An 86121-nucleotide genomic window follows, 5' to 3' on the forward strand; every position below is an offset into this window, starting at 1 on the left:
ATGGTGCTCATCGCGCGCACGCCCAGTTCCGCGCCCAGTTCCTGCTGCTTGCTCTCGATGCGCATAATGTACTGTTCGAATTCCATGGTCTGGAAGTCCGCCTGCGTCGGCACGCCCTGGTAGCGGCGGCCGCTCTTGAGCACCAGGAAGCGTTCGCCCGTGGCGTCGGTATTGATCACGCCTTCCCTGGCGACAACGACGACGGCGCTGCCTTTTTCATCGACGGTATTGACGAAGACGTTCTGCACCACATTCTTTTCGCCGCTGACGCCCTCGACGAAGAAGATGCGGTTGCTGCCGGCCGATTCGCGGAACTGGCCTGGCGTGACTTTCTGCAGGTCTTCGCGCTTTTCAAAGCGCGCCACATATTCATCGCTTTTCTTTTGCGCCCACGGCGTGGCGTACAGGCTCAGGACGCCGGTGGCCAGCACCAGCGGCAGACCGAAGCTGAGCACGGGCCAGATCCAGCGCGACAGGCTCAGGCCCGAGGCGAACCACACCACCATCTCCGATTCCTTGTAGCTGCGGGTGACGACCATCAGCACCGAAATGAATCCGGTGAGGATGATGATGGTGGGCAGCTGCATCAGGGCGGAAAAAACCATCAGGGACATGACGTCGGCCGACGCGATCTTGCCGCCCGCCGCCTTGCCGAGAATACCGATCAGCATCCAGGTGAGCAGGATGCTGAACAAAACTGTGAAGGTGGCCCCGGCAGCACTAGCCAATTCACGTCGAAGGGCGCGTTGAAAGATCATTCGGAGTTTATAATTCGGGTCAGTTAGTTGAGTAACACGTTACTAGTAAATGAAAACGGAGAACCAAATGGACTTTAGCATAAAAGCATTCGATACCAAGAGCACCCTCGGCACGGCCAAAAGCGGATGCATCGCGGTTGCGGTATTCGAAAACAAAAAACTGTCGCCAGCGGCAAAATCGCTGGACAGCAAGGGTGCGATTTCGGCTGCGCTGAAGTCCGGCGACATCAGCGGCAAGCCTGGCAGCACCTTGCTGCTGCGCGCGGTCGATGGCGTCGCCGCCGAACGTGTTCTGCTGGTAGGCATGGGCAGCGATGACACTGTCAGCGAAAAAAGCTTCGCAACCGGCGTACAAGCCGCACTGAAGGCCTTCGGCTCGCTGGGCGCTGCGGACGCCATTATCGCATTACCGCTGGCTGAAGTGAAAGAGCGCGACGTAAATTGGGCAATCCGTTGCGTGGTGCAAGCCGCCCACGACAGCGAATACCGCAGCGACTCGCAAAAAAGCAAAAAAGATCCGGCGCCAGCAGGCGTGCGCAAGATCGTCCTGGCAGCGCCAGCGACAAGCGCCACGCGCGGCGCGCTGGCCCAAGCCATCGCCATCGCCAACGGCTCCGACCTGACGCGCAACCTGGGCGATCTGCCCGCGAACGTCGCCAACCCGACCTATCTGGCCAACACGGCCAAGCAGCTGGCCAAGGATTACAAGTTCGAAGTCGAAGTACTGGACCGCAAACAACTCGAAGCGCTGAAGATGGGCAGCTTCCTGTCCGTCACCAACGGCAGCGAGCAGCCGCCGAAATTCATCGTCCTGAAGCACATGGGCGGCAAGGCCAAGGATGCGCCAGTCGTCCTGGTCGGCAAGGGCATCACCTTCGACACGGGCGGCATTTCGATCAAGGCCGGTCCTGGCATGGATGAAATGAAGTACGACATGTGCGGCGCCGCCTCGGTGCTGGGCACCTTCCGCGCCATCGGCGAAATGAACCTGAAGCTGAACGTCATCGGCGTCATCGCCGCATGCGAAAACATGCCGTCGGGCCGCGCCACCAAGCCGGGCGACATCGTCACCTCCATGAACGGCCTGACCATCGAAGTGCTGAACACGGACGCCGAAGGCCGTCTGGTGCTGTGCGACGCGCTGACCTACGCCGAACGCTTCAAGCCGGCAGCCGTGGTCGATATCGCCACCCTGACGGGCGCTTGCGTCGTCGCCCTGGGCCACCACAACAGCGGCCTGTTTACGCGCAGCGATGCGGCGCATGACCAGCTGGCCAATGAATTGCTGGCAGCGGGCAAGCAGTCGAGCGACACGGCATGGCGCATGCCGATCGAAGAGGCGTACAACGAGCAGTTGAAATCGAACTTCGCCGACCTGGCCAACATCGGCACGCCAGGCGGCGGCGCGGTGACGGCAGCGGCCTTCCTGGAAAACTTCACCAAGAAGTACACCTGGGCGCATCTGGACATCGCCGGCACGGCATGGAAATCGGGCGGCGCAAAAGGCGCAACCGGCCGTCCAGTGCCACTCTTGACCACGTTCCTGATCAACCGCGTGTAAGTTGACGCCTGCCGGTGGCGCTGCGCCACCGGCAGCGCGAGGCACAAAAAAGCCGCCACGGTCACTGACCTGGCGGCTTTTTCATGTGTGGCGTATTAATCAGTAGACGACGGGATTGGGCAAGGGCGATGGCGCCACCTTGGGCTGCACCACCGTTTCCGGCAAGGCCGGGGCTGGCGGTTTCACGGCGACGGGCGCGGGCGGCGGCGCCAGGCGCGCGGGGTCCTGCATGACGATGGTCAGGATCGACGGGTAGTCAAAGCCGGCGCCCGTGTTGCGATCGACGAAATAACCGACGCCCAGGGTCAGGATGACATTGCCCCAGACGCTGCCATTGAGCTTGGGGTCGATGTGGTCGTCCGTCGCGATGGCCGGTGAACCATGCTTGCGGCAGTCGACCCTCAACGGTTCCTGGCTCTTGCGGATGGTGATGCGTCCGGGCGTGGTGACGAACCACTTGCCCACGTCGTTGCTGAGGATGCAGCCGGCGCCCGTCAGCTCGCGGTTGTCCTGGATGGTTTGCACCAGCACCATCTGCTCGGTGTTGCCCGTCAGGGTGGCGCAGCCGCCCAGGCCAAACAGCAGCAGCGTCCTGGCGGCAAGGGCTGCAGACGATGGCATGCGCATGGGATGCTCGCTTAACGGACGGGAATCGGCTGGTCGCCGGGCACGGCGACGGCGGTGACGCTGTTTTTCGGACTGCCGTCGATCAGGCGGTCGGAATACACGAGGTAGACGAGCGCATTGCGCTTGCTGTCGACCATGCGCACGACGCGCACGTGCTTGAAGAAGATCGAGGCACGCTCGGTGAACACTTCTTCCTGGCGCGGCAGCTTGCCCTTGAATTGCAGCGGCCCCACCTGGCGGCAGGCCACGGCCGCATCGGCCTTGTCTTCGGCCAGGCCGACGGCGCCCTTGATGCCGCCCGTCTTGGCGCGCGACAGATAGCAGCTCACGCCAGCGACGCGGGGATCGTCATACGCTTCGACGACGATCTTGTGGTCAGGGCCGATCAATTTGAACACCGTGTCGACGGAGCCGATGGTTTCGGCATGCGCCGCGGCGCAGGCAAAACCCAGCACCAAAGCGGCAGGCAGCAATTTATGCATGAAGAAAATCCCGGGCACGCACGCAGGCGGCCATCAGTTGATGGGAGCGAAACGCTGGACCATGACGCCTTCGACTTCGATCAGTTGAAAAAACACGTCTTTCGGCCGGGTCCAGATGGAACCGTCCTCGGCGCGATAGACGATCATCGGCGTCAGATCCGCTTCCAGCGTGGCTTCGCACACCAGTTCGTAAATGCCGCCCTTGTAGTGCCGATAACGCATCGCCGTCCCCTCAAGCCGTTGAATCTTCGCTCTTGTCGTCGGCCAGCGCCTTCTGCTTTTGCTTCAGGCCCTGGATCACTTTCAGTATGCCTTCCATGCCGGCCGCGCCATCGGCGCCGCTGAAGGCGTCGAGCACTTCATTGAGCACCTTGTTGCGCACGGTCGCTTCATCGGAGGACATTTCCAGCGCGCGCTGGGCTTTCGCCGCCTTTTCGGCCGCGCTCACGCGCGGCTTGGCAGCCGTCTTGCCATGCGTCAGAGCAGCCTGCCAGATAACCCAGCGGCGCTGGGTCTCGAAAATCAGGTACTCATCCGGTTTGTCTTCTCTTCGCCGCACAATGTGGCCGTCACGCTGCGCCCACGCTTCAAATGCAGTTCGCATTTTCTTCCTTTGCAAATGCTACGCGCAAGTCTCACTATTAAAACTGCAACATTTCAAAATAGTACCATCTATTGATCTCGCAAAACAGTCTCATAGATACAGTACTGCAATTTATATAACAAGTCTGGCGGCGCCAGAGACGGAATTGACGCTCCGCCCCCGGCACAGTGGTCATGTAATCGGAATAGCAATTACAACTAATTACAACTGCTTCCTGTTCGGTTCCTAACTTGGCTGTAACAAAGCTGTATGACACAGTTGTTACATTGTGCCATTTTAGTAGTTTTTATCGCGTTTTAGCGAGAAACTTTACACCTTTGTCGCGTCAAACGGCAAGACGCAGCCCGCCACGCCAGCCACTTATGCCAAATCAAACATAGGGGTTGATCAATGATACACAAAAACATAATATTCATGCGCCACGATTGGTTAAATACAAATACTTTATTGGCACCCCTTTTTCGCTGCCAGTCAATAAAGCCATGCCCGGCAAGCGGGGCCGGACGCCATCGGCACGCATGCGGTAAGATTCGCGCCTATCGCCACCTATTCAAGCAAGGATTTTTCCCATGAAACTCGCCACCTGGAATGTCAACTCGCTCAAAGTGCGCCTGCCGCAAGTGCTGCAGTGGCTGACCGACAACCCGGTCGACATACTGTGCTTGCAAGAAACCAAGCTCACGGATGACAAGTTCCCCGTCGCCGAGATCGAGGCGGCCGGCTACCAGGTAGTCTTCAGCGGCCAGAAGACGTACAACGGCGTGGCCATCCTGTCGAAGCTGCCGATCACCGACGTGGTCAAGAACAATCCCCGCTATGAAGATGCGCAGCAACGCATCCTGGCCGCAACCATCGGCGGCGTGCGCGTCGTCTGCGCCTATGTGCCGAACGGCCAGAGCGTCGACTCGGACAAATACGAATACAAGCTGGGCTGGCTGTCCACCCTGCACGACTGGCTGGCCGAAGAAGCGCTGCAGCATCCGCAGCTGGCCGTCGTCGGCGACTACAATATCGCCCCCGACGACCGCGACGTGCACGATCCTGTCGCCTGGGCCGGCCAGGTGCTGGTTTCGGACAAGGAACGCGCCGCCTTGCAGCGCCTGTTCGACATCGGCCTGACGGACGCCTTCCGCCTGTTCGAACAGGCGGACAAATCGTTCAGCTGGTGGGATTATCGTCAGTTGGGCTTCCGCCTGAACAAGGGCCTGCGCATCGATCACATCCTGCTCTCGCCCGCCCTGGCCGGCCGCTGCAAGGCCTGCGTGATCGACCGCGTGCCCCGCAAGTGGGAACAGCCGTCCGACCATGCACCGGTGGTCGCAACGATCGACTAAGCAGGCAAGCGTTCCAGCAGCGATTGCGCATTGGCGGCGGGTACGGGCGCGGAAAACAGGTAGCCCTGCGCATAGCGGCAGCCGTTCGCCTGCAACAGGGCGAACTGTTCTTCCGTTTCCACCCCCTCTGCCACGGCCGACAATTGCAGGCTGTCGGCCAGCGCGATGATGGCCGCCACGATGGCGCGGTCTTCCGCGCTGTGCTCGAGGTCCTTGATGAAGGCGCGGTCGATCTTGACCTTCTTCACGGGGAAGCGCTTCAGGTAGGCCAGGCTGGAATAGCCGGTGCCGAAATCGTCGATCGACAGGCGCAGGCCCATGCCATTGATCTGCCGCAGAATCTCCAGCGTATGCTCGCCGTGCTGCATCAGCGCCGTCTCGGTGATCTCGAATTCCAGCAGCGCCGGATCGATGCCCGTTTCCCGCACCACGGTGCCGATGGCCGCCACCAGGCCCTTGTGCATGAACTGGCGCGGCGACAGGTTCACCGCCAGCGGCACGGGCTGCAAGCCCTGGCGCCGCCAGGCCATGCTTTGCTCGCAGGCCTGGCGCATCACCCACTCGCCCACCGGCACGATCAAGCCGTTTTCCTCCATGATGGGAATGAAGCGGTCCGGCAGCACCAGGCCTTGGCCGGGACGGCGCCAGCGCAGCAGCACTTCCATGCCGTGCAGGCGGCGCGTGGCGATATCGATAATCGGCTGGTAAACCAGTTCGAACTGCTGCAGCGCCAGCGCCGTGCGCAAGCTGCTTTCCAGATCAAAATGCAGGGCCGCCGCCTGGTTCATCGTCTGCGTGAAGAACTGGTAGTTGTTGCGGCCATTGCCCTTGGCGTGGTACATGGCCGCATCCGCATGGCGCATCAGGGCGTCGACGTCGCCGCCATCGTCCGGGTACACGCAGATGCCGATCGATGGCGTCACGTGCAGCACATGGCCGTCGAGCGGAAAGGCGGGCGTGAGCGCCTCGATGATCTTCTCTGCCACGCGCGCCGCTTCCTCGCCGCCGCGGATGCCCGGCACCAGCACGACGAATTCGTCGCCGCCCAGGCGCGCCACCGTATCGCTGGCGCGCACGGCGCCGCACAGCCGGGCGGCCACTTCCTTGAGCAGCAAATCGCCCGTCATGTGGCCCAGCGAATCGTTGATCGTCTTGAAGCGATCGAGATCGATGAACATCACGGCCAGCTTGCGCCCGGAACGCTGCGACGCCAGCATGGCCCGTTCCAGCCGGTCCGACAGTAGCGCGCGGTTCGGCAAGCCCGTCAGGTTGTCGTGATAGGCCATGTGGTGCACGCGCGCCTCGGCCTGGCGCCGCTCGGCGATCTCGCCCTGCAGCAGCAGGTTGGCGCCGGCCAGTTCGGCCGTGCGCTCCTGCACGCGCAATTCCAGTTCGTCGCGCGCGCGGCGCACCGCCTCGGCCGCCTCGCGGCGCGCCGTCACGTCGTCGACCAGCCACACGGAGCGGCCATGCGCATGCGCCAGGTCGAACGGCCGGCCGGACAGCCGCGCCCAGAAGCGGCTGCCATCCTTGCGCACCAGCTGGTATTCCGACATGTGCACGCGCCCCGCCTCGAAATCGCGCGCCGTCTCGCCGCGCGCCACCTTCCACGCGGCCACGTCCGGATACAGGGCCTGCACGGACAGGCCGTTGATCTCGCCCGGGCCATAGCCGAACAGTTCTTCCATCTTGCTGTTGGCGCGCAAATTATGGCCGCCCTCTATCACCGAGATGCCCAGCACGGCGCTGTCGAGGATGGCCTGGTTTTCCAGCAGCGCGTTGCGCAAGGATTCTTCGGCGCGCTTGGCTTCCGTGCGGTCCTCGATGATCCAGATTGTGCCGGCGGCCGGGTCGTCCGGATTGACGACATAGGCGATCAGCTGCGCCCACAAGGTCGTGCCGTCGCGGCGCATCATCTCCACTTCCGTCTGGAACGGCTTGGCCACCGACAGGAAGGGAAAGGCCGCCGCGCCCAGTAAATCGTAGGACTGCTGCGACACGTACAGCGCGCGCCCGGGCAAGCCCAGCGCCTCGTCGCCGCTATAGCCAAACATGGCGGCAAAGCCCAGGTTGTAGCGCGTGATCTGGCGGTTCTTGGTGTACAGGATGCTGACAGAGGCATTCGTCATGATGGCCGCCACCTCCATCTGCGCCTGGCGGCTAGCCGTAATGTCTTCAAGGATCCAGATGGCGCCTTGCTCGCTGTGCGTCTGGTCGACAGCCTTGGCGCGGATGCGGCACCAGAACAGGCTGCCGTCGCGGCGGCGGAACAGCGACTCGTCCTGCTCGTACGGCAAGCCCTGCCCCAGCAGCGGCGTGGCTTGCACGCCAAAGTGCTCGTAGGCGGCGGGCGAGGGAAACAGCTCGGCGGCGGGCAAGCCCTTCATCTCTTCCTGCGCATAGCCGAACATTTCGGCGAAGCGGGGATTGCAGCGCAGGATCAGGCGCGAACGGGAAAACAGGATGCCGACGGAGGCATTGTCGAGGATGGCCTGCTGCTCGAGCATCAGCTGGCGCGTCGCCTCCTCGGCCGCCTTCTGCGCGCTGCGGTCGTCGAACAGCCAGATCGTGTCGCGCAGCGCGCGGTCGGACTGGCTCTCGGGATTGAGCACATAGCCATACGCCAGGGCCCAGAACGTGGAGCCGTCGCGGCGGCGCATCTCCATCTCTCCCTGGAACGGCAGGCCACGCCGCAGCAGGGGCGCGGCTTGCCGCACGACGCTCTCGTACGCCGCGCGCGACGGATACAGGTCGGCGACGGCCAGGCCCACGCCGTTGTCGCCATCGAAGCCGAAGCATTCGGCGAAGCGCCGGTTGTAGCGCAGCACGCCCTTGTCGCGCTGGAAGCCGATGGCCAGCGGCGCATTGTCCATCACGGCCTGCATTTCCAGCATGGCGCGGCGCAGCTGGTCTTCATCGCGCCGGTGGTCGCTGATATCTTCGATGATCCAGACCGTACCGTCATGCGTATTGAGGGGATCGACGGCGCGCCCGTGCAAACGGCTCCAGAACAAAGTGCCGTCCTGGCGCCGCAATTCCAGCTCCGTGCGGTATGGCTTGCCCTTCGAGAGCAGCGGCGCCGCTTCCAGTCCCAGGGCGCGGCAATGCTCGGCGGAGCGGTACAACACTGCGCCCGGCATGCCCGTCAGCTGGTGGCGCGCATAGCCGAACATCTCGGCGGCGCGGATATTGCACTCCTCGATAAAGCCACCCTTGGAAAAGATGATGCCGACGGCCGCGCTTTCCAGGATGGCCTGCTGCTCCAGCATGGTCTTGCGCAAGGCTTGCTGGTCGCGCTGCTGCACGCGGATGTCGGCAAACACGAGGGTCGCACCCGGCAAGCCGTCGTCCACCAGCAGCGGCCTCGACCATACCTGCACGGCGATCGCGCCCGATACCCCTTGCAGGCTGCTGTCCCACTGCCGCTCGCGCCCGGCCGCACCGAGCGCGCCGCGCAGCATGCTCGTGCTCGACGCGCGGTAGGCGTCCGTAAAACAGTCGGCCAGCAGCCGGCCCGCGATATCCGTGCCCAGCAAGGCGTGCAAGGCGCCATTCGCCGCCACCACCATGCCGCAGGCATCGCAGGCGCAGGCCGGCAAGGCGATCAGCTGCAAGGCATCGGCGATGAAATCGGGACTGGTCGGTACGCGGTTCATGGACACCATGGGACGGTTAAGGACGAGATAAACATGTGCCTGGGCAAATATTCCTCCAAGCATCATGGTGCTGTCAGATCATAAACCAGTTTCCACGGGTTTTTTCATATTCCTTATTGGCAATATTTGAAACGCCACAGACCACTTGCAACGCGCCTGTTGCAGCGCCGTTGCATGGCAAGAAATTGAAACAAATCGTTTAGAATAAAGCATGCGCCGCCCTCCCCAACCTCCGCTCGACCACCGCGACAAACCCGTCATCTGGACCGTCTCCGTCTCGCGGTTGTTCGACCTGTTCCGCGACATCACGCTCGAATACGACGATCTGGCGACGATCGAACCGATCAACCTGGGCTTCGACGACGCCGTGCGCCACATCCGCGAACGCATGGCCACCGAGCGCTGCGACGCCGTCATCGCGGCCGGCTCCAACGGCGCCTACCTGAAAGGCCGGCTGTCGGTACCCGTCATCATCGCCAAGGCCAGCGGCTACGACGTGATGCAGGCGCTGGCGCGCGCGCGGCGCATCTCGCCGCACATCGGCGTCGTCACCTACCAGGACCCGATGCCGGAACTGGCGGAATTTGCCGCCACCTTCGGCTTCCAGATCGCGCAGCGCACCTACGCCACCGAGGAAGACGCGCGCGCGCAGATCAATGAACTGAAGGCGGCCGGCGTGAAAGCCGTCGTCGGCGCGGGCCTCGTCACCGACCTGGCCGAGGAAGCGGGACTGGCCGCTGTCTTCGTGTATTCGGCCACGGCCATCCGGCGCGCCTTCGACGACGCGCTGGAACTGGCGCGCCTGACGCAGATCGAATCGACGCGGGGACGCCGCGCGGTGGTGGCCGACACTCTGCGCGCGCGCCACGGCTTGCACGATTTGCGCGGCGAATCGGAAGCGATGGAAGCGCTGCGCCAGTCGGTGGTGCTGTATGCGCGCTCGCCGGCGACGGTGCTGATCCAGGGCGAAACGGGGAGCGGCAAGGAACTGGTGGCGCAGGCCATCCACCGCGAAAGCCCGCGCAGCCTGGGCGCGAACCGGCCCTTCATCGCCATCAATTGCGGCGCCATCGCCGAGTCTCTGCTGGAGTCGGAACTGTTCGGCCACGAGGACGGGGCCTTCACGGGCGCGCGCCGGGGCGGCCATGCAGGCCTGTTCGAAGCGGCCAACCACGGTACCCTGTTCCTCGACGAAATCGGCGAAATGCCGCTGGCCCTGCAAACGCGCCTGCTGCGCGTGCTGGAAGAGCGCGAAGTGGTGCGCGTGGGCGGCACGCGCCCCATCGCCATCAATGTGCGCATCATCAGCGCCACGCACTGCGACCTGGAGCAACGCATCCGCGAAGGCCGCTTCCGTGCCGACCTGTTCTACCGCCTGGCCGTGCTGCGCCTGCATTTGCCCGCCTTGCGCGAACGCGCCAGCGACATACCCGGCCTGGCCGAATGGTCGCTGAAAAACGCGCTGGCCGCGCTGGGCGCCCGTCCGCACCCCAACCTGCACGCGGAAATCCAGGCTTGCGCGCCGCTGCTGCGCCGCTACGACTGGCCCGGCAACGTGCGCGAACTGCGCAACCTGGCCGAGCGCCTGGCCCTGTTCCTGGCTGCCGAACCGCTGCAGGCGCTGACACCCGCCTTCGTGCTGGGCGTGGCGCCGGAACTGGCCAGCGCTGCAAGCGCGGCAGCACTGCCGCCGGCACTACAGCCGGCGCCGGCAGCCGCAGCTGTCACTTCCGCGACGCGCCTGGAAGAAGAAAGCGCCAGCGCCGTGCTGGCGCGCTTCGGCGGGCGCCGCGACGCCGCCGCCCATTACCTCGGCATCAGCCGCACCACCCTGTGGCGCCGCCTGCGCACCGGCTGATTTTTCAACCATTCCCAGCACACCATGAACGACTGGCCCCACTTGCACGACTTATGGCAACGCTGCACGGGACACGCTGACGCAAACGGCAACCAGGGACTGGCGCGCGACCACCGGGACATCAAGGCACTGTATGCGCGCGGCATTTCCATGGAAGACGCCATGCAGTTCCTGTTCCAGCAACGCCCTTCCCTGGAAGCCTTCCAGGCGTGGCTGGCTGGCCGCACGCGCGTGCGTCCGGCGCACGCCGCCAGCGCGCACCAGGACGTGCTGTCCGCCGCCGAGTTGCGCCATTTCGAGGAGCACGGCTACCTGGTGCTGCGCGGCGCCGTGCCGCGTACGCAGTGCCTCGCCGCACAAACGGCGATCTGGGACTACCTGGGCGCCAGCCCCCATGATGCGGCATCGTGGTACCAGCCGCACCCGGGCAAGCGGGGCCTGATGCTGCAGTTTTCCGACCATCCGGCCCTCGAGGAAAACCGCCACAGCACGCACATACGCCACGCCTTCCAACAACTGTACGGTACCGGTACCGGCATCTACGCCAGCATCGACAAGGTGAGCTTCAATCCGCCCGAAACACCGCAGCACCGCTTCCTTGGCAGCGCCCTGCACTGGGACGTCAGCCTGCAACAGCCGGTTCCGTTCAAGCTGCAAGGCATGCTGTACCTGAGCGACTGTCCCGCGCAGCATGGCGCCTTTCACTGCGTGCCCGGCTTCCAGCATCGCATGGCCGGCTGGCTGGAGCAAGTGCCGCCGGGCCGCCAGCCGCGCGAATGGGCCATCGACAATTTGCGGCCCGTGCCCGTCGACGGCATGGCCGGCGATTTCATCATCTGGCACCAGGCCCTGCCCCATTGCGCCACGCCCAACCGCGGCCCGGCGCCGCGCATGGTGCAGTACCTGACCTACCTTCCCGACCATTGCCAGGACCAGGATGTGTGGATCTGAACCGCTCATCCCGCCCTGCCGCCGTTCATCCCGCGGCGCTGGCGGCCGCATGCCCGCGCCGCTAGCATCGTCGTCAAGGAGGAACACATCATGATGAAACGAACGATGCAAAAACTGCTTTTACTCGGCCCCTTGCTGGCGGGCGCCAGCCAGGCCGCCGCGCCTGCGGCCTTCACGGTCGACGTCACGGGCCAGGGCCGCCCGTTGATCCTGATTCCCGGCCTGGCGTCGTCGGGCGAAGTCTGGCAAGGCACGGTGGCGCGCCTGTGCGGTCCGCAAACCGCGCGCCAATGCCACGTGCTGACCCTGGCCGGCTTTGCCGGCGTGGCGCCCATCGCAGGCGACCTGCTGGCGCAAGCCGAGCAGCAGCTGGCCGACTACATCGTGGCGAAAAAACTGGGCCAGCCGGCCATCATCGGGCATAGCCTGGGCGGTTTCCTGGCCCTGAAATTGGCCATCGACCATCCGCAGCAGACGGGCAAGCTGCTGATCGTCGATTCGCTGCCGGCGCTGGGTGCGGCACAGCTGCCATCGAGCACGCCGGAACAACTGCAAGCCATGTCAAGCCAGATGCAAGCGGCCATGCGGACCCAGGATGCGGCCAGCGCCATCACGAGCCAGCGCCGCACGGTAAGCGGCATGGCCAGCGCGCCGGCCGATGTGGAACGCATCATCGGCTGGGGCCAGCGCTCGGACCGCGAAACGGTGATCAAGACCATGGGCACCTTGATTGCCAGCGACCTGCGCCAGGACGTGGCGAAAATAAAATCGCCAACCCTGGTGCTGGGCACCTGGATCGCCTACAAGGATTACGCGCCGCGCGCCGCCATCGAAGCGACCTTCCAGCAGCAGTATGCACAGCTGCCCGGCGTGCAGATCGCGCTGGCCGACACGGCGCGCCACTTCATCATGTACGACCAGCCGGACTGGATGGTTGCACGCATCGAACAGTTCCTGGACTAGGCGGTGAACCTGCCCGTGCACCGGCCGCCGCTGCTGGCCAGGATCAACTGGTACTGGACCTTCCAGCTGGCTGGCTGGGGCGCGCTCGCCCTGTTCAACAGCGTATATGGCGGCTCCTCGCAGCTGCGCATCGTCGTGGCGATTGCCTGCTGGGGCTCGCTGGGCGGGCTGCTGCTGTCGCACCTGTGGCATGGCGTCCTGCAGCGGCGCGGCTGGGTGGCGAACGGCATGCGCTGGACGCGCGTGCTGCCATCATTATTGCTGTTGGCCGCCATCCAGACGGCCAGCGTGACGGCCGCCTTCCACCTCATGTATCCACCCGATGTGCTGCGCGGCCTGGCCTGGCTGCCTGGTGCGCTGCTATTCTGGTTCGGGGTATTTTTGACCTGGACGGTATTTTACTTTACCGCGCTGTCGCTGCGCCGCGCCGCCCACCTGGAAGCGGAAACCCTGCGCCTGCAGCTGCATGGGCGGGAGGCGGAACTGCGTGCCTTGCAGGCGCAAGTCAATCCGCATTTCTTCTTCAACAGCCTCAATAGCGTGCGCGCGCTGATCTTCGAAGACCGCGACGCGGCCGCGCACATGATCGACCAGCTGGCCAAGCTGATGCGCCACGCGCTGCAGTCGGGCCAGCACGCCACCGTATCACTGTCGGCCGAACTGGACGCCGTGCGCGCCTACCTGGTCATCGAACAAATACGCTTCGAGGAACGCCTGCGCGTCAGCTTCGTGATCGAGATCAGCACACCCGCCCTGGAACACGTGCGCGTGCCGCCCATGGCCGTGCAAACGCTGGTGGAAAACGCCGTCAAATATGGAGTGGAAGCGAGCGCCGATGGCGGCGACATCCGCATCGCGGCGCAGCGCGGCACTGGCGTGGACATGCTGCGGATCGAGGTGGCCAATACGGGCCAGCTGCGCGGCGCGTCCGGCTCCACCGGCATCGGCTTGCGCAATGCGCGCCAGCGCTTGCAGCTGGCCTGCGGCGAGCGCGCCAGCCTGGCCTTGCGCCAGGAAGCGGGCTGGGTGTACGCCACCATCGACTTGCCGGAGCAGGCATGAACGGAGCGCCGCTCAAGGTCATGCTGGTCGATGACGAGCGCCTGGCGCGCGCCGAGCTGCGCCGGCTGCTGGCGCCGCATGTGCAGTGCGGCGCGGTGGAGATCGTGGGCGAGGCGGCCAGCTCAGCCGACGCCGTCGCGCAGATCGGCAAGCTGCACCCCGACCTGCTGCTGCTCGACGTGCAGATGCCGGGCGGCTCCGGCTTCGACCTGCTGGCCGCGCTCGATGAGGCGCCCGACGTCATCTTTTGCACGGCCTTCGACCAGTACGCGCTGCAGGCGTTCGAGGTGAGCGCCCTCGACTACCTGCAAAAACCCGTGCAGGCGGCGCGCCTGGCCACGGCGCTGGCGCGCGCCGGCGCGCGGGCGCAAGCCGTGCCGCCGCCCGCGCCGCGCAAGGTCTTCATCAAGGACGGGGAACGCTGCTGGTTCGTGGCGTTTGACGATATCCGCCTGCTGGAATCGGAAGGCAACTACACGCGCGTGGATTTCGAAGAACAGCGTCCGCTGATGCTGCGCACCCTGAACCAGCTGGAAGAAAAGCTCGACCCCGCCCAGTTCCTGCGCGCCAACCGGCGCCAGATCGTCAACCTGGCGCAGGTGGCGCGGCTGGCGCCGAACGCGGCCGATGGCCTGGCCCTGCACCTGCTGGATGGCAGCGTGGTCGAGGTATCGCGCCGCCGCACGCAACACTTCAAGGCCGCCTACGGCCTGTAGCGGGACTACTTCAGCGCGGGGATCGGCTGCGCCTGGAAGGCGGGGCGCGGCTGCTCCTTGAGCTTTTTCGCCAGCATGTCGAGCGCCACTTCCAACTGGCGGTCGGCGCCGTTGAAGGTGGCGTGCGGCGGATTTTCCACCTCCACGTCCGGTACTACGCCCACGCCTTCGATCAGCCACTGGCCATCGATGCCGAACTGGCCGTTTTCCGCCACGCGCGCCATGCCGTTGTCGGCCAGGCGCGTATTGTCGCTGAGCCAGACGCCGGCGCCGGCCGTGCGCTTGCCCACCAGCGGCGCCAGTTTCAATGCCTTGATGCCGGCGGCGAAGGTCTCGCCATCGGAATACGTGAGTTCATCGACCAGCACCACCAGGTGGCCGCGGAAAGTGTTCTGCATGTTCGACGACGGCTGCACACCCGGAGGCGCCCAGTAGGCCCAGGCCTTGCGCAGCAGTTTTTCAATGATCCAGCTGTCGATATTGCCGCCGTTATTGCGCCGCACGTCGATGATCAAGCCTTCGCGGTTGATGTTGGCGTAAAAATCGCGCGCGAACGAGGCGATGTCATTGGCGCCCATGGCGCGCAGGTGGAGGTAGCCGATGCGCCCCTGCGAGGCGGCGGCCACTTGCTCGGCGCGGCTCAGCTCCCAGTCGCCATAGCGCAGCGCCGTCTGTTTCGCCATGTTGACGGGCGTGACGATGACCGCGCGCGGCGCGCCTTTGCCACGTTTGACTTGCAGCAGCACCTGCTTGTCGGCCTGGTTCAACAGCAGGTCGCTGATGTCGCGTGCAGCCAGCACGTCCTTGCCGTTGACGGCCGTGATCACGTCGCCCGCCTTCACATCCACTTCGGGGCGCGACAGCGGTGCGCGCGCCGAGGGCAATTCCGCTTCGCTGCGGTAGACATGCTCGACCCGGTAGCCCTCGCTGGTGCGCGCCAGCACGGCGCCCAGGCCGGCCGGCGTGCCCTCCTGCTCCGTGCGGCGCAGTTCGCCGGGGCGTATCTGCGAATGCAGGGCGCCCACTTCGGCCACCATCATGCCCAGCACGTCATTGAGTTCGGCCCGGTCCGTGACCCGCTCGACCAGCGGCGCATATTTGTCGCGCGCCGCCTTCCAGTTCACGCCCCGCATCTTCGCGTCGTACAGGAAGTCGCGGTGCAGGCGCCAGGCGTCGTTGAACATCTGCTTCCATTCCAGGCGTGGATTCGACACGAACGTCCAGTCATCGACCTTGACCTTGGCTTTCGACAGGTCGGCCGGCAGCTTGGCGCCGGCCTCGATCACCAGCATCTCGCCAGGGCCGGTGGCCGTGGCCGTGCGGTAGTACAAATGTTTTTTATCCTGCGCCAGGTCGAATTCGCGCACATTGGCCACCAGCAATTCCGGCTTCGAGCCGGTATTGCCAATCGCTAAGGTCTTCAGGCTGGACTTGTTCTCGCCGCTATCGCGCTCGAGGAAATACAGGCGCTTGTCGTCGGCGGCCAGCGCGCTGTAGTTGCCCGCCGCCAGCGGCACTTCATACAGGCGCTCGGCCAGGCCCTGGCTGACGATGGCCGGCAAGGCGGCCGGCACCTTTTTCACGGCCGACTTGCCGCCGGCCTTTTCCAATGCCTTTTCCGCCGCCTGTTCGGCCGCCTTTTCATCGTCCGTCTCGGCCGGCTTGACGCCAGGACGGCTCAGCTCATCGTCGGGCTGGAACGGGAAGCGGTTGCCCGGCTGCAGCGCCAGCGCATACACGCCGATGCGCTTGTCGAACACGGGCCCCATGTTGCGGTCGCCCCACGGCGAGCCGTTGGCCAGCTGGAAATTGCGCGCCGACAGGAAGTACAACCACTTGCCGTCGGGCGAAAACACGGGCGAACCGGACGTGTAGCGGTCGCTGGTGACGAATTGCAGCTGTTTCGATGCGAGGTTGTACAGGCCGATCTGCTCGCGCTGCTCGTTGCTGGCCACGCGCACGATGGCCAGGTTGCGGCTGTCAGACGACCATTGCACTTCGTCGTGCTTGTCCACGCCCGCCTTGCCCGCATCATCGATCAGCTGGTTGCCCCTGGTTGCCAGGTCCAGCAGCCAGAAGCGGCCCTTCTTGTCCGTGTGGGCCAGCCAGCGCCCGTCCGGCGACGGATACAGTTTCCAGCGGTGGTTATCGCCCTGCGTCGTCAGCTGCTCGCCCTTGCCCGAGCCATCGGCGGCGTATTTCCAGATTTCATTCTCGCCGCTCGTGTCGACGATGGCGAAGACGGATTTCTCGTCGCTGGAAAAAACGGCGTCGCGCGCCCGCGCCCCGTCGGGAATGGCAATGTCGACCCTGCGCAGACTACCCGTGCCGGCGATGCTGACCTTGCCGCGCGCCGTGAGGATGATGCGCTCATCCTTGCCGGAGAGCTGCACATTGGAGAGGGTGTCGAGCGGTGAACGGATCTGGCGCGCGCGCTGCTGGTCGAAGTCGGATACGAGATTGATCGGCAATGACGACGAGTCCGTGCCTGCCGCCAGGTCCAGCACCTGCAGGTCCGCGCCCAATTGATACACGATCTTGCCATCGCCCAGCTGCGCATTGCGCACGTCCCACTGCGTGTGGGTTGTCAAGGCACGGCGGTCGGAGCCGTCGGGCAGCATGCTCCACACATTGTCGCTGCCGCCCGCGTCGCTGATGTAATACACGCGGCCCTGCCACCACATGGGGCGCTTGTTGTTGCCCGCCAACACGGCAGGCTCCGCATGCATGCGCACGGCCTCGCCCTTGCCATCGAGCTCATAGCGCCACAGGGTGGCATGCGCGCCGCCCCGGTAATTGCGCACATTGTCGTTGGTCATGGCCAGGCCGAAACGCGTGAAGAACAGCGTCTTGCCCGCGTCGTCGAGCACGGCGTCGTTGGCGTCGGCCACGGGAAATACGCGCCGCGTCTGCTTCACGGGATCGATGGCGGCGACGATGCGGCGCGAAGCGGGACCATCCGTATTTTGCGTGCTGACCAGCACTTCGCCCTGCGCCGTCCAGCCCAGCACCAGCACGCCGCCATTGTCATACGAAATGCGGCGCGGCAAGCCGCCCGCCAGCGGCATCACGTAGGCTTCCTGCGCGCCTTCATAGGCGGCGGAAAAGGCCAGCCACTGGCCATCGCGCGAAATCGCCGCATTCGTCTCATAGCCGGGATGCGTGGTCAGGCGCTGCGCCGCTCCACCGCGCAGATTGCTTTTCCACAAATCGCCTTCGGCCGTGAAGACGACGGTATCGCCGCGTACGGCGGGAAAGCGGAAATAGCTGCCGGCAGGCGCGGCAGCAGCGTCAGCCAGCAGGCCGGCGGACAACAGAAGCAAGGCAAGAGTGCGGGAAATTTTCATGTAGGCATCCAGATAGCGGTCAGGGCGATGAGGCGGCATGGACATCATGTCGATACCGGACAGCAATTCTGGCATAACTACGACCAAAGAAAACCTTCTTTATTGCCCACAAAGACGTAAAAAAACCCGCGCCACTTGCGTGGGCGGGTTTTTCGTTGACGGCAGGAAGTTTATTCGACTTCCACCGTTTCCGGCGCAGCCGTCGGCGCCGCGTCCGGCGGTTCCGGGAATTCCAGCAAGACCTGGTCCTTGTCGTCGAGGTCGACCGTGACACGTCCACCGGTGACCAGGCGGCCGAACAGCAGCTCGTCGGCCAGGGCCTTGCGGATCATGTCCTGGATCAAGCGCGCCATCGGCCGGGCGCCCATCAGCGGATCGAAACCTTTCTTGCCCAGGAAAGCACGCAGCTTCTCGGTAAACACGGCTTCGACCTTTTTCTCGTGCAACTGCTCTTCCAGCTGCATGAGGAACTTGTCGACCACGCGCAGGATAATTTCCTGGTCCAGCGCGCGGAAGCTGATGGTCGCGTCGATACGGTTGCGGAACTCCGGCGTAAACATGCGCTTGATGTCGGCCATCTCGTCGCCAGCCTGCTTCGAGTTGGTGAAGCCGATCGACGTCTTTTGCAAGCTTTCCGCGCCCGCATTGGTCGTCATGATGATGATCACGTTGCGGAAATCGGCTTTGCGGCCATTGTTGTCCGTCAAGGTGCCATGATCCATCACTTGCAGCAGGATATTGAAAATGTCCGGATGGGCTTTTTCAATTTCATCGAGCAGCAAGACCGCATGCGGCTTCTTGGTGATCGCTTCCGTCAACAAGCCGCCCTGGTCGAAACCAACGTAGCCCGGCGGCGCGCCGATCAGACGGCTGACGGCGTGGCGCTCCATGTATTCCGACATGTCGAAACGGATCAGCTCGATACCGAGGATAAAGGCCAATTGCTTGGCCACTTCGGTCTTGCCAACGCCGGTCGGACCGGAGAACAGGAAGGAGCCGATCGGCTTGTCCGTCTTGCCCAGGCCGGCACGGGCCATCTTGATGGCCGAAGCCAGCGCGTCGATGGCGGGATCTTGCCCGAACACGACATTGCGCAAGTCGCGGTCGATCGTCTGCAGCTTGCTGCGGTCGTCCTGGTTGACCGTTTGCGGCGGAATGCGCGCGATCTTGGCGATAATGTCCTCGATCTCGGCCTTGCCGATGGTTTTCTTTTGCTTCGACTTCGGCAAGATGCGCTGCGCCGCGCCCGCTTCATCGATGACGTCGATCGCCTTGTCGGGCAAATGGCGGTCGTTGATGAAGCGCGCCGCCAGTTCGGCCGCCGTTGACAGGGCCGAGGCCGAGTATTTCACGCCATGGTGCTCTTCGAAGCGCGATTTCAATCCGCGCAAGATTTGCACGGTTTGCTCGACGGTCGGCTCGTTGACGTCCACTTTCTGGAAGCGGCGGCTCAAGGCATGGTCTTTCTCGAACACGCCGCGGAATTCCGTGTACGTGGTCGCGCCGATGCACTTCAACTGGCCGTTGGCCAGTGCCGGTTTCAGCAGGTTGGACGCGTCCAGGGTGCCGCCCGACGCCGAGCCCGCACCGATGATGGTGTGGATCTCGTCGATGAACAGGATGCCGTTCGGATTGTCCTTCAACTGTTTCAGCACGGCTTTCAGGCGCTGTTCGAAGTCGCCGCGGTATTTGGTGCCGGCCAGCAAGGCGCCCATGTCCAGCGAATACACGACGGCATTCTGCAGGATTTCCGGCACATCGCTTTGCGTGATGCGATAAGCCAGGCCTTCGGCGATGGCCGTCTTGCCCACGCCCGCCTCGCCGACGAGCAGCGGATTGTTCTTGCGGCGGCGGCACAGGATCTGGATCACGCGGTCGACTTCTTCCTCGCGGCCGATCAGCGGATCGATCTTGCCTTCGGCAGCGGCCTTGTTCAGGTTTTGCGTGAACTGGTCGAGCGGGCTTTCCTTCGGCTGGCCATCGACAGGCGCTTCTTCCACGCCTTCGGAGGCTTTCGCGCTTTCCGTCGACTGGTCCTTGCGCACGCCGTGCGAAATGAAATTGACCACGTCCAGGCGCGTTACGCCCTGCTGGTGCAGGTAGTAAACAGCATGCGAATCCTTTTCGCCGAAGATGGCCACGAGCACATTGGCCCCCGTGACTTCCTTCTTGCCGTTCGAGGCGGACTGGACGTGCATGATGGCGCGCTGGATCACGCGCTGGAAACCAAGCGTCGGCTGGGTGTCGACTTCGCCCGTGCCAGGCACGGTCGGCGTGTTATCGCCGATGAAATTGGTGAGGGTCTTGCGCAGGTCTTCTATATTGACCGCGCAGGCACGCAACACCTCGGCAGCGGAGGGATTGTCCAGCAGTGCCAGCAGTAAATGCTCAACCGTGATGAATTCGTGCCGTGCCTGCCGAGCTTCGACAAACGCCATGTGCAAACTTACTTCTAATTCCTGCGCAATCATACTTCCTCCATCACGCACTGCAGGGGATGCCCCGCCTTGCGCGCATGCGTTAAAACGAACTCCACTTTGGTACACGCTATATCTTTAGAGAACACGCCGCACACTCCTTTGCCGTAGCGATGAACACTGAGCATGATTTGCGTCGCCGTTTCACGGTCCTTGTTGAAATACTCCTGAATGATGGCCACCACGAATTCCATCGGGGTGTAGTCGTCATTGAGCAAGGCCACCTGGTAGAGCGGTGGCGGCTTCAACACTTGCCGCTCCAGCAGGGTTTCTGTGTCGTGCTTGGTTGCCATACGCTTATTCTAATGCTTTCACAGTGGTTGTCATGCGCAATATCTACGCCTTTCCAATTGTTTTCAATCTTACGCGTTTTCTTAATAGTGCGCAGATGGCGACCTTGCCGTCAAAATCAAGAGTTGCTTTTTTGGTTGTCGTGAAGAATTTGGCAATATCGATGGAAAAGCGCTTGACTTCATTATTTATTCCGCCAACAATGCTGTATCGACTGTTGCAGTAATGTACAGCTTGATAAGAAGTGAGACGTCGAGGAGGGGGCAAGAAGCTTCTTGCTTTTATGGCTCGTGTGATTTGTTTTAATTTTGAAAGTTCTTTTTATGGCAACAGGTACAGTTAAGTGGTTCAATGATTCCAAAGGTTTTGGCTTCATCACTCCAGATGATGGCGGCGAAGATTTGTTTGCTCATTTCTCCGCAATCAACATGAACGGTTTCAAGACCCTCAAAGAAGGTCAAAAAGTTCAATTCGAAGTCACGCAAGGCCCTAAAGGCAAGCAAGCTTCCAACATCCAAGCAGCCTAAGCATCGCCGGCCCTCAGATGTGAAAAACCCCGTTTTCGAACGGGGTTTTTTTTCGTCCGCAGGGCTTGCAGCGCCCTGCCCCTCCATTACATGTGCTCGATCATCACCTCGCCGAAACCGGAGCACGACACTTGCGTGGCGCCCTCCATCAGCCGTGCGAAATCGTAAGTAACGCGCTTCGAGGCGATCGACTTTTGCATCGAAGAAATGACCAGGTCGGCCGCTTCCAGCCAGCCCATGTGGCGCAGCATCATTTCCGCCGACAAAATCAAGGAACCGGGGTTCACGTAATCCTTGCCCGCGTATTTCGGCGCCGTGCCGTGCGTCGCTTCGAACATCGCGACGGAGTCCGACAGGTTGGCGCCCGGCGCGATGCCGATGCCGCCCACTTGCGCCGCCAGCGCGTCGGAAATGTAATCGCCATTCAAATTCAGGGTGGCGATGACGCTGTATTCGGCCGGACGCAGCAAAATCTGTTGCAGGAACGCGTCAGCGATGGAATCCTTGACGATGATGTCACGGCCCGTCTTCGGATTCTTGAACTTGCACCATGGACCGCCATCGATCAGCTCGGCGCCGAATTCCTTTTGCGCCAGCGCATACGCCCAGTCGCGGAAGCCGCCTTCCGTGTACTTCATGATGTTACCTTTGTGCACGATCGTCACGGATGGCTTGTCATTGTCGATCGCGTACTGGATGGCCTTGCGCACGAGGCGCTCCGTGCCTTCGATGGAGACAGGCTTGATGCCCAGGCCCGACGTGGCCGGGAAGCGGATCTTGGTCACGCCCATTTCGTTGACGAGGAAATCCATCAATTTCTTGGCCTCGGGCGAGCCTTGCTGGTATTCGATGCCGGCGTAGATATCTTCCGAGTTTTCGCGGAAAATCACCATGTCCGTCTTTTCCGGCTCTTTCACGGGCGACGGCACGCCCGTGAAGTAGCGCACAGGGCGCAGGCAGACGTACAGATCGAGCTGCTGGCGCAAGGCCACGTTCAGCGAGCGGATGCCGCCGCCGACGGGCGTCGTCAACGGACCCTTGATGGACACCACGTAATCTTTGAGTACTTCCAGTGTTTCTTCCGGCAGCCACACATCGGGGCCGTACACATTCGTCGATTTTTCGCCCGCGTAGATTTCCATCCAGCTGATCTTGCGCGCGCCGCCGTAGGCCTTGGCCACGGCAGCGTCGATCACCTTGATCATGACCGGGCTAATATCGATGCCCGTGCCATCGCCTTCAATAAAGGGAACGATGGGATTATCTGGTACATTCAGCGAAAAATCGGCGTTGACGGTGATTTTTTGGCCGTCAGCAGGTACAGTGATATGTTGATACATCGTGATCTCCGAAGTGGGACACACCGCTGGCGGGCAACACAGGCCGGCGACGCGCTCTGCGGTTGCAGAGTTTACAAAAACAAGTCCGAACAGGGCGGCAACAACGCACTTTAGCAGGGAAAGAACACCCGGGCCATCCGCATCACCAAAGAAACGCACCGCCATAGTCTTCTATAAGACATAAGACTAACGTTTCACATTATGCACCAGTATCTTACAGGGCGCCACGCTTTTGCGGCGCCGACCAGCAGCCACCATCGTTTGCACCCATTTATCCAGCATGCCACTCATTCTCTTCAATAAACCATTCCAAGTCCTGTGCCAGTTTTCGCCGCAGGACGGCCGCACCACCCTGGCCGACCATCTCACCATCCCCGGCATCTATCCGGCCGGCCGGCTCGACGCCGACAGCGAAGGCTTGCTGCTGCTGACGGATGACGGCCGCCTGCAGCACGAGATCAGCCACCCGGACCGCAAGGAAGCGAAAACTTACCTGGTGCAGGTCGACGGCGTGCCCGATGCGGCCAGCCTCGCGCGCCTGCAGGCGCCGCTGGACCTGGGCGACTTCATTACCAAGCCGTGCAAGGCCGTGCGCATCGCCGAGCCGGACTGGCTGTGGCCCCGCAATCCACCGATCCGCGCGCGCGCCGACAAGCCGACCTCGTGGCTGGCGATCACATTGAAAGAAGGAAAAAACCGGCAAGTGCGGCGCATGACGGCGGCCGTCGGCCTGCCCACCCTGCGCCTGGTGCGCAGCGCCATCGGACCGTTCTCGCTGGCCAGCCATCCACTGATGCCGGGAGAATGGTGCGAAGTGCCGGCCGAGAACATTGGCAAAGCGTAAAAAGGCCAGGAAAAGACTGATGCGGCGCTAAATTTTACCAATAAGCATTATTTATTTTTAGATAATGCATTAAAATCATCCAACCTTAACATGACGGAAAAGGAAAGATGATGAAAAAAGTAATGTTAACCCTGGCCACATCCCTGCTTGCCGGCGCCGCACTGGCCCAGTCGGGCGCCCAGGTGCACGCTTCCGCCGCGACCGATGCCGCCAAGCCGCCGCCGGCATCGGCAGCCAGCCACGCCTCGGCCGCCACCGACGCCAGCAAACCCGTGCCACCGGCATCGGCCTCCGTCAACGCATCGGCTGCAACCGATGCGCCGCGCCTGATTCCCCAGGCGCGCAAGACGAAGCAGCCAGCCGCTGAAGCCGGCAAGCCCGTGAAGTAAGCGCGGTTCCCGGGGTTACGACGGCGAGCATGTTGCTGTAACCCCACGCTTTCGGCGCGGCCAGGCAGCATGCTTGACCAGGCAGCCGCCAGCATGGCTTAATCGCCGCTTCGCAGCCACCGTCCCGCCCCATGAAAAATTCCCTTTGCCGTCTCAGCCTGTCCATCGCCCTGTTGTCTTGCGCCAGCATGGCCCAGGCGCAAACCAGGAGCTTGCAACTGTCGGCCGGCATGCATTTGATCCAGGCGGAAGTAGCCGCCACGGAAGAGCAGCGCGAACAGGGCTTGATGTACCGCGAAAAGATGGCGGCCAATGCAGGCATGCTGTTTGTCTTTGGCAATCCGTCCACGCAATGCATGTGGATGAAAAACACGCCGCTGCCCCTGTCCGTGGCCTTTATCGACGCCAGCGGCAAGATCGTCAACATCGAAGACATGCAGCCGCACACGCTCGACAGCCATTGTTCCACGAAGACTGTGCCTGTGCGCTATGCGCTGGAAATGCATCTGGGCTGGTTCAAGCAAAAGAACATCAAGCCGGGCATGAGCATCGGCAACTTGCCGGCGGCGCGCTAGGGCGTGACGGCGGGCCGCTAGCGGACGCGGCCTTAAAAATCAGAATGAAGACGCGAAAAAACCCGCCAGAATGAATCTGCGGGTTTTTGCTTTTCAACCAGTGCCAGCGTACCGGCACAGGCAAGGCCACCGTGGTGGCTTGCCTGCTGGCGAATATTAAGCGGACAGTGCTTTCAAAGCAGCTGCCAGACGGCTCTTATGGCGAGCTGCCTTGTTTTTGTGGATGATCTTCTTGTCAGCGATACGGTCGATGGTCGACACGGATGCTTGGAAGATTGCAGCAGCAGCTGCCTTGTCGCCGCCCTGGATCGCTTTGCGAGCAGCTTTGATAGCCGTGCGCAAGGTCGAACGTTGGGACGAATTGTGTGCGTTTTGCTTAACTGCTTGACGAGCGCGTTTGCGCGCTTGTGCGGTATTTGCCATGGAATTTCCTAAAACAGGGTCAAAGTGCGTTTGCAAACATTAGTGTTTGCCAACCGGTGCGTTCTGTGCGTCTGCCGAACCATGTGTGCCAAACCAGTGCCTGTCAAACATTAGTGTCTGCGTAACAGAATTCTGTACAGCCTTCGATTATAGCGATATTTTCAAGCGGGGGCAAATCAAAAAACCGTGTGTCACGCCAAAAACACGTGAAAATGAGGCGGGCAAGGGCGAATCGGTGGCAATTGTTACCATATTTTAACCGTTTGCCAGTACCGCTCCCGGCTATAATCTGCCCCCATGAACTTGCTTAAAACCCTCGCCGCCATCTCCAGCATGACCATGCTGTCCCGTGTAACCGGATTATTGCGCGAAAGCCTGTTCGCGCGCGCCTTTGGCGCCGGCGCCTACACGGACGCCTTCATTGTTGCCTTCCGCATCCCCAACCTGTTGCGCCGATTGTTTGCCGAGGGAGCGTTCTCGCAAGCCTTCGTGCCGATCTTGTCTGAATACAAGAATCAGCACGGCCAGGAAGCGAGCAAGCAGCTGGCCGATCATGTGGCCACCACCCTCGTCTGGGCCACCTTGCTCGTGTCCGCCATCGGCATCCTCGGCGCGCCCTGGTTCGTGTATGTGATCGCCACGGGTCTCTCCAAGGACCCGGGCGCTTTTGACGCGGCCGTGTGGATGACGCGCTTGATGTTCCCTTATATTACTTGCATGTCGTTCGTGGCCCTGGCCGGCGGCATTTTGAATACCTGGCGCGAATTCAAGATTCCCGCGTTCACGCCGGTGCTGCTGAACCTGTCGTTCATCGCCGCCTCGCTGTTCCTCGCGCCCTATTTGAAACAGCCGATCTACGCCATGGCCATTGCCGTGTTCGCAGGCGGCCTGCTGCAAGTGGCGATCCAGATTCCCGCGCTGATCAAGATCGGCATGCTGCCGCGCCTGTCGATCAATCCCGCCATCGGCCTGTCCGACGGCGGCGTGCGCCGCGTGCTGAAGAAGATGGGGCCGGCCGTGTTCGCCGTCTCGGCAGCGCAGATCAGCCTGATGATCAACACCAGCATCGCGTCGCGCCTGGCAGAAGGCAGCATTTCCTGGCTGTCGTATGCGGACCGCCTGATGGAGTTTCCCACCGCCATGCTGGGCGTGGCCCTGGGCACCATCTTGCTGCCCAGCCTGTCGAAGGCGAACGTGGATGGCGACAAGACGGAATACTCGGCCCTGCTGGACTGGGGCTTGCGTTTGACCTTCCTGCTGGCCCTACCCGCCGCCGTGGGCATGGCGACCCTGGCCACGCCGCTGATCGCCACGCTCTTCCATTACGGGAAGTTCACGGCCGAATCCGTGACCATGTCGACGCAACCGCTCGTGGCCTACAGCCTGGGCTTGATCGGCATCATCCTCGTCAAGACTCTCGCGCCCGCGTTCTATGCGCGCCAGGACATCCGTACGCCCGTGAAAATCGCCATCGGCGTCTTGATCGCCACGCAGCTGATGAATCTGCTGTTCGTGCCCTACATCGCCGTGGCCGGCCTGGCCCTGTCGATCGGCCTGGGCGCCTGCCTGAACGCCACTTTTCTCTACTGGGGCTTGCGCAAGCGCGGCATCTACCAGCCGAAACCGGGCTGGGCCAAGTTCTTCCTGCGCCTGCTGCCGGCACTCATCGTGATGGGCGGCGTGGCGTATGCGGGCGCCGTGCGCATCGACTGGATCGCCATGCAAGCCCATCCGTTGCTGCGGGCCGGCGCGCTGGCCCTGGTGGTGGCCCTGTGCGGCGTGGCGTACTTTGCCACGCTATTACTGGTCGGCTTCCGCTTCCGCGACTTCAAGCGCCATGCTTGACCAGCTGCGCAGGACGTTGTTGCCGGCGTCTTGCCGTACTGGCGTACTGTCTTCGACTTGGCGCCTAGTCCTGCGCAGCTTGTCCGGATTGCGCAGGACGTTGTTGCCGACGTCTTGCCTTAGCAGATTATCCAGACGAAAAAAAACCCGCCGAAGCGGGTTTTTTTTCATTGCAGCGAAAGCTTAGTCAGCTTTCTTGGCGCGGCGGCGTGCGACGGCGCCAACCAGCGCCAGGCCGCCCAGCAGCATGCCATAGGTTTCTGGTTCTGGTACTGGCAAGGCCGAAACCGTGCCTACGTACTGAACATTTTTCACCAGGGTCAGGCCCGAGACTTGCACCGTGTAGGTGCCTGCGGCCAATTGACCTGCCCAGCTCAGATTCTGGATGCCGCTAGCCGTGCTCTTGGTCAGATCGCCATAGCCGACCAGGGTCGCTGCGAAATCCTTGATCGCGCCATTAGCAACGGAGAACGTTTGCAGAGCACCGAACGAGGTCGACGATGGAGCCAGCAACTGGAAGGTCCACGAATCATTGATCTCCGAATTGATGGCGAACTTGGTCGTGAAAGCCGACAAGGTATCGGAACCGGTTGGATCCAGGATACCCAGGTCGTAGGTTGCTGCCGATGCGCTGAACGATGCTGCTGCCATGATGCCTGCAGCGATAAATTTCAATTTCATAGTTTATCCCTTAAAAAGTAATTTATGGCTGCAATGCGCAGGCCACCAATAGTTTTAGTACCGGAAGTACTGAACAGAATGGTAGCATAATTGCATCGAATTACTTATAAATATTTTATCGAAGTTTCACCTGAGATAACTATTTTCTAAATGAACTATTTGCCAGTATCTATGAATTTCTATGAAAAAATAGTTACCGGTGCACACATTTATTTTTCCCATGTTTTAAGGTAAAAACGCCTACTCGGCAGCGTTTTCAGCGGGATTTTGCGGTTCTGGCTGCTCAATTGGCTCTGGCGGCGTTTGTTCTTGCGTTGGAGTAACAGGGCGAGAAAACAACGGTGGCTCCGGCAAGACGGGCGCGGTGCCGGTCTCATCACTAGCCGGCACAGTTGCCGCTCCCGTAAGCGGGACGGATGACACCCGGGCATCGGCCATGAAGCGCCATTCCGAGAAATGCGCCTTGCCTTCAAAGCCGGTGAACCGGGCCTCGAAATTGCCGATCTTTAATGGCGCCGCCTGCGACAGGCTGTGCACGCCAATGATGCCGTTGCTGCCCGGCTGGTACAGCAAGCCCCACTCGGCGCGGCCCGTGATGGGATCGACAAACAGCTTGCGCAGATGCCGGCGCAACTGGGGCGTACGGGGATCGCGCAGCAAGGCGGCAAGGCTGGGCGGCTGTTGCGGCTGGCCCGGCGGCGTGGCGGCCGCATAGCTGTAGAGGGCATCTGAAAACTGCGCGCCGATATCGAGCAATTCCTGCTCTGCCGCCTGGCGCTGCAGCAAGGAACCCATCTTCAGGCCAGCCGCCCCCACGAGACCCAGGATGGCCACCAGGATGATCAGGCCCAGGTACGTAAAACCGCGCTGGCGGCGCGCAGGACGGTGCATGGCCGCTACCAGTCGGCAAACGGCGTGCCGCTGCGGTCCTTGCCGGGCGCGCCGCTTTTCACGTCATACACCTGGCCCGGCGTGTCGTCGGGCGGCGGCACGATGAGCCAGCTGCTGTCGCTGTCCGTGATGGGATCGATGGGCATGGCGCGCAGGTATTTCTTTTCCACCAATTGCTCCAAGGTATCCGGATAGCGTCCCGTATCGCCGTGGAACTGGTCGATGGTCGTGCGCAGGTTGCGCAAGTTATCCGCCAGCACGGTTTCCTTCGCCTTGTCGAGACTGGGAAAATAGCGGGGCACGGCCAGGGTCAGCAGCAGCGCCACGATGCCGAGCACCACCAGCAACTCGATCAGGGTAAAGCCGCGCGTGCGGTGTGGGGAGTTTTCAGCAGCCATGGTTCACCATAGACGGTAAGGCACGTTGTTCAAGCCGGTCTTGCCGGACGTGCTATACACATCGTACACGTCGTCGCCTTCGCGCGGCTCGGCCGCCTCGCTGGCGTAGCTGCGCTTGCCCCACGTTTGCGCATCGCTCAGGCCCGAATCCCCGTTGAACGGGTCGCGCGGCACGCGGCGCAAAAAGAACATCTTGCTGCGCTTCGGGCTGCGCTGATCCGGCACGCCCTCGACCAGCAATTCCAGGCTTTTCGGATAACCGTTGGCGTCTGTCGCGCGCACGATGCGGCCCTCGTCGCCAGCCCGTTTATAAGCATCGATCCCCTGGCGGATCTCGCGCAGCGCGCGCCGCAATTCCTGCTCCTGGCGCCGCTGCACCGTCACCTGCGTGACGGGGATCACCAAGGTGGCCAGCACGCCCAGGATGGCCAGGGTCACCAGCAGCTCGATCAGGGTGAAGCCGCCCTGCCCACCCTGCGCATGCGCCAGTCTCATTTGGCAGGCGGTGGCGGCGCCACGGGCACCGGCTGGCTCGACGACAGCGGCAAGGGCGCCGCCTGCAGCGGTACGGGCTGGCCCGACGATATCGGCAAGGGCGACGCGGCCGGCTCGGGCGACGGCGCCACCTCCGGCGCGGGCACCGTCTGCGGCAGCGGCGCCGGCAAAGCGCCCGGCGTCATCAGCGGCTGCGCCGGCGCCGGCTGCATGCCGACGGCCGACGGGCCGGAACGCACGATCACCGTGCCCGGCATCTGCGTGGGTGCCTTGGCCGCCATGTCGGGACGGCGGCGGAAGCTGCCTTCCGTGCCGGCGGAAAATTCCGATTCCTTCGCTTCCGGACGCTGCACCGTGCGCACCAGGTGCGGCGTGATCGACAGCACGATTTCCGTCTTCTGGCTGTCATCCTTGCTGCTGCCGAACAGCCGCCCCAGCACGGGGATGTCGCCCAGGCCTGGCACCTTGTTGCCCGAGCTGCGCTCCTCATTGTTGATCAGGCCCGCCAGCACCTGGTTTTCGCCATCCTTCAGCTGCAGCATGGTCGACGCCTGGCGCGTGCCGATCTGGTACAGGGTCGAGCCGCTGCGGGTGGTGGTCGCCGCGCCCAGGTTGCTCACTTCAAGCGAGATGCGGATGCCCACCTCGTTGTTCAAATAAATGGTCGGCTCGGCATTCACCGTCAGGCCCACGTCCAGGTAGCTGATCGATTCGGAAGCGAAGCCGCCCGTGCCCGGCGAAATGGTGGTGGTCACCACAGGCACCCTGTCGCCGATGACGAACTTCGCCTTTTCCCGGTTGCGCACGCGGATGCGCGGGTTGGCCAGGATGTTCGCGTCGCCGTCCGTCTTGTTGGCGTTTGCCGTCACGGCCAGGTTGTTCACGCCGATGGTGCGCTGGTTCAGATTATTCAGGTCATTGATGGTCAGCCCCACGCCGCCCGACGTGCTCAATGGCGTCAGGGTCAGGCTCGAAGGCCAGGCCACGCCCAGTTCCATCAGGCGGCTGCGCTTGACTTCAAGGATTTCCAGTTCCAGCACCACTTCCGCCTCGGGCACGTCCTGCAGCGCGATCAGGCGTTCGGCCAGGCGGATCGCCTCTGGCGTGTCGCGCACGATGACGAGGTTGAGCTTTTCATCGGCCACCACGTCGCGCGTCTTCAGAATCGTCTTGAGCGTGTTGGCCACCTGCTTGGCGTCCGCGTTCGCCAGGAAGAAGGTTTTCACCAGCACTTCCTGGTACTCCTTCAATTTCGCCGCCACGTTCGGATAGATCAGGATCGTATTCGCATCCATCACCTGCTGCTCCAGCTGGTTCGTCACCAGCAGGAAGTAGACGGCCGATTCCACCGTGCTGTTTTTCAGGAAGATCGAGGTTTTCGCGTCCGCCTTGACGTCCTTGTCGAAGACGAAATTGAGGCCGGAACGGCGCGCGATCAACTCGAACACCTGCTTTAACGGCGCGTCGCGAAACTCGATCGTGATCGGCTGCTTGTACGATTTGGCCAAGCCCGATTCGACCACGGGCGGCGCCGTTTTTTCATCGACGTCGCGCAGCAGCGTGCGCGCGCCCGCATGGTTCGGCTGCTCCGTGAGGATGGCGTTCAGGCGCTGGCGCGCGGGATCGTAGCGCTTGGCTTCGATATCCTTTTGCGCTTCGGCCAGCAGCTTGCCCTGGCGCTGTTCGCGCTCGAGCGCGCGCAAGCCGCTGTTGGCCCGCTCGTTTTGCGCATCGATTTCCAGCACGCTCATGAAGGAGGCGCGCGCCAGGTTGGCCTGCCCCGCCTGCGCCTGGCGCTCGGCCTGCTGCAAGCGGCTGCCGGTCGCCCGTTCGCGCGCCTGCAGATAGGCGCTGCGGTATTGCGCGTTGCCGGGGTCCTGCTGCAGCGCTTCCTGCAGCTTTTGCAGGCCGGCCGGCACCTGGTCTTGCGCGATCAGCTCGCGCCCATCGCGGTAAGCCTGCTGCCCTGCGCAGCCCGACAGCAGCAAGAGCAGCAGCGCCGATGAAAAGGAACGAGACATCACTCGGAAACTCCAATGTTGAGCTGCTGAACCTGGTTCAACGGCAAGTAGGTAAGCGTCATGACGGGCGGCGCAATCGTCACGACCTTGTAGGCGCCATCGATGACGGTATTGGCGCGCACGATATACGTCTTGTCGGCGCGCGACAAAAACACTTCCCAGGCGCCGTCGGCGGCCGCCTTGCCCAGGTAGACGAAAGGCAGCGGCGGCGCCATCGGCGGCGGTGGCGGCGGTGCGGCCGTCACCGCTATTTTCGGCGGCGGCGGATTCCAGTTCTGGCTCTGGAAGACACCGCCGGCGCCGCCAAAGGTGTCGCCATCCTCGCCCGCCACTTCGCTGCGCGGCAGCAAGGCCAGGATGGCCGGCTGCGCGGCAGGTGCTTTGGCAGCCGCATGGCGCGCGGGCGCCACGGCCCGCTCCACGGCTTCGGCCACGTCGGCCACGGGCTGACGCTCGCCGAACAGCAGCAAGGCGCCCGCGCCCAGCACGCCGGCCAGCATCAGATAATGGCGCGGGGTCATGGCGTTTCTCCCGCAGCGCCAGGCGTATCGGTCAGATAAAAGGTCAGGCGCAAGCGCGCTTCGAGTTGCGTATCGGCGATCTGCTCGCGGCGAAAACTCAGTTCGTCGAGCGAGGCGAAGGGGACGGCGCGCAGCGCTTGCAGCGCGAACTGCCACACGGCCGCATAACTGCCCTTCAGCGGCAAGGTCACCTGGTAGGTGGCGACACGGCTAGCCTTGTCGTAGCCGCTCTTGTATTCGCCCTGCGCCAGCAGCAAGCCGTTTTTCGCAGCCAGGTCGAACAGCTGCTTGACTTGCTGCTCCGCGTGGCGCTGCTGTCCCAAGGCGGAATAAAAGCGCGCCAGGTTTTCGCTGGCCGTCGCCGGCGCCGCCGCAGCCACCACGGCCAGCGCTGGCTGCGGCAAGGGCCGCGCTTCCAGCTGCGCCGCCACGGCCCGTTGCTGCCAGGCCCAGACCCATGCAGCCGTACCCAGCGCGAGCAGGGCGACGGCCAGGCAGGCGGGCGCGCCCAGGCGGCGCAACAGCAGTTGCGAACGCAGGCGCAAGCTATTGAGGTCGATGGCCATCATGGCGTGCCCCAGCGCGCTTCAAGCTGGAAGCGCAAGGGTTTGTTCGGATCGAGCGCGTTGATTTCATGGCGCAGCAGCTGCACGCGCATGCCGAACAGCTCCTGCTGCTTCAGTTGCGCCACATACGCCACCATGGCGTCGCTACTGGTCGTTTCCGCCGTGATCTTCAGCACGCGCTTGCGCGCATCCGGTTCCAGCGCCAGCAGCGCGACCCCGGGCGGCGTGGCGCTGGCCAGCGCATCCTGCAGATCGCGCCACGGCAGGTTCAATTGCAGGATGGCCGCATTCACGGCCGCCGCCTGCGCCGGCGCGATCGGCGTGGACACCACCGGCGCCGGCCCCTGTGTGGCGGCCAGCACGCGCTGCTGGGCGCGCTGCAACTGTCCCTCGCGCAGCTGCTGGCGCTGCAGCGCGGCGCTGCCGCTGTACGCCGCCGTGACGGCCAGCGCCACGCCCAGCGCGCCGATGCACCACGCCCAGGCGGGCACGCGGTGCAGGCTGCGGCGCCAGTTTGGCGGCGCGAAATCGATATCGAGGCGCGTCATGCCACGCCTCCGCTATGCGCCAGCCGGGCGGCCGGCGACAAGGCGCCTTCGCCATCCGGCGCGGGAAAAACCTGGCAGTGGAATTCTTTCGCCGGCGTCAGCCATGCGGGCGGCGGCGCGCCGCACAGCTGCAGCAGCGCCGGTGCCGGCACGCCTTGCAGCAGCGCCTCGCGCGCCAAGGTCTGCGCCAGCCACTCCCTGCCAGCGCCAGGCGGCACGGGCAGCGCGCGCACCGCGCGCAGGCGGCCATCGTGGCGCACGCCCAGGGTCAGGGCGTTTTCCTGCAACTGGCCAAACCAGGCGCCCGGCTTCAATGCGCCATGCCAGCGGTTCCAGTGGCGCGCGAATTGCGGCGTAATGAAAATCAGGGCCAGCTTGCGTGCGTCGGCCACGCGCGTCAGCTGCGCCAGCAGCGCACGGGGCACGGCGCAGAAAAACGGCGCGCGCGCATCCCAGGCGCTGCTGCTATGCCACAAGCCGGGCGCATCGCCATACAGCGACTGGAAGCGCAGCGCGGCGGCCGCCTCGATGTCGGCCAGGCGCGCGGCGCCGTGCGGCATGTCCACTTGCCACAGGCGCGCCAGAGCATCGTCGAGCACGACGGACAAGGGCCAGCCCGCGTATTCGCCAGCCGGCAGTATCTGTTCCAGCGCCTGGCCCAGGGCGGCAAAGTCGCCGTACGCCGTGTCGTCCGGCGCATACGCGGCTTCGCCCAGCGGCGTCCAGGCGGGCGCGCGCCAGCGGCTGCCGCGCCACAGGCTTACCTTGCCCGCCGCCACGCCCAGGCGTAATCCTTGTCCAAGACCTCTACGCATGCAGGGTGACCCTCTTGATTTCCGTGATGGTGGTGGCGCCCCGCCTGACCAGTTCCAGCGCCGCCAGGCGCAGGCTGCGCGTGCCGTTCGCATACGCGGCCGCCTTGATCTGGCGGATCGGCTTTTTATCAACGATCAATTCGCGGATTTCATCGGTCAGCACGAGGATTTCGGCAATCGAGCGGCGCCCTTTGTAGCCCGTGCCGCGGCAGTCGCCGCAGCCCTTGCCCTGCTTGAATTGATACTCCGCCGCGTCGGCGCGCGCCAGGCCCACGCTGGCCAGCTCGGCATCGTCGGGCGTGTATTCCGTGGCGCAATGGGGGCAGTTGGTGCGGATCAGGCGCTGCGCCCAGATGCCGTTCAGGGCCGAGACAAACGCATACGGGTCGATGCCCATGTGGGTAAAACGGCCGAACACGTCGAACACATTATTCGCATGCACGGTGGTGAGCACCAAGTGGCCCGTGAGGGCCGACTGCACGGCGATTTCCGCCGTTTCGCGGTCGCGGATCTCGCCCACCATGATCTTGTCGGGGTCGTGCCGCAAAATCGAGCGCAAGCCCTTGGCAAAGGTCAGCCCCTTCTTTTCATTGACGGGAATTTGCAGAATGCCGGGCAACTGGTATTCGACGGGGTCTTCGATGGTGATGATCTTTTCTCGCCCGTTGTGGATTTCCGTCAGCGCCGCGTACAGGGTCGTCGTCTTGCCCGAGCCGGTCGGTCCCGTGACGAGCAGCATGCCGTAGGCTTCCTGCGCCAGCGCGCGCAAGGCGACCAGCGATGGCGAGTCAAAGCCCAGCGCTTCAAGGGTCAGCGCGCCGTACGCCTCGATCATGGCGCGCTTGTCGAGGATGCGGATGACGGCGTCCTCGCCATGGATGCTGGGCATGATGGAGACGCGCAAGTCGATTTCGCGCCCGCCCGACTCGACGCGGAAGCTGCCGTCCTGCGGCACGCGGCGCTCGGCGATATCGAGTTCCGCCAGCACTTTCAGGCGAGAGATGATGTGCTCGGCCACTTCGATGCCGTTGACGGACGTGGCGTGATCGAGCACGCCGTCGACCCTGTACTTGACGGCCAGGCCGCCGGCCGTGCTTTCCAGGTGGATGTCCGAGGCGCCCGCCTTCAGCGCGTCATACAGGGTCGAGTTGACCAGCTTGACGGCGGGGCTGGCCGCTTCCGAGACGCTGGCGAACGACAGCACGGCGGCCGTCTTGCCGTCGCGCCGCGCGTCGGTGGCGGCGCCCGGCAGCAGGCTGTCAACGGCGCGCGCCGATTCTTCCTGCTTCGACAGATAGGCGCCGATGTCGGCCTGCAACGCCAGGCGGATACTCAAGGCGCCCTGCGCCGCGCGCGCATTCAGCCAAGTTTGCAGGTCAAGGTCGAACGGGTCGGCGATCACGCCCACCAGCTGGCCGTCGGCGGCGCGCAGCAGCACGCTGTGGCGCGCCAGCGCCTGCGACAATGGCAGCACGTCGAAGGCGGGAGACAAGGCCAGCATGTCGGCCGTTTCCAGCACGTCCAGGCCGAACGGGCGCGCCAGTTCGCGCACCACGGCGCGCGCCTCGATGCCGCTCAGCTCCTGCAATTCCTCGACCAGGCTGCGCTTCGATTGCCGGCTCAGGACGCGCGCGCGCTGCAGCAGCGCGGGGTCGATGGCCACGATGGGCGCAACAGGCGCGGATTCGGTTTGCATCATGAAATATCGCCGGCAAGGTCAAAGATGGGCATGTACAGCAGGATCACGATGGCCCCCACGACGAGGCCGATGGCGGCCATCAGCAAGGGTTCGAAGGTGCGCGTAAAACGGTCGATCCAGCGGCTGATTTCACCGTCGTAAAAAGCGGCCGACTGCGTCAGCATGGGGCCCATGTCGCCCGTGCGCTCGCCCACGCGCAGCATGCGCAGGGAAATGGGCGTCGTCAATTGATGCTGCTCGAACGCGGACGACAGCGGCTGGCCCGCCTCGATGGCGCCGCGCGCCTGCTGCAAGGACGCCTGCATGCCCGGCGAGACCATCGCCTGCACGGTGGCGATCGCCTGCACGATGGTGATGCCGCCCTCGGCCAGCATGCCCAGGGTCAGGTACAGGCGCGACAGTTCATAGATGCGCACGCGCTCGCCGATGCCGGGCAACTTCGCCAGCAGGCGCGCCACGCCGCCGTTGCGCAGCACGCGCCGCACGGCGGTGAACACGATGCTGCCGACGAGTGCCAGCCCGAGCAACAGCAACACGCCATGCTGCGTGACGAACTGGCCCCAGCTGAGCATCACTTGCGACATCCAAGGCAGATTGCGCCCGGCGCCCTGGTAGACCTCGGCGAAACGGGGCACCACATAGCTGATCAGGAAGGCGCTGACGCCGCCGCCCACGGCCAGCAGGATGGCGGGGTAGATGGCGGCGCTGACGATCTTGCCGCGCACCGCATCGATGCGCTGCTGGTAGTCGATGTAGCGCGACAGGGCGCGCGGCAAGTCGCTCGTGCCCTCGGCCGCCTTGACGATGCCGATATACAAGGGAGGAAACAGTTCAGATTGCTCGCCCAGCACGGCGGAAAAGCGCTTGCCTTCGCGCAAGCCTTCCAGCAGGCGCGTGAGCACGCTGCGCGTGGCCGGCGACGCTTCCTTTTCCAGCAAGGCTTCCAGCGCTTCGACGATGCCCAGGCCCGCTTGCAGCAGCGCCAGCAATTCCTGGCTGAACAGCAGCAGGGGCAAGGCCCGCGCGCGCTGGCGCCCGGCCGCGCTGAACGGCGTGGCCCGCACGGGGCGGATGGCGCTGACAAACAGGCCGCGCGCTTCGGCCTGGCGGCGCGCGTCGGCTTCGTCGCGCCCGTCGATCACGCACGTCTGCAAGGTAGCTACGACCTGGTCCGTGGAAAGCGCGCGTACTTCGAACTGCATGATGGCTTGTCCGTAGGAAAAAGATTGGTGCTGGCGCTATTGCGAGCTGATGTCGGCGTTCTCGCCGCTGCCGCCCGGCTGGCCATCCTTGCCCATCGAGACGATATCGTACTCGCCCTTGCTGCCTGGCGCACGGTATTGATAGGCATGCCCCCACGGGTCGAGTGGCACAGCCTTTTTCAGGTAAGGACCATTCCAGCGCGTGCCGGCGGCGGGCGGCGCCACCAGCAGCGCGGCCAAACCCTCTTCCGTGGTGGGATAGCGCCCCACATCGAGGCGGTAGGTGTCGAGCGATTTTTCAAACGCTTCGATCTGCGCCTTGGCCACCGTCACTTCCGATTTGCCCAGCTGGGCGAAATACTTGGGGCCGACATACGCCGCCAGCAAGCCGATGATGACGATGACGACCAGCAATTCGAGCAAGGTAAAGCCGCGCGCATGGCGCGTTGCCGCAAAGTTCTGCCTGTGTGCTGCATGCATCCGCTAACTCCTTATTGCCGACCTTCAATACATTGTGTCGCCATGCGCGGCGGATGGCCACGCACGGGCGACACGCGCTTGCCTGATGCTTATCAGCCTACCATGCCGCTTATGGTTAATACAATCTTTTCTTTGTACTGTGAACAACAAATTCCGGCGGAAACCATCCAGTGTGCGCGAAACCGCCACGGCGCCGCGCGCGCTTGACTGGCTGGTCAATTACTCAACTATTTTCAATGCGGAAACTATCTACTCCTGGTTACCAAATCATAGTGAGTGATGAATTTTATTCATTCATTATTTGTAACTTTCAAATTAAATTTGCAAGAATATCAAACAATGGAATTGCCTCTTTTGCTATAGTAAAAATCAATTTTCTACGCATTGGTCTTATCCGGCCGCGCAGGAGAGAGCATCCAAGACAGCATCCCAGACGCAAAACATATTGCATCCTACATAATCAGCAAGGGAAAATTCATGACTCGTATTGTGCATTCGAAGGCAACTGCCGCAGCAAGTCCTTTCTCGGCCAAGCAATGGACCGGCGCCGCCATCCTGGCCCTGTCCGCCGCCTGGGCCCCCGCCGCCATCGCGGACGTGATCAACTTTGATAAAATCGACAGCCAGTTCGTCGGCCACGGCGATTCCCTGGAATTCGGCAAATTCCTGCTGACGGGCGCTTCGAATACCGTCGGCGCCAGTTATGGCGACCTGGTCGGCGCCGTGTTCGACGGCACGGACCCGGCCGCATGCGGCATGGCGTGTCCGACCAACAATACGAGCAATTACTATGCATCCCTCAACGACGGCATCGTCTACCTCGATCCGCTGAATACGGGCGGCAGCGTCAGCCTGCAGGGTTTCGACGCCAGCTTCATCGGCTACGCCCAGGGCGTCACCTATCCGGCCGTAGCGGGACTGCTGCGCGTGCAAGGCTTCTATGCCAACGGTTCGTCCATCTATGAAACCTATCAGCTGGGCGGCCCCATCGGCGGCAACTTCCAGTTCCAGCATTACAACACCAGCGCCAGCTTCGGCAGCCAGCAATTCGCCTCGCTGGCCTTCTTCGGCTTCACTTGCAACACGGCCGGCAGTTGCAACGCCTTCACGACCAACAAGGGCCAGTTTGCGCTCGACAATATCGTCGCCTCGGTACCGGAGCCATCGACCTACGCGATGATGCTGCTGGGCCTGGCAGGCATCGGTTTCGCGGCGCGCCGCCGCCAGCAAGCCTGATCTTCCCTTTCGATTCCCGCTACCGTCACCAGGAAACCCTACATGACATTCCGCCCCACCTTGCGTCCCATTTCGCTCGCCGTGCTGAGCCTGTTTGCCAGCCTCAGCTTCCAGGCCCACGCCGACGACCTGCGCCGCCCCTACATCGTGCAGCTGACCGACAAACCGATCGCTTCCTACACCGGCTCGGTGGATGGCCTCGATGCCACCCAGCCTGCCGCCGGCAGCCGCCTCGACCTGGCCAGCACGCAAGTGCAGCTGTACGGCGACTACCTTGAACAGAAACAGGCGCGGGTACAAGCCCTTGTCGCCGCCGCACCCGTGCAATACCAGTACAAGATCGTCCTCAACGGTTTTTCCGCCCTGCTGACGGACGCCGAAGTTCGCCAGCTGCAAGCGAGCGGCGAAGTGGCCAGCATCGCCCCCGACGAACCGCGCGCCCTGCAAACGAACTACACGCCGACCTTCCTGGGCCTGGACCAGCCGGGCGGACTGTGGAGCCAGCTGGGCGGCAAGCAGCATGCGGGCGAAAACATCATCATCGGCATCGTCGATGGCGGTGTGTGGCCGGAAAACCTGTCGTATGCGGACAGGGTCGACGCCAACGGCGCCCCGACCTTCGACCCGAACGCCACCCTGGCCTACGGCGCCGCGCCGGCCGCCTGGAAAGGTAGCTGCCAGGCAGGCGAAGGCTTTACGCAAGACCACTGCAACAACAAGCTGCTCGGCGCGCAGTATTTCAACGCCGTGCGCCTGACCGAAACGGACAAGATCCAGCACTGGAGCGAATTCACCTCTCCGCGCGATTCCATCGGCGACCCGAATGGCGAAGGCGGCCACGGCACGCACACCTCGTCCACCGCGGGCGGCAATGCGGGCGTCCCTGTGACCGTGAACGGCTCGCCGCTGGGCGCCATTTCTGGCGTGGCCCCGCGCGCGCGCCTGTCCGTCTACAAGGTGTGCTGGTCGTACAACCTGGCTACCCAGCCGACCGGTGCGAAGAACGGCTGCTACGGCGGCGACAGCGTGGCGGCGATTGAAAAAGCCGTGCAGGACGGCGTGCACGTGATCAACTACTCGATCAGCGGCGGCGGCACCGTCAACGACCCCGTCGAGCAAGCCTTTTTGCACGCATCGAATGCGGGCGTCTTCGTTGCCGCGTCGGCCGGCAATGCGGGCCCGGCCAATACCGTGGCGCACGTCAGCCCATGGATCACCACCGTGGCCGCCTCGACGCACAACCGCGCCAACCAGGCCAAGGTGACCTTGAGCAACGGCGCCAGCTACACGGGCGCCTCGCTCAACTACAACCCGCTGCCGGCCACCACGCTGATCCGCGCGCAAGACGCGGGCCTGCCCGGCGCCGATGCGCAAAAACTGGCCCTGTGCTACCGCGCCGGCGACAACGGCGGCGTGGCCCTGCTGGATCCGGCCAAGGTCGCCGGCAAGGTCGTCAGCTGCTTGCGCGGCACCACGGCGCGCACCGACAAGGGCATCGCCGTGCTCGAAGCGGGCGGCGCCGGCATGGTGCTGGTCGACACGGGCGTGGGCCTCGTGTCCGACCCGCACGTGCTGCCGGCCGTGCACGTGAGCGCCGCCGATGGCGCGCTGATCAACGCCCAGGCGCAAACGGGCACGGCCACGGCCGCCATCTCGCGCTTCGTCACCAACGGCAACGGCCCTGCCGCCCCCGTGGTGGCCGACTTCTCGTCGCGCGGCCCGAACCTGTACGACGCCAACCTGCTCAAGCCGGACGTCACCGCGCCTGGCGTGGACATCCTGGCCGGCGGCACGCCTGCCCTGTCGCGCGCCCAGCGCGACGCCGTGCAGGATGGCAGCCTGGTGCCGGCGCAAGCCTACATCTTCCTGCAAGGCACCTCGATGGCCAGCCCGCACGTGGCCGGCCTGGCCGCCCTGCTGCGCCAGCAGCATCCGGACTGGAGCCCGGCCGCCATCAAGTCGGCCCTGATGACGACCGGCAGCGCCACCCTGCCCGACATCCAGGCGGGCGACGCGCGCGGCATCCTGCCATGGGGCCAGGGCGCCGGCCACGTGACGCCAAACAAGGCGACCGATCCCGGCCTCGTGTATGACGCCAACCTGGCCGACTACAAGAAATACATGTGCGGCGTCGGCATGACGGCCGAATGCGCGGGCGGCACCCTGGCCGGCTACAACCTGAACATGCCGTCCATCACCATCGGCAACGTGCTGGGCACGCAAACGGTGACGCGCCGCGTCACCAACGTGGGCAGCAGCAGCGCCACCTACACGGCCAGCGCCTCGCTCAGCGGCTACAGCGTGACGGTAACGCCTGCCACCTTGGCGCTGGCACCCGGCGAAACCAAGTCCTTCACCGTGACCCTGGCGCGCACGACGGCGCCGGATAATGCCTGGCAGTATGGCGCCCTCGTGTGGAGCGACGGCGTGCACACGGTGCGCAGCCCCGTCACGGCCCGCTCGGGCCGCGCGGTGCAGTCGCCGGCATTGCTGCAGGCCGACAAGGTCAGCGGCCTGCGTTCGCTGACCCTGTCCACCGGCTTTGCCGGCAAGGTCGGCGCGGCGACGGGCGGCCTGAAGGAAGTGGCGCGCAGCGCACAAACCATCAGCCAGGCAGCGCCGGGCAGCGTGGAAACGCTGGCGCAGATGGCCGACGCGTGCAAGGCGGGTGGCAGCGGCGTGCGCGCAGTCAATGTCAGCATTCCCGCCAGCACCGTCGTGGCGCGCTTCGAAATCTTCGACCGCGACACCACGGAAGGCGCCGGCAATGACCTCGACATGCTGCTGCTCAACAGCGCCGGCGCGACCGTCGCCACCTCGGCCACGGCCGGCTCGAACGAGGCCATCACCCTCACCACCCCGGCCGCAGGCAACTACAAGGTGTGCGTGATCGGCTACGAACTGGCAAATGGCGTCTCGACCGGCTTCGGCCTGTCGTCGGCCGTCGTCACGACAGCCGACAAGGGCGGCAACCTGAAAGCCACCCTGCCAACCAAGGTGTACGTGGGCGGCAGCGCCACGGCCGGCGTCAGCTGGTCGGGGCTGGAAACGGGCAAGCGCTACCTGGGAGGCGTAGTCTTCCTTGATGGTAACAACGCGGCAGCGTCCACCACGGTACTGTCGGTGGAGACCAACAGCCCCTTGCCGCTGGCCGTCCCCAGCCAGCGCAACGTGAGGGCGGACGCCAAGCTGTAAGCATCTCGCTCCAGCAGTAACACAACGCGCCCTGCGGGGCGCGTTTTTTATGCGCGACGCGCGTACAATCGACGCATGTCCACACTACGCCTCGGTATTGCCATCCTGGCCGGCATGGCCGGCATCCATGCCCTGCCTGTGGCGACGCAGGCCGCTGCGGCGCGGCTGTCGTATCTGGTGCAATTGCGCGCCCCGCCGCTGGCCTCGCAAGCGGACGGTGTGCATGGGCTCGATACCAACAGCGACGCCGCGCGGCGCTACACGGCACGGCTGGAAGCGCAGCAGCGCGCCGTGCTGGCGCTGGTGCCCGATGCCCCCGTGCAATATCGCTACACGGCGGCCTTCAACGGCTTTGCCGCCATGCTGACACCGGCCGAAGTGGCCCGCCTGCAAGCGAGCCCGGACGTGGCGCGGGTATCGCCCGGCAGCATCGAACACACGCAAGATGGTAATGAAAAGATGCAGGCCCGGCCGCGGGACCAGCGCTAATGGCTGAGCAGGCGCAGCGCAATGCCGCGCGACACGGCTTGCGTGCGGTTACTGACGCCCAATAATTTATAGATGCGCTGCAAGTGGCTTTTCACGGTCCAGCCGCTGATGCCGAGGATTTGTCCCACCTCGTCATTGCTTTTCCCCTCGCGTACCCAATGCAGCACTTCCAGCTCGCGCGCACTGGCCGCGCGCGTGGCAGCCGGGCCGGTCACGGGCGCACGCTGCCTGCCTGGCAGCGCCAGCCAGTGCACGTGCAGGTAGGGCAGCAGCAATTCCAGCGCATACGCCTGGCGCGCCGCGTCCGCCGGCGTCACGGCGAAGAGGGCAAAAAAGCTGCCGCCGGCGTCGCCCACGCTGCCATGCACCAGCACGCCTTCGATGACGCCGGCCCGCCGGTCGCCCGCGCGCCAAGACAGCGCAAGGTGCGCCAGCTGGCCTTGCCTCTGGCGCAGTTGCGCGTGATCGGGCGCGGCGCTGTGCCAGGCTTCGCTGCGCAGCACGGCCCCGTCGGCGTCCAGCTGCGCGCACATCAATATGTCGTGCGGCAACAGCGTTTGCAGCGGCCCCTGGCTCCACAGAAAGAAGTCGCCGGGCGCGGCGATGCCATGCGCGCCGAGGATGGCGTGCAGCAAGTATTCCTGTTCCCGCCCCGTCAGCAGCATCATGCGCACACGGCCGCATCGGCCGCGTCAATCGCCAGGTAGCGGTAGCCGCTGCCGCGCACGGTTTCGATGCGGTGGCCGCAGCCGCCCGGCTGCAAGGCGTGGCGCAAGCGGCCCACGTGGGCGTCGACCGTGCGTTCGTCGAGGTAGGCGGCATGGCCCCACACCTGGTCCAGCAGTTGCGCGCGGCTATGCACCCTGCCCGGATGGTCCATCAAAAAATGCAGCAGCTTGAATTCCACGCGGCCAAGGTGGATGGGCACGCTACCCGCCGTTACGCGCAGGGTATGCGGGTCGAGCCGCAAGGCGGCAGCCCCAGCCGTGCCTGCACCTGTGCGCAAGGCAGAAGGCGCGCGCCGGCGCAGCAGCGCGTGCACGCGGGCCAGCATCTCACGGGGACCGAAGGGCTTGCACAGGTAATCGTCGGCGCCGCTTTCCAGCGCCAGCACCTTGTCCTGTTCGCTGTCGCGTGCGCTGATCATGATGATGGGCAAGTCGCACAGCACGCCGTCCTGGCGCACCTGGCGCAGCAGCGCGATGCCGGACGCGTCGGGCAGTTCCCATTCCAGCAGCAGCACGTCGGGCGGGTCGGCCGCCAGCAGCGCCAGCGCGCCGCGCGCATTCAGGGCACAACTGACCCGGTAGCCGGCGCCCGCGAGGTTATGCGCCAGCAGCGCCTGCATGGCAGGCGCAGGGTCCAGCACCAGGATATGGCCAGGCATCGATGCATCTCCCGAAAAAAGTTGGCAGCAGTCATGAAAATACTAGACTGCCCGACAAGTTTTTTACTATGCATCAAGCGTAAAACGGTGACTAATACAATTTAGTTTCCTGATTTATAGCTATTACGAATAAATAGATGAAAAAAAAACACAGCGGCCCGCAGGCGCGCTGTGTTTAAGCTGGAAAGTCTAGGCGCGTACGACAGCTTGGCGGCGGCGCAGGGCGAAACCGATCAGCGCCAGGCCGCCCGTCAGCATCATCCATTCTGACGCTTCCGGCACGGCCGAGACCGACGCGATGCTCGCATACGTGCTGCCGGCGATGCTGGCCGGCAAGCCGCCGTTGAGCGGGGTCAGTTCGAACTGCACCAGGTTGCCACTCGCATTGCCCAGGTAAGCCATGCCGGTGTAGTCGAGCAAGCCCACGCCAAACGTCGTGCCCGCATTGCCGGCCGTGTTCAGGAAGTCGCCGCCAAAGACGATATTGAAACCGAACTTGCCGCCCAGGGTCACGTTGTGGAACCAGTCGTTGTAGGCGCCGCTATTGCCGAAGGTCAAGGTGCCAGGCAAGCTGCCGCTGACGTTGCCTTCCATCGATTCCAGCGCGCCGAACGCGCCCGAGAAATTGCTGAGTACGGCGCTGGCGCCCGGCGCCGGGCTGTTGCCGGCGATAAAAGCAAAGTCGAGGAAACCGGCGCCGGAAAAGGCGCTCGTGTCGATTTCCACGTGGTAGCCGAGCGGGCCCGCCAGCGCCAGGCTGGAACTGCCGGCCAGGAGGGCGGCCAGCACGGCGCGGCGCAGGGTGAGGTTGAATGTCGTTGTCAACATGATGGTGTCCTTAGAAGTTGCCGGCGAAGATGCTGGCCGAGTAATTGATCGTCACTTTCGACGGATTGGTGAAACTGACGGCGAACGAAGCCGTCGCGCCCGGCGCCAGGCTGGCCGCGTTGACGGTGACGTAGGCGGCGCCCGCATGGCTGCCCGTGGCATTGGCCAGGCTGACGCCGGCAGGCAAGCCGCCGAACACCACCTGGAACGGGCCGTTCAAGGCGCTCGTGCCCGTGTTGGTGAACGAGAACGTGCCCGTGTATTTTTGCGTCACGCGGTTGTACGTGAGGCCCGAACTGGCTTGCGCCACGCCGGCCGTGATGTCGCGGTAGGCGGGCTGCAAGTCCAGGCTGATGACGACGGGATCGTGGTCCGAGGCGCGGTAAGGCAAGGCGTTGTACAAGTCTTGCGGCTTGGCCGAGTCGATGTTGTAGTCGATCACTTCCGGCTCGTCCGCATTCACATGCCATTCGGCCACGCCGGCTACTTGCGGGCTCAGCGAAGCGCTGGCCAGCGCATGGTCGAGGTAGCCGCTCTGGCCGCCAAACACGTACGAATACGGCATGCCGGACGGCCGCACGAAACGCTCGAGTTCATTGACGAAGCCGGCGCCCGTGATGACCTGGATCGGGTCTTCCGCGCCATAAGAATTGAGGTCGCCGATGACCAGCACGTCCGCGTCGCTGGCAGCGGCCGCCACCTGCGGCACGAAGCTGCCGACCAGGCGCTGGGCTTGCTGCACGCGGGTGGCGTTCCAGCAGCTCTGGCTATCGTTCTGGTCCGCGTCCAGTCCGCTCGAGGGGCAACTGCCCTTGGACTTCAGGTGGTTGACGATCAGCGAGAACTTCTCGCCATTGTCGGCGCGGAAGGTTTGCGCCATCGGTGGACGGTTGTTGATGGCATTGGCGTCCGACAAGGCGCCGCCCACGAGGCCCAGCTTGGCTGGCTTGTAGATCATGGCCACGCGGATGGCGTCCGTGCCCGTGGCGGCCGGTTTCGGCACCACGGCGTACGTGACGCCGCCGATGGCCGCGTTCAGTTGTTCGACCAGGTAAGTGACGGCCGTTTCGCCATTGTTCTGGATTTCCATCAAGCCCACCACGTCCGCATCGATGGTCTTGAGTTCGGCGACGATCTTGTCGCGCTGGCGCACGAACTCGGCCAGGTTGTCGGCGCCGCGGCAATTGCTCTTGGTGGTCGAGGTTCCCACGGTACAGCCCTGCCCCGTCTGGCCAAAGATATTGTTGCCATTGGTAAAGGTGGTAAAGAAATTCAGCACATTGGCGCTGGCCACCTTGACGTTGCCAGATGGCAGTTCCGGGCTGCCCGTGCGCGGGTTGTCACGCGAGAATTGCGGCGTCTGTGTCGGCTGCAATTTGTAGGCGGCACCGCCACCGCCGATGGCGCCAAAGTCCACCACGCCCGTCAGGTCGGCTACCGTGTCGCCGCTGCGCACGGTGTTGTCCTGGCCGATATACGGTATCGTTGGCGGTGCAACAAAAATGCCGTCATCGAGCACGATCAGGTTGTTCGCATTGGCGGCGATCAAGGCTTGCGCCTCGGCGGAGCCGGCCGGGTAGCGGTTGGTCGGCACTTCGCGACGCCCCGCCGACAGACTCAGTTCGCCGCGCGCGCCCAGATAGGCATTTTGCGACACGGTCAACGGTTGCGTGAAGCGCACGAGCATGCCTTCCACGGCGGCCAGGTTCTCGTTCGGCAAGGTCACGTTCGCCGGCACGATGCTGTGGCCCGCGCTTTGCGTGAGGATGGCCGTCACGTCCTTGAATTCCGTGTAGGAATTTTTCGCGCCCGATGGCGTGTATTCGACCACCGTGCCCGTCACGCGCACCAGTTCGCCAGGCTGCACGGTGGTAACCGTCGCGCCCGTGTACACGAAGATGCCGTCCGACGTCGATGGATCACCATCGCCGGCCGCATCCTGGATAAAGAAGCCCGTCCCCACTTTCAGAGTCACCACGCCTTCCGTCGTCTGCACGGAATTGGCGTAGGGGCTGCTTGCGCCGCTGCCCTGGATTTGCGGGATCGTGTGGCTGACAGCGGCCAGGCCTTGCACGGCGACATCGATCTTGCAGCTGGCGCTTTGCTGCTGGTCGTTGCTGAAATTGACGATGACAGGATAATTGCCCACCGGCACGCCGGCGGCCACCAGCAGGTTCACGCTGGCGCTCTCGCCCGCCACGCCGGCCGCGCTGAAATTGGCCAGGCTGATGCCTGCCACGGCGGGCGAGCTCAAAATAGCGGCATTCACGACGCCATCGACGTCGGACGCGCGCAGCACGGCGCTGCCGCCATTGCCAACGGCCAAGGCCAGGCTGGCAGGGCAAGTGGTGACGATCTGGTGCACGACAGGACCGCCGCACACATTCAAGGGAGAAGCCGTATTGCGCGGCGCCACGCTGCCGGTGGCAAAGTCCGCGCTATTGTCGTCCGTGTCGCCACAGCCGCCATTCGCGCGCGCAATCGACAAGGTATTCGATGGCGCGGGCGCCACGGCGCCCTCAAAGCCGTTGGCCGTACCAAAACCGACGAGATCGACGATGGCCGCGCCCGTAGGGCTGGCGCCCGTCTGGGCCGCCTTGCTATTGCTCAGCAACACCTTGCCCGCCGTGCCGGACATGGCCAGGCTGCCCGTGGCGTCCGGCGTGGGCAAGTCCTGCGTGCCGCCCGCCCCCTTGGCTTGCTGGACCAGCAGATACTGGCCCGGTTGCAAATCGATCGCCGGCAAGGCCGTCACGGACCAGCTCGTGCCAGCGGCGGACGCGTATTGCACGCTCCAGTTGCCCAGATTCACGGGGCTGGCGCCGCGGTTGAAGACTTCGATGAAATCGTTGCGGTACAGCGCACCCGTATTGCCGCCACCGCCATACACCTGGCTGATGACGATATCGGAAGCAGCCAGGGCTGGGACGGACAGGCTGGCCAGCACGGCGGCCATGACGGTCAGGCGCAGCGGCGTGCGCAAGGGGGAAAACGAGGTGTGCATGAGGATCCCGGTCGGTAAATAAATGACGCCGGCCCCACATGATCGGCCGGCGCGCCACAATTAACAAAAGTATTTCAGACTTGTTATTTGCATATTAAACGCCCGGGATGACGACTTGATGACATTTGATTAAGCCGAATGGAGTATAAGCTTCGCCCGTGGCCCGCGGGACGACACATTTATTAGTACTCAATAAGCAACAAAAAATTCACGATGGAACGATAAACAGGCGCTTCCTGGAAAAATATGATATATTTCAGGCAAATAAGTTTTGTTCTTGATAAGCCATTGGCAACTTTAAGAACCTTGCAATACAAATGGATCGAGCGGGCCCCATCCATGCCCGGCTCTTCATCTGCCATCCTGCCGTGCACAAACAATGTCGCACAGCTAGCGTACGCATCAATTACATCCTCAGCGCCTGGCGATATTGCGCCGCGTTCAGAATGCATGTCCAAGAGGTAAGTAATGTTAAAACCAACCACCCCATTCAAGTTCGTTTCCTTGTTCGCCTGCAGCCTGTTATTGCTGGCGACTGGCACGGCGCAAGCTCAAAATGGAGCACAGCGCGCCAGCGGCGACGAGAAACGCTGCCAGGCCACGGGAGCCGCCAGCAACGCAGTCGGCAAGGCGAAGGACGCCGACCTCGATAGCACGTACAGCGCTTGCAGCCTTGTCGATGGCTTCATCGGCTTCGGCGCACGCATCAATGACGGCACCAGCACGTCGCCGGAATTCGGCAGCGGCGCTTCGGACCAGGAATTGCGACGCCCGCAATTTGGCAGCGACGGCCACCGTCTGGGCAATCAATTTGCCGATGCAGGCGATGCGGCGGGCGGCACGCGGGCTCGTCCGGCGCGCGATACGGGAAGCTATCAATTTGGTACCCGCGATTTCGTGACCAGTCAGGAATTCCCGCCGATCGATGGTGGGGCTGGCTACCGTGGACCGGGGCGCGCCTACCATGGTGACAACGGCACTTACGCACCGCTGATCACGTCCGCCTCGCGTGACACCGGCTCGCGGGCTGGCGGCTCCAGCGTGGGTGGTGGCGGCGCGACAGGCGGGATCGATAGCGGCAATCGCGGCATCAGCGTTCCCACGCCACCTATCGCCGTCGTGCCCGAGCCTGAAACCTATGCCATGCTGATCGCCGGCCTCGGCCTGGTGGCATTCGCTGCGCGCAGAAGGCGCAGCGTCAAGGCCGGCTAATCCCCCCCTCTCCCCGGCGCACCGCCAGGTCAGCGCTCAGCGCCGGTACGCCATGTACGGCGCGGCCAGCGGGTCGCCGATAAACAGGCCCTGCGCCGGCCACAGCACACTCCCCCAATACGCCTCCAACGCCGTCATGCCATTCAGGTAGCGGCGCAGGAGCACGGTAGGATTGGGAAATTTCTGCCAATAGTTGCACGGTTCGCTCACCGTACCGTAACTGGCCGTCGCGCCAGCTTCCAGCCAACGCTGACTGCTCATCTGTCCTGTACCCTGCAAATCACCGCCGAATGACGTCAGGTGATCGGCCAGTGCCCCGGGCAAAAATCGCAGGGTGTCCAGCTTGGCCACATTGGCCAAGCCGGTCTGGTACACCATGATGTTCTGCACATGTTCAATGCTGTTGGCACGCACATTCGTGATAGTCAGCTTGCGCTGACGCACCATGCCGCTTGGCGGAAAGAATGCCGCGCGGCTATTGCGCGCCGGGTCGCTGGTAGTCAAATAGTAGGCGCCGGCGGCCGGCACAGCAAACCCGCTGGCCGTGCCCCGCTTGACGACGGCCTTGGCATCATCCACGGAATCGACCGGCAACAGCATGGACAGGCGCATGCCCATCTCGGTCATGGGCCGCTCCACGCCGCTGTTGAAATAGGGGCTGGGCTTGCCCGGATCGCACGTCTTGACGCACTGCGCCATGTCATATCCCAGGGTAAATGCGGAGGTGATTGAATTGCACTCGACCGCATAGGGGGCGCTCCAGACCATCAGCACCGCCTGAATCTCGGGTTTGAGCTGCGTCTCGATGCGCTCCTTGAGCTGGGAAAACTGTTCGGCGCTGAGCTTGCGCGGCCGGTTTGGAATATTCACATGCACGACGTTTGCCAGCGGAATGTCGTGCGACTGGCGGTAGTACTCGCCCACCTCCACGCTATTCGGTTCCGCATCATTGATGATGATCGCCAGATGCGCAGGCTGCAATCCTGGCGCCGCGCCAGCCTGCGGCACCGAGGAAAAAGCCGCCAGCAACACGGGCAAAAAACGCAGTGGAGTATGCAATGGATAGCTGCCAGAAAGATAAATGGGAATGACCGAGGGCTTGACGGCCAATTATAGCGCCGGAAATGACACCGCAACGCAGCAAAAAAAACGGAAGCCTAGGCTTCCGTTTTTGTCCTTGCCAATGCTGCCAGCACGCTCAGGCTTGCAATTTACGGCGGCGTGCCACAAAACCCATCAGTCCCAGGCCGGCAAGCAGCATGGCGTAGGTTTGCGCTTCCGGCACGGCACTGGCCGAGATATTGCCACTGTAGCTGCCGCCAGTTGCGGAAGCGACATAGCCATCGACCTGCAAGAAGTAAGTACCCTCAAGCAAAGGCGCCTTGCCGCTGTTGAGCACCCAGGCCTGGTCCTGCGCCGTGAAATTGAGCAGATCGAGCGCGCCATGCAGCACCACGCCGCTGGCATTGCTCAAGCTAAATCCCGTCAGGGTCAGGCCGGAATTGGCGCTCGGCTTGAGCGAGGTGGCCAGGCCGCTGAAATCATGGATGCCCGTCAGAGTGAACAGGAATTTATCGCTGAAAAAATTATTCCCGGCACCAGCAAGCTGGCCGGCGCCCAGGCGAAAGGAACCAGACAGTTCGCTGCTGGAATAGTCGATCAGGTCCTGCGTCAGGTCGACCGGCGCATGGCTCAGGTCAACAGGCGCGGCATGGGCGCCCACGCTGGCGGAGGACAACACGGCGGTCAGGAACAGGGATTTCAATATTTTATGCATACTTTTCACCAAAATAACGGCGGTCAACGCGAGCGAGCCGCGGGAAAGGGACTATAGCGTCACGACAGCGAGTCGTGTTCAGGCAGATTTCTGACGGCGGCGGGCGATAAATCCCAGCAAGCCCAGGCCGGCAAGCAGCATCGCATAGGTTCCAGGCTCGGGCACGGCCGATACCAGGTTGCCATTGGCGCTGAACGTGGCGCCGGTGCTGAACACGATATCGCCACTGACCTTCATGTAATACGCGCCAGCCGCCAGGTTGGCGAAGGACAGGCTCCATTTGTCGGTCGCGCCGCTCAGCTCCTGGGTACCGCCCTGAAGCAGGGTGTCGCCAACGCTGCTGTACAAACCAAAGCCAGTCAAATTCAAGCCGGTCAGGGCGCTGGTGCTTTGCGAAGTCAGCACCACGTTGAGCGCGCTGGGCTGTGTCACGTTAAACGTAAACACATCATTGAAAAAGCTGCCCTGGTGATTGTTCTTGAACTTGTCGCCAAAGGTCAGCGAACCGCCGCTCTCGAGCTTGACGGCCTTCGGCAGGGAGCTGATGTCAACAGCAGCAGTAGCCGCCTGGGACAGCAGGGCCGAACCGGCAAAAGCCAGGACAGCCAGAATAGAGCGGGTATTGTTCTTCATGCGACTCCAGCAAGCAAAGTTGTGGCCGCAATGCGGCCACATGAATTTATATAATCAAACCAGCAAGGATAATAGCATAAAGTAATTTTTTAAGTTATTTAATTTTTAATTAAAAGTTTCTTTATGGCATCAAAAAAAGGAGCGGGAAACTATCTCGCGCCGCCGCCTGGAACCGGCGCATGCAGCAGTTATAATTGGCAAAGTTTTATCATATTGACGATTCATCTGAAGAAAGGGAAGTCATATGTCCACTTGGACGGCATTGCACGCCGATACATACCGGCTATACGGGCGCAGCGGTTGGCGCCTGACGCTGAAAGGGGCTGTCGGCAGCCGTCCCTTCCGCGCAATCGTCACCATGCGCCTGTGCCAGGCGTCGCGCGACGCCCGCGTCCCCTGGAAGTATCTGCTACCGTTGTGCAAGCTGCTGCATCGCAGCGCCACCCGCCGCGCGGGTATCGACTTTTCCTGGCAAACCCGGGTTGGTCCCGGTTTCGCCCTGACGCATGGCTGGGGCACCGTCATTTCGCCTGGCGCCGTCATCGGCAGCAATGTCACCCTGCTGCACGGCGCGACCTTGGGCCGGCGCGACCGCATCACCGCCCCGGACCAGCGCAGCAGCGCCTATCCGACATTGGAGGACGGCGTCTGGGTCGGCCCCCATGCCATCATTACCGGCGCGATCATCATCGGCCAGGGCAGCCGCGTCGCCGGCGGCACCGTGGTCGTGGCAGACGTGCCGCCCGCCTCCATCGTCGCGGGCAATCCCGGCAAGATCATCGCCAGCGACTGCGTTCCCGACGTCATGAATGCCGCGCCGCTCGATACGCCGGCATCTCAGGCGCGCTGATACGCATCCGCATGGCGCACGATATCGTCCTCTCCCAGGTAAGCGCCCGTCTGCACCTCGATCAGGTGCAGCGGCAGCTTGCCAGGATTTTCCAGCCTGTGGATCATGCCGAGCGGAATATAGGTCGATTCGTTTTCTGTCAGCAGGCGCACCGTCTCGCCGCATGTCACGCGCGCCGTGCCGCGCACGACCACCCAATGCTCGGAACGGTGATGGTGCATCTGCAGCGATAGTTTCCCACCTGGATTGACGACGATGCGCTTGACCTGGAAACGCTCGCCAACGTCGATGCCTTCATAACTGCCCCAGGGACGGTACACGAGCCGATGCTGCACGTGTTCGGTGCGTCCATGGCGCTCCAGGTGCTCGACCACTTGCCGCACGCGCTGCACCTGGTCGCGCCGCGCCACCAGGACGGCATCGTCCGTTTCCACGATCACCAGGTCCTGCGCGCCCAGCACGGCCACGATGCGGCTTTCGGCCCGTATCATGCAGTTGCGGGCGCCGTCGAGATAGACATCGCCGCGCACGACATTGCCCTGCTCATCCCCTGGCAGCACGTCCCACAAGCCGGACCAGGAGCCGATATCGCTCCAGCCCATGGCGGCAGGAAGCACCGCGGCGCGGCGCGTGTGCTCCATCACGGCATGATCGATCGAGACGCTGCGGCAGGATGAAAAAGCATCCGCGGCCAGGCGAAAAAAATCGAGGTCGCGGCAGCCGCCCGCCACTGCGGCGGCGCACGCCGCGTGCATGGCCGGTTCGAATTGCAGCAACTCGCGCAGGTAGCTTGCGGCGCGGAACATGAACATGCCGCTATTCCACAGATAACGTCCATCGGCAAGAAAACCCCGCGCCGTCGCCTGGTCCGGTTTTTCCACGAAACGCTCGACTTCGCGGCCCTGCGGCGAACCGGCCAGCAATGCGCCGGAAAGGATATAGCCGTAAGCGGTTTCCGCAGCGGTAGGGACGATGCCAAAGGTGGCAAGCTCACCGGCTTCGGCCAGCGCAGCCGCTTGCCCGACCACCCGATGAAACGCCGGCACGTCGGCGATGCAGTGGTCGGCAGGCAAGACCAGCATGACCGCCTCGGCATCGAGCGCCAGCAGATATTGCGCGGCCACCGCCACTGCCGGCGCCGTATTGCGTCCCAGCGGCTCCAGGACGATGGCCAGCGGCGGTACTTCGATCTGGCGCAGTTGCTCCGCCACCATGAAACGGTGTTCATTGCCGCACACCAGCAGCGGCGGCATGGCCTCGAGCGCGGGCTGGCCCAGTTCGCGCACGCGCAGTACGGCTTCTTGCAGCAGGGTCTGCTGCGAAAGGAGCGGCAACAATTGCTTGGGCAAGGCCTGGCGCGACAAGGGCCACAGGCGGCTACCGGCGCCTCCCGACAGGATCACAGGGTAGATTTTCATGTCGGGCTCCCGTCGGCTGAATGGCGCACGCTTCCATGGGCGTGCTGACACACGGGCCGCGGCGCCGCAGCCTGTCTGAAGGACGGCTTGATAAGGCGCCGTCGGGCCCCAGGAAGATGGCCATGCCCAGTGTACGCAAGAACGGGAGGGAGGAAATTGATACAGTGCAAAAGAGATGCACGTAGAGGGAGCAAGCGGGGCCGCATGCCCCGCCGTCCTGCCCAGCGCCTCTTACAGGCGCCAGACCTTGACGCCCACGGCGCGCAAAGCCGCTTCGTCAAAACACGCCTTCACATCGATGAAGCAGCCGCCCTTGATCAGTTTTTGCTGGAAGTCTTCCACGGGCAGCGACGTCAGCGCGCGGTGCGAGACAGCGGCAACGATGGCATCGGCGCGCGGCAACTCATCCCATGCAAACAGGCGCACGCCATACTCGTGCATGGCTTCTTCCGCATCCGCATACGGATCGTGCACGAACACTTCCACGCCATACGTCTTGAGTTCGTTAATGACGTCGCCCACCTTGGAATTGCGCAGGTCGGCGCAATCTTCCTTGAACGTCAGTCCCAGCACATTCACGCGCGCGCCCTTGATATAGCTGCCGGCGGCAATCATGTTCTTGATGGTCTGCTCGGCGATGTACTTGCCCATGCCGTCATTGATGCGCCGGCCGGCCAGGATCACCTGGGGATGGTAGCCCAGCGTCTCGGCCTTGTGCGTGAGGTAATACGGATCGACGCCGATGCAATGCCCGCCCACCAGGCCGGGGCTGAACTTCAGGAAGTTCCACTTGGTGCCTGCCGCCGTCAGGACTTCGGACGTATCGATGCCGATCTTGTCGAAGATGATGGCCAGTTCGTTCATCAGTGCAATATTCAAGTCGCGCTGGGTATTTTCAATCACCTTGCACGCTTCGGCCGCCTTGATGCTGGAGCAACGGTGCACACCCGGCTCGACGATGGACTCGTACATGGCCGCCACCGTTTCCAGCGTTTGCGGCGTGTCGCCCGAGACCACTTTCACCACGTTCGTCAGCATGTGTTTGCGGTCGCCCGGGTTGATGCGCTCCGGAGAATAGCCGACGAAGAAGTCGCGCTTCCACTGCTTGCCCGACGCCTGTTCCAGTACGGGAATGCAGATTTCCTCGGTCGCGCCCGGGTACACGGTCGACTCGTAGACGACGATGGCCCCCTTCTTCATGTGCTGGCCGACGCTCTTGCTGGCGCCGATCAGGGGGCCGAAGTCGGGGCTGTGGGCCACGTCGACGGGCGTCGGCACGGCGACGATGATGATGTCGGCCTGCGCCAGAATGGCGGGGTCGGACGAGTATTCGGCATGCACGGCGGCGGCCATCTGCTCGTCGCTGAGCTCGCGCGACGGATCAACGCCCCGCAGGCAGCTGTCGACCTTGCTTTGCACAATATCGAAACCGATGGTGCGCCCCTGCTTGCCGAATTCGGCGACGAGAGGCAAACCGACATAACCGAGGCCAATCACGGCAATAGTAGTCATAACAATACTTTCAATCTAAAAGGTGGAAACCGGTATTCGGCGATGACGCCTAGCGGCGCAGCGCTTCCTTGAAGAACAGGCGGATAAAGCCCATGTCCTCGATAAAGTAGCGCCGGAACATGCGGCGCGGTTCCTGTAAAAAACGATAAAACCATTCCAGTCCCGATTTCTGCATCCACACGGGCGCACGCTTCACGCGGCCGACGGCGACGTCGAAGGTGCCGCCCACGCCCATGGCGAACGGGATTTTCATCTGTCCCTGGTACTGCCCCAGGAAATGTTCCTTCTTGGGGGAACTGATGGCGACAAACAGCAGGTCGGCGCGCGCTTCCGTGATCTGCGCAACGACGCCAGGCTCCTCTTCCGCACTCCAGTAGCCATTGCGGTAGCCCGCCACGGTCAATCCCGGATACTTCAGCTCGTACAAACGCTTGACCTCGCTGACGACCTCCTCGCGCGCGCCCAGCAGATACACGCGCCATTGCTTGTCGGCGCTGCGGCGCATCAGCGCCTCGAACAAATCGACGCCCGCGACGCGCTCCTTGAGCGGCTTGCCCAGCAGGCGCGACGCCCACACCACCGGCATGCCATCGGCATTGATCAGTGCACAGTCATTGATGATGCGCCGCAATTCGGCATCGCGCTCCGCCTTGACCAGCTTGTCCACATTGACCACCACATGCTGATGGGGATGGCCGGACTGGATGAACCCCTCGACTTTTTGCAGGGTTTCTTCCATCGTCAGATTATCAATCTGACAGCCCATCATCGTGATACGGGCGCTCATGACAGCTGTGCGGCCAGCACGGCCACGATGCGTTCGGCAGCCTTGCCATCCCACAGGTGCGGACGCTGCCCGCGCTTGCCTTCGCCACGCAGTATTTTGCCGGCCTCGGAGACGATACGCTGCGGATCTGTTCCCACCAGCACATTGCTGCCCTCGTCGACGGTGACGGGACGCTCGGTGTTTTCGCGGATCGTCAGGCAAGGCACGCCCAGCGCCGTGGTTTCCTCCTGCAAGCCGCCGCTGTCGGTCAGCACCATGCAGGCATCCTTCCACAGGTTCAGGAAGGCCATGTATCCCTGCGGCCCCACCAGGGTCACGTTCGGTCCCAGGTCGATGCCGAACTTGTCCAGGTTGGCGCGCGTGCGCGGATGCACGGGGAAAATCAGCGGTAAATCCTGTGCGATCGTGCGCAACGCGCCGCCGATCGATTGCATCATGTCAGCGTTATCCACGTTGCTGGGCCGGTGCAGGGTGACCACGCCGTAGCGCTGTCCGGCGCCCGCATGGGCCGCCTTGAAAAGTGCCGCCTCGCCTTCGGTGACGACGCCGGCGCCGAGCTTGTCTGCCTGATACAGCACGTTGTCCACCATCACATGTCCCACGTAGTGCACGGCCGCTTCAGGCTTGCCTTCGCGCCGCAGGTGTTCCAGCGCGCTGGGCTCCGTGACGAAAAACCAGTCGCTGATGCTGTCGGTGACGAGGCGGTTGATCTCTTCCGGCATGGTCATGTCGCCGCTGCGCAAGCCGGCCTCGACATGGGCAACGGGAATATTGAGTTTCTTGGCAACGATGGAACAGGCCAGCGTGGAATTCACGTCGCCGACCACCAGCACGGCGTCGGGACGCTCGGCCTGGCACAGCTCTTCGAAGGCCAGCATGATCTTGGCCGTCTGCTGCGCATGGCTGCCGCCGCCGGCGCCCATGAAGACGTCGGGCTGGGGGATGCCCAGCTCTTCGAAAAAGACGTCGTTCATTTCGCGGTCATAGTGCTGGCCGGTGTGAATGATCTTGAATCCAAGCCCGCCATGGGCTTGCAAGGCACGCACGATCGGCGCGATTTTCATGAAGTTGGGACGCGCTCCGGCAACCAGATAGAGGGTGGGCATCGAATGTTCTTTCAACGTTAAAAGGTCTAAAATAATGCCATCGTAAATTCTGCCGCGATGTCACCGCCATCGGCAGTGACGCACAAGGTCGTACAGGCAACTTTGACTTCGTAGTGGCGGGAATACCAGCCCAGCGGCGGTTGCTCGCTGGCGCTGGACAGGTGCAAACGCAGCTGGGTGCCGGCAAACCGGCCTTCCAGACGGAAACGTGCGCCGCACACCACCAGCACCTCTCCCTCCACTGCCACCGACAGGCCGGGCGCAAAATGCCAGAACTGTTCCAGGCGGTGCGCCTCGCGTGCCTCGGCGCGGTCTTGCACGGCCAGTCGCCGCGTTGCCGCATCAAATTGCACGCTGCGCACGTGGCGCACGGGGTCGGCCAGGCGCAGATAGCCGTCGTGCGCACCGCGAAAGACGAACTGCGCGGGATCCTGCGGCATCTGCAGCACGCTGCTCGCCGCCTTGCGCAGCCACATGAAGCGTCCGCCGCTGACCGACTGGTCCACGCCGTCGACGCGCAAGGTATTGTGCGCAGACGTGCCGCGGAAATAATCACGCCATTTCAGTTCCTGCCAATACGAGTAGGTGCCGGGATCGACCAGGCACTCCTCGCCGGCAACCGACAGGGTCAGCGCCAGCGCATCGGCGTGCCCATGCGCCGCGATGCCAAGGTAGCCGAGCGGGCCGCAGTCGAGCATGCCCTTGATTTCCGTGGGCTGGCCGAAATCGTTACCGAACAGCAGGTAGCCGCCATCGGCGAAATTCCAGTCGCTGGCCTGTCCATCGGCTACAGGTATGGCTGGCAGTTCCATGCCGCCAAGCAACCATTGCGTCGTCGCCCCGTACTGCGACGGCGCCAGCCCGCCCCACAGCGCATCGGCCAGGTCCAGCAGCATCGCCGGCCGGTCGCCCGCCATGCCGGGTTCCAACCGAAAGACGATGCCGTCATCGGCGTCGCCCACCATCGGCACATGGCCGCCGACATCGCGCACGGCACGCAGGAAATGCATGGCGCGCTGCAGTATGCGCCAGTAGCCGTCGCTGAACGGCATTTTCGCATGCGCAGCGCTCAACCCCGCCAACAGCAGGAATTCGGCGGCGAATACCTGATAGGCAAATGCCTGCTCGCGGTTGACGCCATCGGCTGAATGCTGCAACCGGGCTTGCTGCTCCAGTTCGCGCGCAGCCTGATCGCGCCAGGCCGCACTGTGTCGCCAGCATGGCCAGGTCTGCGCCGCGACATACAGGCCGGCCAATTCACCGATCAGGTGATTATTTGCCGACGAATGGCGCGACAGGTGGCGCTGGATAAACTGGCAATGGGAAAAAATGCTGTCCAACCAGCGCGATCGACGCCGTGCCCCGGCGTCCCCGGCGAACAGCGGGCCGTTGGCGCCCCCCATGATGTGCCAGATCAGGCTCCAGTTAATCAGGCGGATACCCAGTTCCAGCGAGCTGGTCCAGTTCGGCCCCGTCAATGGCGGGCACTGTTCCAGCCACGAGTCCAGCTGCCCGGCCAGCGCATCGCGGTAGCGCGCGTCGCCGCTCAGGGCCCAGGCCTGCGCCAGCCGCACCAGATGCAGATGGCGGTTCAGCTCCCACACGTGCTTGATGTCGCCCACGCTGGTACGGTCGGTAATGTCGAGAGCAAGACTGAAACTGGCTGGACCCGCCACGCCCGTCAGGGGATCGGTATTCCAGCGCGGCGATGCGCCCACCTGGAAATGCGCCGTGGCAAAGAGCAAGACTTCGCCCGCCATGATCGCATCGGCTTCTCGCAGATACGGTGCCGCATCCGCCAGCCGCGGTGCCGCATACGGCAAGGCGGCGCCGGCTTGCGCCAGTTGTGTCGGGACGGCAGTGCTCAGCAAGCCGTGGCGCAACAGCCGGGACTGCCCCACTTGACGCAGGCGATACCATGGCTCTCCAGGCGGCATGCAGCGCAGCCGGTTCCATAACCAGCCCAGGCGGCTGGTGCGCGCGCGCGCGACGCTCGGCGCCACACTCATCGTGCCGCTCCATCGAGGCTTGCGTACAGGGTCGCCAGCTTGTCGAGCATCAGTTCGGTATCGAAACGCTGCTCGATCGTGACACGCCCCGCCGCCGCCAGACGCACGCGCAGCGAGCTGTCGGCCAGCAATCGCTGCAATGCGCCAGCCAGGCTCGCGACATTCTCCGGCTCGACCAGCAAACCATTGACGCCATCCTGCACCGCCTCGGGAATGCCCCCAACGGCCGTCACCACCACCGCCTTGCGGGCCGCCATGGCCTCCAGCATGGCCATGGGCAAGCCTTCATGATAAGAAGGCAGCACGAAGATACTGGCGCGCTCCATTTCCGCGGCTTTCTGGTCTGGATCTATCCATCCGAGCAATTCAAGCCGGTCGGCAATGCCCAGTTCGGCGGCACGCGCACGCGCCTCGGCCAGTGCGCCCTCTCCGCCCAGGACCAGGCGCAGGCGGGGGAATTGCCCACTCAGGCTGGCCACTGCTTCGATCAGTTCAAAGACCCCTTTTTTCTTTTCCACGCGGCCGAGAAACAACAAGCGCCCATCCTCTTCCGGCAGAACGGGTGGCAAGCTGGCCAACTTGACCGAATTGGCCACGACCAGCACGGCTGCGCGCGGCGCGAACGTCTGCAGAAACTCGGCCCAAGAGGGCGACAGGCCGATCACGGCCGAGCTTTTTTCCAGGGTGTGGCGGATCCACCAGCGGCCCACAGCGCTCACTTCATCCATGGTGAACTGGCGAAACTCGCCGCCATGCAGGTGAAAGATGGTTTTGCACCCCATGCCGCGGGCCAGCGCCAGCAGAACGGACTTGCGGTAGAAACTGGCGCGCGAGGAACAATGTGCATGCACGAGCGGCTTCACCCCGGTCAGGCGCACCGCGAGCAACTGGCGCAACGCGCTGAAGGCAAGGGCAAGCTTGCCCATTGCAGGCACTTCGGCATGTGTCACGACATAGCGCACCGCATGCTCATCCAGGAAACCCTCGCGCTGCAGGACGCAAACGACTGCCGCCACGCCCCCCTTGCCTTCCGGCGCGGTGCCCAGCATCAATGCCTGCGGCCTTTCGTCAATCACGCCGCCGCCCCACGCCTACCCACCATGGCCAGTAACTCGCTCATCTACGATCTCCCAGATCAGATTCATTAAGACATTGCAAAAAACACTTTGTGCGCACGCAATACGACTAACAAAAAAATAATGTTAAAACAACACAATCATTGCATTCATTACCACAATTGTCAACCACAGCACGGTCTTTTTCTTGTCTGCACGTATCTAAAATACGTGTCCTCAGGATAAATCATGACGCATGGAAATTTGTCGTTTTCTCTCAACATCGGCTTGCCAGCATGCATCGACTGCCGCAGCAAAAAAAAACCTCTCCGCCAGCGATGTGCGGAGAGGTCGGGTCATCTCATGAGAGTGTCAGGGGATCGGCAAAAAAACGCGCCCATAACTTGCTCAACCATTGCCTGCAACGTCTAAACCAATCGCGCACCGAGCTTTCTGATACGAACTGATCCGGCTGCCGGGCAGGCAGTCATTTCGGTATCGTCACCGTCTGCGTGCCTACCTTGAGCGTGCGCGCGACGGGATCGAACACGGGTGCCGGATTGCTGCAGCCGACATCGAGCACGACCACAAACTCTGCCTTGGGTTGCAGCACCGTATTTACAAACGCGCCATGGTCTTCCACCGTGCCAGCTTTTGGCGGAGGACCGGTGCGTTTCTCGAAAGCAATCGGCATACCCGTCGACACGGGAATCAGGCACACCATTTGCCCACCTTTGGCGACAATCACCTTGCCATTCTCTCCCGTCTGCATCGGCGCATAGGAATGGAAATTCCATTCAAACTTGCGCGGTGTGGCCGACGCCAGGGCGTCGACGATCACCGCCGCATTCACACCGCGCAAATACCAGACCTTGCGCACGGCCTGCGTCAGCGCGCCGCTGTACGCTGGCGTGGCATCGCCTTCCACATAGTCGAGCTGAGGCGTGGTAGAGAAGGCCGTGATCTTGCCGCCATAGGCCTTGGTCCTCGTGTAGCCTTGCGGCGTATAGCCATCAATGGCCTGGCCCAGGCCGCCATCGATGGTGATGGCATTGTGCGCCCGCGTCTGGCGATACCATGAGCTGGCCAGCGGTGAACCATAGTAGTCGGAATAACCGGACTGCCCCAGCAGCGCGACGCCGTTGCGGACCAGAACAATGCTGTTCTGCTCGCCATGGCTGTGGTTATACGAGCCGTACGGACTCGATTTGAAATACAGCGAGGTCCGCCCGCTATCGGCCATGCTGCTGTGCATGGCCGCCCAGCCTATGCTGGGGTACAGGCGGGCATTTTCCGGAGGCAGCGGCGTGCTGACCGACGAGACGGGCAGCGGATACGGCGCCTGCAGCAAGGTCAGCGCATCCATGTCCACGGGCAGCGCCCGGAAATACCAGGCAGCTTCGGGAGTCGCATAATGCGATACGAAGGCCTTCAGTACCGCGAAGGTGGGAACGACTTCCGACTCATCGCCAAACAGGTGGCGCGGCGTACCGGGCGGTACGAAATGCATGAAGTAGCGCACGAAACCGTTCGACCATGGCTTGCTGAACATATCGATGCCGGAAGCGCTGGCCAGCGGCTGCCATACCTGCAAGGCCAGGTCCGCCGTGTATTGCGCATACGCCGTGCCATTCGCAAAGCCGCCTTCCGGACCGCTCCAGGCGCTGAATGCCGCCGCGTAGGCGCGGAAGGAAAAGTCAAACCACGTATCGGCTTCCTTGATTTCGCCGAGCGACAAGGTGGCGATGAGAGCAAGGAAACCCAGATTGGTACCGCCATGGGAGTCAAACGGATATTGATCCATGCGGCCATTGCTGCCTGACAGATCGGCGTAGATATCGTTGGTCCGCAAACGCACGACATTGAGCCAGGCGGCGCGGCGCGTACCGTCGATGGCACTGCCCAGAGTATCGATGGCCTTGATCAGCGTCAGCGCGATGACGCGCGTGCCCTGGTCTTGATTGACATAGCTCGTTGGGCCATATGGATCGAGCGCGGCCAGCATGTCGCCCCGGTACAGCGCTTCGGTCAGGTACTTCTGCTCGCCGGTCAGGCGGTACAGCAGCGAGGCGCCTTCCAGTTGGCGTCCATTCGCCGACACCAGGGCACGGATATCGGCCGTCTGCGCAACGTTGGCGGCCGTCAGCACGGAACCCGTCTGCAGCTTCCAGTTTGAGTCCAGCACTCCAGCACCAGGCTTGACTGTCACCCAGTCGACCTCGGAGCGCATCTTGAGCATGGCAGCATTGCGCTCCGCCTTCAGTGGCGCGCTCCAGGCACTATACAAAGGCAATCCCTGCAAACTGCGCGGCCTTGGCATTTTTACGATGCGCGCCCGCAAGTCCGCATTTTCCGGCACCAGGAACGGCGCCGAGGCGGCCGTGATCGTGAAGTTGCGGTAATCGGACCACTCCACGGTCGACGTGGGGCGCACGCGCCAGGAATAACTACCGACTGGCAATAGCTGGCTAGGCAGCAACCAGTTACGGGACGTTGTATAAGTACTCACCGCGCCGCTGGCGGATTTGATTTCCACCGTATACGATGCCGGCGCCGAAATATGGCGCGACCAGGTAAACGTGGGGGGATTTTGCGCCTGAATCTGCAGGTTTGTTGGTGCCGGCGCAACCGCGACAGGGTCGACGGACTGCACCCAGTCGGCACGCGCCGGCCCGGCGACCGACAACACACCAGCTGCCAGCAATATTGGCAGCATCACGGGAAAGAGTTTCATAATTTAGCCTCCGAGGCAACGGCAATAAGATCGGAACCGATCTTGAAAAATAGGTGTGATAAGGCTGGCAAGATAAACCTTTTTGCAGCGCAAAATTATTTGTGATTCAAAGCGAGATTTAGAGACCTGGACAGGCCTCAATTGGAGTTGACGCCCGGAATTTTATTATACGCATTTTCATTTATTTTTTTCATGCTCATTCACGACCCAGCGGAACTTAACAGAAGATGTGTTGGGGATATCCGACGTTAATACAATTTCGACCATGATATCCTTATCTACCAACTGGCGAATATTCTCGACGAGCGCTAGTTCCTGCACTTTGGAGAACGCGGGCGCGGGCACGATGCGGATTTGCCAGCGGTCCTGCGCCACCTGTGCCACTTGCGACTTGAGAATATGTTCGACCCCCTTGAAAGCGAATGTCAGCACGGACGGGCTGACGGGCTGGCCATCCCCGCCAAAAATCGCATCTTCGTACTTGCCGCTGATTTCCTCAAGCACGGGGAACGGCCGGCCGCACGGGCAGCTTCCCGCCTTCCAGCGCGCCCGGTCCGACAAACGGTAGCGTACCAATGGCATGACGTGGTTATGCAGCGTCGTACCGACAACAAAGCCGAAATCCGTCGTCGGCTGGCCATCGTCGTTGACAATCTCCACGTACGCATAATCGGCATTCACATGCATCGCGCCAAACTGGCAGGCGCTGGCAAAGGCCACCCGTTCGGCCATGCCATACATATCGCTGACGCGCGCGCGGAAACGCTCCTCGATCAGCGCACGCTGATGTGGATACAGGGGTTCGGAACTGGTAAAGACCAGGGGAATGGAAAGGTAGCGCCGCTGGCGCTGCAGGTAGCTGGCCAGGGTATAGGCCGTCGATGGATACGCTTGCAACATGGCCGGCGCATAAGCGTCGAGCTGATCGCAAATCGCGGCCATATAGCCTTCCTTCAGGTGGCGCGAGGAGATCAGCAGCTGTTTGTCATAGCGGTTATAAAACCAGAATGGCGGCGCCTCGCGCGACTGTGGCACGACGACGTCGCCGCGCAGCACGGCGCTTCGCGCGCCGCGGCGAAAACCATTCCATTCCCAGTGCCGCCGCACAAAAGCCATCTCGTACAGCACGGATAGGGGGCTGCGGAAGATCGTCAGCGGCGTGCCCGTGGTGCCGCTGGTTTTGCCGACGCTGTACCAGGGCCTGGCCTTGCCGCCGTTCGGATACAAATTCTGGCGGTTGGCGAGCAAGGTGCTCTTGTCGATGATGGGAAAGTCGCGGCGCAAGACCTGCAGCGTGTCGTCGACAGAAAAATGTTTATCGATATGCGCATAGTACGGCAGCTTGCCGATTGCGCATTGCAGGCTCGCATGCAGCAACGTCAGCTGCACGCGCTCCATGCCCGCCGGGTCCAGTTGCGCATTGCGGCGCAGCCGCGCCAGCAGATGCCGGCTCAAAAAATTATCGCGCAGCAGCGAACGAAGGCCATAAAACAGCTCTTTTTTTACATTTTTCTTCATTCGATGTCTTTAATGCGTGTAGCACCTTTACCATTGTGTCAAATTGCACCGGCCTCTGCCGCCGTATTCTCTGACAGGACCCGGCTGGGAATCACCTCGCACGGCGGCCGCAACCTGGCCGTGACGAAACCCCGTATCAGGCCTGCGGCAGAAAGATGCCACAGTAAAATAGAAAAAACGGCATCATTGACACTGCGCTTCTTGACGCACAGGGCCAATGCCGCCAGCCCCCCCAGCCCCAAGCATGCTGCAGGCACACGCCAGTCGGGAGCCAGCAGCACGGCGCCAAGGACCAGCGCCCAGAAGCCCAGCACCGCAAGCGGATGCAAACACATGCGCAGCACGCGACCACACCAGGGTCGTCCCAGGGCTGACTTGAGCAACACGCCGCCCGCATCCATGCGTCGGCTACGCCATTGGCGCCAGATCAGTGCGCCAGTCGATTCCGCATGCCCCGTATGATACACCGCCACCGTGTCGAGCCGCAGCATGCGCCAGCCATGACTGCCCAGGCGCAAGCCCAGTTCCGCCTCCTCATATGCCTTCAGGTTGCGGTTGCCCGCATAGCCGCCCGCCTCGTCCAGCGCCGCGCGGCGATACAGCCCACCACCCGCCAGCCACTCGACGTCGCCGGCGCGCGCGGCAGGCTTGTTTTTCAGCCGGTGCCGGTCAAACCTGTTATTGATGTGCCGGTCGCGCAATACGCCGGAAATGCCGCCCAAAGTCGCATCGTTTTCGATGAGCGCCAGCGCCTGCTTCAAAAAGTCGCCCTGCAGTTCCATGTCGCCGTCGAGCAGATACACGAATTGGGCCCGCGTATGCTGATAACCAAGCTGCACCCCGGCGCCGCAGCCGCGGTCGGCTGGCAGCGTCAACTGGACGATCTTCACGGGATAAGCGCGTGCAATCGCGACGGTGGCATCGGTCGACAACGAATCGGCGACCAGCACCTCGACTCCCCCGGCAATCCCGGCTATGGCCTCAAACACGGCGTCGAGGCAACGGTTTATATTATGTGCTTCGTTATATGTCTTAATTAAGATCGCTAACTTCATTATCCACCTGTGTAGAGCTGTCTAATCCATCTGTCGATGGCACCCTGCCCGCTTGACCGCCACGGACACGGGCAGGAATACCAACGGCCGTGGCGCCGGCCGGCACATCTTGCAGCACGACGGCGTTGGCGCCTATGCGCGCGCCATTCCCGATACGCACGGGGCCGAGAATCTTGGCACCGCTACCAATGAGCACATCGTCGCCGATTTCCGGCACGCCGCTCAATCCTGCCCGTCCACCGAGGGTGACATGCGGGCCGATATTGACGCGGTCGCCGATCTTGCAGCGCGCATGCACCACGATGCCCAATCCGCTATAACCGAACAGCACATCGCGGCCGACGATGCTGGTAGGCGGCAATACAATAGAGAACACGATGCGGTTGAACATATAGAGAAGACGCGGCAACAGGGGAATGCGGGCGCGTGCGAGCAAGTGCGCAATCCGGTAAATGGTCAGCATCGCGCGTCCCTGGCCCATCCGCGCGCCAGCCGTTGGCGGGGTGCGGCGGCACGGCACCTCATGCCTGCCCCCTGAAGCGCCCGTTGGCAAAATATGCTGCCGGTCTTTTCTCGATGATATTGCGCTTGGTCAAAGGCCTCGCCCCACGGTCAATGATGTAAAAAATATAGGCCATGGTGCCGAAAAACTCGGCCCCAAGGATGCCGTTCGGCGCAATGGGCACCTCCGTCATGGAGCGTACCAGCAGCACGGCAAGCATCACCAGGCTGGCGCCATTGGTCGCCTTCGAGGCGCGCATGGCATAACGGATCAGGAAAAACAGGAAGGCCAGCAAGGATGCCAGACCGATCAGGCCCGAGCGGCTGAACACCTGCAGGTACAAATTATGTGCGGAAACCGCGCCGCTCAATCCCAGGCGCAGGCGGTTTTCCAGGTTCCAGAACGATGCCCCCTGGCCAAACAGGGGATTTTCCATGCCGCCCTTGATGGCTGCGGACCAGATCCACAGCCGTCCCGTGCCTGTGCTGAGGTCGCCCACGGCACGCGAGTCGAGCTTGCTTTCGATCACCGTTAACAAATTCACATCCGAAAACATGACCCAGATCCCCACCATGGCGACCATGAAGCAAAAGCCCATCAGCAGCACGGCCAGGAAGGTCGAACTGTTGCGGTTGTAGCCACGAGTTTGCGCCCCCAGGTAATTCCATATCTGCATGCCCGTGATCATCATGCCGCCCATGAAGGCGGTGAGGATCGACGTCTTGGACTGCGACATGATCATCGTCAGTCCTGCCGCACAAAGAATGCCGAAATGTAGCCAGCGTTTCTTTTCAGGTTCAGCCATCTCCATCAGGAAAAACGCGCAGGCGACGGCGCCGAGCGCATTGGCATGCGCTGTCACGCCCCACAAACGCAGGTTGAAGCCAGGGATCAGGCCATTGTAGCCAGGCTGGAAAGCGGCGCTGGGCGTGACGACGGCCGCGGCCAGGCTGCCGAACACCAGGGCTCCCAGGCAATACTTTGAAACCCGCACAGGATCGATGTCCGATACCTGCAAATACAGGAACATGGCCAGATAAACAAAGAAAGGGTAGATCAGCGACACATGGAAATAATAGCGCTGGCCCATAAAGATGGGTACGATGCTGAACGCCACATAAAACACCATGAAGGCGATCACGATATCGTTGGGCGCGCACAAGTCGCGACGCGTAAAGCGCGAGTGCTGGCGCAGTTTCTTGTTGAAATCGAACAACCATGCCAGGCACAGGGCGAAAGAGCTGCCGATCACCGCCATCAGGATCAGTTTCGATACGAGGCCCGAGGCGCCATCGCCATCACTCATGTTCATCAGCCCCTGCTCGCTCAAAGTCAGCTTGCGGAACGACAGGACAATGCTGCTGATGCTGGCGGCAACTGTCAGCAGAAAAACTGTCGCGAATGCCCAGCCACGCCAGCGTGCGGCAATGCCAGCCACGAAAACGGCGCCGCCGATTGCCAGCAGGGCAAACAGCAAGGCGCCCAAAGGCAACAGAAAATAGACGATTAACTCTTCCATGGATGGCCTTTGCTCGCTTTCATACTATTTTTTTTCATCAATTTCTCACAGGCCAAGTGCGTTCGCCAGACGGCGTCCAGGACCAAATCGTTGCAAAATATAAATCAGTGCATGGCAAAAGAAAAACCGCGGGAACAGCTTGCATACGCACAATGTCAAGACCAGCTTGCCTCCAAGTTCCAGCAGTTCGACGAGCAAGCCTGGATGCTCCGGCGCCAGCCATGCCGCCAGAGGTACGGACCAGAGCATGCCCAGCACGAGCGGTCCGCCCAGCACATTGCCAAAGTCTGCCCAGGTGAGCCGGACGATGGCAGCGATGGTTCGCATCTGCAGCAGCAGCCGCAGCGTGTAAGCAATACTGATCACGATGCCCACATACACCAGCTCCACATGTACGGCGAGGTACAGCCCTGCCAGCATCAGCGCCAGGCACCAGGCCTGTGATCGCAGCACCGTGCCTTGCCCGCCTGTCGCCGTCAAGACTGCGCCGGACAGGGTGCTCATGGCAAGCGACACCATGCCAACCGTCATGGCGGCGAACAGGGAGCCGGCTTGCAGCCACTTTTCGCCAAACACCAGATGCATCAGGAAATCGGCATGCGTGAGCGCATACGCATACGATGGCACGACCAGGATGGCGATCGACGCCAGCGCGCTCAAATACAGCTGGCGTATGCGTGCCACGTCACCGGCCAACGCCGACGCGGTGGAAAACAACACGGTTTGCATGGTCTGCGCCAGTTGCATGGCCGGCGTACGCGACAGCATCGACGCGGCATTGAAATTGCCCAGGGCCTGCGGTCCCAGCGCACCGGCAAAAACCCCGCTGGCGTTGTCCACGGCCCAATTCAACACATTGATGCCAGCCACCTGGCGGCCCAGTGCTGCTGCCTTGCAGGAGTGAAACGGATTGCCGAATACCAAAGGATGCGGACTAAAGTAATAGCTGAGGGCAAACTGCAATATCGCCTGCGCATACCATGCGGCCAGCAGCGCCCAGACACCGGCGCCGGCCAGGGCCAGGCCGACGCCAACGACGGGATAGGCGATCAGGTAAGCGCCGGTGGTGGCATATTGGATTTCACGAAAACGCAGTTCTGCGCGCAGCCGGGCCTGGGAAATGCCATACACGGCGATGACCAGATACGAGGGTGCCGAATAGCGAAACAGGGTACCCGCCAGTGGATTGTCCAGCCAGATGGCAAGCGGATAGGACATACCGAAAACGAACAGCATGCCGAATACCGAACCCAGCATTAACCGGGACAATACCACGCGCAGTTCCTCTTCCGAAAAATCGCCTTGCATCAATGCCCAGCCAAAACCCTGGTCGATCACCAGCGCCAGCACGCCGAACACCAGCAGTGCATAGCCGAACGTGCCCACCAATTCCGGTCCCAGTTCGCGCATGATGACGACTTGTGCGCCAAATTGGGCCAGCACGCGGATCAGCGTGCCTGCGTAGTTACTTTTCACCGCGCCGAGTGTCTTTGCTGCGAGAGTCATGTTTATCTAGGTAAGTGAAACAGCACATGGTGCGGCGCGCACCATGCGTCTATCCGTGTATGCCCATCAGGCGCAGCTTGCTGGCGGGGTCGAGCGCCGCCTGCATTGCCTTGACAAAGCCATCTTGCAGACGGAACGCGGCAGCCGTGTCGCGGTCGATCGACGACACGCGGAACAACAGACCGTCGGGAATCTGTCCCTTGAGGCTGTAACGCATTTCCACCAGCTTCTTGTTCGTGCGGTTCGTTACCACCACGTCGCCCACCGTCGTCCAGTACGTCACGGGCTCGTAGCGCTGGTTTTCCATGCTCGTCTCCAGACGTTTCAGGGGAATATCCCCCTGGGCCGTCGACAGGGTTTCTTCCCGCGTGGACGCGATCTGGAAGCCTTGCGCCGGATAGCAGATTTCCGGATAGTGCACCTGCGTCGTATCGCTCTGGTCCTTGCCGTAGGCAATCGACAGCATGATGCGCTCACCCCGGTCATTGATGTAGGTGCGCGACAGTATCTGCGTGTAGATGCGCTTGAGCTCAGACTGGATTTGCGGGTCGATCACGGCGCCGACAGACGTCTTTTCCTCTTGCCATACGCCAAATTGGCTGGGGATGATCTTCTCGAGCTCGGGCATCGGCATGGTTTCCGCCAAGCGGATGGTCGGCTTGGCATAGGCCGCTGCCAGCGAAGCGAGCACCATCATGCCGCTCAGTACAAACATGGAAAGGCGCGATGGTTTCATACTGTCCCCTTGTGATGGCGCTGGCGCATATTCACGAACCATTGCAACAGCGAATCAATGGAAATGATCAGGATCAGGGCGCTGATGAACAGCACCATGCCGGCAAAACCATGCAGGAAGCCCTGGCCGGCGGCATCGCCAAAATAATAGGTAATCAACGTCAGCACGATGACGCGCACCACGTTGGCGGTAAACGAAATCGGCACGATCAGGATGGCCAGCATGATATTGCGGAAGGCCGACGTATGGCGCACCACATTCATGTAGAACAGGCCCAGCGATTCCAGGGTCAGCAGTGTCTGCAAGCCGGCGCAGGCATCGGCCACAAGCAGCTGGTACTGGCCTATCTGCAAGATGACGCCGCTGCGCGCGATCGGATAGCCGGCCCAGAAAAGCAGGTGCTCGGTGACATACGATACGGCCATTTTCATCGGCATCGTCAGCGCGCTGACGATAGCGCCTGGCAAGGGAATCATGAACAACATGAAAAAGAAGGGAAACCACTGCACTTTCAAGGCACGCACGCCAAAGAACAGCAGCAACAGGGCCGCCAGCATCATGATGAAAGAGGCCAGCTCCATGCTCTGGATACTCTGCGACCGGCCCAATATATAGCACAGCAATGCCAGCACGGCCAGCGGCCAGCCGGCAGCCGAGCCTCCCGTGCCGCCCGAAGCGGCAAGCATGGCCGGCCATTGCCGCACCAGCAGCCACAAGGCGAGCAGGAGGATGATGGGACCGTGCGCGTAGCTCTCCGTGGACCACAGGCCGAAAGCCAGGTCGTGAAAGGTAGGCACATACATGGCCAGCAAGCCCAGCAGCACAGGCCACCAGTGCAGCAGGAACTGCTTCCAGTCCAGCGAGGCGGCTGGTCGCGACTGTGCGAGAGAAGTCATGTCAGTAATCGACCAGCACGGAGCCGACCACTTCCGAACCGCTACGCTGCAACTGCTCGCGCATGGCGTCGATATCGGCCAAGCGCGTCTTGTTCTTGCGCACAACCAGCAACACGCCACCGACGCGGGCGCCCATCACGAACGCATCGGATCCCGACGACACGGATGCCACGTCATACAACACGACATCGTAGCGCTCTTCCAGCTGCGTATTGAGCGCGCCAAAGGCAGGACGACTCAGCAACTCCTGCGGATTCGGCGGCAAGGTGCCCGCTCCCAGCACGGACAGGTCGACAAAGGAATCGATGACGGAAATGGCGTCCTGCTGGGCGCGCCCGGCCAGGACATCGGACAGCCCCTGGCGCTCTTCCAGCGCGAAAATCTCGTGCTGGCGCGGCTTGCGCAAATTCGCATCGACCAGCAAGGTGCTTTCGCCAAGCTGCGAAAACACCACAGCCAGATTGGCGGCGAACAGGCTGGCGCCATCGCCGCTATCGACGCTGGCCACGACGAGGGCCTTGCGGCCCAGCGAAAACCAGCGCAGCATCAACTGGCTGCGCACGGCGCGCAAGGTTTCCATTTGCGGGCTGAAAGGCTGATACGCCGCCACCAGCTCGCTGGCAAACTTGCCCTCGCCTTCCTGCAGATACGGATAGTCGAATTGCCGCGCCAGCACTTGCTGGATGTCAGCTTCGCTGATCAAGCCGAGACGCAAGGCCGCTTCGCCAAAACGGATGCCGAGTTCTTTCTGCATGCGCAGCACGCGTTCGGCATTTTCCGGGGTGATTTTGCCCGAGGCCAGCAACAGGGCGCCGATGCTGGAGTCGCCGCCCCGCAGGGGTGACGGTTTCGAAACAGGATGCGCGGGAAAGTTCATATTCAATTCCATCAATTAATTTGCACTCAGGCGGCGAGCCGGCAGAAGACGATGCAAGCCCTTGCGACGGCGCGGTGCGGCTTTCCAGTCGACCATGCCCAGTACCGGCACTTGCAGCAAGTCAGCCAGATCATGGTCGGAACGCACGCGGCGGTCCAGCATTTCAATCAGCAGGCCCAGGCCGATACCCAGGAACGTTCCCAGGACGATGGACAACAGGGTATTCATCAGCACGCGGGGGCTGGACGGTTCAATCGGTGGAACTGCCGGATTCAGCACGGCAATGTCGGACTGGTCGGACTGGCCTTCGATCTTGGTTTGCGAGAAGCGTTGCGACGTCACGTCGAAGGCGCGCTGGGCGCTTTCCACATCCTTCTGCAACACGCCCATCTCATCGCGGGTACGATTCAGTTCCAGCACCTTCGCCTTTTGCGCCGCCAGCGCCGCGCGTACCGAGGCTTCGCGCTGCTGCTGGATCTGCGCCGCATTGCCTACGCTGTTCGAGGTAATGCGCAGTTGTTCGCGCAGATCGGCACGCAGCTTGTCAGCCTCTGCCTTGGCGCTCTGGTACTGCGGATGATTCTTGTCGAGACGTTGGCCCAGTTCGGCCAGTTTGGCTTCGGCATTGCCAAGCCCCATCTTCAAGCTTTGAATCAAGGGATTCGAGGCCACATCCGGCGATTCGCCGCCATTGCCGCCAGCGGCCATGCGCTGGCGCGAATTTGCTTCCATCAACTGGCCCTGCGCCATCACCAGCTGCGCGGACAGATCGTTCAGGCGATTCGATTCGACGTCCAGACGGTTGTCGACGCTGACGATACCGTTTTCCTGTTGATACTTGGAGAGGCGGTTTTGCGCCTTTTCCACGTTATCGCGCAGCATCTTGGTTTGCTCATCGAAATAACTGGCCGCCTTCTTCATCGGCTCCACTTTCAGCTGGATGCTGACTTTCTGGTATTCGTCGGAAAAAGCATTGGCGACGGCCGCCACAAATTGTGGGTCGGAACCCTTGAAGCTGATGTCGACCACGCTACTTTCGCGCGATGGCACGATTTCCAGCTTTTTCAGCAAGAGATTGGCCAACCAGTCGCGGACCGTTCCCTTGCCTTCCGTCGCCGCATTGAATTGCTCGATGACGGCAGGACTGTTGGCCAGGCCCAGGTGATCGACCACGCGCAAGGCCACATTCTTGCTGCTGATGATATCGATCTGCGTGGCCATGTATCCAGGCAACAATTGTCCAGGCATGGCCAGCCCCGTGACAGGATCAACGCCCTTGTAGTTCATGACCAGAGAACTGGTGGCTTTGTAGCTCTTCGGTAATAGCAGGCTGACAGACAGCGTGGCAAGCACGGTGACGATCAAGGTCAAGAAAATAATCTTCTTGCGCGCTTGCAAAATCAGCAAAAATTGAGAGAAATTCATGTTGGAACCTTCAATACTGAATGATAAGAACGGGGCGCTGGCCCCGCTCAAGACTAGAACAAGCTCTCTTTGACATACACGACATCATCGACCTGCAGCATATCGTCATGCTTGGCCTCAAGAACCTGCAGCTTGCCTTGCGCATCGCGGCGCTTGATGCGGATGCCGCGTTCCGTGCCGCGCTGCGTCAGGCCGCCACCTGCGGACAAGCCCTGCAACACGGTCATCGAACGCTCCAAACGGAATGGGCCAGGACGCTGGACTTCGCCGTAAATATAAAAGCGTGGCGCGCGTTCGACAAAGATCACGTCGTTGCCAGCCACATCGAGGTCGCGGTTCAAATCGGCGCTGCGCACCATTTCTACGATATCGATCACTTCCCGGCTCGTCTTGCCATCGCGTTTGCGGATCAGGTTGATCGAATCGCCGCCATCGACGCTGACGCCGCCTGCCATGGCCAGCATATCCATCACGCTGCGGCGGCCTTCGATCGGATAGCGGCCCGGACGGTTCACCTGGCCCAGCACCGACACCTGCTGGCTTTGCAGCGAAGTCACGATGATGTTGACCTGTGCCTTGCGCAGGAAGCCGCCACTTTCAAGCAAGCCGCCCAGTTTCTTTTCCGCCGCGGAGACCGACAAGCCGCCGAGCGCCACGTTGCCAACCAGCGGGAAGGTGATCTGACCAGCTTCGCTGATGCGCGTCTCCAGCCCAAGGTCAGGACTGCCATACACGGAAATTTTCAATACATCGCCCGCGCCCAGTTGTACATCGGCGGCACTGGCAACACCCGTACCAATGGCCAGCAACAGGGTCAGGCACCACATGACAAGTCGTTTCATGATTCGTTCAATCCATAATGAGTTGCTTAACTTAAAATGCTGCGGCTTATTTCAAGCCAGCAACGCCACGATCATTCGATTCCGACGAACTCGGCGCCGGTGCCGCCGGTACGACGGGTGCTGGCGCGACAGGCGCCGCAACGGCCGGCGCCGCAGCCGGGGCACTGGCCACCGCCGATGCCGGGGCGCCCTCCTTGTTCAGGTACTCGATCTTGGCAGCGGCACGCAAACGTTTCAATTCGGTATCGGCCGCATCCTTGTTTTTCTTGTTGAACAGAAATTGTTCAATCTGAGGCGCGGCTTGTGCCAGGTTCACGGGATTGTCGCGGATGTCGGCAAGGGAAATGAGCAAGGTACGGTCCCCCTCGCGGATGATGAACAGCTGGCCCTTCGGCATCGACAGCAATTTCGTGCTCAACTCCGGCGCCAGGTCGGCGCTGGTGCGCGACAACTGGGTACGGGCATACTTGACTTTGTTCGTATCGAGCCAGGCGGCGACGTCGTCCAGTGTCTTTGCCGCGTCCATGGCTGCCTTCAGCTTGTCGTTCATGTCGGTGGTGGCGATGACCAGTTCGCGCATGTCGAACTGCTTGCGTTCGGTGAAAAATTGCGGGTTCTTCTGGAAGTACTCTTCCACTTCCTGCTTGCTGGGGCGGGCGATCGCACCAATGCGCTTTTGCATGTAGGCTTGTGCCACGATCAATGCCTTGGCCCGTTCGACCGCCTGCACTACCTTGGGATCGCGGTCTGTCTTGTCCTTGGCCGCTTCGTTCTGCAGTAGCTGGCGGTCGATCAGCGATTCCAGCAACTGCTTGCTGGCCACCTCCTGTTGCGCAACCGGCACATTGGCGCGCTGCATTTCTTCATTGAGCTGCAGGACGGTGATTTCCTCCCCATTCACACTCGCCAACGCCTGGCCGGCCTTTTTTTCCTTATTGCCGCAAGCAGACAATCCTGCGACGGCCAGGACTACCAGGCCTGCGCACAGCAGGCGGGAATGCGTGGCGGGCTTGCTCGATGACACACGGGCGATTTGCGCTTGGTTCAAAATGACTCCTTCAGTTCGGGTAAGGAAATCCACTGATAGTTTTGTGAACGTGATGATAACTCACTTAATAACAAAACATTATCAAAAAAGCAGATTTCGATTGAAATTATGGGCTTGCGACCACATGATTGTCAATATTATAAATATGATACACAGTGTACTAGCTTGCTAGGAAACTATTTGCTTAAAAAACTATTAAAAGGTCTTAAAAACAACTGTTTCATCAGAAACACAAGCCTTGCAATAAGCAGGCCTCAAAAAATAATTCTTACAGGGCAATATTTCTCGCAGCGGTGATACTTGCATTACGCCGTACCATAATGCGAGGCGGGCCAGCGCGGGAAAGCGGCAGGGATGTGGCCAGTGCCTGGGAGACAATATCAATTGAACAGTCGCCATGCGCCACACCGGCCAGGCGAAGCGCCAGCGGGCATGACGCACATGCCACGGGCTACAGCCCGGGCAGCCGCCACGCAGCAGGAGCATGTCACCGTGCACATCATGTCGCCGTGCTTGCCTCATAGGGTCGTATGGCTCGTCGAATCACTGTTCGGCCGGCTTCAGAAGCCGGATTTGACATCTTGCATGATTGCGTCATTTTAACGCGGATTAAATCTCTGCAAAAAATATTCAAGTCCCCGTGTGGCGCTCCGCCATCGGTCCGCGTTCAATGCGCGTTGTCGCGCTTCAGCACCACCTTGACCGTACGTAAAATGATCCACAAGTCCAGCCACAGCGACCAGTTGCGCAGGTAGTCAAGGTCGAAATGGATGCGCGCTTCCATCTTGTCGAGCGTTTCCGTCTCGCCGCGCAAGCCATTCACCTGGGCCCAGCCCGTGATGCCCGGCTTGACCTTGTGGCGCAGCATGTAACCCTTGATCAGCTTGCGGTATTGCTCGTTATGCGCCACCGCGTGCGGGCGGGGACCGACAATGCTCATCCGTCCCTGCAAGACGTTGATAAACTGCGGCAACTCATCGAGCGAGCTACGGCGCAAAAAGGCGCCAATGCGCGTCACGCGCTGATCATTCTTGGTTGCCTGTACCACCTTGTCGCCATCCTCGCTGACCGTCATCGAGCGGAATTTATAGACGATGATTTCCTCGCCATACAGGCCGTAGCGTCGCTGGCGGAAGATCACGGGCCCCTTCGACGTCGCCTTGACGGCAATGGCAATGACCAGCATCACCGGCAACAGCATGATCTGGATCAACAAGCCCAGCACGATGTCGCTGCCGCGCTTGAGCATGCTGTTAAAACCGGTAAACGGCGACTCCCGGATGGCGATCACCGGCATGCCGCCTACATTGTCGAAGCGCGCCTGCATCAGATCGAAGATATAAATATCCGGCAAGAAGTACACCGATGCCGTCGTATCCTGCAGTTCATCGAGCATCTTGCGGATGCGCGGTTGGGCCGAAATGGGCTGACTGATGAATATCATCTTGATATTGTGCTCGCGCACATAGGCAGCGATATCGGCCATCTTGCCCAGCATGGGCTCGCGCATCGTCTCGGGCCAGCGGTCATCGGTGCGGTCGTCAAAAAAGCCGCGCACGCTCATGAACAGGTTCGGGTTACGCTCGACGGTGGCGGCAAATTTCAGGCTGGCATCGTTGGCGCCGATAATGACGACAGAGCGCACTTCACTGTCGCGTCCGGGATCGGCCACCATGCGCCGCGCGGCCAGATGGCTGAGCAGCAATACAAACGGCGTCAACAGGAACCAGGCCAGCACCAGATCGCGATCATAATGAAACGCCAGTCCTGTCGCCGACCCCAGGAATACCAGGATCAGGGCCGTGATGCCCCAGCTGACAAAAATGTCGCGGGCATAGGCCAGCATGCGACCGCTGCGCCAGGTACGATAGGGATCGACATACTGGAATACGGAGGATGAAATAAAGAACGCAAGGATCATCAATACCAGCGAGTAACCGGTAAATGGCGAACCTGACATGGCGGAAAGCAGGTACAGCGTACCCATGATGATCAATGGGTCGAGTATGCGCTGAAAAAACGAAATCAGGGGTATATCATTAACCGTCATATTGCTCTCAGAACTGAACGCTGGCGTTGAAGGAAACGCCCTTGGCGCGGTAGCTGCCGGTATTAATAATCGGTGCCCCCTTGCGGGTATCGTGGAAGGCATTCAGGCTCAGCTGGATATTCGGCTGCGGCGCATAGGTCAGTCCCAGCGACTCCGTATGCGTGGAATCCGTGACATCGACGGGAAAGAGCAGGCCGCTGGCAGCGGAAAAGTCGCGTTTCTGGCGCCGCACTTCGGCATCCATGCGCACCTTCGACGTAATATCCCACGCTGCGGCCACGCTGGCGCCGTTATTCAGGCTGCTCGATACCAGCGAGCTTTCCACCGCCCCGAACTCGTGCCATAAATTGCCCGTAAAGCGCACTTTCCCCAGCGGCGCCCAAGTGACGATCAGGCGGCCGTTCGCGCCTTTCGAATCGCGTCCCGAGAACGATGCATAGCCGCGCCGGACCCAGCCAGCGAGCAGTTGCACCTGCGTCACCTGACTGTAGCGCCAGTAGATATTCGCCTTCACCTCGTCCTGGGTATAGCCATCCACCAGACTGAATTGCGAGCCCACCGGGCGATTCGGATAATTACCCTTCAAGTGCCGCAGTTGCACCCCGATCTTGCTGCCGCTCGAAGCGAGGTAATCGAGTCCCAGCTCGCTCGCATCCTCGACGCGGTTCGCATAGCTGAGACTTGAAAGGTCATAGTAATAGCGCTCACGACTGAGGCCGCCGCGCAGGCGCCAGCTCGGATGAAACAGCCAGCCGCCATCGAGGTAATTCCGGTGCCGTGTTCGCATATTCCGGTTCGTACCCGTAGATTGAAAATCGCTGAACGGCGTCAGGGTTTCCGAATATGTCACTCCGGCATGGCCGTCAAGATGATTGCCAATATGCCATTCCAGGTCGGCCTGCAAATCCTTGCCGTTATAGTCCAAGTTATCGAAATGCTGAAACGATACCCGCGACCACTTGGCTTGCCCGCTCAACACCTGGCGTCCGATCGGCCGGTTGAACAGAAAACCCGCCTGTATCTGGCGCGAGGTATCGGAACGGGGGCCCGTGTAACCAGGCGTATTGTCGTCAAGGCGCAAAAGGTTGTCATCGTAGGAATATGACGTGGCCAGGAAGGGGAAAATTGTGTCGCTCAATGAAGCAAGGGCAGCCGGACTGGCCAAGCTGCCCAGCAGGAATAAACAACCAGCACGCAATGCCGATGCCGCCGGGAGACGACGTGATGCAGCGGCAGAGTGGCTGCCATCGACATCTTTTTTTTGCGGGGAATTCAACATAGGTATTCTCTTTGATAGAGCAAACAGTTGATTGGCAATATTACCAGTAAGTCCAGTGTCCACCGGAAACAATCCAGAGGCCCAGCACGCCATTCGTCACACCATGGGCAAGGATCGGCGACCACAGCGACTGGCTGCGCATGTACAGCAAGCTATACGCGGCGCCGGCAACGATACCGGCCAGCCACAAATTGTGTTCAAAGCCAAACAGTACCACGCTGACAACAAAAGCCTTGGCACTTGCCAGACGCGGATTGAATTTAAGGAAATCAGGGGCATCGATCCAGCGCAGCAGGAAGGAACGCCAGAACAGCTCTTCCATCACGGGCACCACGAGGGCGGCGCCAGCGATGCGCAGCACCACCAGGCTCCACTCGATCTGGCCGCCATTGCGTGGGTCGAAGCCGTCGGCGCTGCCGATGCTCATCCAGCTGGCATTCAAATTAATCCACAGCAAAAAAACAACAAGCCCGGTGGCCAGCGCCACGGCCAGGGCGCGCGCGCCCAGCGGTGTCCAGCGCAATTCCGTGTAACTGCGCCGCCAATACAGCAACATACCCAGCACGATGCCGATCTTGACAGCATACAGCCAGCGCAGGTCCTGCGCGGCGAAGCCAGCCCGGCCAAGCATGTCGGCGATGAAGATGAAGGAGAGGTAGGCCAGGAATGGCGTTACCCGGGGCAAGGCGGCACGGTCAAACATGCTGATGCGCACCGGAGGTGGAACCACGCGCCGGACGCCGTGGTCCGGAGCGCGTGTTTTCGATAACAAACATGCATCCTCCGATGTAAAAAATATAATTATATAATTATATCAAGCAGAACCGTTGCCGTGGCAAATAATCCTAACTTAAATTACAACAGAGAATGCAAGAAACTAATCAGGCATTGCTGCGCGCCTCGATCTGTTCCCACTTTTCCAGCGCTTCCAGCAGTTCGCCTTCGATCTCGGCCACGCGCGCATTCAGGCGCTTGCCTTCGGCCGGCGTTTTCTTGTAGAAGTCAGGATGCGACAGTTCGGCGGCCAGCACCGATTGCTCGTCTTCCAGCTTGGCGATCAATTTCGGCAACTCTTCCAGCTCGCGCTGCTCCTTGTAACTGAGCTTTTTCTGCTTGGCGGCCGGTGCGGCGGCCTCGACCTTCACGGCCGGCTTGCTGGCGGGCGCCGTGGCGATCGGCAAGGTGCGCACGCGCTCCCAGTCCGTGTAGCCACCGACGAATTCACGCCACTTACCCTCGCCTTCGGCGACGATCACTTGCGTGACCACATTGTCGAGGAAGGTACGGTCATGGCTGACGAGGAAGACGGTGCCGGTGTATTCTTCCAGCAACTCTTCCAGCAATTCCAGAGTATCGATATCCAAGTCATTGGTCGGCTCATCGAGCACCAGCACGTTGGCCGGCTTGGCGAACAGACGCGCCAGCAGCAAACGGTTGCGCTCGCCGCCGGACAGCGACTTGACGGGCGAACGGGCACGTTCCGGTGCGAACAGGAAGTCGTTCAGATACGTCATCACGTGGCGGCGCTGGCCATTGATTTCGACCCAGTCGCTGCCTGGCGCGATGGTTTCCATCAGGTTCGCCTCTTCATTCAGCTGCGTGCGCATCTGGTCGAAATACGCGACCTGCAGCTTGGTACCCAGGCGGATGCTGCCCGTGTCCGACTCTTCCTGGCCCAGGATCATCTTCAGCAAGGTGGTCTTGCCGGCGCCGTTGGCGCCGATCAGGCCGACCTTGTCACCGCGCAGGATGGTGGCGCTGAAATCCTTGACGATGACCTTGTCACCATAGATCTTCGAGACGTTTTCCAGGTCCGCCACGATCTTGCCCGAGCGTTCGCCGGCCGATACGTCCAGCTTGACTTGTCCCTGCTGTTCACGGCGCGCATTGCGCGTCAGGCGCAGCGCTTCCAGGCGGCGCACGCGGCCTTCGTCGCGCACGCGGCGGGCCTTGACGCCTTTGCGTATCCACACTTCTTCCTGCGCCAGGAACTTGTCGAACTTGGCGTTTTCCACTTCCTCGATTTCCAGCTGCTCCGCCTTGCGGGTCTGGTAAGCCGTGAAGTTGCCCGGATACGACAACAGACGGCCGCGGTCGAGCTCGATGATGCGCGTGGCAACATTGTCGAGGAAGGAGCGGTCATGGGTAATGAACAGCACACTGCCCTTGAAGTCGCGCAACAAGCCTTCCAGCCACAGGATGGAGCTGAAGTCCAGATGGTTGGTTGGCTCATCGAGCAGCAGCACGTCGGGCGCCGATACCAGCGCACGCGCCAGGGCCACGCGCTTTTGCATCCCGCCGGACAGGGTTTTCATCAGCATGTCGCCCGTCAGATTCAAACGGTCGAGCACAGTTTCCACCTTGTTCGGCAAGCTCCACGCATCGGCCGCATCGAGTTTGACCTGGATGTCGTGCATGCGTTCCATCAGTTCGTCGTCATTGCCCTGGCCAAACTGGCCCGTCAGCGCATCGTATTCCTTCAGCCACGCCTGCGATTCGCCCATGCCGGAAGCGACGGCGTCGAACACGGACATCTCCGGGTCGAATTGCGGCTCCTGCTCCACATAGGCGATCTTGATGCCTTGCTGCATCACCAACAAGCCGTCATCGAGCTTGAACTTGCCCGAAATAACCTTCAACAGCGACGATTTACCCGTGCCGTTGCGGCCGATCAAGCCGACCCGTTCCGAGGTTTCCAGTGAAAATTCCGCGTGATCGAGCAGCGCGACGTGACCGAACGCAAGTTGCGCCGATGAGAGAGAAATGACAGCCATAATGAGTAAGAGTGCTCGGGCGCCGTCTCGCGCACACCGCGTGGTGTGCAAAACAGCCGCCGATTGGATGAATGAAGCACGCATTGTACCGATAACTTGGACTTCAATCGCCATCGACCAATAACTACCGCCTGGATGATCACAGGCTGCCGACGCGCGTGCGTGGAAACGTGGTGTCGCCAGCAGGAATCGAACCTGCATTTAAGTCTTAGGAGGACCTTGTACTATCCATTGTACGATGGCGACACGCGCAGCGGCATTATACAGGCAAGCGCCCGCCATTGACAGCGTGGCAAGCGCGGCGTCACGTCAGACAAGGCGAGTCTTGGCCTTGCCCCGCTGACGCACCAGCAACACCAGCAATCCCGCCAGAAGCAGTCCATAGGTGGCCGGTTCCGGTACGGCGCTGATGGCAAATACCTCGATGGCGCCGAAGGTCACATCGTTGCCATGCCAGGCGGAGCCATCGAGCAAACTGAAGCCAGTCGACGACTGCCCAACATAGTTATAGGTATACAAGAAAGAACTGCCGCCATGCGTGAGATCTTGCGGCACATACAAATCATGTCCATAGCCGAATGTCGGGCCGTAATTGGCCTGATTGTAGGTCTGATCCTTGCCGATACCGTCGCCATTGAAATACTGCTTCAGTTGCGGCAGCATGAAGTCTGACGTCAGATTAAAAAGGAAGGCCGTGCGCTGGCTGTCATCCATGGTGACATGCATGCCATCGGTGGAGCTCCAGCTTTGCGGATTGTAACCGCCCACCAGCCACGTCTTGCCCGATGAATTCGTGGCCTCCATGATGGAAAAAGTGCGTCCCTTACCGTCGGATGCCTTGTGAAAATCGAGCGAAGTGTCGCCCGCCGCCTTGCTGTAAATGTTCGTCAGCGCCAGATGGCCTTCGCCAAGCCAGCTTTCCAGCTGTGCCTGATAGCCGGGGGAAAGTAGCGACGTACCGGGTCCCGCCTGCGCGCCCAGGCAAAAACCCATACTGGCCACAGCCAGCACCACACTTCTTACCGCTCTGAAATTATTACGCATCCTCTACCTCGACTGTCAGTATTTAACACCGGCGTATGTTCCGGTTGCCAAATATAACATGATAGATAATGTTTTTATATTTATTATTTAGATACCAATACGCAATATTTCATAGCAGAAATTCAGTCAGGCAACACCGCCGTCACCTCGATCTCGACCTTCGCTCTGTCCTCGATCAGTCCCGCCACCTGCACGGCCGTCATGGCAGGAAAATGCTTGCCGATGATTTCCCTGTAGGCAACGCCAATTTGTGGATATGCCGCCACATATTCCTTCTTGTCCAGCACATACCAGTTCATGCGCACGATGTGTTCGGGCAAGGCGCCCGCCTCGGCCAGCACGGCGACGATATTTTGCAGTGCCTGGCGCACCTGGCCTGTGAAATCGTCCGTGTGAAATTGTCCCTGCGCGTCCCAGCCGATCATGCCGCTGACGTACACCGTGCGTCCGCTGGCGGCGATGCCGTTCGCATAGCCGCGCGGCCTGGCCCAGCCCGCTGGTTGTAACACTTGCATATTGTTTTCCTCGTTGTTCATGCTGTTCATGCGTCCGCCGCCTCGCGCAGCAGTTCGCGCGCGATGATCAATTGCTGCACTTCGCTGGCGCCCTCGTAGATGCGCAAGGCGCGAATTTCGCGGTACAGGCGCTCGACCGGGTGGTCACTGACGACACCCATGCCGCCAAACAGCTGCACGGCCGCATCGATCACCTGCTGCGCAGTTTCCGTGGCCGTCAGCTTGGCCATGGCCGCTTCCTTCGTTACCTTGCGGCCCTGGTCGCGCTGCCAGGCGGCGCGGTAGGTGAGCAGCGCGGCCGCATCGATGCCGGTGGCCATCTGCGCCAATTTCGCCTGCGTCAGCTGGAAGTCCGCCAGGGTCTGGCCGAACATCTGGCGCGCCGTCGCATGGCGCAGCGCTTCGTCGAACGCGCGCCGCGCAAAGCCCAGGGCGGCGGCGGCCACCGACGTGCGGAACACGTCGAGTGTCGCCATCGCCACCTTGAAGCCCTGCCCCGCCTCGCCCAGGCGCTGCGACACGGGCACACGGCAATTGGCAAAGCGCAGGCGCGCCAGCGGATGCGGGGCAATCACGGCGATGCGTTCGGCGATTTCCAGGCCCGGATTATCAGCGTCGACGATGAAGGCGCTGATGCCGCGCGCGCCCGGCGCCTCGCCCGTGCGGGCGAACACCACGTAAAAGTCGGCAATGCCGCCGTTCGAGATCCACGTCTTTTCGCCGTCGAGCACGTAGTCGTCGCCATCGCGCCGCGCCGCGCACGCCATGGCCGCCACGTCGGAGCCGGCCTGCGGCTCGGACAGGGCAAAGGCGGCGATGCGCTTGCCGCTGGCCACGTCCGGCAAATAGCGCGCCTTGTTGTCCAAGCTGCCGAACAAGCCGATAGCGCCGGAGCCGAGTCCCTGCATGGCAAAGGCGAAATCGGCCAGGCCGTCGTGGCGCGCCAGGGTTTCGCGCATCAGGCAAATGGCGCGCGTGTCGATCTTGCCATCGGTGCCGGTGGCGTGCGCGAGCCAGCCGCCCTGCCCCAGCTGCGCCACCAGCGCGCGGCAAGCCGCATCGACGTCGGCGCCATGTGCCTCGCCCAGATGCTGCACCGCCCAGGCATCGAGTTCGGACTCAAGCTTTGCATGACGTGCCTCGAAAAACGGCCAGTCCAGGTAAGTGGTGTCGCGTGTATTTTGCATCTTAATCGCCCTCGAACTGCGGCTTTTCCTTCGCCACGAAGGCGTGATAGGCGCGGTGGAAATCGTTGGTGGCCATGCAAATGGCTTGCGCCTGCGCTTCCGCCTCGATCGCTTCATCGACGCCCATGTTCCACTCCTGCTGCAGCATTTTTTTCGTCATGCCGTGCGCGAACGTGGGGCCGCTGGCCAGGCCGGCGGCGAACAGCTGCGCCGCTTCGGCCAGCTCCTCCGGCTCGACCAGGCGGTTGAGCCAGCCCCAGCGCTCGGCCTCGGCGCCGGCCAGGGAGCGTCCCGTGTACAGCAGTTCGGCGGCGCGGCCCTGGCCGATCACGCGCGGCAGCAAGGCGCAGGCGCCCATGTCGCAGCCGGCCAGGCCCACGCGGGTAAACAAGAAGGCCGTTTTGCTGCGCGGCGTGCCGATGCGGATATCGGAAGCCAGCGCCAGCATTGCGCCGGCGCCGGCGCAAATGCCGTCGATGGCGGCGATGATGGGCTGCGGGCAGGCGCGCATGGCTTTCACCACGTCGCCCGTCATGCGGGTAAAGGCCAGCAAGCCGGGCATGTCGAGTTTAGTCAGCGGGCCGATGATGTCGTGCACGTCGCCGCCCGAACAGAAATTGTCGCCGCTGCCCGTGATCACGACGGCCTTGACGTCGTCCGCATGCGCCAGCGCGCGGAACAGCTCGCGCAACTCCGCATACGAGTCAAAAGTGAGCGGATTCTTGCGCTCCGGGCGGTGCAAGGTCAAGGTGGCGACGCCTGCATCGACGGCAAACAGAAAATGCCGCGCGACGTAATGGGCCAGGCTGGCGCGGTTGCCTGGCAGGTCTTGCGGCTGGCCGGGGAGATGGCGCATGGTCAGTCCTTTATTGAGGTGTCATTCAGCTGCTGTTTCATGTGCGACAGCAGGTCGATCAACTGGGTTTTGTCGTCCGGCGTCACGCCGTGCAGCAGTTCGGCGATCCAGCCTTCGTGCACGCGCGCCATGTCGTCGAACGCGCGCCGGCCCGCCGGCGTCAGCTTGACGCTGTACGAGCGGCGGTCCTTCGGATCGACCACGCGCACCACCAGTTTTTCCTGCTCCAGCTGGTCGGTGATGCCCGTGATATTGCCGCCCGTGACCATCATGCGCTTGGACAGTTCACCCATGCGCAAACCGTCGGGGAAGCGCTCGAGCTGCGCCATCAGGTCGAAGCGGGGCAAGGTGATGCCGAAGGTGGCGCGCAAGCGCGTGCGCACTTCGTTTTCAATCTTCACCGTGCATGAGAGCATGCGCAGCCACAGCTTGAGCGACTGGTGGTGGTCCTGCGTCAGCCGGCTCGCCAGGTCCAGCACGGGTTCATCCTGTACGGGTTCATCCTGCATCTTATCGGGTTCTTTATCCATGGTCTTCATTCAGTTACATGACTTCGCCGCCGGCGACGGCGATCGATTGTCCATTCATGGCGGACGACGCGGGCAGGCATAGCCACGCCACCGCATCGGCCACTTCCTGCGGCTGCACCAGCCGCTGCTGCGGGTTGGACGCCGCCAGTTCCGCGCGCGCCGCGTCTTCGCCGCGCCCCGTCTTGCGCACGATGTTCTGCACGGCCTGCGCCACCATGTCCGTTTCCGTGTAGCCGGGGCAGACGGCGTTGACGGTGACGCCGCGCGGCGCCACTTCCAGCGCCAGTGCGCGCGTCAGGCCGATCACGCCGTGCTTGGCGGCGACGTAGGCGCTGACGTAACGGTAGCCTTTCAGGCCCGCCGTCGACGCCACGTTGACGATGCGCCCCCAGCCCGCGTCCAGCATGGCCGACATGGCCGCCTGGCAGCAGTGGAATACGCCCGTCAGGTTCACGGCCAGCATCTGCTGCCAGATGGCGGCATCCGTCTTGCCGAACGGCGCCGCATGCGCCTGGCCCGCGTTATTGATCAAAATGTCGACGCGGCCGAAATGCGCGACCGCCTGCGCAAACCCTGCCTGCACGGACGCTTCCACTGCCACGTCGAGCACGCAGATGGCGACCCTGCCCGCATGGCCCGCCTCTTCCAGCTGCATGCGCGCGCGCGCCAGCCGCGCGCCATCGCGCCCGGCCAGGGTGACCCTGGCGCCCGCGTCCAGCAAGGCGCCCGCGCAGGCGAGGCCGATGCCGCTGCCGGCGCCCGTCACCAGCGCGTGCTTGTTGGCCAATGCACAGTCCAGTTGTTCCTTGCTCATGTCATCCTTCCAGCAGCCGCGCGGCCACCTGTTGCGGGGTGAGGCCCGTATTGGCGGCAGCCAGCTGGCGCTCGCGCTGCAGATTGCGTTCCAGCTGCTGCTGGCCCGGGCGGTACTGTTTTGGCCACGCCGCACCGGCGCCGCTGTAGCCGATGCGCGCCATTTCCGTCAAGGTCCAGGCGGGGTTGGCCAGGTGCGGCCGGCCCACGGCGCACAGGTCGGCGCGTCCGGCGGCGATGATGCTGTTGGCGTGGTCGGCTTCGAAGATGGAGCCGACGGCCATGCTGGCGATGCCCGCCTCGTTGCGCACGCGGTCGGCGAACGGCACCTGGAACATGCGTCCGTACACGGGCTGTTCGAGTTTACTCACCTGGCCCGAGGAACAGTCGATCAGGTCGGCGCCGGCCTGCTTGAACAGGCGCGCGATGACGACTGCATCGTCGGGCGTGATGCCGCCTTCGACCCAGTCGTGGGCCGAGATGCGCACGCTCATCGGCTTGTCCTGCGGCCAGGCGGCGCGCATGGCGCGGAACACGCGCAGCGGATAGCGGCAGCGGTTTTCCAGGCTACCCCCATATTCGTCCGTGCGGCGGTTGGTCAGCGGCGAGATAAAACTCGACAACAGATAGCCATGCGCGCAATGCAGTTCCAGCCAGTCGAAACCGGCGACGGCCGCGGCCAGGGTGGCGCGCACGAAGTCTTGCTCGATGCGCGCCAGGTCGCTTTCCGTGGCCGCGCGCGCCGTTTGCGACACGCCGGCCAGGTACTGCTGCTCCGAGGCCGAGATCAACGGCCAATTGCCTTCGCTGAGCGGCAGGTCGATGCCGTCCCACATGGGCCGCGTCGAGCCTTTCGCGCCCGCGTGGCCCAGCTGCAGGGCGATCTTCGCATCGCTGTTCGCATGCACGAAATCGACGATGCGCCGCCACGCCTGCGTGTGCGCTTCGCTGTACATGCCGGGACAGGCGG

Annotated in this window: 77 protein-coding genes and 1 tRNA gene; 17 read left to right on the top strand and 61 right to left on the bottom strand. The window is 62.3% G+C overall.

Going from position 1 to position 86121, the window contains the following annotated elements; genetic code table 11:
- The coding region (lptF, locus tag VM94_RS28865; RefSeq protein WP_046682711.1) for an LPS export ABC transporter permease LptF at window positions 1-758 on the bottom strand (758 nt) is incomplete at its 3' end.
- 67 nt (window positions 759-825) lie between these two features.
- On the opposite strand from lptF, the gene VM94_RS05545 reads away from it, so the two are divergent.
- The gene (locus tag VM94_RS05545) at window positions 826-2319 is read left to right on the top strand and encodes a leucyl aminopeptidase (RefSeq protein WP_046682572.1); all 1494 of its coding nucleotides are present in this window, start codon (window positions 826-828) and stop codon (window positions 2317-2319) included.
- Between the two features lie 99 nt (window positions 2320-2418).
- Here the strand turns inward: VM94_RS05545 and VM94_RS05550 are convergent, their stop codons facing one another.
- From VM94_RS05550 to VM94_RS05565, 4 genes are read right to left on the bottom strand one after another with little or no spacing between them, the layout of a single operon-like run.
- Complete coding sequence (locus VM94_RS05550) at window positions 2419-2940, bottom strand: hypothetical protein (RefSeq protein ID WP_185982106.1); 522 nt, start codon at window positions 2938-2940, stop codon at window positions 2419-2421.
- A gap of 17 nt (window positions 2941-2957) precedes the next feature.
- Window positions 2958-3428 (bottom strand): CreA family protein, encoded by a 471-nt coding sequence (locus tag VM94_RS05555; RefSeq protein ID WP_046682573.1) that lies wholly within the window; start codon window positions 3426-3428, stop codon window positions 2958-2960.
- Between the two features lie 33 nt (window positions 3429-3461).
- Window positions 3462-3650: a DUF1653 domain-containing protein gene (locus VM94_RS05560; protein ID WP_034751545.1), complete on the bottom strand. Its 189-nt coding sequence runs from the start codon at window positions 3648-3650 to the stop codon at window positions 3462-3464.
- Between the two features lie 10 nt (window positions 3651-3660).
- Window positions 3661-4032, bottom strand: a complete 372-nt coding sequence (locus VM94_RS05565; protein WP_034751548.1) for a hypothetical protein — start codon at window positions 4030-4032, stop codon at window positions 3661-3663.
- A 569-nt stretch (window positions 4033-4601) separates the two neighbouring features.
- Here VM94_RS05565 and xth point away from each other — a divergent pair.
- Window positions 4602-5366, top strand: coding sequence for an exodeoxyribonuclease III (gene xth, locus VM94_RS05570; protein WP_046682574.1), 765 nt, complete (start codon window positions 4602-4604; stop codon window positions 5364-5366).
- On the opposite strand, the gene VM94_RS05575 is transcribed toward xth, so the two are convergent.
- Complete coding sequence (locus tag VM94_RS05575; protein ID WP_046682690.1) at window positions 5363-9022, bottom strand: sensor domain-containing protein; 3660 nt, start codon at window positions 9020-9022, stop codon at window positions 5363-5365. The genes xth and VM94_RS05575 overlap by 4 nt on opposite strands.
- Before the next feature lie 211 nt (window positions 9023-9233).
- Between VM94_RS05575 and prpR the strand changes: the two genes are divergently transcribed.
- The 5 genes from prpR to VM94_RS05600 all read left to right on the top strand — a co-directional run bounded on the left by prpR (window position 9234) and on the right by VM94_RS05600 (window position 14572).
- On the top strand, window positions 9234-10880 hold the full coding sequence (prpR, locus tag VM94_RS05580; RefSeq protein ID WP_046682575.1) for a propionate catabolism operon regulatory protein PrpR: 1647 nt from the start codon (window positions 9234-9236) through the stop codon (window positions 10878-10880).
- Window positions 10881-10904: 24 nt separating this feature from the next.
- Complete coding sequence (locus VM94_RS05585; protein WP_046682576.1) at window positions 10905-11831, top strand: phytanoyl-CoA dioxygenase family protein; 927 nt, start codon at window positions 10905-10907, stop codon at window positions 11829-11831.
- A 90-nt stretch (window positions 11832-11921) separates the two neighbouring features.
- Window positions 11922-12794 (top strand): alpha/beta fold hydrolase, encoded by an 873-nt coding sequence (locus tag VM94_RS05590; RefSeq protein WP_046682577.1) that lies wholly within the window; start codon window positions 11922-11924, stop codon window positions 12792-12794.
- A 3-nt stretch (window positions 12795-12797) separates the two neighbouring features.
- Window positions 12798-13856: a sensor histidine kinase gene (locus VM94_RS05595; protein WP_235432851.1), complete on the top strand. Its 1059-nt coding sequence runs from the start codon at window positions 12798-12800 to the stop codon at window positions 13854-13856.
- Window positions 13853-14572, top strand: a complete 720-nt coding sequence (locus tag VM94_RS05600) for a LytR/AlgR family response regulator transcription factor (protein WP_046682578.1) — start codon at window positions 13853-13855, stop codon at window positions 14570-14572. The genes VM94_RS05595 and VM94_RS05600 overlap by 4 nt, the downstream gene beginning before the upstream one ends.
- 5 nt (window positions 14573-14577) lie before the next feature.
- On the opposite strand, the gene VM94_RS05605 is transcribed toward VM94_RS05600, so the two are convergent.
- The 3 genes from VM94_RS05605 to clpS all read right to left on the bottom strand — a co-directional run bounded on the left by VM94_RS05605 (window position 14578) and on the right by clpS (window position 20689).
- Complete coding sequence (locus tag VM94_RS05605; RefSeq protein ID WP_046682692.1) at window positions 14578-17919, bottom strand: S41 family peptidase; 3342 nt, start codon at window positions 17917-17919, stop codon at window positions 14578-14580.
- Window positions 17920-18089: 170 nt separating this feature from the next.
- A complete protein-coding gene (clpA, locus tag VM94_RS05610) occupies window positions 18090-20390 on the bottom strand; it encodes an ATP-dependent Clp protease ATP-binding subunit ClpA (RefSeq protein WP_034751575.1) in 2301 nt (766 codons plus the stop codon).
- Window positions 20387-20689 (bottom strand): ATP-dependent Clp protease adapter ClpS, encoded by a 303-nt coding sequence (clpS, locus tag VM94_RS05615; RefSeq protein WP_034751577.1) that lies wholly within the window; start codon window positions 20687-20689, stop codon window positions 20387-20389. The genes clpA and clpS overlap by 4 nt, the downstream gene beginning before the upstream one ends.
- A 321-nt stretch (window positions 20690-21010) precedes the next feature.
- Here clpS and cspE point away from each other — a divergent pair, with 321 nt between their 5' ends.
- Complete coding sequence (gene cspE, locus VM94_RS05620) at window positions 21011-21214, top strand: transcription antiterminator/RNA stability regulator CspE (protein ID WP_010395943.1); 204 nt, start codon at window positions 21011-21013, stop codon at window positions 21212-21214.
- An 86-nt stretch (window positions 21215-21300) separates the two neighbouring features.
- Here the strand turns inward: cspE and icd are convergent, their stop codons facing one another.
- Entirely contained in the window at window positions 21301-22554 is a 1254-nt protein-coding gene (gene icd, locus VM94_RS05625) for an NADP-dependent isocitrate dehydrogenase (protein ID WP_046682579.1), read from the bottom strand.
- Between the two features lie 280 nt (window positions 22555-22834).
- Between icd and VM94_RS05630 the strand changes: the two genes are divergently transcribed.
- From VM94_RS05630 to VM94_RS05640, 3 genes are all read left to right on the top strand, one after another.
- Window positions 22835-23398, top strand: a complete 564-nt coding sequence (locus VM94_RS05630) for a pseudouridine synthase (protein WP_046682580.1) — start codon at window positions 22835-22837, stop codon at window positions 23396-23398.
- Window positions 23399-23505: 107 nt separating this feature from the next.
- Entirely contained in the window at window positions 23506-23787 is a 282-nt protein-coding gene (locus VM94_RS05635; RefSeq protein WP_138828892.1) for a hypothetical protein, read from the top strand.
- Between the two features lie 131 nt (window positions 23788-23918).
- On the top strand, window positions 23919-24362 hold the full coding sequence (locus tag VM94_RS05640; protein ID WP_046682582.1) for a DUF192 domain-containing protein: 444 nt from the start codon (window positions 23919-23921) through the stop codon (window positions 24360-24362).
- Window positions 24363-24518: 156 nt separating this feature from the next.
- On the opposite strand, the gene rpsT is transcribed toward VM94_RS05640, so the two are convergent.
- Window positions 24519-24785: a 30S ribosomal protein S20 gene (rpsT, locus tag VM94_RS05645; RefSeq protein ID WP_010395935.1), complete on the bottom strand. Its 267-nt coding sequence runs from the start codon at window positions 24783-24785 to the stop codon at window positions 24519-24521.
- A 297-nt stretch (window positions 24786-25082) separates the two neighbouring features.
- Between rpsT and murJ the strand changes: the two genes are divergently transcribed.
- Window positions 25083-26630, top strand: coding sequence for a murein biosynthesis integral membrane protein MurJ (murJ, locus tag VM94_RS05650; RefSeq protein ID WP_046682583.1), 1548 nt, complete (start codon window positions 25083-25085; stop codon window positions 26628-26630).
- A gap of 183 nt (window positions 26631-26813) precedes the next feature.
- Here murJ and VM94_RS05655 read toward each other — a convergent pair whose 3' ends face one another.
- The 12 genes from VM94_RS05655 to gspG all read right to left on the bottom strand — a co-directional run bounded on the left by VM94_RS05655 (window position 26814) and on the right by gspG (window position 36947).
- On the bottom strand, window positions 26814-27311 hold the full coding sequence (locus VM94_RS05655) for an FxDxF family PEP-CTERM protein (protein ID WP_046682584.1): 498 nt from the start codon (window positions 27309-27311) through the stop codon (window positions 26814-26816).
- Window positions 27312-27551: 240 nt separating this feature from the next.
- Window positions 27552-28202 (bottom strand): type II secretion system protein, encoded by a 651-nt coding sequence (locus VM94_RS05660; protein WP_046682585.1) that lies wholly within the window; start codon window positions 28200-28202, stop codon window positions 27552-27554.
- A 5-nt stretch (window positions 28203-28207) separates the two neighbouring features.
- Window positions 28208-28600: a type II secretion system protein gene (locus tag VM94_RS05665; RefSeq protein WP_046682586.1), complete on the bottom strand. Its 393-nt coding sequence runs from the start codon at window positions 28598-28600 to the stop codon at window positions 28208-28210.
- A 3-nt stretch (window positions 28601-28603) separates the two neighbouring features.
- Window positions 28604-29095: a type II secretion system protein gene (locus VM94_RS05670; protein ID WP_046682587.1), complete on the bottom strand. Its 492-nt coding sequence runs from the start codon at window positions 29093-29095 to the stop codon at window positions 28604-28606.
- The gene (locus VM94_RS05675; RefSeq protein WP_046682588.1) at window positions 29092-31116 is read right to left on the bottom strand and encodes a secretin N-terminal domain-containing protein; all 2025 of its coding nucleotides are present in this window, start codon (window positions 31114-31116) and stop codon (window positions 29092-29094) included. The genes VM94_RS05670 and VM94_RS05675 overlap by 4 nt, the downstream gene beginning before the upstream one ends.
- Window positions 31116-31637, bottom strand: a complete 522-nt coding sequence (locus VM94_RS05680; protein ID WP_046682589.1) for a hypothetical protein — start codon at window positions 31635-31637, stop codon at window positions 31116-31118. Before VM94_RS05680 ends, VM94_RS05675 begins: the two co-directional genes overlap by 1 nt.
- Window positions 31634-32206, bottom strand: a complete 573-nt coding sequence (locus VM94_RS05685) for a hypothetical protein (RefSeq protein ID WP_046682590.1) — start codon at window positions 32204-32206, stop codon at window positions 31634-31636. The genes VM94_RS05680 and VM94_RS05685 overlap by 4 nt, the downstream gene beginning before the upstream one ends.
- Window positions 32203-32751: a PilN domain-containing protein gene (locus tag VM94_RS05690; RefSeq protein WP_046682591.1), complete on the bottom strand. Its 549-nt coding sequence runs from the start codon at window positions 32749-32751 to the stop codon at window positions 32203-32205. Before VM94_RS05690 ends, VM94_RS05685 begins: the two co-directional genes overlap by 4 nt.
- Entirely contained in the window at window positions 32748-33566 is an 819-nt protein-coding gene (locus tag VM94_RS05695; RefSeq protein WP_046682592.1) for a hypothetical protein, read from the bottom strand. The genes VM94_RS05690 and VM94_RS05695 overlap by 4 nt, the downstream gene beginning before the upstream one ends.
- Window positions 33559-35262, bottom strand: coding sequence for a GspE/PulE family protein (locus VM94_RS05700; RefSeq protein WP_046682693.1), 1704 nt, complete (start codon window positions 35260-35262; stop codon window positions 33559-33561). Before VM94_RS05700 ends, VM94_RS05695 begins: the two co-directional genes overlap by 8 nt.
- Complete coding sequence (locus VM94_RS05705) at window positions 35262-36467, bottom strand: type II secretion system F family protein (protein ID WP_046682593.1); 1206 nt, start codon at window positions 36465-36467, stop codon at window positions 35262-35264. The genes VM94_RS05700 and VM94_RS05705 overlap by 1 nt, the downstream gene beginning before the upstream one ends.
- A gap of 36 nt (window positions 36468-36503) precedes the next feature.
- A complete protein-coding gene (gene gspG / locus VM94_RS05710; protein ID WP_046682594.1) occupies window positions 36504-36947 on the bottom strand; it encodes a type II secretion system major pseudopilin GspG in 444 nt (147 codons plus the stop codon).
- 477 nt (window positions 36948-37424) lie between these two features.
- Between gspG and VM94_RS05715 the strand changes: the two genes are divergently transcribed.
- From VM94_RS05715 to VM94_RS05725, 3 genes are all read left to right on the top strand, one after another.
- Complete coding sequence (locus VM94_RS05715) at window positions 37425-38183, top strand: NF038120 family PEP-CTERM protein (protein ID WP_046682595.1); 759 nt, start codon at window positions 37425-37427, stop codon at window positions 38181-38183.
- A gap of 42 nt (window positions 38184-38225) precedes the next feature.
- On the top strand, window positions 38226-41378 hold the full coding sequence (locus VM94_RS05720; protein WP_046682596.1) for a S8 family serine peptidase: 3153 nt from the start codon (window positions 38226-38228) through the stop codon (window positions 41376-41378).
- A gap of 75 nt (window positions 41379-41453) precedes the next feature.
- Window positions 41454-41867 carry a protease inhibitor I9 family protein gene (locus VM94_RS05725; RefSeq protein ID WP_046682597.1) on the top strand — a complete coding sequence of 138 codons (414 nt, stop codon included), beginning with the start codon at window positions 41454-41456 and terminating at the stop codon, window positions 41865-41867.
- Here the strand turns inward: VM94_RS05725 and VM94_RS05730 are convergent.
- The 5 genes from VM94_RS05730 to VM94_RS28110 form a co-directional block, all read right to left on the bottom strand.
- On the bottom strand, window positions 41864-42535 hold the full coding sequence (locus VM94_RS05730) for a LuxR C-terminal-related transcriptional regulator (protein ID WP_046682598.1): 672 nt from the start codon (window positions 42533-42535) through the stop codon (window positions 41864-41866). The two genes, VM94_RS05725 and VM94_RS05730, sit on opposite strands and share 4 nt — an antisense overlap.
- On the bottom strand, window positions 42532-43254 hold the full coding sequence (locus VM94_RS05735; RefSeq protein WP_046682599.1) for a winged helix-turn-helix domain-containing protein: 723 nt from the start codon (window positions 43252-43254) through the stop codon (window positions 42532-42534). The genes VM94_RS05730 and VM94_RS05735 overlap by 4 nt, the downstream gene beginning before the upstream one ends.
- Before the next feature lie 189 nt (window positions 43255-43443).
- Entirely contained in the window at window positions 43444-44082 is a 639-nt protein-coding gene (locus VM94_RS05740) for an NF038129 family PEP-CTERM protein (RefSeq protein ID WP_046682600.1), read from the bottom strand.
- A 10-nt stretch (window positions 44083-44092) separates the two neighbouring features.
- Window positions 44093-47086 (bottom strand): ExeM/NucH family extracellular endonuclease, encoded by a 2994-nt coding sequence (locus tag VM94_RS05745; protein WP_052755546.1) that lies wholly within the window; start codon window positions 47084-47086, stop codon window positions 44093-44095.
- A gap of 182 nt (window positions 47087-47268) precedes the next feature.
- The gene (locus VM94_RS28110; protein ID WP_046682601.1) at window positions 47269-47580 is read right to left on the bottom strand and encodes a hypothetical protein; all 312 of its coding nucleotides are present in this window, start codon (window positions 47578-47580) and stop codon (window positions 47269-47271) included.
- On the opposite strand from VM94_RS28110, the gene VM94_RS28685 reads away from it, so the two are divergent.
- On the top strand, window positions 47555-48298 hold the full coding sequence (locus VM94_RS28685) for a PEP-CTERM sorting domain-containing protein (RefSeq protein ID WP_082127579.1): 744 nt from the start codon (window positions 47555-47557) through the stop codon (window positions 48296-48298). The genes VM94_RS28110 and VM94_RS28685 overlap by 26 nt on opposite strands.
- A gap of 36 nt (window positions 48299-48334) precedes the next feature.
- Here VM94_RS28685 and VM94_RS05760 read toward each other — a convergent pair whose 3' ends face one another.
- The 3 genes from VM94_RS05760 to VM94_RS05770 form a co-directional block, all read right to left on the bottom strand.
- Window positions 48335-49408 carry a TIGR03790 family protein gene (locus tag VM94_RS05760; protein ID WP_313902967.1) on the bottom strand — a complete coding sequence of 358 codons (1074 nt, stop codon included), beginning with the start codon at window positions 49406-49408 and terminating at the stop codon, window positions 48335-48337.
- An 88-nt stretch (window positions 49409-49496) separates the two neighbouring features.
- Window positions 49497-50075, bottom strand: coding sequence for an FxDxF family PEP-CTERM protein (locus VM94_RS05765; protein WP_082127580.1), 579 nt, complete (start codon window positions 50073-50075; stop codon window positions 49497-49499).
- Between the two features lie 78 nt (window positions 50076-50153).
- Window positions 50154-50708, bottom strand: coding sequence for an FxDxF family PEP-CTERM protein (locus tag VM94_RS05770; RefSeq protein WP_046682604.1), 555 nt, complete (start codon window positions 50706-50708; stop codon window positions 50154-50156).
- Between the two features lie 262 nt (window positions 50709-50970).
- Here VM94_RS05770 and VM94_RS05775 point away from each other — a divergent pair, with 262 nt between their 5' ends.
- Window positions 50971-51558, top strand: coding sequence for a serine acetyltransferase (locus VM94_RS05775; protein WP_235432852.1), 588 nt, complete (start codon window positions 50971-50973; stop codon window positions 51556-51558).
- Here VM94_RS05775 and VM94_RS05780 read toward each other — a convergent pair.
- The 30 genes from VM94_RS05780 to VM94_RS28880 all read right to left on the bottom strand — a co-directional run.
- Entirely contained in the window at window positions 51546-52976 is a 1431-nt protein-coding gene (locus VM94_RS05780) for a mannose-1-phosphate guanylyltransferase/mannose-6-phosphate isomerase (protein WP_046682606.1), read from the bottom strand. The genes VM94_RS05775 and VM94_RS05780 overlap by 13 nt on opposite strands.
- A 231-nt stretch (window positions 52977-53207) precedes the next feature.
- A complete protein-coding gene (locus VM94_RS05785; protein WP_046682607.1) occupies window positions 53208-54488 on the bottom strand; it encodes a nucleotide sugar dehydrogenase in 1281 nt (426 codons plus the stop codon).
- A 49-nt stretch (window positions 54489-54537) separates the two neighbouring features.
- On the bottom strand, window positions 54538-55275 hold the full coding sequence (locus VM94_RS05790; RefSeq protein WP_046682608.1) for a WecB/TagA/CpsF family glycosyltransferase: 738 nt from the start codon (window positions 55273-55275) through the stop codon (window positions 54538-54540).
- A complete protein-coding gene (gene wecB, locus VM94_RS05795; RefSeq protein WP_046682696.1) occupies window positions 55272-56381 on the bottom strand; it encodes a non-hydrolyzing UDP-N-acetylglucosamine 2-epimerase in 1110 nt (369 codons plus the stop codon). Before wecB ends, VM94_RS05790 begins: the two co-directional genes overlap by 4 nt.
- A 26-nt stretch (window positions 56382-56407) precedes the next feature.
- Window positions 56408-58390, bottom strand: coding sequence for a heparinase II/III family protein (locus VM94_RS05800; RefSeq protein ID WP_052755550.1), 1983 nt, complete (start codon window positions 58388-58390; stop codon window positions 56408-56410).
- Window positions 58387-59439, bottom strand: coding sequence for a glycosyltransferase family 4 protein (locus VM94_RS05805; protein ID WP_046682609.1), 1053 nt, complete (start codon window positions 59437-59439; stop codon window positions 58387-58389). Before VM94_RS05805 ends, VM94_RS05800 begins: the two co-directional genes overlap by 4 nt.
- A gap of 493 nt (window positions 59440-59932) precedes the next feature.
- Window positions 59933-62179: a heparinase II/III domain-containing protein gene (locus VM94_RS05810; protein ID WP_138828893.1), complete on the bottom strand. Its 2247-nt coding sequence runs from the start codon at window positions 62177-62179 to the stop codon at window positions 59933-59935.
- A 177-nt stretch (window positions 62180-62356) separates the two neighbouring features.
- On the bottom strand, window positions 62357-63697 hold the full coding sequence (locus VM94_RS05815) for a phenylacetate--CoA ligase family protein (protein ID WP_046682610.1): 1341 nt from the start codon (window positions 63695-63697) through the stop codon (window positions 62357-62359).
- Between the two features lie 38 nt (window positions 63698-63735).
- The gene (locus VM94_RS05820; protein ID WP_046682611.1) at window positions 63736-64752 is read right to left on the bottom strand and encodes a glycosyltransferase; all 1017 of its coding nucleotides are present in this window, start codon (window positions 64750-64752) and stop codon (window positions 63736-63738) included.
- Complete coding sequence (locus tag VM94_RS29385; protein ID WP_082127591.1) at window positions 64730-65215, bottom strand: serine O-acetyltransferase; 486 nt, start codon at window positions 65213-65215, stop codon at window positions 64730-64732. The genes VM94_RS05820 and VM94_RS29385 overlap by 23 nt, the downstream gene beginning before the upstream one ends.
- A gap of 58 nt (window positions 65216-65273) precedes the next feature.
- Entirely contained in the window at window positions 65274-66773 is a 1500-nt protein-coding gene (locus tag VM94_RS05830) for an O-antigen ligase family protein (protein ID WP_046682612.1), read from the bottom strand.
- 45 nt (window positions 66774-66818) lie between these two features.
- Window positions 66819-68279 carry an oligosaccharide flippase family protein gene (locus tag VM94_RS05835; RefSeq protein WP_082127581.1) on the bottom strand — a complete coding sequence of 487 codons (1461 nt, stop codon included), beginning with the start codon at window positions 68277-68279 and terminating at the stop codon, window positions 66819-66821.
- Window positions 68280-68328: 49 nt separating this feature from the next.
- A complete protein-coding gene (gene epsI, locus VM94_RS05840; protein ID WP_046682614.1) occupies window positions 68329-69015 on the bottom strand; it encodes an exosortase-associated protein EpsI, B-type in 687 nt (228 codons plus the stop codon).
- Window positions 69012-69911: an exosortase B gene (gene xrtB / locus VM94_RS05845; protein WP_046682615.1), complete on the bottom strand. Its 900-nt coding sequence runs from the start codon at window positions 69909-69911 to the stop codon at window positions 69012-69014. The genes epsI and xrtB overlap by 4 nt, the downstream gene beginning before the upstream one ends.
- 1 nt (window position 69912) lies before the next feature.
- Window positions 69913-70788, bottom strand: a complete 876-nt coding sequence (gene epsG, locus VM94_RS05850) for a chain length determinant protein tyrosine kinase EpsG (RefSeq protein WP_046682616.1) — start codon at window positions 70786-70788, stop codon at window positions 69913-69915.
- A gap of 15 nt (window positions 70789-70803) precedes the next feature.
- On the bottom strand, window positions 70804-72213 hold the full coding sequence (gene epsF, locus VM94_RS05855) for a chain length determinant protein EpsF (RefSeq protein ID WP_046682617.1): 1410 nt from the start codon (window positions 72211-72213) through the stop codon (window positions 70804-70806).
- 53 nt (window positions 72214-72266) lie between these two features.
- On the bottom strand, window positions 72267-73055 hold the full coding sequence (gene epsE / locus VM94_RS05860; protein WP_046682618.1) for a polysaccharide export protein EpsE: 789 nt from the start codon (window positions 73053-73055) through the stop codon (window positions 72267-72269).
- A 46-nt stretch (window positions 73056-73101) separates the two neighbouring features.
- A complete protein-coding gene (locus VM94_RS05865; RefSeq protein ID WP_046682619.1) occupies window positions 73102-74103 on the bottom strand; it encodes an EpsD family peptidyl-prolyl cis-trans isomerase in 1002 nt (333 codons plus the stop codon).
- A 667-nt stretch (window positions 74104-74770) separates the two neighbouring features.
- Window positions 74771-76153 (bottom strand): undecaprenyl-phosphate glucose phosphotransferase, encoded by a 1383-nt coding sequence (locus VM94_RS05870; RefSeq protein WP_046682620.1) that lies wholly within the window; start codon window positions 76151-76153, stop codon window positions 74771-74773.
- A gap of 7 nt (window positions 76154-76160) precedes the next feature.
- On the bottom strand, window positions 76161-77432 hold the full coding sequence (gene epsL / locus VM94_RS05875) for an XrtB/PEP-CTERM-associated polysaccharide biosynthesis outer membrane protein EpsL (RefSeq protein WP_046682621.1): 1272 nt from the start codon (window positions 77430-77432) through the stop codon (window positions 76161-76163).
- A gap of 40 nt (window positions 77433-77472) precedes the next feature.
- The gene (locus VM94_RS05880; protein ID WP_235432853.1) at window positions 77473-78162 is read right to left on the bottom strand and encodes a CAAX prenyl protease-related protein; all 690 of its coding nucleotides are present in this window, start codon (window positions 78160-78162) and stop codon (window positions 77473-77475) included.
- Window positions 78163-78313: 151 nt separating this feature from the next.
- Window positions 78314-80206, bottom strand: coding sequence for an ATP-binding cassette domain-containing protein (locus VM94_RS05885; RefSeq protein ID WP_046682622.1), 1893 nt, complete (start codon window positions 80204-80206; stop codon window positions 78314-78316).
- Window positions 80207-80377: 171 nt separating this feature from the next.
- Window positions 80378-80452 (bottom strand) — tRNA-Arg (locus VM94_RS05890).
- Between the two features lie 63 nt (window positions 80453-80515).
- Window positions 80516-81250: a PEP_CTERM-anchored TLD domain-containing protein gene (locus VM94_RS05895; protein ID WP_235432854.1), complete on the bottom strand. Its 735-nt coding sequence runs from the start codon at window positions 81248-81250 to the stop codon at window positions 80516-80518.
- A 122-nt stretch (window positions 81251-81372) separates the two neighbouring features.
- A complete protein-coding gene (locus VM94_RS05900) occupies window positions 81373-81765 on the bottom strand; it encodes a RidA family protein (protein WP_046682701.1) in 393 nt (130 codons plus the stop codon).
- Between the two features lie 26 nt (window positions 81766-81791).
- Complete coding sequence (locus VM94_RS05905; protein ID WP_046682624.1) at window positions 81792-82952, bottom strand: acyl-CoA dehydrogenase family protein; 1161 nt, start codon at window positions 82950-82952, stop codon at window positions 81792-81794.
- 1 nt (window position 82953) lies between these two features.
- Window positions 82954-83808 carry an enoyl-CoA hydratase family protein gene (locus tag VM94_RS05910; RefSeq protein WP_046682625.1) on the bottom strand — a complete coding sequence of 285 codons (855 nt, stop codon included), beginning with the start codon at window positions 83806-83808 and terminating at the stop codon, window positions 82954-82956.
- A gap of 2 nt (window positions 83809-83810) precedes the next feature.
- Window positions 83811-84338: a MarR family winged helix-turn-helix transcriptional regulator gene (locus tag VM94_RS05915; protein WP_046682626.1), complete on the bottom strand. Its 528-nt coding sequence runs from the start codon at window positions 84336-84338 to the stop codon at window positions 83811-83813.
- 13 nt (window positions 84339-84351) lie between these two features.
- Entirely contained in the window at window positions 84352-85152 is an 801-nt protein-coding gene (locus VM94_RS05920; protein ID WP_046682627.1) for an SDR family NAD(P)-dependent oxidoreductase, read from the bottom strand.
- Window position 85153: 1 nt separating this feature from the next.
- Window positions 85154-86121 (bottom strand): oxidoreductase (locus tag VM94_RS28880; protein ID WP_046682714.1); only part of this gene is annotated, 968 nt, incomplete at its 5' end.

It is taken from the genome of Janthinobacterium sp. KBS0711 (assembly GCF_000988085.1).
In the GTDB taxonomy this organism is placed as follows: domain Bacteria; phylum Pseudomonadota; class Gammaproteobacteria; order Burkholderiales; family Burkholderiaceae_D; genus Janthinobacterium; species Janthinobacterium lividum_E.

What these genes read in the sequence shown, in the direction of transcription:
- VM94_RS05690 (WP_046682591.1), bottom strand. Translation starts at nt 32,751, where the DNA reads ATGACGCGCCTCGATATCGATTTCGCGCCGCCAAACTGGCGCCGCAGC.
- VM94_RS05720 (WP_046682596.1), top strand. Translation starts at nt 38,226, where the DNA reads ATGACATTCCGCCCCACCTTGCGTCCCATTTCGCTCGCCGTGCTGAGC.
- VM94_RS05545 (WP_046682572.1), top strand. Translation starts at nt 826, where the DNA reads ATGGACTTTAGCATAAAAGCATTCGATACCAAGAGCACCCTCGGCACG.
- epsI (WP_046682614.1), bottom strand. Translation starts at nt 69,015, where the DNA reads ATGAAACCATCGCGCCTTTCCATGTTTGTACTGAGCGGCATGATGGTG.
- VM94_RS05555 (WP_046682573.1), bottom strand. Translation starts at nt 3,428, where the DNA reads ATGCATAAATTGCTGCCTGCCGCTTTGGTGCTGGGTTTTGCCTGCGCC.
- VM94_RS05665 (WP_046682586.1), bottom strand. Translation starts at nt 28,600, where the DNA reads ATGGCTGCTGAAAACTCCCCACACCGCACGCGCGGCTTTACCCTGATC.
- xth (WP_046682574.1), top strand. Translation starts at nt 4,602, where the DNA reads ATGAAACTCGCCACCTGGAATGTCAACTCGCTCAAAGTGCGCCTGCCG.
- VM94_RS05660 (WP_046682585.1), bottom strand. Translation starts at nt 28,202, where the DNA reads ATGCACCGTCCTGCGCGCCGCCAGCGCGGTTTTACGTACCTGGGCCTG.
- VM94_RS05810 (WP_138828893.1), bottom strand. Translation starts at nt 62,179, where the DNA reads ATGAAACTCTTTCCCGTGATGCTGCCAATATTGCTGGCAGCTGGTGTG.
- VM94_RS05670 (WP_046682587.1), bottom strand. Translation starts at nt 29,095, where the DNA reads ATGAGACTGGCGCATGCGCAGGGTGGGCAGGGCGGCTTCACCCTGATC.
- VM94_RS28685 (WP_082127579.1), top strand. Translation starts at nt 47,555, where the DNA reads ATGTTAAAACCAACCACCCCATTCAAGTTCGTTTCCTTGTTCGCCTGC.
- VM94_RS05575 (WP_046682690.1), bottom strand. Translation starts at nt 9,022, where the DNA reads ATGAACCGCGTACCGACCAGTCCCGATTTCATCGCCGATGCCTTGCAG.
- VM94_RS05815 (WP_046682610.1), bottom strand. Translation starts at nt 63,697, where the DNA reads ATGAAGAAAAATGTAAAAAAAGAGCTGTTTTATGGCCTTCGTTCGCTG.
- VM94_RS05715 (WP_046682595.1), top strand. Translation starts at nt 37,425, where the DNA reads ATGACTCGTATTGTGCATTCGAAGGCAACTGCCGCAGCAAGTCCTTTC.
- VM94_RS05655 (WP_046682584.1), bottom strand. Translation starts at nt 27,311, where the DNA reads ATGAAATTGAAATTTATCGCTGCAGGCATCATGGCAGCAGCATCGTTC.
- clpA (WP_034751575.1), bottom strand. Translation starts at nt 20,390, where the DNA reads ATGATTGCGCAGGAATTAGAAGTAAGTTTGCACATGGCGTTTGTCGAA.
- VM94_RS05585 (WP_046682576.1), top strand. Translation starts at nt 10,905, where the DNA reads ATGAACGACTGGCCCCACTTGCACGACTTATGGCAACGCTGCACGGGA.
- VM94_RS05915 (WP_046682626.1), bottom strand. Translation starts at nt 84,338, where the DNA reads ATGGATAAAGAACCCGATAAGATGCAGGATGAACCCGTACAGGATGAA.
- VM94_RS05830 (WP_046682612.1), bottom strand. Translation starts at nt 66,773, where the DNA reads ATGGAAGAGTTAATCGTCTATTTTCTGTTGCCTTTGGGCGCCTTGCTG.
- VM94_RS05590 (WP_046682577.1), top strand. Translation starts at nt 11,922, where the DNA reads ATGATGAAACGAACGATGCAAAAACTGCTTTTACTCGGCCCCTTGCTG.
- VM94_RS05780 (WP_046682606.1), bottom strand. Translation starts at nt 52,976, where the DNA reads ATGAAAATCTACCCTGTGATCCTGTCGGGAGGCGCCGGTAGCCGCCTG.
- prpR (WP_046682575.1), top strand. Translation starts at nt 9,234, where the DNA reads ATGCGCCGCCCTCCCCAACCTCCGCTCGACCACCGCGACAAACCCGTC.
- VM94_RS05685 (WP_046682590.1), bottom strand. Translation starts at nt 32,206, where the DNA reads ATGATGGCCATCGACCTCAATAGCTTGCGCCTGCGTTCGCAACTGCTG.
- VM94_RS05675 (WP_046682588.1), bottom strand. Translation starts at nt 31,116, where the DNA reads ATGTCTCGTTCCTTTTCATCGGCGCTGCTGCTCTTGCTGCTGTCGGGC.
- VM94_RS05805 (WP_046682609.1), bottom strand. Translation starts at nt 59,439, where the DNA reads ATGCTGGGCACCGCGCCGGAAGGCAAGGGGGGCGTGGCGGCAGTCGTT.
- VM94_RS05705 (WP_046682593.1), bottom strand. Translation starts at nt 36,467, where the DNA reads ATGCAGTTCGAAGTACGCGCGCTTTCCACGGACCAGGTCGTAGCTACC.
- VM94_RS05605 (WP_046682692.1), bottom strand. Translation starts at nt 17,919, where the DNA reads ATGAAAATTTCCCGCACTCTTGCCTTGCTTCTGTTGTCCGCCGGCCTG.
- VM94_RS05635 (WP_138828892.1), top strand. Translation starts at nt 23,506, where the DNA reads ATGATGAAAAAAGTAATGTTAACCCTGGCCACATCCCTGCTTGCCGGC.
- VM94_RS05630 (WP_046682580.1), top strand. Translation starts at nt 22,835, where the DNA reads ATGCCACTCATTCTCTTCAATAAACCATTCCAAGTCCTGTGCCAGTTT.
- epsF (WP_046682617.1), bottom strand. Translation starts at nt 72,213, where the DNA reads ATGAATTTCTCTCAATTTTTGCTGATTTTGCAAGCGCGCAAGAAGATT.
- VM94_RS05565 (WP_034751548.1), bottom strand. Translation starts at nt 4,032, where the DNA reads ATGCGAACTGCATTTGAAGCGTGGGCGCAGCGTGACGGCCACATTGTG.
- VM94_RS05800 (WP_052755550.1), bottom strand. Translation starts at nt 58,390, where the DNA reads ATGAGTGTGGCGCCGAGCGTCGCGCGCGCGCGCACCAGCCGCCTGGGC.
- VM94_RS05740 (WP_046682600.1), bottom strand. Translation starts at nt 44,082, where the DNA reads ATGTTGACAACGACATTCAACCTCACCCTGCGCCGCGCCGTGCTGGCC.
- gspG (WP_046682594.1), bottom strand. Translation starts at nt 36,947, where the DNA reads ATGCATGCAGCACACAGGCAGAACTTTGCGGCAACGCGCCATGCGCGC.
- cspE (WP_010395943.1), top strand. Translation starts at nt 21,011, where the DNA reads ATGGCAACAGGTACAGTTAAGTGGTTCAATGATTCCAAAGGTTTTGGC.
- VM94_RS05745 (WP_052755546.1), bottom strand. Translation starts at nt 47,086, where the DNA reads ATGCACACCTCGTTTTCCCCCTTGCGCACGCCGCTGCGCCTGACCGTC.
- VM94_RS05550 (WP_185982106.1), bottom strand. Translation starts at nt 2,940, where the DNA reads ATGCCATCGTCTGCAGCCCTTGCCGCCAGGACGCTGCTGCTGTTTGGC.
- VM94_RS05790 (WP_046682608.1), bottom strand. Translation starts at nt 55,275, where the DNA reads ATGAGCGCCCGTATCACGATGATGGGCTGTCAGATTGATAATCTGACG.
- xrtB (WP_046682615.1), bottom strand. Translation starts at nt 69,911, where the DNA reads ATGACTTCTCTCGCACAGTCGCGACCAGCCGCCTCGCTGGACTGGAAG.
- rpsT (WP_010395935.1), bottom strand. Translation starts at nt 24,785, where the DNA reads ATGGCAAATACCGCACAAGCGCGCAAACGCGCTCGTCAAGCAGTTAAG.
- VM94_RS05900 (WP_046682701.1), bottom strand. Translation starts at nt 81,765, where the DNA reads ATGCAAGTGTTACAACCAGCGGGCTGGGCCAGGCCGCGCGGCTATGCG.
- VM94_RS05695 (WP_046682592.1), bottom strand. Translation starts at nt 33,566, where the DNA reads ATGCGTAGAGGTCTTGGACAAGGATTACGCCTGGGCGTGGCGGCGGGC.
- VM94_RS05600 (WP_046682578.1), top strand. Translation starts at nt 13,853, where the DNA reads ATGAACGGAGCGCCGCTCAAGGTCATGCTGGTCGATGACGAGCGCCTG.
- VM94_RS05895 (WP_235432854.1), bottom strand. Translation starts at nt 81,250, where the DNA reads ATGCGTAATAATTTCAGAGCGGTAAGAAGTGTGGTGCTGGCTGTGGCC.
- VM94_RS29385 (WP_082127591.1), bottom strand. Translation starts at nt 65,215, where the DNA reads ATGCTGACCATTTACCGGATTGCGCACTTGCTCGCACGCGCCCGCATT.
- VM94_RS05905 (WP_046682624.1), bottom strand. Translation starts at nt 82,952, where the DNA reads ATGCAAAATACACGCGACACCACTTACCTGGACTGGCCGTTTTTCGAG.
- VM94_RS05910 (WP_046682625.1), bottom strand. Translation starts at nt 83,808, where the DNA reads ATGCGCCATCTCCCCGGCCAGCCGCAAGACCTGCCAGGCAACCGCGCC.
- VM94_RS05870 (WP_046682620.1), bottom strand. Translation starts at nt 76,153, where the DNA reads ATGACGGTTAATGATATACCCCTGATTTCGTTTTTTCAGCGCATACTC.
- VM94_RS05730 (WP_046682598.1), bottom strand. Translation starts at nt 42,535, where the DNA reads ATGATGCTGCTGACGGGGCGGGAACAGGAATACTTGCTGCACGCCATC.
- icd (WP_046682579.1), bottom strand. Translation starts at nt 22,554, where the DNA reads ATGTATCAACATATCACTGTACCTGCTGACGGCCAAAAAATCACCGTC.
- epsL (WP_046682621.1), bottom strand. Translation starts at nt 77,432, where the DNA reads ATGTTGAATTCCCCGCAAAAAAAAGATGTCGATGGCAGCCACTCTGCC.
- VM94_RS05765 (WP_082127580.1), bottom strand. Translation starts at nt 50,075, where the DNA reads ATGCATAAAATATTGAAATCCCTGTTCCTGACCGCCGTGTTGTCCTCC.
- epsG (WP_046682616.1), bottom strand. Translation starts at nt 70,788, where the DNA reads ATGAACTTTCCCGCGCATCCTGTTTCGAAACCGTCACCCCTGCGGGGC.
- VM94_RS05770 (WP_046682604.1), bottom strand. Translation starts at nt 50,708, where the DNA reads ATGAAGAACAATACCCGCTCTATTCTGGCTGTCCTGGCTTTTGCCGGT.
- VM94_RS05885 (WP_046682622.1), bottom strand. Translation starts at nt 80,206, where the DNA reads ATGGCTGTCATTTCTCTCTCATCGGCGCAACTTGCGTTCGGTCACGTC.
- VM94_RS05700 (WP_046682693.1), bottom strand. Translation starts at nt 35,262, where the DNA reads ATGCAAACCGAATCCGCGCCTGTTGCGCCCATCGTGGCCATCGACCCC.
- VM94_RS05820 (WP_046682611.1), bottom strand. Translation starts at nt 64,752, where the DNA reads ATGAAGTTAGCGATCTTAATTAAGACATATAACGAAGCACATAATATA.
- VM94_RS05835 (WP_082127581.1), bottom strand. Translation starts at nt 68,279, where the DNA reads ATGACTCTCGCAGCAAAGACACTCGGCGCGGTGAAAAGTAACTACGCA.
- clpS (WP_034751577.1), bottom strand. Translation starts at nt 20,689, where the DNA reads ATGGCAACCAAGCACGACACAGAAACCCTGCTGGAGCGGCAAGTGTTG.
- VM94_RS05725 (WP_046682597.1), top strand. Translation starts at nt 41,454, where the DNA reads ATGTCCACACTACGCCTCGGTATTGCCATCCTGGCCGGCATGGCCGGC.
- wecB (WP_046682696.1), bottom strand. Translation starts at nt 56,381, where the DNA reads ATGCCCACCCTCTATCTGGTTGCCGGAGCGCGTCCCAACTTCATGAAA.
- VM94_RS05680 (WP_046682589.1), bottom strand. Translation starts at nt 31,637, where the DNA reads ATGACCCCGCGCCATTATCTGATGCTGGCCGGCGTGCTGGGCGCGGGC.
- VM94_RS05640 (WP_046682582.1), top strand. Translation starts at nt 23,919, where the DNA reads ATGAAAAATTCCCTTTGCCGTCTCAGCCTGTCCATCGCCCTGTTGTCT.
- VM94_RS05560 (WP_034751545.1), bottom strand. Translation starts at nt 3,650, where the DNA reads ATGCGTTATCGGCACTACAAGGGCGGCATTTACGAACTGGTGTGCGAA.
- VM94_RS05735 (WP_046682599.1), bottom strand. Translation starts at nt 43,254, where the DNA reads ATGCCTGGCCATATCCTGGTGCTGGACCCTGCGCCTGCCATGCAGGCG.
- epsE (WP_046682618.1), bottom strand. Translation starts at nt 73,055, where the DNA reads ATGAAACGACTTGTCATGTGGTGCCTGACCCTGTTGCTGGCCATTGGT.
- VM94_RS05785 (WP_046682607.1), bottom strand. Translation starts at nt 54,488, where the DNA reads ATGACTACTATTGCCGTGATTGGCCTCGGTTATGTCGGTTTGCCTCTC.
- VM94_RS05920 (WP_046682627.1), bottom strand. Translation starts at nt 85,152, where the DNA reads ATGAGCAAGGAACAACTGGACTGTGCATTGGCCAACAAGCACGCGCTG.
- murJ (WP_046682583.1), top strand. Translation starts at nt 25,083, where the DNA reads ATGAACTTGCTTAAAACCCTCGCCGCCATCTCCAGCATGACCATGCTG.